91 protein-coding genes, 1 tRNA gene, 1 pseudogene and 1 riboswitch (2 of these 94 cut by a window edge) are annotated in these 115,343 nt (G+C 66.8%); of the genes and pseudogenes, 48 read left to right on the top strand and 45 right to left on the bottom strand.

Annotated features, from left to right (window positions below):
• Both amaB and eda read left to right on the top strand, forming a co-directional pair.
• Positions 1 to 304: the 3' end of an L-piperidine-6-carboxylate dehydrogenase gene (gene amaB, locus FZ033_RS15950; RefSeq protein ID WP_149577103.1), read on the top strand. Its footprint begins 1,265 nt before the window's first position; 304 of the gene's 1,569 nt are visible here — the last part of the coding sequence; its start codon lies beyond the left edge, outside the window; it ends in the stop codon at positions 302 to 304.
• A 57-nt stretch (positions 305 to 361) separates the two neighbouring features.
• Complete coding sequence (gene eda, locus FZ033_RS15955) at positions 362 to 1,009, top strand: bifunctional 4-hydroxy-2-oxoglutarate aldolase/2-dehydro-3-deoxy-phosphogluconate aldolase (RefSeq protein ID WP_149577104.1); 648 nt, start codon at positions 362 to 364, stop codon at positions 1,007 to 1,009.
• Positions 1,010 to 1,100: 91 nt separating this feature from the next.
• Here the strand turns inward: eda and FZ033_RS15960 are convergent, their stop codons facing one another.
• Positions 1,101 to 1,283: a hypothetical protein gene (locus FZ033_RS15960; RefSeq protein WP_149577105.1), complete on the bottom strand. Its 183-nt coding sequence runs from the start codon at positions 1,281 to 1,283 to the stop codon at positions 1,101 to 1,103.
• A gap of 232 nt (positions 1,284 to 1,515) precedes the next feature.
• Between FZ033_RS15960 and lhpI the strand changes: the two genes are divergently transcribed.
• Positions 1,516 to 2,448, top strand: coding sequence for a bifunctional Delta(1)-pyrroline-2-carboxylate/Delta(1)-piperideine-2-carboxylate reductase (lhpI, locus tag FZ033_RS15965; protein ID WP_149577106.1), 933 nt, complete (start codon positions 1,516 to 1,518; stop codon positions 2,446 to 2,448).
• A 41-nt stretch (positions 2,449 to 2,489) separates the two neighbouring features.
• Here lhpI and FZ033_RS15970 read toward each other — a convergent pair whose 3' ends face one another.
• The 3 genes and pseudogenes from FZ033_RS15970 to FZ033_RS15975 form a co-directional block, all read right to left on the bottom strand.
• Positions 2,490 to 3,041 (bottom strand): glutathione peroxidase, encoded by a 552-nt coding sequence (locus FZ033_RS15970; protein ID WP_149577107.1) that lies wholly within the window; start codon positions 3,039 to 3,041, stop codon positions 2,490 to 2,492.
• Positions 3,042 to 3,125: 84 nt separating this feature from the next.
• A complete protein-coding gene (locus FZ033_RS24370) occupies positions 3,126 to 3,518 on the bottom strand; it encodes an AAA-type ATPase lid domain-containing protein (protein ID WP_456243180.1) in 393 nt (130 codons plus the stop codon).
• Between the two features lie 95 nt (positions 3,519 to 3,613).
• Positions 3,614 to 4,813, bottom strand: a pseudogene (locus tag FZ033_RS15975) (sigma-54-dependent Fis family transcriptional regulator); the annotation flags it as partial.
• Positions 4,814 to 5,460: 647 nt separating this feature from the next.
• Here FZ033_RS15975 and FZ033_RS15980 point away from each other — a divergent pair.
• The 3 genes from FZ033_RS15980 (at position 5,461) to FZ033_RS15990 (ending at position 10,717) form a co-directional block, all read left to right on the top strand.
• Positions 5,461 to 7,614 (top strand): hydantoinase/oxoprolinase family protein, encoded by a 2,154-nt coding sequence (locus tag FZ033_RS15980; RefSeq protein WP_149577108.1) that lies wholly within the window; start codon positions 5,461 to 5,463, stop codon positions 7,612 to 7,614.
• A gap of 184 nt (positions 7,615 to 7,798) precedes the next feature.
• Positions 7,799 to 10,129 (top strand): hydantoinase B/oxoprolinase family protein, encoded by a 2,331-nt coding sequence (locus FZ033_RS15985; protein WP_149577109.1) that lies wholly within the window; start codon positions 7,799 to 7,801, stop codon positions 10,127 to 10,129.
• A gap of 81 nt (positions 10,130 to 10,210) precedes the next feature.
• Positions 10,211 to 10,717 carry an acetone carboxylase subunit gamma gene (locus tag FZ033_RS15990; protein WP_149577110.1) on the top strand — a complete coding sequence of 169 codons (507 nt, stop codon included), beginning with the start codon at positions 10,211 to 10,213 and terminating at the stop codon, positions 10,715 to 10,717.
• A 64-nt stretch (positions 10,718 to 10,781) separates the two neighbouring features.
• Here the strand turns inward: FZ033_RS15990 and FZ033_RS15995 are convergent, their stop codons facing one another.
• From FZ033_RS15995 to FZ033_RS16005, 3 genes are all read right to left on the bottom strand, one after another.
• Complete coding sequence (locus FZ033_RS15995) at positions 10,782 to 11,648, bottom strand: protein-methionine-sulfoxide reductase heme-binding subunit MsrQ (RefSeq protein ID WP_149577111.1); 867 nt, start codon at positions 11,646 to 11,648, stop codon at positions 10,782 to 10,784.
• A 157-nt stretch (positions 11,649 to 11,805) separates the two neighbouring features.
• Complete coding sequence (locus tag FZ033_RS16000; protein ID WP_149577112.1) at positions 11,806 to 12,864, bottom strand: tellurite resistance TerB family protein; 1,059 nt, start codon at positions 12,862 to 12,864, stop codon at positions 11,806 to 11,808.
• Positions 12,865 to 13,045: 181 nt separating this feature from the next.
• Complete coding sequence (locus tag FZ033_RS16005; RefSeq protein ID WP_149577113.1) at positions 13,046 to 13,840, bottom strand: thymidylate synthase; 795 nt, start codon at positions 13,838 to 13,840, stop codon at positions 13,046 to 13,048.
• A gap of 159 nt (positions 13,841 to 13,999) precedes the next feature.
• A riboswitch (TPP riboswitch) is annotated at positions 14,000 to 14,134 on the top strand.
• Positions 14,135 to 14,214: 80 nt separating this feature from the next.
• Between FZ033_RS16005 and thiC the strand changes: the two genes are divergently transcribed.
• The 5 genes from thiC (at position 14,215) to FZ033_RS16030 (ending at position 23,424) form a co-directional block, all read left to right on the top strand.
• The gene (gene thiC / locus FZ033_RS16010) at positions 14,215 to 16,089 is read left to right on the top strand and encodes a phosphomethylpyrimidine synthase ThiC (protein ID WP_149577114.1); all 1,875 of its coding nucleotides are present in this window, start codon (positions 14,215 to 14,217) and stop codon (positions 16,087 to 16,089) included.
• A gap of 207 nt (positions 16,090 to 16,296) precedes the next feature.
• Entirely contained in the window at positions 16,297 to 17,883 is a 1,587-nt protein-coding gene (locus FZ033_RS16015; RefSeq protein WP_149577115.1) for a Do family serine endopeptidase, read from the top strand.
• Positions 17,884 to 18,142: 259 nt separating this feature from the next.
• On the top strand, positions 18,143 to 18,859 hold the full coding sequence (locus tag FZ033_RS16020) for a winged helix-turn-helix domain-containing protein (protein ID WP_269149869.1): 717 nt from the start codon (positions 18,143 to 18,145) through the stop codon (positions 18,857 to 18,859).
• Between the two features lie 52 nt (positions 18,860 to 18,911).
• Positions 18,912 to 20,300 (top strand): ATP-binding protein, encoded by a 1,389-nt coding sequence (locus FZ033_RS16025; protein WP_149577116.1) that lies wholly within the window; start codon positions 18,912 to 18,914, stop codon positions 20,298 to 20,300.
• 154 nt (positions 20,301 to 20,454) lie between these two features.
• On the top strand, positions 20,455 to 23,424 hold the full coding sequence (locus tag FZ033_RS16030; RefSeq protein WP_149577117.1) for a bifunctional [glutamine synthetase] adenylyltransferase/[glutamine synthetase]-adenylyl-L-tyrosine phosphorylase: 2,970 nt from the start codon (positions 20,455 to 20,457) through the stop codon (positions 23,422 to 23,424).
• Between the two features lie 34 nt (positions 23,425 to 23,458).
• Here the strand turns inward: FZ033_RS16030 and glpX are convergent, their stop codons facing one another.
• The 4 genes from glpX to FZ033_RS16050 form a co-directional block, all read right to left on the bottom strand.
• Entirely contained in the window at positions 23,459 to 24,448 is a 990-nt protein-coding gene (glpX, locus tag FZ033_RS16035; RefSeq protein ID WP_149577118.1) for a class II fructose-bisphosphatase, read from the bottom strand.
• 5 nt (positions 24,449 to 24,453) lie between these two features.
• The gene (locus FZ033_RS16040; protein ID WP_149577119.1) at positions 24,454 to 25,740 is read right to left on the bottom strand and encodes a homoserine dehydrogenase; all 1,287 of its coding nucleotides are present in this window, start codon (positions 25,738 to 25,740) and stop codon (positions 24,454 to 24,456) included.
• Positions 25,741 to 25,876: 136 nt separating this feature from the next.
• Entirely contained in the window at positions 25,877 to 27,097 is a 1,221-nt protein-coding gene (locus FZ033_RS16045; RefSeq protein WP_138398099.1) for an LL-diaminopimelate aminotransferase, read from the bottom strand.
• Between the two features lie 156 nt (positions 27,098 to 27,253).
• Positions 27,254 to 27,574, bottom strand: coding sequence for a hypothetical protein (locus FZ033_RS16050; protein WP_149577120.1), 321 nt, complete (start codon positions 27,572 to 27,574; stop codon positions 27,254 to 27,256).
• Positions 27,575 to 27,835: 261 nt separating this feature from the next.
• Between FZ033_RS16050 and phaC the strand changes: the two genes are divergently transcribed.
• From phaC to FZ033_RS16070, 4 genes are all read left to right on the top strand, one after another.
• Positions 27,836 to 29,794, top strand: coding sequence for a class I poly(R)-hydroxyalkanoic acid synthase (gene phaC / locus FZ033_RS16055; protein WP_232847513.1), 1,959 nt, complete (start codon positions 27,836 to 27,838; stop codon positions 29,792 to 29,794).
• Positions 29,795 to 30,016: 222 nt separating this feature from the next.
• Positions 30,017 to 31,429 carry a threonine synthase gene (gene thrC, locus FZ033_RS16060; RefSeq protein WP_149577121.1) on the top strand — a complete coding sequence of 471 codons (1,413 nt, stop codon included), beginning with the start codon at positions 30,017 to 30,019 and terminating at the stop codon, positions 31,427 to 31,429.
• A complete protein-coding gene (locus FZ033_RS16065; RefSeq protein WP_149577122.1) occupies positions 31,426 to 32,691 on the top strand; it encodes a M16 family metallopeptidase in 1,266 nt (421 codons plus the stop codon). The genes thrC and FZ033_RS16065 overlap by 4 nt, the downstream gene beginning before the upstream one ends.
• Before the next feature lie 174 nt (positions 32,692 to 32,865).
• Positions 32,866 to 33,480 carry a GNAT family N-acetyltransferase gene (locus tag FZ033_RS16070; RefSeq protein WP_232847514.1) on the top strand — a complete coding sequence of 205 codons (615 nt, stop codon included), beginning with the start codon at positions 32,866 to 32,868 and terminating at the stop codon, positions 33,478 to 33,480.
• 8 nt (positions 33,481 to 33,488) lie between these two features.
• On the opposite strand, the gene FZ033_RS16075 is transcribed toward FZ033_RS16070, so the two are convergent.
• The 4 genes from FZ033_RS16075 to FZ033_RS16090 all read right to left on the bottom strand — a co-directional run bounded on the left by FZ033_RS16075 (position 33,489) and on the right by FZ033_RS16090 (position 37,947).
• Complete coding sequence (locus tag FZ033_RS16075; protein ID WP_149577124.1) at positions 33,489 to 35,096, bottom strand: acyl-CoA synthetase; 1,608 nt, start codon at positions 35,094 to 35,096, stop codon at positions 33,489 to 33,491.
• A gap of 276 nt (positions 35,097 to 35,372) precedes the next feature.
• On the bottom strand, positions 35,373 to 36,362 hold the full coding sequence (locus FZ033_RS16080; protein ID WP_149577125.1) for a class 1 fructose-bisphosphatase: 990 nt from the start codon (positions 36,360 to 36,362) through the stop codon (positions 35,373 to 35,375).
• Between the two features lie 111 nt (positions 36,363 to 36,473).
• The gene (gene folB / locus FZ033_RS16085) at positions 36,474 to 36,911 is read right to left on the bottom strand and encodes a dihydroneopterin aldolase (protein ID WP_232847515.1); all 438 of its coding nucleotides are present in this window, start codon (positions 36,909 to 36,911) and stop codon (positions 36,474 to 36,476) included.
• 70 nt (positions 36,912 to 36,981) lie between these two features.
• Positions 36,982 to 37,947 (bottom strand): ATP-grasp domain-containing protein, encoded by a 966-nt coding sequence (locus FZ033_RS16090; protein WP_149577126.1) that lies wholly within the window; start codon positions 37,945 to 37,947, stop codon positions 36,982 to 36,984.
• 38 nt (positions 37,948 to 37,985) lie between these two features.
• Here FZ033_RS16090 and FZ033_RS16095 point away from each other — a divergent pair, with 38 nt between their 5' ends.
• Both FZ033_RS16095 and FZ033_RS16100 read left to right on the top strand, forming a co-directional pair.
• On the top strand, positions 37,986 to 38,693 hold the full coding sequence (locus FZ033_RS16095; protein ID WP_149577127.1) for a HisA/HisF-related TIM barrel protein: 708 nt from the start codon (positions 37,986 to 37,988) through the stop codon (positions 38,691 to 38,693).
• A 95-nt stretch (positions 38,694 to 38,788) separates the two neighbouring features.
• Positions 38,789 to 42,247: an autotransporter outer membrane beta-barrel domain-containing protein gene (locus FZ033_RS16100; protein WP_149577128.1), complete on the top strand. Its 3,459-nt coding sequence runs from the start codon at positions 38,789 to 38,791 to the stop codon at positions 42,245 to 42,247.
• Between the two features lie 90 nt (positions 42,248 to 42,337).
• Here FZ033_RS16100 and FZ033_RS16105 read toward each other — a convergent pair whose 3' ends face one another.
• From FZ033_RS16105 to FZ033_RS16140, 8 genes are all read right to left on the bottom strand, one after another.
• The gene (locus FZ033_RS16105) at positions 42,338 to 43,180 is read right to left on the bottom strand and encodes a triphosphoribosyl-dephospho-CoA synthase (protein WP_210247912.1); all 843 of its coding nucleotides are present in this window, start codon (positions 43,178 to 43,180) and stop codon (positions 42,338 to 42,340) included.
• A gap of 34 nt (positions 43,181 to 43,214) precedes the next feature.
• Positions 43,215 to 44,351 carry an ATP-grasp domain-containing protein gene (locus FZ033_RS16110; RefSeq protein ID WP_149577129.1) on the bottom strand — a complete coding sequence of 379 codons (1,137 nt, stop codon included), beginning with the start codon at positions 44,349 to 44,351 and terminating at the stop codon, positions 43,215 to 43,217.
• 228 nt (positions 44,352 to 44,579) lie between these two features.
• Positions 44,580 to 45,593 (bottom strand): beta-ribofuranosylaminobenzene 5'-phosphate synthase family protein, encoded by a 1,014-nt coding sequence (locus FZ033_RS16115; RefSeq protein ID WP_232847516.1) that lies wholly within the window; start codon positions 45,591 to 45,593, stop codon positions 44,580 to 44,582.
• 9 nt (positions 45,594 to 45,602) lie between these two features.
• Entirely contained in the window at positions 45,603 to 46,046 is a 444-nt protein-coding gene (locus tag FZ033_RS16120; protein ID WP_149577130.1) for an HIT domain-containing protein, read from the bottom strand.
• Between the two features lie 87 nt (positions 46,047 to 46,133).
• Entirely contained in the window at positions 46,134 to 47,012 is an 879-nt protein-coding gene (gene pstB / locus FZ033_RS16125; RefSeq protein WP_149577131.1) for a phosphate ABC transporter ATP-binding protein PstB, read from the bottom strand.
• Between the two features lie 113 nt (positions 47,013 to 47,125).
• A complete protein-coding gene (locus FZ033_RS16130; protein ID WP_149577132.1) occupies positions 47,126 to 47,995 on the bottom strand; it encodes a transglutaminase-like domain-containing protein in 870 nt (289 codons plus the stop codon).
• Positions 47,996 to 48,143: 148 nt separating this feature from the next.
• Positions 48,144 to 49,094, bottom strand: coding sequence for an alpha-E domain-containing protein (locus FZ033_RS16135; RefSeq protein ID WP_149577133.1), 951 nt, complete (start codon positions 49,092 to 49,094; stop codon positions 48,144 to 48,146).
• A gap of 95 nt (positions 49,095 to 49,189) precedes the next feature.
• Positions 49,190 to 50,605, bottom strand: a complete 1,416-nt coding sequence (locus FZ033_RS16140) for a circularly permuted type 2 ATP-grasp protein (RefSeq protein WP_149577134.1) — start codon at positions 50,603 to 50,605, stop codon at positions 49,190 to 49,192.
• A 168-nt stretch (positions 50,606 to 50,773) separates the two neighbouring features.
• On the opposite strand from FZ033_RS16140, the gene FZ033_RS16145 reads away from it, so the two are divergent.
• Positions 50,774 to 51,526, top strand: coding sequence for a competence/damage-inducible protein A (locus tag FZ033_RS16145; RefSeq protein WP_149577135.1), 753 nt, complete (start codon positions 50,774 to 50,776; stop codon positions 51,524 to 51,526).
• 476 nt (positions 51,527 to 52,002) lie between these two features.
• Here FZ033_RS16145 and FZ033_RS16150 read toward each other — a convergent pair whose 3' ends face one another.
• On the bottom strand, positions 52,003 to 53,481 hold the full coding sequence (locus tag FZ033_RS16150; protein WP_188079529.1) for an undecaprenyl-phosphate glucose phosphotransferase: 1,479 nt from the start codon (positions 53,479 to 53,481) through the stop codon (positions 52,003 to 52,005).
• 750 nt (positions 53,482 to 54,231) lie between these two features.
• On the opposite strand from FZ033_RS16150, the gene FZ033_RS16155 reads away from it, so the two are divergent.
• Both FZ033_RS16155 and FZ033_RS16160 read left to right on the top strand, forming a co-directional pair.
• Positions 54,232 to 54,945, top strand: a complete 714-nt coding sequence (locus FZ033_RS16155) for a hypothetical protein (protein WP_149577137.1) — start codon at positions 54,232 to 54,234, stop codon at positions 54,943 to 54,945.
• A gap of 125 nt (positions 54,946 to 55,070) precedes the next feature.
• Complete coding sequence (locus FZ033_RS16160; protein ID WP_232847517.1) at positions 55,071 to 56,042, top strand: DMT family transporter; 972 nt, start codon at positions 55,071 to 55,073, stop codon at positions 56,040 to 56,042.
• 48 nt (positions 56,043 to 56,090) lie between these two features.
• Here the strand turns inward: FZ033_RS16160 and FZ033_RS16165 are convergent, their stop codons facing one another.
• From FZ033_RS16165 to FZ033_RS24080, 4 genes are all read right to left on the bottom strand, one after another.
• Positions 56,091 to 56,864: a ferredoxin--NADP reductase gene (locus tag FZ033_RS16165; protein WP_149577138.1), complete on the bottom strand. Its 774-nt coding sequence runs from the start codon at positions 56,862 to 56,864 to the stop codon at positions 56,091 to 56,093.
• A gap of 191 nt (positions 56,865 to 57,055) precedes the next feature.
• The gene (gene rfbD, locus FZ033_RS16170) at positions 57,056 to 57,955 is read right to left on the bottom strand and encodes a dTDP-4-dehydrorhamnose reductase (RefSeq protein WP_149577139.1); all 900 of its coding nucleotides are present in this window, start codon (positions 57,953 to 57,955) and stop codon (positions 57,056 to 57,058) included.
• Entirely contained in the window at positions 57,952 to 58,104 is a 153-nt protein-coding gene (locus tag FZ033_RS24075) for a hypothetical protein (RefSeq protein ID WP_188079530.1), read from the bottom strand. Before FZ033_RS24075 ends, rfbD (FZ033_RS16170) begins: the two co-directional genes overlap by 4 nt.
• A gap of 46 nt (positions 58,105 to 58,150) precedes the next feature.
• Positions 58,151 to 58,315, bottom strand: a complete 165-nt coding sequence (locus tag FZ033_RS24080; RefSeq protein WP_188079531.1) for a cupin domain-containing protein — start codon at positions 58,313 to 58,315, stop codon at positions 58,151 to 58,153.
• 398 nt (positions 58,316 to 58,713) lie between these two features.
• Between FZ033_RS24080 and FZ033_RS16180 the strand changes: the two genes are divergently transcribed.
• On the top strand, positions 58,714 to 59,862 hold the full coding sequence (locus FZ033_RS16180; RefSeq protein ID WP_232847518.1) for an AGE family epimerase/isomerase: 1,149 nt from the start codon (positions 58,714 to 58,716) through the stop codon (positions 59,860 to 59,862).
• Between the two features lie 40 nt (positions 59,863 to 59,902).
• On the opposite strand, the gene FZ033_RS16185 is transcribed toward FZ033_RS16180, so the two are convergent.
• Both FZ033_RS16185 and FZ033_RS16190 read right to left on the bottom strand, forming a co-directional pair.
• Positions 59,903 to 61,354, bottom strand: a complete 1,452-nt coding sequence (locus tag FZ033_RS16185) for a mannose-1-phosphate guanylyltransferase/mannose-6-phosphate isomerase (protein ID WP_149577141.1) — start codon at positions 61,352 to 61,354, stop codon at positions 59,903 to 59,905.
• A 243-nt stretch (positions 61,355 to 61,597) separates the two neighbouring features.
• Positions 61,598 to 62,914 (bottom strand): UDP-glucose dehydrogenase family protein, encoded by a 1,317-nt coding sequence (locus FZ033_RS16190; protein ID WP_149577142.1) that lies wholly within the window; start codon positions 62,912 to 62,914, stop codon positions 61,598 to 61,600.
• 550 nt (positions 62,915 to 63,464) lie between these two features.
• Between FZ033_RS16190 and FZ033_RS16195 the strand changes: the two genes are divergently transcribed.
• From FZ033_RS16195 to FZ033_RS16250, 12 genes are all read left to right on the top strand, one after another.
• Entirely contained in the window at positions 63,465 to 65,759 is a 2,295-nt protein-coding gene (locus tag FZ033_RS16195) for a GNVR domain-containing protein (RefSeq protein WP_269149870.1), read from the top strand.
• Positions 65,760 to 66,361: 602 nt separating this feature from the next.
• Positions 66,362 to 66,919, top strand: a complete 558-nt coding sequence (gene rfbC, locus FZ033_RS16200) for a dTDP-4-dehydrorhamnose 3,5-epimerase (RefSeq protein WP_149577144.1) — start codon at positions 66,362 to 66,364, stop codon at positions 66,917 to 66,919.
• Between the two features lie 17 nt (positions 66,920 to 66,936).
• Positions 66,937 to 68,004, top strand: a complete 1,068-nt coding sequence (gene rfbB, locus FZ033_RS16205) for a dTDP-glucose 4,6-dehydratase (protein WP_149577145.1) — start codon at positions 66,937 to 66,939, stop codon at positions 68,002 to 68,004.
• On the top strand, positions 67,995 to 68,888 hold the full coding sequence (gene rfbD, locus FZ033_RS16210; RefSeq protein ID WP_149577146.1) for a dTDP-4-dehydrorhamnose reductase: 894 nt from the start codon (positions 67,995 to 67,997) through the stop codon (positions 68,886 to 68,888). The genes rfbB and rfbD (FZ033_RS16210) overlap by 10 nt, the downstream gene beginning before the upstream one ends.
• Before the next feature lie 14 nt (positions 68,889 to 68,902).
• The gene (gene rfbA / locus FZ033_RS16215) at positions 68,903 to 69,787 is read left to right on the top strand and encodes a glucose-1-phosphate thymidylyltransferase RfbA (protein WP_149577147.1); all 885 of its coding nucleotides are present in this window, start codon (positions 68,903 to 68,905) and stop codon (positions 69,785 to 69,787) included.
• A gap of 168 nt (positions 69,788 to 69,955) precedes the next feature.
• A complete protein-coding gene (locus FZ033_RS16220; RefSeq protein WP_188079532.1) occupies positions 69,956 to 71,092 on the top strand; it encodes a glycosyltransferase in 1,137 nt (378 codons plus the stop codon).
• Positions 71,093 to 71,226: 134 nt separating this feature from the next.
• Positions 71,227 to 72,684 (top strand): glycoside hydrolase 5 family protein, encoded by a 1,458-nt coding sequence (locus tag FZ033_RS16225; protein ID WP_188079533.1) that lies wholly within the window; start codon positions 71,227 to 71,229, stop codon positions 72,682 to 72,684.
• 17 nt (positions 72,685 to 72,701) lie between these two features.
• On the top strand, positions 72,702 to 73,844 hold the full coding sequence (locus FZ033_RS16230) for a glycosyltransferase family 4 protein (protein WP_149577150.1): 1,143 nt from the start codon (positions 72,702 to 72,704) through the stop codon (positions 73,842 to 73,844).
• Positions 73,845 to 73,849: 5 nt separating this feature from the next.
• Positions 73,850 to 74,770, top strand: coding sequence for a glycosyltransferase family 2 protein (locus FZ033_RS16235; protein ID WP_149577151.1), 921 nt, complete (start codon positions 73,850 to 73,852; stop codon positions 74,768 to 74,770).
• Positions 74,771 to 74,797: 27 nt separating this feature from the next.
• Positions 74,798 to 75,826, top strand: a complete 1,029-nt coding sequence (locus FZ033_RS16240) for an NAD-dependent epimerase/dehydratase family protein (RefSeq protein WP_232847519.1) — start codon at positions 74,798 to 74,800, stop codon at positions 75,824 to 75,826.
• A gap of 334 nt (positions 75,827 to 76,160) precedes the next feature.
• Positions 76,161 to 77,240: a glycosyltransferase gene (locus FZ033_RS16245; protein WP_149577152.1), complete on the top strand. Its 1,080-nt coding sequence runs from the start codon at positions 76,161 to 76,163 to the stop codon at positions 77,238 to 77,240.
• A 177-nt stretch (positions 77,241 to 77,417) separates the two neighbouring features.
• Positions 77,418 to 78,764 (top strand): hypothetical protein, encoded by a 1,347-nt coding sequence (locus tag FZ033_RS16250; RefSeq protein ID WP_149577153.1) that lies wholly within the window; start codon positions 77,418 to 77,420, stop codon positions 78,762 to 78,764.
• Here the strand turns inward: FZ033_RS16250 and FZ033_RS16255 are convergent.
• The 4 genes from FZ033_RS16255 to FZ033_RS16270 all read right to left on the bottom strand — a co-directional run bounded on the left by FZ033_RS16255 (position 78,736) and on the right by FZ033_RS16270 (position 84,618).
• A complete protein-coding gene (locus tag FZ033_RS16255) occupies positions 78,736 to 79,050 on the bottom strand; it encodes a serine O-acetyltransferase (protein WP_188079534.1) in 315 nt (104 codons plus the stop codon). The two genes, FZ033_RS16250 and FZ033_RS16255, sit on opposite strands and share 29 nt — an antisense overlap.
• A 325-nt stretch (positions 79,051 to 79,375) precedes the next feature.
• Complete coding sequence (locus FZ033_RS16260) at positions 79,376 to 80,659, bottom strand: lipopolysaccharide biosynthesis protein (RefSeq protein WP_149577155.1); 1,284 nt, start codon at positions 80,657 to 80,659, stop codon at positions 79,376 to 79,378.
• A 76-nt stretch (positions 80,660 to 80,735) separates the two neighbouring features.
• The gene (locus FZ033_RS16265) at positions 80,736 to 81,920 is read right to left on the bottom strand and encodes a glycosyltransferase family 4 protein (protein ID WP_149577156.1); all 1,185 of its coding nucleotides are present in this window, start codon (positions 81,918 to 81,920) and stop codon (positions 80,736 to 80,738) included.
• Between the two features lie 2,008 nt (positions 81,921 to 83,928).
• Positions 83,929 to 84,618, bottom strand: coding sequence for a hypothetical protein (locus FZ033_RS16270; protein WP_149577157.1), 690 nt, complete (start codon positions 84,616 to 84,618; stop codon positions 83,929 to 83,931).
• On the opposite strand from FZ033_RS16270, the gene FZ033_RS16275 reads away from it, so the two are divergent.
• On the top strand, positions 84,592 to 88,683 hold the full coding sequence (locus FZ033_RS16275) for a beta strand repeat-containing protein (RefSeq protein WP_149577158.1): 4,092 nt from the start codon (positions 84,592 to 84,594) through the stop codon (positions 88,681 to 88,683). The two genes, FZ033_RS16270 and FZ033_RS16275, sit on opposite strands and share 27 nt — an antisense overlap.
• A gap of 183 nt (positions 88,684 to 88,866) precedes the next feature.
• Here the strand turns inward: FZ033_RS16275 and FZ033_RS16280 are convergent, their stop codons facing one another.
• Complete coding sequence (locus FZ033_RS16280; protein ID WP_149577159.1) at positions 88,867 to 90,180, bottom strand: glycoside hydrolase family protein; 1,314 nt, start codon at positions 90,178 to 90,180, stop codon at positions 88,867 to 88,869.
• A gap of 208 nt (positions 90,181 to 90,388) precedes the next feature.
• Entirely contained in the window at positions 90,389 to 91,393 is a 1,005-nt protein-coding gene (locus FZ033_RS16285; protein ID WP_149577160.1) for an NAD-dependent epimerase, read from the bottom strand.
• A 664-nt stretch (positions 91,394 to 92,057) separates the two neighbouring features.
• Here FZ033_RS16285 and epsC point away from each other — a divergent pair.
• Positions 92,058 to 92,648 (top strand): serine O-acetyltransferase EpsC, encoded by a 591-nt coding sequence (gene epsC, locus FZ033_RS16290; RefSeq protein ID WP_210247911.1) that lies wholly within the window; start codon positions 92,058 to 92,060, stop codon positions 92,646 to 92,648.
• Positions 92,649 to 92,668: 20 nt separating this feature from the next.
• A complete protein-coding gene (locus FZ033_RS16295) occupies positions 92,669 to 93,862 on the top strand; it encodes a glycosyltransferase family 4 protein (RefSeq protein WP_149577161.1) in 1,194 nt (397 codons plus the stop codon).
• Between the two features lie 117 nt (positions 93,863 to 93,979).
• Here FZ033_RS16295 and FZ033_RS16300 read toward each other — a convergent pair whose 3' ends face one another.
• The gene (locus FZ033_RS16300; RefSeq protein ID WP_232847520.1) at positions 93,980 to 95,083 is read right to left on the bottom strand and encodes a DUF2778 domain-containing protein; all 1,104 of its coding nucleotides are present in this window, start codon (positions 95,081 to 95,083) and stop codon (positions 93,980 to 93,982) included.
• A 417-nt stretch (positions 95,084 to 95,500) separates the two neighbouring features.
• The gene (locus tag FZ033_RS16305; RefSeq protein WP_149577163.1) at positions 95,501 to 95,848 is read right to left on the bottom strand and encodes an ArsC family reductase; all 348 of its coding nucleotides are present in this window, start codon (positions 95,846 to 95,848) and stop codon (positions 95,501 to 95,503) included.
• A gap of 134 nt (positions 95,849 to 95,982) precedes the next feature.
• Here FZ033_RS16305 and FZ033_RS16310 point away from each other — a divergent pair, with 134 nt between their 5' ends.
• Positions 95,983 to 96,354, top strand: coding sequence for an antibiotic biosynthesis monooxygenase family protein (locus tag FZ033_RS16310; RefSeq protein ID WP_149577164.1), 372 nt, complete (start codon positions 95,983 to 95,985; stop codon positions 96,352 to 96,354).
• A 31-nt stretch (positions 96,355 to 96,385) separates the two neighbouring features.
• Here the strand turns inward: FZ033_RS16310 and FZ033_RS16315 are convergent, their stop codons facing one another.
• Positions 96,386 to 97,558 (bottom strand): CaiB/BaiF CoA transferase family protein, encoded by a 1,173-nt coding sequence (locus FZ033_RS16315; protein ID WP_149577165.1) that lies wholly within the window; start codon positions 97,556 to 97,558, stop codon positions 96,386 to 96,388.
• 256 nt (positions 97,559 to 97,814) lie between these two features.
• Between FZ033_RS16315 and crtY the strand changes: the two genes are divergently transcribed.
• From crtY to FZ033_RS16335, 4 genes are read left to right on the top strand one after another with little or no spacing between them, the layout of a single operon-like run.
• On the top strand, positions 97,815 to 98,972 hold the full coding sequence (crtY, locus tag FZ033_RS16320; protein ID WP_149577166.1) for a lycopene beta-cyclase CrtY: 1,158 nt from the start codon (positions 97,815 to 97,817) through the stop codon (positions 98,970 to 98,972).
• The gene (locus tag FZ033_RS16325; RefSeq protein ID WP_149577167.1) at positions 98,969 to 100,483 is read left to right on the top strand and encodes a phytoene desaturase; all 1,515 of its coding nucleotides are present in this window, start codon (positions 98,969 to 98,971) and stop codon (positions 100,481 to 100,483) included. The genes crtY and FZ033_RS16325 overlap by 4 nt, the downstream gene beginning before the upstream one ends.
• A complete protein-coding gene (locus FZ033_RS16330; RefSeq protein WP_149577168.1) occupies positions 100,480 to 101,415 on the top strand; it encodes a phytoene/squalene synthase family protein in 936 nt (311 codons plus the stop codon). Before FZ033_RS16325 ends, FZ033_RS16330 begins: the two co-directional genes overlap by 4 nt.
• Positions 101,412 to 102,668: a glycosyltransferase gene (locus tag FZ033_RS16335; RefSeq protein ID WP_149577169.1), complete on the top strand. Its 1,257-nt coding sequence runs from the start codon at positions 101,412 to 101,414 to the stop codon at positions 102,666 to 102,668. Before FZ033_RS16330 ends, FZ033_RS16335 begins: the two co-directional genes overlap by 4 nt.
• On the opposite strand, the gene FZ033_RS16340 is transcribed toward FZ033_RS16335, so the two are convergent.
• From FZ033_RS16340 to pabB, 3 genes are read right to left on the bottom strand one after another with little or no spacing between them, the layout of a single operon-like run.
• Entirely contained in the window at positions 102,634 to 103,218 is a 585-nt protein-coding gene (locus FZ033_RS16340) for a GNAT family N-acetyltransferase (protein WP_232847521.1), read from the bottom strand. The two genes, FZ033_RS16335 and FZ033_RS16340, sit on opposite strands and share 35 nt — an antisense overlap.
• A complete protein-coding gene (locus FZ033_RS16345) occupies positions 103,196 to 103,987 on the bottom strand; it encodes an aminotransferase class IV (RefSeq protein WP_149577170.1) in 792 nt (263 codons plus the stop codon). Before FZ033_RS16345 ends, FZ033_RS16340 begins: the two co-directional genes overlap by 23 nt.
• Entirely contained in the window at positions 103,984 to 105,375 is a 1,392-nt protein-coding gene (pabB, locus tag FZ033_RS16350) for an aminodeoxychorismate synthase component I (RefSeq protein WP_232847522.1), read from the bottom strand. Before pabB ends, FZ033_RS16345 begins: the two co-directional genes overlap by 4 nt.
• Before the next feature lie 372 nt (positions 105,376 to 105,747).
• On the opposite strand from pabB, the gene FZ033_RS16355 reads away from it, so the two are divergent.
• A complete protein-coding gene (locus tag FZ033_RS16355) occupies positions 105,748 to 106,494 on the top strand; it encodes an AzlC family ABC transporter permease (RefSeq protein ID WP_232847523.1) in 747 nt (248 codons plus the stop codon).
• Positions 106,495 to 106,520: 26 nt separating this feature from the next.
• A complete protein-coding gene (locus FZ033_RS16360; RefSeq protein WP_149577172.1) occupies positions 106,521 to 106,868 on the top strand; it encodes an AzlD domain-containing protein in 348 nt (115 codons plus the stop codon).
• A gap of 124 nt (positions 106,869 to 106,992) precedes the next feature.
• Here the strand turns inward: FZ033_RS16360 and glnA are convergent, their stop codons facing one another.
• Together glnA and FZ033_RS16370 are read right to left on the bottom strand one after the other, a co-directional pair.
• Entirely contained in the window at positions 106,993 to 108,408 is a 1,416-nt protein-coding gene (gene glnA, locus FZ033_RS16365; RefSeq protein WP_138400024.1) for a type I glutamate--ammonia ligase, read from the bottom strand.
• Positions 108,409 to 108,453: 45 nt separating this feature from the next.
• Positions 108,454 to 108,792 (bottom strand): P-II family nitrogen regulator, encoded by a 339-nt coding sequence (locus FZ033_RS16370; protein WP_012115561.1) that lies wholly within the window; start codon positions 108,790 to 108,792, stop codon positions 108,454 to 108,456.
• 222 nt (positions 108,793 to 109,014) lie between these two features.
• Here FZ033_RS16370 and FZ033_RS16375 point away from each other — a divergent pair, with 222 nt between their 5' ends.
• Positions 109,015 to 110,505 (top strand): NAD(P)H-hydrate dehydratase, encoded by a 1,491-nt coding sequence (locus tag FZ033_RS16375; protein WP_269149871.1) that lies wholly within the window; start codon positions 109,015 to 109,017, stop codon positions 110,503 to 110,505.
• 10 nt (positions 110,506 to 110,515) lie between these two features.
• Here the strand turns inward: FZ033_RS16375 and FZ033_RS16380 are convergent, their stop codons facing one another.
• The gene (locus FZ033_RS16380) at positions 110,516 to 111,784 is read right to left on the bottom strand and encodes a multicopper oxidase family protein (protein WP_149577174.1); all 1,269 of its coding nucleotides are present in this window, start codon (positions 111,782 to 111,784) and stop codon (positions 110,516 to 110,518) included.
• Between the two features lie 448 nt (positions 111,785 to 112,232).
• On the opposite strand from FZ033_RS16380, the gene FZ033_RS16385 reads away from it, so the two are divergent.
• From FZ033_RS16385 to clpX, 4 genes are all read left to right on the top strand, one after another.
• Positions 112,233 to 112,317: transfer RNA gene (locus FZ033_RS16385), tRNA-Leu, on the top strand.
• Positions 112,318 to 112,470: 153 nt separating this feature from the next.
• On the top strand, positions 112,471 to 113,829 hold the full coding sequence (gene tig / locus FZ033_RS16390) for a trigger factor (RefSeq protein WP_149577175.1): 1,359 nt from the start codon (positions 112,471 to 112,473) through the stop codon (positions 113,827 to 113,829).
• A gap of 85 nt (positions 113,830 to 113,914) precedes the next feature.
• Positions 113,915 to 114,550 (top strand): ATP-dependent Clp protease proteolytic subunit, encoded by a 636-nt coding sequence (locus FZ033_RS16395; protein WP_012115565.1) that lies wholly within the window; start codon positions 113,915 to 113,917, stop codon positions 114,548 to 114,550.
• Between the two features lie 408 nt (positions 114,551 to 114,958).
• On the top strand, positions 114,959 to 115,343 hold the 5' end (the start) of the coding sequence (gene clpX / locus FZ033_RS16400) for an ATP-dependent Clp protease ATP-binding subunit ClpX (RefSeq protein WP_012115566.1). Its footprint extends 884 nt past the window's final position; 385 of the gene's 1,269 nt are visible here — the first part of the coding sequence; it begins with the start codon at positions 114,959 to 114,961; the stop codon falls past the right edge of the window.

Below are 115,343 nucleotides of genomic sequence, written 5' to 3' on the forward strand. Positions count from 1 at the left end.
CGACGAGGCGATCGGGCTGCAAAACGCCGTGCCGCAGGGCCTCGCCTCGTCCATCTTCACCACGGACCTGCGGGAGGCGGAGCGCTTCCTGTCCGCCACCGGCTCGGACTGCGGCATCGCCAACGTGAACATCGGTCCCTCGGGTGCCGAGATCGGCGGCGCCTTCGGTGGCGAGAAGGAGACCGGCGGTGGGCGCGAGGCCGGCTCCGACAGCTGGAAGGCCTATATGCGGCGCGCCACCAACACCATCAATTACGGCTCGACCCTGCCGCTTGCCCAGGGCGTGACGTTCGACGTGGGATGAGCCCTCGACAGAGGACCCGGATTGCCCTTCCACCGCTTTAAATCCAGGAGAACGACCATGAGCCTTCCGAGCCCGCTCGCCTTTGTGGCGAAAGCCCCCGTCGTCCCTGTGGTGGTCATCGAGCGGCTGGAGGATGCGGTGCCGCTGGCCCGCGCGCTGGTGGAAGGCGGCCTGCCCCTCATCGAGGTGACCCTGCGCACACCGGTGGCGCTGGAAGCGGTGCGCCTGATTTCGGCGGAGGTGGAGGGCGCCATCGTCGGCGCCGGAACGGTGGTCGAGCGGGCCCAGATCGAGGCTTCGCTGGAGGCGGGCGCCACCTTCCTGGTGAGCCCGGGCACCACCCCCGACCTCCTCGCCGCCTTCACCGAGACGCCGATTCCGGTGATGGCCGGCTGCGCTTCCGCGTCGGAGGCCATGCGCCTCGTGGAGCTGGGCTTCGAGGTGCTGAAATTCTTTCCCGCCGAGGCCTCGGGTGGCGCGGCGTTCCTGAAGTCCATCGCCGGGCCGCTGCCGCAGCTGCGCTTCTGCCCCACGGGCGGCATCGGCCCTTACAATGCGCCGGACTATCTGGCCCTGCCCAACGTGGTGGCGGTGGGCGGCTCCTGGGTGGTGCCGGCGGACGCCATCCGCGCGGGGGATTTCGGCAAGGTGCGCGATCTCGCCAAGGCCGCCGCCGCGCTGAAGCGGGCCGCCACCTTCGCCTGAGGGCAGGGGCGACAGGTTACCCCGCGGTCCGGCAGGCAAGGCGTTTCAGGCAAGGCGCGTCAGGAAAGAACAATCGCCACGTCCGCAGTCTTCACGCCTGAAACGTGCGGCGCGCATAGAACACCGCGAGCAGCCGGGCCTCGGCGCGCGAGCCGAACCGGATGGGCGTTGCGTCGGAGCCGACCAGGCTGAAGAACCAGCGCTGGTTGCGGCAGTCGAGGCGGACGAGGGGGGTGCCGTTGCACCCGAGAAGTTCCGCGCCGTCTTCGTCCATGCTCCATTCGAGCAATGGCCGGTCATGGGGCGCAGCCTGAAAGACTTCACCTGTGTGGGGCAAGAATCGGGGAAGGAAACGCCTCACGCTTTGTGTTGTCAGTGGTTCGTATTGCATGGCGGATCTCCTGTTGCAGATCCAAGTAGCCGCGGCCCCGTTTGGTTCCCGCGCCGTTGCGGGCAAAGGTGCCGCGTGCTCTACGGTCTGGCAAAGGCGCAGGCGGGAGGAAACCATGGTTCGGGTGTATGAGGCCGCAGAGGTGGAGGCCGCGCTGGGCTACGAGCGGCTGGTGCCGGCCCTTGGCGCCGCCTTCGCGGAGGCGCGGGTGGAGGCGCCCGTGCGCCAGTCCTACGAGGTGGGGCAGGCGGGCGCGCCGGCCCATCTCCTCGCCATGCCGGCCTGGCGACGCGGCGCGGCGCTGGGCGTGAAGATCGTCAACATCTTCCCCGCCAATGCGGCGCGAAACATGGGCTCGGTCCACGGCCTCTATGTGCTGTTCGATGGCGCCACCGGCGTGCCGAGGGCGATCCTGGACGCCGAGGCCCTCACCAACCGCCGCACCGCCGCCACTTCCGCGCTGGCCTCCAGCTTCCTGTCGCGCATGAACAGCGAGACGCTGACCGTAGTGGGCACCGGCCACCTCGCCTTCCATCTCGCCCAGGGCCACTGCTTCGTGCGGCCCATCGGCCGGGTGCTGGTGTGGGGCCGCTCGCTGGCGCGGGCGCAGGAGATGGCGGCGCGGCTCAAGGCGCTGGGGCTTCCCGCGGAGCCGGCCCAGGATCTCTCGGCGGCGGTGCGGGCGGCGGACATCGTCACCTGCGCCACCACCTCGGTGGAGCCGCTGGTGCTGGGGCGGGATGTGAGGCCCGGCACCCATGTGGACCTGGTGGGCGCCTTCACCCCGGCCATGCGCGAGAGCGACGACGACCTCGTGGCGAAAAGCGCCGTCTATGTGGACACCTACGGCGGCGCGCTGGCGGAAGCCGGCGACCTGCTCCAGCCGCTGGCCTCCGGGCGCTGGTCGAAGGATCTGGTGCGGGCGGACCTCCACGAATTGTGCGCCGGCCTCAAGGAGGGGCGCACGGAAAGTGAGAGCGTGACGCTCTTCAAGTCCGTGGGCGCGGCGCTGGAGGATCTGGTAGCGGCGGAACTGGTGGCGGGGTGAGCCGGCGCCCGACGCCCCCGCGAGGGGCGCCGGGCTGGAGTTCAGGCGGTCGCGGCCAGCGCGGCGTCGAGCGCCTCAGTCAGGCGCGGGTCATCCGGCGTCACGTCCGGCGCGAAGCGGGCGATAACGCGTCCGTCGCGGCCCACCACGAACTTCTCGAAGTTCCACATCACGTCGGACGAGGGCGGCATGGTCCGGCCTCGGCTGGCGAAGCGCTGGCGCATGGCCTCCGCGCCCTCGGCCTCGGGCTGGGCGGCAACCAGCGTGTCGTAGAGCGGGTGGCGGGTGGCGACCGCGACCGAGATCTTCTCGAACAGGGGGAAGGTGACGCCATAGGTCAGGCTGCAGAAGCTGGCGATCTCGCTCTCGGTGCCGGGCTCCTGCGCGCCGAAATCATTGGCCGGGAAGCCGAGAATCTCGAGCCCGTCGCCGTGGCGCGCCTCATACAGCTTTTCGAGCGCCGCATACTGCGGGGTAAGCCCGCATTTGGAGGCGACATTGACCACGAGGAGAACCTTGCCCCCGAAGTCGCCGAGCGTCGCCGGGGTGCCGTCGATGCGTTTCAGGGGGATGTCGAACAGAGCCTGGGACATAAGATCCTGCCGGGATGAGTTGCGTCGGCGCGCAGGCTAGCACGCCCTCCGGTGCCCGCCGAGACAGCGCGCGGCATAAGGCGGTCAGGCGCCGCGCTCCAGCGCCGAGAGGCGCATGTAGAGGGTGGAGCGGGCGATGCCGAGGCGCCGGGCGGCGCGGGAGAGGTTGCCGCCGCAGGCGTCTACGGCGGCGCGGATCGCGGCTTCCTTCACCGCCTTGAGGTCGGTGGCCCGCGCCGTCTCTGTCGATTCCTCGCGGATCTCCTGCGGCAGGTCGGCGATGTCGATCAGAGCGCCCTCGTCGTCACCGGTGCCGCCCATGGCCACCAGCATGTCCACCACGTTGCGCAATTCGCGCACATTGCCGGGCCAGGCATAGGCCATGAGCGCCGCATGGGCGGCCGGCGAGAAGCGGGGCGGGGGCAGCCCGGCGCGAGCGGCGGCACTGCGACCGAAGTGGTCGAGCAGCACGGCCACGTCCTCGCCGCGCTCGCGCAAGGGCGGGATGCGCAGCGCAGCGCCGCGATGCGATAGAACAGGTCCTTGCGGAAACGCCCCGCCGCCACCTCGCCGGAGAGGTCGCGGTTGGTCATGGAGACGAGCCGCAGATTGACCCGCCGCCCATTATGCCCGCCGACGCGGTAGACGACGCCATCCTCCAGCACGCGCAGCAGGTAGGATTGCAGCTCCAGCGGCATCTCGCCGATCTCGTCGAGGCAGAGCAGGCCGCCGTCGGCCGCCTCCACCTTGCCCTGCTTGCCGGCGGCGTCGGCACCGGTGAAGGCACCCTTCTCGTAGCCGAACAGCTCGCTGGCGATGAGGTCCCGCGGCAGGCCGCCGCAATTGAGCGGCACGAACGGCCCGCAGGGCGCGCGCCCGCCATGGATGGCGCGGGCGAACACCTCCTTGCCCACGCCGGTCTCCCCTTCCAGCAGGATGGGAAGGCCGCTCTCGGCCATGCGCCGGGCCTTCTCCCGCACCTCGCGCATCACCGGGCTGTCGCCGATGATGGCCTCGAACGGCAGCACCTCCGGCTCCCGCGTCGCCTCGCGCAGCATCGGGCGGGGCTTGCGCGGGGTGTGGAGCACCACCACGCCGCCGATCTCCTCGCCGTCCTCGCGCACGATCTCCACACTGGCGCCCGGCAGCAGGGCCGCGACGCGCTCGGCCCAGGCCGCCGGCGCCACGTCGTTAAGCGCGGCGAGCCGGCCGTCGGCGATGAAGCGCCCGTTGCGGCGGGCCACCTCCTTCAGCGCGCGGTCGGTGGAATAGATGAGGGCGCCGGAGCGGCCGAAGGCGAGGATTTCCTCCGACAGCCACAGCGAGCGCTTGGAGAGGAAATGGCGCAGCACCTGCTCGTGCTCCATCTCCATGCGCCGGCCCAGCACCGCCTCGATCTGCTGGGCGAGGGCCACCGCGTGGGCGAGGTTCTGCGGGTTGAAAGTGTCGGTGGAGCCGGAGACATCCACCGCGCCGATCACCGCCCCATGGCCGGGATGGCGCACCGGTGCGGCGGCGCAGGTCCAGCGCTGCACGCTGGCGCAGAAATGCTCGGCGGCGTGGATCTGCACCGGCCGGCCGCTGGCGAGGGCGGTGCCGATGGCATTGGTGCCGATCTGTGCTTCGCACCACAGGCCGCCGCGCTGGAGCTTCACTTCCTGGCCGGTATCCACCGCCCGCGCGTCGCCCTCGGTTTCGAGGATGGTGCCCTCGGTATCGGTGAGGATGAGCATGGAGCGCGCGTCGGAGAGCAGGTGGCGCGCCTCGTCCATGGCCGGGCGGGCGGCGGCGATGAGGCGTGTGTTCTGCTGCCGACGGCGATGCAGCTCCGCCTCGCTCACGAGGGGGGCTTCGGACCGGTTCGCCGTGATGGCGTGTTGCCGCGAGCGCTGCCAGGAGGCCAGCACCGCGGGGCGGACGACGGATGAGGCGATGCCGTCCTGGTGAAACGCCTCCCAGGCACGGGCAATCTCGCGATATGGCACCAGCTCTGCCCTCCGGGCCGGGCGGCGCGGCGTTCCCGAAAGGCGCCGCCTAAGCCGTTGGCCAGCGTGCGCGTCCGCTCGGCTGATCAGCCGGCGCCGTGCCCGATGGCGGGTTCACTCCCTGACGTGCCGCATTCTATCCGCCGGTTGTTCCCCGTCGGCGGCGGCTTGGTCGGCAAGATAAGCGCAAGTTCGCGCCATGGGCAAGGCCCGCAGGGCGCGCAGTCGCAGTCGTTCGGGGCTGCCGCCAGGGCCTCGGACAACAAGTGTCCGGAAACCGGACAGTCGAATTCTTCCATATTACATGATGCATTGCACAATATTCAGGTGAATCCGCGATTTTCTACAGTCGAACGCCTCTGGCACGCATCCTGCCATTCCCATGGCGAGCCGGCACCGAAAAGTGAGGCCGGCATTAATGGGAGGACAACGGCGTGAACGTTCCTGTGGGACACCTGCGCAACGTCCAGGTGCTCGGCATCGATGCCGGCGGCACCATGACGGATACTTTCTTCGTGGACCAGGACGGCGACTTCGTCGTCGGCAAGGCCCAGTCCACGCCCCAGAACGAGGCCCTGGGCCTCATCGCCTCTTCTGAGGACGGGCTCGCCAACTGGGGCATGTCGCTCCACGACGCGCTCGCCCAGCTCCAGACCGGCGTCTATTCGGGCACCGCGATGCTCAATCGCGTGGTCCAGCGCAAGGGGCTGAAATGCGGCCTCATCGTCAATCGCGGCATGGAGGATTTCCACCGCATGGGCCGCGCGGTGCAGAGCCACCTCGGCTACGCCTATGAGGACCGCATCCACCTCAACACCCACCGCTACGACCCCCCGCTGGTTCCGCGCCACCTGACCCGTGGCGTGGTGGAGCGTACCGACATGATGGGCACGCAGGTGATCCCCCTGCGCGAGGACACGGCGCGGGAGGCCGCCCGCGACCTGATCGCGGCCGATGCGGAAGGCATCGTCATCTCGCTGCTGCATTCCTACAAGAACCCGGTCAACGAGCGCCGCGTGCGCGACATCGTTTTGGAGGAAGTGGAGAAGAGCGGCAAGAAAATCCCGGTCTTCGCCTCCGCCGACTATTATCCGGTGCGCAAGGAAACCCACCGCACCAACACCACCATCCTGGAAGGCTACGCCGCCGAGCCCTCGCGGCAGACGCTCTTGAAGATCTCCGACGCCTTCAAGGAACGGGGTACCAAGTTCGACTTCCGCGTGATGGCGACCCATGGCGGCACCATCTCCTGGAAGGCGAAGGAGCTGGCACGCACCATCGTATCGGGTCCCATCGGCGGGGTGATCGGCGCGAAATATCTCGGCGAGGTGCTAGGCTACAAGAACATCGCCTGCTCGGACATCGGCGGCACCTCGTTCGACGTGGCGCTCATCACCCAGGGCGAGTTGACCATCAAGAACGACCCGGACATGGCCCGCCTCGTCCTGTCGCTGCCGCTGGTGGCCATGGATTCGGTGGGGGCGGGCGCCGGCTCCTTCATCCGCCTCGATCCCTACACCCGCGCCATCAAGCTGGGACCGGACTCGGCCGGCTACCGGGTGGGCGTGTGCTGGAAGGAGAGCGGCATCGAGACGGTGACCATCTCCGACTGCCACATGGTGCTGGGCTATCTCAACCCTGACAACTTCCTCGGCGGGGCGGTGAAGCTCGATCGCCAGCGCTCGGTGGATGCCATCAAGACCCAGATCGCCGATCCGCTCGGCCTGTCGGTGGAGGATGCCGCCGCCGGCGTCATTGAGCTGCTGGACAGCGACCTGCGCGACTATCTGCGAGCCATGATCTCCGGCAAAGGCTATTCGCCGGCGAGCTTCGTGTGCTTCTCCTATGGTGGCGCCGGCCCGGTCCACACCTATGGCTACACCGAAGGCCTCGGCTTCGAGGACGTGATCGTGCCGGCCTGGGCGGCGGGCTTCTCCGCCTTCGGCTGCGCGGCTGCGGACTTCGAGTATCGCTACGACAAGTCCCTCGACATCAACATGCCGACGGAAACCCCCGATGCCGACAAGGAGAAGGCCGCAGCCACCCTCCAGGCGGCGTGGGAGGAACTGACCAAGAACGTGCTCGAAGAGTTCAAGCTGAACGGCTATGCGCCGGAGCAGGTGACGCTCCAGCCCGGCTACCGCATGCAGTATCGCGGGCAGCTCAACGACCTGGAGATCGAGAGCCCGCTGGCGCAGGCTCAAACCGCCGCCGACTGGGACCAACTGACGGAGGCCTTCAACGCCACCTACGGCCGGGTTTATGCCGCCTCCGCCCGCTCGCCGGAGCTGGGCTATTCGGTCACCGGCGCCATCATGCGCGGCATGGTGCCGATCCCCAAGCCCAAGATCCCGAAGGAGCCGGAGGAGGGCGAGACCCCGCCCGAGAGCGCCAAGATCGGCACCCGCAAGTTCTATCGCAAGAAGCGGTGGGTGGATGCGCAGCTCTACCACATGGAGTCGCTGCGCCCGGGCAACCGGGTGATGGGCCCCGCCGTGATCGAATCCGACGCCACCACCTTCGTGGTGCCCGACGGCTTCGAGACCTGGCTCGACGGCCACCGCCTGTTCCACCTGCGCGAAGTGTGAGGGCGACGTTCCCGACCCCTCCGCCCGTCATGGCCGGGCTTGTCCCGGCCATCCACGCCTCGCCACCGGGTGCGATGCGCCGAGCATTGCGCGAGCGGCTCGGCGTGGATGCCCGGGACAAGCCCGGGCATGACGGCGGGCGGAACACCCAATCCGAGTCAACGAACTCAAAGGAAACGACCCCATGAACGTGACTGTAGACCAGAGCACCCTCGCGGGTGCGACGCGCGGCATCGTGCGCGGCGGCGAGACGCTGAAGGAGCATCGCGACCGCCTCATGGCCGCCACCAAGGCCACCGGCCGCTACGCCGGCCTGAAGACGCTGGAGCTGCGCGAGCGCGAGCCCATCCTCTACAACAAGCTGTTCTCGCGCCTGCGGGCCGGCGTGGTGGATGCCCGCGAGACTGCCAAGAAGATCGCCGCTTCCCCCATCGTGGAGCAGGAGGGCGAGCTGTGCTTCACCCTCTACAACGCGGCGGGCGACAGCCTTCTCACCTCCACCGGCATCATCATCCATGTGGGAACCATGGGTGCCGCCATCAAATACATGATCGAGAACAATTGGGAGGCCAATCCCGGCGTCCATGACAAGGACATCTTCTGCAACAATGACAGCCTGATCGGGAACGTGCACCCGTGCGACATCCACACCATCGTCCCCATCTTCTGGGAAGGTGAGCTGATCGGCTGGGTGGGCGGCGTCACCCACGTCATCGACACCGGCGCGGTGGGGCCGGGCTCCATGGCCACCGGGCAGGTGCAGCGCTTCGGCGACGGCTATTCCATCACCTGCCGCAAGGTGGGCGCCAACGACATCCTGTTCCGCGACTGGCTGCACGAAAGCCAGCGCATGGTGCGTACCACACGCTACTGGATGCTGGACGAGCGCACTCGCATCGCCGGCTGCCACATGATCCGCAGGCTGGTGGAAGAGGTGGTGGCGGAAGAAGGCATCGAGGCCTACTGGAAGTTCGCCTACGAGGCGGTGGAGCATGGCCGGCTGGGACTTCAGGCCCGCATCAAGGCCATGACCATCCCCGGCACCTACCGGCAGGTGGGCTTCGTGGACGTGCCCTATGCCCATGAGGACGTGCGGGTGCCGTCTGATTTCGCCAAGCTCGACACCATCATGCACGCGCCCTGCGAGATGACCATCCGCCGGGACGGCACGTGGCGCCTCGACTTCGAGGGGGCGAGCCGCTGGGGCTGGCACACCTACAACGCCCACCAGGTGAGCTTCACCTCAGGCATCTGGGTGATGATGACCCAGACCCTCATCCCCTCCGAGATGATCAATGACGGCGCCGCCTACGGCACCGAGTTCCGCCTGCCCAAGGGCACCTGGATGAACCCGGACGACCGCCGCGTCGCCTTCTCCTACAGCTGGCACTTCCTGGTGTCGGCCTGGACGGCGCTGTGGCGCGGCCTGTCGCGCTCCTACTTCGGGCGCGGCTATCTGGAGGAGGTGAACGCCGGCAACGCCAACACCTCCAACTGGCTGCAGGGCGGCGGCTTCAACCAGTATGACGAGATCCACGCCGTGAACTCGTTCGAGTGCGCCGCCAACGGCACCGGGGCCACCGCGGTGCAGGACGGCCTTTCCCACGCCGCCGCCATCTGGAACCCGGAAGGCGACATGGGCGACATGGAGATCTGGGAACTGGCCGAGCCGCTGGTCTATCTCGGCCGACAGATCAAGGCGTCCTCGGGCGGCTCCGGCAAGTATCGCGGCGGCTGCGGCTTCGAGAGCCTGCGCATGGTCTGGAATGCCAAGGACTGGACCATGTTCTTCATGGGCAACGGCCACATCTCCTCCGATTGGGGGCTGATGGGCGGTTATCCGGCGGCCTCCGGCTATCGCTTCGCCGCCCACAAGACCAACCTGAAGGAGCTGATCGCGTCCGGCGCCGAGATCCCGCTCGGCGGCGACACCGACCCGGAGAACCCCACCTGGGACGCCATGCTGCCCGACGCCCAGATCAAGCGCGACAAGCAGGCCATCACCACCGAGGAGATGTTCTCCGACTACGACCTCTACCTCAACTACATGCGCGGCGGCCCCGGCTTCGGCGATCCGCTGGATCGTGAACCACAGGCGGTGGCCGACGACATCAACGGCGGCTACGTGCTGGAGCGCTTCGCCGGCGATGTCTATGGCGTCGTGGTGAGGAAGGGGGCGGACGGGCAGTATGGCGTGGACGAGGCCGCCACCGCCGCCGCCCGCGCCCAGATCCGCAAGGATCGCCTCGCCAAGTCCGTTCCGGTCTCCGAATGGATGAAGGGCGAGCGCGAGAAGATCCTCGCCAAGGATGCGGGCACGCAGGTGCGGCAGATGTTCGCCGCCTCCTTCAAGCTCGGCCCGCGCTTCGAGAAGGACTTCCGCGCCTTCTGGACCCTGCCCGACAGCTGGACGCTGCCGGAGGAAGAGATCGGCGTGCCCACCTACGGCTCGCGCTATTCCATGGACATCTCCGAACTGCCCGACGTGCACACCGTGCAGTTCGTGGAGGAATGATCCCTCCACTGGGCGGCGGCGACAGCCGCCGCTACCGCCCATTTTTTCCTTGGAAATCAAACATCAAGTGGAGGAAACACCATGGCCTATACCCGCTCGAAGATCGTCGATCTCGTGGATGGCAAAATCGATCCCGATACGCTGCACCAGATGCTCTCCACCCCCAAGGACCCGGAGCGGTTCGTGACCTATGTGGAGATCCTGCAGGAGCGCATGCCGTGGGATGACAAGATCATCCTGCCGCTCGGCCCCAAGCTCTTCATCGTGCAGCAGAAGGTCTCCAAGAAATGGACCGTGCGCTGCGAATGCGGCCACGATTTCTGCGACTGGAAGGACAATTGGAAGCTTCACGCCCGCGTCCATGTGCGCGACACGCCGCAGAAGATGGAGCAGATCTATCCCCGCCTCATGGCGCCGACGCCGTCCTGGCAGGTGATCCGCGAATATTTCTGCCCGGAATGCGGCACCCTTCATGATGTGGAGGCGCCTACCCCCTGGTATCCGGTGATCCACGATTTCTCGCCGGATATCGAGGGCTTCTACCAGGAGTGGCTGGGCCTGCCGGTGCCGGAGCGGGCCGACGCCTGATCTGGTCGAACGCAAGCGAAGACGGGGGCGGGCGACCGCCCCCGTTTTCGCGCGACGCTCCGGTTCAGGACGCCTCGATCTTCGTCTGTGTCGCCGAAGCGGCGCGTCGCCGCCCGCGCGCGGGTGCCGCCTCCCGGCGCTGGGCGGCGAGCAGGGCCAGGGCGAGCCCCGCCCCCAGCACCCACAAGGCGGGGCGCGGGCCGAGATCGAGGGAGAGGTTCGCCTCCGCCACCAGCCACGGATCCACCCGCGTGGCGAGGCCGTACCACAGCACTTCCACCCCAGCCGTCAGCAGCGCGGACAGCACGGCAAGGCCTGCGACGCCCAGCGGCGTCACGTCGCCGGCGAGGCGCACGGCGATGCGGTACGCGAACAGGAACACGAACAAGCCGGCCATGAGCACCGGCTCGGTCACGTCCAGCTTCGATTGCAGAAAGAAATGCACCGCGCCCAGCAGGGCGATGCCATAGACCGCCATGTGCAGCCGGTTCCACCGTTCTGTTCCAAGCCGGCGGATGGCGCCGTCGAACGAGGTGGCTCCGAGCGCGATGAGCAGCATCAGCGCCACCGCGCCGATGGTGAGATAGATGCGCAGCACGATCTCGCTCAGCGCCCGGCCAGCGCCCTGGTCCACGACGAATAGCAGCAGGTGGAAGGCGGCGTAGAACAGCGCCGCGAGGCCGAAGATGCGGCGCCCGAAATAAAGCTTCGGATAGGACAAGAGCTTGCGCAGCGGCGTGATGGCGAGGGTCACGGCGAGGAAGCGGATGGCCCACAGGCCGGTAAAGTGGATGGCCTCGGTCCACGGCCGGGCGCCAAGCATGCCGTTGGCGGCAAGGCCGGCGAGCCAGACTGCCGGCAGTATCGTGGCCACAATGAAGAGCGTCTTCTCGGGACTGAACTTGCCGGAGCGTTCGTGGAAGAGGGGCATGGGGTGTTCGCTCGCGTCCTTCGCTGCGCATGGGGAGGGGGGCGTTTCCGCCCCGGACGAAACGGCCTCTGCCGGCCGCTCCGCTTCCCATTACGCCCGGCGGCGGGGCGCCGTTACGACCCCGCCGCGCACGATGGCGTGAGCATAGCCCACGCTCTCAGGCGTTCAGGTCCGCGTCCAGCTGGGCCTTGAGGCCCGGATCGAGGTTGAGAGCCGAGGCGAGGCTGGCGAGATACTGCTTCTCGGCCGCGCTGTCGGGACGGATCGCCATGGCCGAGGCGGCGTAGATCTGCAGCGCTGCTTCGGGGCTGGTGGCCGCATCCACCACCTGCTGCGGGTCCACCGGGGTGGTGAGGAAGGAGATGAGCGCATCGCGCTCCGGCGCCGCCGCCCCGAAGCGGGACAGGCCGCCGGTGATGCGCTGCAGTTCGTCCTGATCGATCTGCCCGTCCGCCTGCGCCGCCGCGGCCATGGCCGAGAGCAGGACGCCGGAGAAGGCATCGGCCCCGCCGGGAGCTGCGGCCGGCGAGAAGCCAGCGGCATTCGGCGCGCCATCGGTGAAAGCCGACCGGCCACCCGACTGAGACTGCCACTTGCGGAACGCATTCCACGCCAGCATGCCGATGACGGCCATGCCGCCGTATTTCACCAGGTCGCCGCTCCCCGACTGCGGGGCAGGGGAGGGAGCTGGCGCCGGGGTGGGGTAGGGGGTGGGAGCGGAGGTGGTGGCCGGGCCGCCGAGGGAGGCCTGGGCGAGATCGCCGAGCGAACCGCCGGTGCTGCCGCCCGACATGCCGCCGCCCGCCGGCGCGCTGCCGCCGCCGAGGATCTGGCCGAGGATGTCGCCCAGCCCGCCGGGAAGGCCGGCCGTTGCGCCGCCGCTGTCACCCGTACCGCCGGGGCGCTGTCCGCCGCCGCCCAGCACCTGGCCGAGAATATCCCCGAGCCCGCCCGGCAGGCCGGACGCACCGCCCTGCGGCCGGCCGCCACCGGATGCCCCGCCACCGAGCACCTGGCCGAGAATGTCGCCGAGGCCGCCGGGCAAGCCGCCGCTTTGGCCGGAGGGCGCGCCTTGCCCGCCCTGTCCCGCGCCTTCCAGCACGCTCTTGAGGATCTGGTCGAGGCCGCCGCCGCCGGCACCCCCGCCGCCGCGCACGCTGCCGTTGCCGAGCGCAGCCCCGAGCAACTGCCCCAGAAGACTACCTGCATCCGCCATGAGACCCTCCCTGAAGGACGTTCCAATCGGGTTGCACAGCAAGCGATCGAACGTGCTTTGTGTTGAATGTGGAGACCGCTGCCCCGATCAGGTTGTCCCAACCGAACCGGCTCCAATGGAGCGACCGGTACGCACGAGCCGAAAAACGGACAGGGACGAAGGGGCGCTCCCGCGCCCGGGTTCAGACCGCCACCGGCGCCTTGATGGCCGGGTGGGGATCATAGCCCACAATTTCCACATCCTCGTAACGGAAGGCGAACAGGTCGGTGACCGCCGGATTCAGCCCCAGGCGCGGCAGCGCGCGTGGCGTGCGCTCCAGTTGCGCGCGGGCCTGCTCCAGGTGGTTCACGTAAAGGTGTGCGTCGCCCAGCGTGTGGACGAAGTCGCCCACACCCAGCCCGGTCACCTGCGCCACCATGTGGGTGAGGAGCGCGTAGGAGGCGATGTTGAACGGCACGCCGAGGAACACGTCCGCCGAGCGCTGGTAGAGCTGGCAGGAGAGCTTGCCCTCCAGCACATAGAACTGGAACAGGCAATGGCAGGGCGGCAGCGCCATCTTCGACACGTCCGCCGGGTTCCAGGCGGTGACGATGAGGCGGCGCGAATCGGGATTGCGTCGGATGTCCGAGACCACCTGCGCGATCTGGTCGATGACGCCGCCCTCGGGCGTGGGCCAGGAGCGCCACTGGTGGCCGTAGACCGGGCCGAGGTCGCCCTTGGCATCCGCCCACTCGTCCCAGATGGAGACGCCGTTCTCCTTCAGGTAGCGGACATTGGTGTCGCCGGCGAGAAACCACAGAAGCTCGTGCACGATGGACTTCAGGTGCAGCTTCTTGGTGGTGACAAGGGGAAAGCCCTCCCCAAGATCGAACCGCATCTGGTGCCCGAACACGGAGAGAGTGCCGGTACCGGTGCGGTCGTCCTTGCGCACGCCCTCGTTCAGGATGCGGCGGAGCAGGTCGTGATACTGATGCATGCGCGCCTCCACCGTCCGGGGTCTGGGGACATAGATGTAGGACATGCCGGCCGGCTGGCAAATGGCCCACGGCCGTTCGTCCAGAGCTTTAGATGCTCCGGCATCCCGCTCCATGCTGCGCCGCAGCGTTGACATTGGGCTTTGGTATACACACACTCGCATCGTTCCAAGGGGGGTCCCGGAAGGGGCTGAGATTTCGCAAGTCCGTTGGCCTTCAAGGTTATTCGGTGCCGCGTTGACCCTTTGAACCTGATCCGGGTCATACCGGCGAAGGGATCGGAACCCGTGCGCACGGCACGTTACGGCCGTATCGTACCCGTCTCCTAGCTCGATTCCCGGCTCTCGTTGAAAGCGCAAGCTTAAAGGAGAACCGCATGCTGGACGAAGCCTCGACGTCCTCCCTCAAGGTCACCACCGGCGCTCTGCCGCACTCGCACAAGGTGTTCGTTTCCGCCACCCGGCCGGACGTGCGCGTCGCCATGCGCGAGATTACCCTGTCCACGCCTGAAGAACGGCCGGTCCGGGTCTACGACACCTCCGGTCCCTATACCGATCCGCAAGCCGTCATCGACCTCACCAAGGGCCTGCCGCTGCTGCGCGCCCAGTGGATCAGCGAGCGCGGCGACGTGGAGGAGGTGGACGGCCGGCAGGTCAAGCCAGAGGACAATGGCCTGAAGGACGGCCAGTCCTCGACCCTGCCCCAGTTCGACCTCACCGGCCGCCGGCCCCTGCGCGCCAAGGCGGGCAAGCGCCCGACCCAGATGGCTTATGCGCGGGCCGGCATCATCACCGCCGAGATGGAATATGTGGCGGCGCGCGAGAACCTCGCCCGCGCCAACGGCGGGGTCCATCCGCACCATCAGGCCATGGGCCTCGGCGCGGTGATCCCCTCCGACATCACGCCGGAATTCGTGCGGCAGGAAGTGGCGCGCGGCCGCGCCATCATCCCCAACAACATCAACCACCCTGAAACCGAGCCGATGGCCATCGGCCGGAACTTCCTGGTGAAGATCAACGCGAATATCGGCAATTCCGCCGTCACCTCGGGCGTCGCCGAGGAGGTGGACAAGCTGGTGTGGGCCACCCGCTGGGGGGCCGACACGGTGATGGACCTGTCGACCGGCAAGAACATCCACACCATCCGCGAATGGATCATGCGCAATTCGCCGGTGCCCATCGGCACCGTGCCCATGTACCAGGCGCTGGAGAAGGTGAACGGCGTCGCCGAGGACCTGACCTGGGAGATCTTCCGCGACACGGTGATCGAGCAGGCCGAGCAGGGCGTGGACTACATGACGGTCCATGCCGGCGTGCGCCTGCCCTATATTCCGCTGACCGCCAACCGCGTCACCGGCATCGTCTCGCGCGGCGGCTCCATCATGGCCAAGTGGTGCCTGGCGCATCACAAGGAGAGCTTCCTCTACGAGAATTTCGAGGAACTCTGCGAGATCCTCGCCCAGTATGACGTGGCCTTCTCGCTGGGCGACGGCCTGCGCCCCGGCTCCATCGCCGATGCCAACGACGCCGCCCAGTTCGCCGAGCTGGAGACCCTGGGCGAATTGACCGAGATCGCCTGGAAGTATGATTGCCAAGTGATGATCGAGGGCCCCGGCCATGTGCCGCTTCACCTCATCCGTGAGAATGTGGAGAAGCAGCTCAAGATCTGTCACGAGGCGCCCTTCTATACCCTCGGCCCGCTCGTGACCGACATCTCCCCCGGCTACGACCACATCTCCTCCGCTATCGGCGCGGCGATGATCGGCTGGTTCGGCACGGCGATGCTCTGCTACGTGACCCCGAAGGAGCATCTGGGCCTGCCGGACCGCGACGACGTGAAGGCCGGCGTCATCTCCTACAAGATTGCCGCCCACGCGGCCGATCTTGCCAAGGGCCATCCGGCGGCGCGCATCCGCGACGATGCGCTGTCCCGGGCGCGCTTCTCCTTCCGCTGGCGCGACCAGTTCGCGCTGTCGCTGGACCCGGAGACGGCCGAGCGCTTCCACGACGAGACGCTCCCCGCTGAGGGGGCCAAGGTGGCGCATTTCTGCTCCATGTGCGGGCCGAAATTCTGCTCCATGAAGATCTCGCAGGAGCTGAAGCTGGAAGCCGGCGATATCGCCCGCGCCCAGGCGGACAACCTCGCCTCGGCCGGCATGGCGGAGATGGCGCAGAAGTTCCGCGAAGGCGGCGGCCTCATCTACACCCCGGCGCCCGAGGTGGCCGAGCCGCCGCCCGCTGCGGCGGAGTGAGCGGGCCAGAAGCAGATGACAGGGGCGGCCTTCGGGCCGCCCTTTTTGCTTCAGGCGGAGGTGTCGGGCGGGGGCGGAGCGGCGTCACGCACGCGTGAGCCACATTACGGATCCTTAATTCCGCAGCCAGACTGCCGTAACGCTCCGCACCTTAGCTTGCCTCTCGAACCTGCCGGTCAGGGCAGCAACAGAGAGACGCGAACGCACATGACCCGCTCCGACAACACTCCCTCCGTGACGAAGCGCCACCGCAAGGCTCTCCTGGCCGGCGTCGTCGGTCTCGCGCTCGCCGGCGTCGTAGCCGGCCAGTTCGTGCCGCCGCTCAACGCCCCCGCCGCAGCCCAGATCACCACCAGCCAGCCGGCCGGCACCTTCTCCTTCGCCGACATCGTCGAGAAGGTCTCGCCCGCCGTCGTCTCGGTGAAGGTGAAGAAGGATGCGGGCAACGAGCAGATGGCCATGGGCGGCGATCTCGGCGGTAACGTGCCCCCCCAGATCGAGCAGTTCCTGAAGCGCTTCGGCTTTGGTGACGGCCAGGGCCCGATGGGTCCGGGTGGTCCCGGCGGCCCGGGCATGGGTCCCCGCGGCGGCCATGGTCCCAAGGGCGAGCGCCCGGTGGTGGGCCAGGGCTCCGGCTTCATCATCTCCGCCGACGGCTATGTGGTGACCAACAACCACGTGGTGGACGGCGCCGACGAGGTGGACGTGACCACCACGGATGGCAAGGAATACCAGGCCAAGGTGATCGGCACCGATCCGCGCACGGACGTCGCCCTGCTGAAGATCGAGAACGTCACCAACCTGCCGTGGGTGAAGCTCGCGGACGGCGCCCCGCGCGTCGGCGACTGGGTGATCGCGGTGGGCAACCCGTTCGGCCTCGGCGGCACCGTGACCGCCGGCATCGTCTCGGCCCGCGGCCGCGACATCGGCTCGGGTCCCTATGACGACTTCATCCAGATCGACGCCCCCATCAACCGGGGCAATTCGGGTGGCCCGACCTTCTCGCTGAATGGCGAGGTGATCGGCATGAACACCGCCATCGTGTCCCCCTCGGGCGGCAACGTGGGCATCGCCTTCGCCATTCCCTCCGAGACCGTGAAGACGGTGGTGGCCCAGCTGCGCGACAAGGGCTCGGTGGCCCGCGGCTACATCGGCGTGCAGATCCAGCCGGTGACCGAGGATCTCGCCTCCGGCCTCGGCATCAAGGAGACCGAGGGCGCCCTGGTGGCGCAGGTGCAGCCGAACACCCCCGGTGCCAAGGCGGGCCTGAAGGCCGGCGACGTGATCGTGAAGGTGAACGAGGAGGCCATCAAGGACGCCCGCGACCTCACCCGCAAGGTGGGCATGATGAAGCCGGGCACCGAGATCAAGCTCTCGCTGATCCGCGACGCCAAGCCCACGACCCTGTCCCTGGTGCTCGACCAGCTGCCCAACGATCAGGTGGCCTCGCGCACCGGTGCCCCCCAGCAGGGTGAGGATGACAGCGCCGGTGCCAACAAGGACCTGCCGCGCCTCGGCCTCCAGCTCGCGCCCTCCAAGAGCGTGCAGGGCGCCGGCGGCGAAGGTGTGGTGGTGACCGGCGTCGAGCCCAACGGCCCCGCTGCCCAGCGTGGCTTCAAGACCGGCGACGTGATCCTGAAGGTGGGCGACAAGGCCGTCTCCACCCCCAAGGATGTGCGCGACGGCCTCGCCGCCGCCAAGGCGGAGAACCGCAAGGCGGTGCTCATCCAGGTGAAGAGCGGCGAGGGCGTGCGCTTCGTCGCCATCACCCTCGACGCCAAGGCCAAGGGTTGAACCTCGGGCTGAACGTCGGTCTGAACCTGAAGGCTCCGGCGGCTTGACGCCGCTGGAGCAGGTCTTCCGGAGCCGAGGCGGGTTAGCATCGCCCCCCTGATGCCACTTCGGCTCTGATGGCGCGGGATGCTCGCAACGGCATCCCGCGCCAAGTTTTTTCAGCAAGGCCCGGCGCTTTGCCCTTTCCCCTGGCGGGAGTGGTCAAGCCGTCGCGCAAGGCGGCCCCCGCATGGACCTGCCGGCAAGGTGAGCTAGAGTGATGACAGCGAATCTCGATCCGGATCCCCTCACTGCCATGCGCCTCCTCCTTGTCGAGGACGACCGCGACGCCGCCGAATATCTGCGCAAGGCCTTCCGCGAGGCTGGGCACGTGGTGGACCTTGCTGCCGACGGGGAGGTGGGGCTCGCCCTCGCACTCGACGGCAAGTATGACGTGATGGTGGTGGACCGCATGCTGCCCGTGCGCGACGGGCTCTCCCTCGTCACCGAGCTGCGCGGGCGCGGGCACACCACGCCGGTGCTCATCCTCTCGGCCCTCGGCCAGGTGGACGACCGGGTACAGGGCCTGCGCGCCGGCGGCGACGACTACCTGCCCAAGCCCTACGCCTTCACCGAGCTGCTGGCGCGGGTGGAAGCCCTGTCCCGGCGCGGTGTCTCGCAAGGCGCGGAGACGGTCTACAAGGTGTCCGACCTGGAACTGGACCGCCTCGCCCATCGCGTCACCCGCTCCGGCAAGGAGATCCCGCTTCAGCCGCGCGAGTTCCGGCTGCTGGAATATCTCCTGCGCCATGCCGGGCAGGTGGTGACCCGCACCATGCTGCTGGAAAACGTGTGGGACTACCATTTCGACCCGCAGACCAACGTCATCGACGTGCACGTCTCCCGCCTGCGCTCCAAGATCGACAAGGGCTTCGACGTGCCGCTGATCCACACCGTGCGCGGCGCCGGCTACATGGTGCGGGCGGGTGCGGCGTGAGTCGGGCTGGCGTGGGCCGCTCGCTTTCGGTCGCGTGATCTGGCGTGTCCTCATGAAATTCCTCGCCCATCTCGCGCGGCTGGTGCGCACCACGGCGTTCAAGCTGCTGGCGGCCTATCTGCTGGTGTTCGCCGTGTTCGCGGTGTCGGTCATCGTCTACACGGCGTGGCACACCCGCGAGCTGATCCAGGGACAGGTGGCGGACGATCTCGACCGGGAGGTGCGCTTCCTCGCCGAGCAATACCGCATCGGCGGTATCCAGCGCCTGGTCTATGTCATCGACCGGCGGACGCGCCGGCCGGGCTCGTCCATTTACATGATCACCAATTTCCAGGGCGAGGTGCTGGCCACCAACGTCTCGGACCTGCCCATCGGCCTCCTCGACAGGGACGGCACCCGCTTCACCACCTACAACCGCCCGGACGACGCCGGCCTGAAGAGCCATGTGGCCTTCGTGCAGGCCATGATCCTGCCCGGCGGCTACCGCCTGCTCGTCGGCCGCGACATCGAGGAGCGCGACACCCTGCGCGACCTCGTGGCCCGCCCGGCGCAATGGGCGGTGCTGCTCATCGTGGTGCTGGGCCTTGCCGGCGGCGTGTTCGTGACGCGGCGGGTCTTGAAGCGCATCGATTCCATGACCGCTACCGCCGAGACCATCATGGCCGGCAACCTCTCCGGCCGTCTTGCCATGACCGGCACGCAGGACGAGTTCGACCGGCTGGCCCACTCGCTGAACGCCATGCTGGACCGCATCGAGGGCCTGATGCAGGGCCTCAAGGAAGTCTCCGACAACATCGCCCACGACCTGAAGACCCCGCTCACCCGCCTGCGCAACCGCTCCGAGGAGGCGCTGCGCACCGCCCATACGCAGGAGGACTGGCGCGCGGCGCTGGAGGACACCATCGAGGAAAGCGACGGCCTCATCCGCACCTTCGACGCCTTGCTGATGATCGCCCGCGCCGAGGCCGGGCAGGCCCGCGCCATCATGAGCGACCTCGACCTTGCCGAGATCGCCGAGAATGTCTCCGAGCTCTACGAGCCTTTGGCCGACGAGCAGGGCCTCGACCTCGTGGTCACGGTGGCGCCGGTGACCATCCACGGGGTGAAGGAATTGTTGGCGCAGGCGGTGTCCAACCTCATCGACAACGCCATCAAATATGGCCGCCCGGCGGACGGGAGCAGGGGGCGCATCGCCGTCACCCTCTCCCGGCAGGGCGGGGAGGCGGTGCTTGCGGTGGCGGACACCGGGCCGGGCATTCCAGCCTCCGACCGCGAGAGGGTGGTGGAGCGCTTCGTGCGGCTTGAGGCGAGCCGCACGCGTCCCGGCTCCGGGCTCGGCCTCGCACTGGTGGGCGCGGTGGCGCGCCTGCATGGCGGCAACCTGAGCTTCACCGATGGGGCGCCGGGGCTGGTCGCGACGCTACGTTTGCCGGCGAAATAATAGCGCGCCGGGACCGGCTGTCCCGCGCGGGGCCTTAAGGCTTTCGCAGGTGCGATAATTTGCTGTTTACCATGCAGCTTTCGACCGCCCATCAGCGTTGCAATTGTCGAAGAGGGCTTGCGTAACGCAAGGTCCTAATGCTTTTGATGAAACCATGCGCGGGCCCCTCGAACCGGATTCGGCCGACCGGCCATCTCTCGCCGTCCTGATGCGGGAAGCTCCCGTCCTTGGCGATGGGGAGACGGCAAAGATTAAGCTTTTCCAGGCCACGGAGAGTCTGTCCCCGGTGGAACGGGCAGCGCTCGACGGGCTGTTTTCGCGCGCCCCCATGGCGCGCGCCGTCTGCCTCGGCATGGCCGAGGGCTCGCCCTTCCTGCTCGATCTGGTGCGTGCGGAACCGGCGCGGCTGCTGCGCGTGCTGTCCGGTGATCCCCACGTCCATCTTGCCACGCTGATGGCGGATTGCGCGGCCATTGCCGCAAGCGGCGGCGAGGCCGAGGTGATGCGCGCGCTGCGTCGCATGCGCAGCGAGGCGGCGCTGCTGATCGCCCTCGCCGACATGGGCGGCGTCTTCGACCTGATCGCGGTGACGGCGGCGCTGACCGATGTGGCGGACGCGGCATTGCGCGCGGCCCTCGCCTTCCTGCTCGCAGACGCGGCGCGCGCCGGCCGCCTCAAGCCGCCGGATCCCGCCGATCCGGCCTTCGGCTGCGGCCTTGCCGTGATCGCCATGGGCAAGCACGGCGCGCGCGAGCTCAATTATTCCAGCGACATCGACCTCGTGGTGGTGTTCGATCGCGAGAAGGCGCCCCTCGCGGAGGCGGTCTCCGCCGCGCCCTTCTTCGTAAAGATCACGCAGGGTCTGGTGCGTCTGCTCCAGGAGCGCACAGCGGACGGCTATGTGCTGCGCGTGGACCTGCGCCTGCGGCCCGATCCGGGCTCGACGGCGGTGGCCCTCTCCACCACCGCCGCCCTCGACTATTACGAGCGCGAGGGTGCCACCTGGGAACGCGCCGCCTACATCAAGGCCCGCCCGGTGGCCGGGGACCTGGCGGTGGGGCGGACCTTCCTTGCTGAGCTGTCGCCCTTCGTGTGGCGGCGCGGGCTGGATTTCCAGGCCATTGCCGATGTCCACGCCATGAAGCGGGAAATCCACGCCTTCCGGGGCCACGACGTGGTGGCGGTGGAAGGCCACAATGTGAAACTCGGGCGCGGTGGCATCCGCGAGGTGGAATTCTTCGTCCAGACCCAGCAGCTCATCGCCGGCGGCCGTGATCCGCTGCTGCGCAACTCCCGGACGCTGGAAGCGCTCGATGCCCTGACCGCCCACCGCTGGATCGAGCCGGCCGTGCGCGATGTGCTCGCCGAGGCCTATGTGTTCCTGCGCCGGGTGGAGCACCGCATCCAGATGGTGGCGGACGCCCAGACCCATTCCCTGCCCGAGAGCCGCCCCGCCATGGAGGGCTTCGCGCGCTTCATGGGATATCCCGACCGCGACGCCTTCGCGGCCGCCCTGGTGACGCGCCTCCAGACCGTGCAGACCCATTACGCCAACCTGTTCGAGGACGTGGCGCCCCCCGCCGTGCTCGACGCCGACCTCGTCTTCCCGCCCGACGAGAACGACCGCAAGACGCTGGCCGCCCTGTCCCGCCTCGGCTTTCGCGATCCGGCGGCGGCCAGCGGCATGGTCCGGCGCTGGCTGTCCGGCGGGCCGCGCGCGCTGAAAGGCGAGAGTGCGCGGGCGCACCTTGCCCGCATCGTTCCCTTGATGCTGGAGGCGCTCGCCCGGGGCGGCGATCCGGACGGGGCGCTGGCCGCCGCCGACCGCTTCCTGAGCGACCTGCCCGGCCCGCAGCTGCTGACCGCCCTCGACCGGCATCCGGATCTGGTGCGGCTGCTGGCCACCATCCTCACCGCCGCGCCGCGCCTTGGCGAGACGCTGGCGCGCCGGCCGTCCCTCACGGATGCGCTGCTCGACCCCGCCTTCTTCGACGTGCTGCCGGACGAGGCGGGCCTCACCGCCCATCTGGAGCATCTGCTCGACACCGCGGACACGGACGAGGAGCAACTCGACCGCGCGCGGCGGTTCCGGCAGGAGCAGCACGTGCTCATCGGGGTGCGCATCGCCTCCGGCACGCTGGAGGCGGCACGGGCGGGCGAAGCCTATGCGACGCTGGCCGAAGTGATCATCCGCGCCCTGCACCGCCGGGTCTGGGCCCGCTTCAGGGAGGCCCACGGCACCATCGCGGGGGCGCAGACGGCGGTGCTCGCCATGGGCAAGCTCGGCGGGCGGGAGATGACGGCGGGGTCCGACCTCGACCTCATCGTGCTCTACGATTTCGACGCCGACGCCGACCCCACCTCCGACGGTGCCCGCCCGCTCACCGGCGCGCAGTATTTCGCCCGCTTCACCCAGCGCCTCGTTACCGCGCTGACCTCGCTCACCAATGCCGGCAAGCTTTACGACGTGGACCTGCGGCTGCGCCCCTCCGGCCGCTCCGGCCCGGTGGCGACGCGCCTTGCCTCCTTCGCCACCTACCAGCGGGAGGAGGCCTGGACCTGGGAGCACATGGCGCTGACCCGCGCCCGCGTGATCGCGGCCGCGCCCGAATTCGGGGCGAAGGTGCGGCAGGTGATCTGCGCCGTCATGGGCCAGCCGCGCGATCCGCGTCGGCTGGCTGGCGACATCCTGGATATGCGCCGGTCCATCGCCGCCGAGAAGGGCGAGGGCGACATGTGGAACCTGAAGCACGCCGCCGGCGGCCAGGTGGATGTGGAGTTCCTCGCCCAGTATCTCGTGCTCGCGCACGCCTATGCCCATTCCGAAATCGTGGACACGGCCACCGCCCGCGTGCTCGCCACCGCCGCGCGGCTGGGGCTGTTGGAACCGGAAGATGCGCACGTGCTCCAGCGCGCCTGCCGGCTCTATCAGAACCTCACCCAGGTGCTGCGGCTGGCGGTGGATGCCCATATCGTGCCGGCGGACGCGAGCCCGGCGCTGCGGGCGCTTCTGGCCCGCGCCGGCGAGATGCCGGACTTCGCCACCCTGGACGCCGACCTCGCCGACACCCAGGCCAAGGTCCGGGCGATCTTCGAGCGCATGCTGGAGATGGCCGCAGAGTGAGGACGGCGCGCGGCGGCGTTCGGGCGAACCCGCCTCAGCCTTGCAGGCGGAACTTGCGGAAGTCGCGGTGCTCGGTGGAGATCCGGCGTACCGTGCCGGTGGCGGCGCGCAGCACGATGGTGTCGGTCTCGATCACCTCGCGGCTGAAGCGCACGCCCTTCAGGAGCGCGCCGTCGGTGACGCCGGTGGCGGCCACCAGGCAGTCGCCGCGCACCATCTCTTCCAGCTTGTAGATCTTGGCGCCGTCGCGGATGCCGAGGGCCTTGGCCTGGGCGCGCTTCTTCTCGGTGTCGAGCACCAGGCGGCCTTCCATCTGGCCGCCGATGCAGCGCAGGGCCGCTGCCGCGAGGATGCCCTCGGCCGCGCCGCCGAGGCCGAGATAGATGTCGATGCCGCTCTCGTGCGGGTTGGTGGTGTGGATCACCCCCGCCACGTCGCCGTCGGTGATGAGCTTGATGGCGGCGCCGGTCTTGCGCACCGCCTCCACCAGCGGCGCATGGCGCGGGCGGTCGAGGATGAGGGCGGTGATCTCGGAGGTCGGCACGCCCTTGGCGTCGGCCAGGGCCTGGATGTTCTCCTGCGGGCTCTGGGCGAGCGACACGATGCCGTCCGGATAGCCGGGACCGATGGCCAGCTTCTCCATGTAGGCGTCGGGCACCTTCAGCAGGGAGCCGCGCTCGGCGATCACCAGCACGCAGAGCGAGCCTTCCATGTTCTTGGCGCAGAGCGTGGAGCCTTCCAGCGCGTCCACGGCGAGGTCCACCTCGGCACCGCCGGCGCCCAGCTTCTCGCCCACGAACAACTGGTCGCACTCGCCCTCGATGCCCTCGCCGATCACTACCGTGCCGGAGACGGGAATGAGGTTCAGCTCCCGGTGGCAGGCAGCCATGGCGGCAAGGTCGGCCGCCTGCTCGTCGCCGCGGCCGCGCAGTCGGGCGGCAGCGACGGCGCAGCGTTCGGTCACCTGGGCCATGTCCAGGGAGAGACGACGGTCGAGCACCTGGGGCATCCGGGCAACGCGCATGGCCGTCAATCCTTCTCGATGCGGATCACCTGGGGCAGGGCGGAGATGACCCCGTCTGCCTCGATGGCGGCAATGGCGCGGCGCACGGCTTCTTCCGTGGTCGCATAGGTGATGAGGATGACGCGCGCCGTCTCTGCCCCGTCGGGCCGGCGCTGCATGATGGATTCGAGCGAAATCTGCTCGTCCGCCATGCGCCGGGCGATGGTGGCGGCGGTGCCCGGCTTGTTCACCACCGCGAGGCGGATGTAGTAGCCACCCTCATGGCGCTGCATGGCGGCGCGCTCGGCCTTGGTCAGCTCGGCCACGGGCAGGCCGAAGGCGTAGCCCCTGGCGCCGCGGGCCACGTCGAACAGGTCGCCCACCACGGCGGAGGCGGTGGCCGCGCCGCCGGCGCCGGGGCCGACCAGCGTCAGCGCCACCGCATCGCCGTCCACCGCCACCGCGTTGGTGACGCCGGACACCTGGGCGATGGGCCAGTGCTTGGGCACCATGGTGGGATGCACCCGCTGCTCGATGCCGGTTTCGGTGCGCACGGCGACGCCCAGCAGCTTCACCCGGTAGCCGAGGTCGTCCGCCGCCTCGAGGTCGGCGAGGGTCAGCTGGCGGATGCCCTCCACATAGATGGAGTCCGCATCCACCTGGGTGCCGAAGGCCAGCGAAGTGAGGATGGCGAGCTTGTGGGCGGTGTCGAAGCCGTCGATGTCGAAGGTGGGGTCTGCCTCCGCATAGCCGAGCCGCTGCGCCTCGCCGAGGCAGACGTGGAAGGAGAGCTTCTCCTCCGCCATGCGGGTGAGGATGTAGTTGCAGGTGCCGTTGAGGATGCCCGAGACACGCTCGATGGTGTTGCCGGCCAGCGACTCGCGCAGGGTCTTCACGATGGGGATGCCGCCCGCCACCGCCGCCTCGAAATGCAGGCCAGCGCCGGAAGCCTCCGCCCGCTGGGCGAGTTCCACGCCGCATTTGGCCAGCAGCGCCTTGTTGGCGGTGACCACCGGGATGCCGCGGTCGAGGGCGGCAGTGACCGCTGCCTTGGCCGGGTCGCCGTCGCCGCCCATCAGCTCCACGAACACGTCGATGTCGCCATCGCGGGCGAGCGCTACCGGGTCCTCGAACCAGGCCACGCCGGCAAGGTCGAGGCCACGGTCGCGGCTGCGGTCGCGGGCGGCCACCGCCGTCACCGCGAGGGTGCGGCCGGTGCGGGCCTGAAGCTCGGCCTTACGGCGTTCGAGCATGCGGAACACCGCCGCCCCGACGGTGCCGAGGCCGGCAAGGCCCACTTTCAGTTCGCTCATGGGATCGGACCGGTTCTTCGCCTGATGGAAAGCGCCGCGCTTTTAGCGCGCGGCGCCCGGATGCACCACTCGTCCCGGCGGTTCCGGTCTGCGACCGGTACCGAGAGGGTCGCTCAAGGGCCGAGGGGCTTTGGTATCAGCGCGCGGCGCTGAGGGGCACCACATTGTGGAGGGTCGTGCCCGCCTGCTCGAAGAAGCGGCGGATGTTGCGCGCCGCCTGGCGGATGCGCTGCTCGTTCTCCACCACGGCGATGCGGACGAAGTCGTCCCCGTGCTCGCCGAAGCCGACGCCGGGTGCCACCGCCACGTCCGCCTTCTCGATGAGCAGCTTGGCGAATTCGACCGAGCCCATGGCACGGAACGGCTCGGGGATAGGCGCCCAGGCAAACATGGAGGCGCGGGGCGAGGGCACCGGGAAGCCGGCGCGGCCGAAGCTCTCCACCAGCGCGTCGCGGCGCTTCTTATAGGTCTCGCGCATCTCGGCGATGCATTCCTGCGGGCCGTTGAGCGCCGCCGTCGCCGCCACCTGGATCGGCGTGTAGGCGCCGTAGTCAAGGTACGACTTCACCCGCGACAGGGCGGCGATGAGGCGCTCGTTGCCCACCGCGAAGCCCATGCGCCAGCCAGCCATGGAATAGGTCTTGGACATGGAAGTGAATTCCACCGTCACGTCCATGGCGCCCGGCACCTGCAGCACGGAGGGCGGCGGGGTGTCGTCGAAATACAGCTCGGCATAGGCGAGGTCGGAAAGGACGATGAGGTCGTTCTTCTTCGCGAAGGCCACCACATCCTTGTAGAATTCCAGGTCCGCCACGCAGGCCGTGGGGTTGGACGGATAGCACAGCACCACCGCTATGGGCTTGGGGATGGAGTGCTGCACCGCCCGTTCCATGGCGTGGAAGAACTCCGGCCCCGGCTCCACCGGCACCGAACGGATCACGCCGCCCGCCATCAGGAAGCCGAAGGCGTGGATGGGATAGGACGGGTTGGGGGTCAGGATCACGTCGCCCGGCGCGGTGATGGCCTGCGCCATGTTGGCGAAGCCTTCCTTCGAGCCGAGGGTGGCCACCACGTGCTTGTCGGGATCCAGCTTCACGCCGAATCGCCGCTCGTAATAATTCGCCTGGGCGCGGCGCAGGCCGGGGATGCCCTTGGACGCGGAATAGCGGTCCGTGCGCGGCTTGCCGATGGTTTCCTTGAGCTTCTCGATCACATGCGCCGGCGCATCGAGGTCCGGATTGCCCATGCCGAGGTCGACGATATCAGCCCCGGCATTGCGGGCGGCGGCCTTCACGCGGTTCACTTGCTCGAACACGTAGGGCGGCAGCCGGCGAATGCGGTGGAAATCGGTCGTCATCTCAGGGCTCCAGAGGCCGCGCTGTTGCTCATTCTCCCGGCGCGGCAGTCGGGCTTTGTATCATTCTTGTGTGAATGGAAAAGACATGAATGCGATGGGAGTGCGGCAGAACCCTGTCCACCGCACTGCAATATGCCTCCGGTCGCGCGCGGGCGGCTATTTATCCTGGGTCCGGGCGAGGCTTTCCAGGTCGCGCTGCAGCTTCTGCTGGCCTTCCGGCGTCAGCGGCGGCCGCTTCGTCGACGACGCGGTGGTGCCGATGGTGGGGAAGGCATTGGCTGGCACCTCCTGCACATTGGTGTGCGGCGGCGTCAGGCCCGGCAGGCCCTCGCTTCCCGCGCAGGCGGCAAGGGCGCTGACAAGCGCTCCGGCCAAGGTGGCGCGCAGCAGGGCGCGGCCACCGGCGAGGGCGGTCGTGCGCGGGCGGTTGGGCGGCGTCGGGCAGGGGCCGGCCGGTGGGGTCGCAACCTGGATCATCTGTCCCTTATAACGCTGCGGTGCACACTTGCCATGGGGAGGTTTCGCATTGACGGACTTTGCATAAACGGGTCCGGCATGATCCTGTGGTTGCGCGTCGGCTGCGCTCGCCTGAGGCTCGATCCCGTCATCTGGACGGAGTATGAAGGACAGGCGCGTAGCGATAAAGATGGACCGAGCCTTCCGTAACGGCCCACCAAGAGGGAATGACCCATGTCCCGTGCAGAGGAAACGTCGAACATGGCAGGGAACGGCAAAGGCATGGCTCCGCCCGTGGAGATGCCCGCTCCGCACCTGACCGTGGTGCCTCCGGCACCGGCCGAGGCGCCGAAACCGGCTGCCGGCACGGCGTTGGAGACGAAGGGCGCGTCCGCAGAGGGGGCGTCCGCCGCCGGGTCCAAGACCCGCGCCCCGTCGCCCGCTGCCGCACCCGCTGGCGGCGACGGCGCGCGCAGCGGCATGGACGTGGAGGTCCTCGCCCGCAACCTCGCCCAGATGATGGAGGAGGGCGGTAAGGCCATGGCGGCCTACCTGACCCCGCGCCATCCGGGCAAGACCGACGACATGGCCGAGGACATCGCCGACGCTCTCAAGACCGTGAGCCATGTGGCCGAATACTGGATGGCCGATCCCCAGCGCACGGTGGAGGCGCAGTCGCGCCTGATGGCCGGCTATCTCTCGGTCTGGGCCAACACCATGAAGCGCCTTGCGGGGGAGGAGGTAGCGCCCGTCACCAAGCCCGACGCCAGGGACGCCCGCTTCAAGGACCAGGGGTGGAACGACAGCCCCATCTTCGACGCGCTCAAGCAGGCCTATCTCGTCACCGCCAAATGGGCGGAGGACATGGTGGAGGAGGCCGAGGGCCTCGACCCGCACCTGAAGCACAAGGCCGAATTCCTGGTGCGCCAGGTTTCCAACGCCATCTCGCCCTCGAACTTCGTGATGACCAATCCCGAGCTCATCCGCGAGACCATGAGCTCGTCCGGCGAGAACCTCGTCAAGGGCATGCGGAACCTCACCGCGGACCTGATCGAGGGCAAGGGCACGCTCAAGATCCGCCAGACCGACACGAGCGCGTTCGAGGTGGGCCGCAACCTCGCCACCACCCCGGGCAAGGTGATCTTCGAGAACGAGCTGATGCAGCTCATCCAGTACGAGGCCACGACCGCGAGCGTGAAGAAGACGCCACTCCTCATCGTGCCGCCCTGGATTAACAAGTTCTATATTCTGGACCTGACGGCCGAGAAGTCCTTCATCAAGTGGCTGGTGGACCAGGGAGTCAGCGTCTTCGTCATCTCCTGGGTCAATCCGGATGCCCGGCTGGCCGCCAAGGGCTTCGACGATTACATGCGCGAGGGCATCATGACCGCCCTCGACCAGGTGGCCATCGCCACCGGCGAGCGGCAGGCCCACGCCATGGGCTATTGCGTGGGCGGCACCCTGCTCGCCACCACGCTCGCCTACATGGCCTCCACCGGGGACGATCGCATCGCGTCCGCCACCTTCCTCACCACCCAGATCGACTTCACCCATGCGGGCGATCTCAAGGTGTTCGTGGATGAGGAGCAGCTGGCCTCCATCGAGCGCAAGATGAAGGACATGGGGTATCTCGAGGGCAGCAAGATGGCGTCCGCCTTCAACCTGCTGCGCTCCAACGACCTGATCTGGCCCTATGTGGTGAACAACTACATGAAGGGCAAGGCGCCGTTCCCGTTCGACCTGCTGTTCTGGAACGCCGATTCCACCCGCATGCCGGCGGCGAACCACTCCTTCTACCTGCGCAACTGCTACCTCACCAACAACATCGCCCGCGGGCTCGCCGAGCTCGGCGGCATTCGCATCGACGTGCACAAGATCACCGTGCCGGTCTACTCGCTCGCCACCAAGGAAGACCACATCGCGCCGCCGAACTCGGTCTATATCGGTGCCAACCTGCTGTCCGGCCCGGTGCGCTACGTGCTCGCCGGCTCCGGCCACATCGCCGGCGTGGTGAACCCGCCGGTCAGGAACAAGTACCAGTACTGGGCGGACGGTCCCATCGGGCCCAGCTTCGACCTGTGGCTGGAAGGCGCGCGGGAGACCGCGGGCTCGTGGTGGCCGGACTGGATCTCGTGGTTCGATGCCCAGCATCCCGGCGAGGTCCCCGCCCGCGCCATCGGCGGCGACCGGCTCACCCCCATCGAGGACGCGCCGGGCCGCTACGTGCGGGCGCGCAGCTGAGGCAGCGTTTCGCGTGGATGGTGCGGGCAGGCCCGTACCATCCACGCTGAAGCTTTTTTGCCGAAGCTTTTTTGAGCGAGGGCGGAGGCTGGATCCGCGCCTCTCTGTGCGCGGCCCGCCCGGTGCATGCCTCAACCTTTACCAACCGCCTTTCGCGCAACGCCGCTTGCGGTTAGTTTATCGGGTGGCCCGACATGCGGCCGAAGATCAGGTCGAGGCCCCGTGCGTTACGTTTCCACCCGTGGTGAAGCTCCCGTTCTCTCCTTCTCCGACGCGCTGCTCGCGGGGCTTGCGCGCGACGGCGGCCTCTATCTGCCCGAGGCCTGGCCGACCCTTTCCCGGGACGAGATCGCCGCGCTGGCGGGAAAACCATACGCTGCCGTCGCCAAGGCGGTGATCGGCCCGTTCGTGGCCGACGCGCTGCCGCAGCGCGCCCTCGACTTGATGATCGACGACGCCTATGCGGGCTTCCGTCATCCGGCCGTGGCCCCGCTGACCCAGATCGGCGCCAACCGCTTCATCCTCGAGCTGTTCCATGGCCCCACGTTGGCCTTCAAGGACGTGGCGATGCAACTGCTCGCCCGGCTGATGGACCATGTGCTGGCCTCGCGCGGCAGCCGGGCCACCATCGTCGGCGCTACCTCCGGCGACACCGGCAGCGCGGCCATCGAGGCGTTCCGGCGCTCGGATGCGGTGGATGTCTTCATCCTCTATCCCCACGGCCGGGTGTCCGAGGTGCAGCGGCGGCAGATGACCACGGTCAACTCGCCGAGCGTCCATGCCATCGCGGTGGAAGGCACGTTTGACGACTGCCAGAACCTGGTCAAAGCCATGTTCAACCACCACGCCTTCCGCGACTCCCTGGCGCTGGCGGGTGTGAATTCCATCAACTGGGCGCGGATCGTGGCCCAGGTGGTCTATTATTTCTATGCCGCCACCGCCCTGGGCGCGCCCCATCGCGAAGTCTCCTTCGTGGTGCCCACCGGCAATTTCGGCGACATCCTCGCCGGCTGGGTGGCGAAGAAGATGGGCCTGCCCATTCGCGACCTCACCATCGCCACCAACGTCAACGACATTCTGGTGCGCACCCTGGACAGCGGCCGCTATGAGGTGAAGGGGGTGCTGCCCTCCACCTCGCCGTCCATGGACATCCAGATCTCCTCCAATTTCGAGCGCCTGCTGTTCGAGGCCCTGGACCGTGACAGCGCGGCGCTGCGCCAGCTCATGGATTCGCTGGCCCAGTCTGGCTCCTTCAGCGTGCCGCGCGGCGCGTTGGCCGCCATCTGCGCCGACTTCTCCGCCGGCCGCGCCGACGAGCCGGAGACCGCCGCCACCATCGCCAAGCTCTACCAGTCCACCGGCTATCTCTGCGATCCGCACACGGCGGTGGGCCTTGCCGTGGCGGACAAGGTGGAGCACGCGGCCAAGGTGCCGCAGGTGGTGCTCTCCACCGCCCATCCCGCCAAGTTCCCCGATGCGGTGGAAGCCGCCACCGGCCATCGACCTGCCCTGCCGCCCCACATGGCGGACCTCTTGACCCGCCGGGAGAGTGTCAGCGTGCTGCCCAACGACCTTGCCGCCATCGAGACCTTCATCCGCGCCCGTGCGCGCATTGCGCGGGGCGCGGCGGCATGAGCGTGAAGATTTCGGTTCTCGACAACGGCGTCACCGTCATCACCGACGAAATGAGCCACCTCGGCACCGCTTCCCTCGGCATCTGGGTGGGCGCGGGGGCGCGGGACGAGCAGGAGGACGAGCACGGCATCTCCCACCTCCTGGAGCACATGGCCTTCAAGGGCACGCGCCGGCGCTCCGCCCGCCGCATCGCCGAGGAGATCGAGCAGGTGGGCGGCGACATCAATGCCGCAACCTCCGTGGAGCAGACCACCTACAATGTCCGCGTGCTGGGGGAGGACGTGGGCCTCGGCATCGACATCCTCGCCGACATCCTCACCGAGCCGGCCTTCGCCCCCGACGAGTTGGAGCGGGAGAAGAACGTGATCGTTCAGGAGATCGGCGCGGTCATGGACACGCCCGACGACCTGGTGTTCGACCTGTTCCAGGAGCAGGCCTTTCCGGGCCAGAGTGTTGGCCGCTCCATCCTCGGTACGCCGGACACGGTGCGGGCCTTCAGCCGCGACCAGCTCGGCGCCTATCTCGGGCGCACCTATCGCGGCCCCCGCATGGTGGTGGCCGCCGCCGGCGCGGTGGAGCACGACCGGCTGGTGGAGGAGGCGGCGCAGCGGCTGAAGATCATCGCGCCCGCCACCAAGCCGGAGCTGCCGCAAGCCACCTATGGCGGCGGCACCCGCCTGCTGGCCCGGGACCTGGAGCAGGTGCACGTGCTGCTGGGGCTCGAAGGCTGCTCCTACAAGGACCCCGAATATCACGCGGTGCAGGTGCTCGCGAACGTGCTCGGCGGCGGCATGTCCTCGCGCCTGTTCCAGGATGTGCGCGAGGATCGGGGCCTCTGCTACTCCATCTATGCCTTCCATTGGAGCTATCAGGATACCGGCTTGTTCGGCGTCTATGCCGGCACCGACACCGGCGACGTTGAGGAACTGTCCAACGCGGTCATCGACCAGATCCTCGACACGGCGGAAACTGTGACCGAGCTGGAGGTGGCCCGAGCCAAGGCGCAGATGAAGGTGGGGCTGCTCGCCGCGCTGGAGAGTTCCGGCGCGCGGGCGGACCAGCTCGCCCGGCAGATCCTCGGCTTCGGCCGGGTGATTCCGGTGGAGGAGATCGTGGCGCGGGTGGATGCGGTGGACGTGGCTGGGGTGCGCCGGGCGGCGCAGGGCCTCATCGGCCGCGGACGGCCGACGCTGACCGCCATCGGTCCGGGCGGCGGCCTTGAGCCTGCCGCACGGGCGGTGGAGCGTTTGAAGGTTCACTAGAGTAAGCGTTGGTGAGTTGGCGCGATCCGTCGGTCGGATCGCATCGCGTGCCGGTCGGCACGTGTTCATGTCCTGGGAGTGCCCGCCTGACCTGCCCCGGCCCGGGTGGAACGCTCCCTGGGTCGATACGGATTTCCTTCGGGGCGTACCATGTGGCCGCTGAGTTCCGTCCTAATGATCGAGCCGCTCCCCGTCATCGAGGGCAACGGCGTCTATCTGCGCCTGCCCCAGATGAAGGATTTTGGGCTGTGGCGGGATCTGCGGGAGGAAAGCCGCTCCTTCCTCACTCCGTGGGAGCCGTTGTGGCCGGCGGATGATCTGACGCGCGGGGCCTTCCGCCGCCGCCTGCGGCGCTACACGCGGGACATGGTCGCCGACGAGGCCTATCCGCTCTTCATCTTCCGCCACTCGGATCACGCGCTGCTCGGCGGCCTCACCCTCTCGAACGTGCGCCGGGGCGTGTGCCAGGCGGCGAGCCTCGGCTACTGGATGGGGGCGCCTTTTGCCGGCCAGGGCTACATGCAGGCGGCGGTGACAGCGCTTCTGCCCGTGGCCTACGACATGCTGCACCTGCGCCGCATCGAGGCGGCGTGCATGCCCTCCAACCAGCCGTCCATCCGCCTGCTGGAAAGCTGCGGCTTTGTGCGGGAGGGCTATTCGCGGGAATATCTGTGTATCAACGGAACGTGGGAGGACCACATCCTGTTCGGCCGCCTGCGCCACGACCAGCCGCTGCGCGAGAGCGCGCGCCGCGCCGCGCTCGAGCAGGTGCCACCGGCCGCGCAGTAGGGGCGCCTCTACCCCCGCGCCCGCAACTCGCGCCGCAGGATCTTGCCGGTGGCGGTCATGGGCAGGGTGTCGGCGAAGGCCACGTGGCGGGGATATTCGTGGGCGGACAGGCGCGTCTTCACGAAGTCCTGGATCTCCTTCGCCAGCGCGTCCGAAGGGGCGGTGCCAGCCTTGAGCACCACCCACGCCTTCACCGCCTCGGTGCGCAGCGGGTCGGGCACGCCCACCACCGCCACCAGTGCCACCGCCGGATGCTTGAGGATGCAGTCCTCGATCTCCCCCGGGCCGATCCGGTAGCCGGCCGAGGTGATGACATCGTCGCTGCGGCCCACATACCAGAGGTAGCCGTCCTCATCCTGCCGGCCCATGTCGCCGGTGAGAAGGAAGTCGCCGGCATATTTCTGCGCCGTCGCCTCCGGGTTCTTCCAATATTCCAGCATCATCACCGGATCGCCCCGGCGGATGCCGATATGGCCTTCTTCGCCGGTGGGCAGTTCGTGGCCTTCATCGTCCACGATGCGCACGTCATGGCCGGGGATGGCCTTGCCCATGGCGCCAGGGCGGATGGGGAAGAAGCTGGAATTGGAGCCCACAACGAGATTGCACTCGGTCTGGCCGTAGATCTCCCGCGCCTCCACCCCGAGCCGCTCCTCGACGAAGGCGCCGAGCCCCGCGCCCAGCGTCTCGCCGCCAGTGAGGAGCGAGCGCAGCTTCAGGCCCTCGTGCCGCACATCCGCCTGTCGCAGCAGCTTGAGGGCGGTGGGCGGCAGGAACACGTTGCGTACCTGATGCCGTGCCATGAGGTCCATGGCCGCGTCCGGATCGAATTTCTTCGCCCGGTGGGCGAGCACGGGCACGCCCAGATAAAGCGAGGGGAAGAGCACGTCGAACAGCCCGCCGATCCACGCCCAATCGGCTGGGGTCCAGTGCAGGTCGCCGGGCTGGGGCATGTATTGGTGGACGAACTGGATGCACGGCAGGTGCCCGAGCAGCACCCGGTGCCCGTGCAGCGCGCCCTTCGGGTTTCCGGTGGTGCCCGAGGTGAAGATGATGATGCCGGGATCGTCCGGCCCCGTATCCACCGGGGTGAAGCGGTCGGACGCCTCGGCCAGCGCCGCGTCGAACGAGGCCGCGCCGCCGGTGTCGGCACCGATGATAAAGACATGCTCGAGGTCCGGCAGGTGGTCGCGCACCCGATCAAGCTTGGCAAGGCCGCCGAGGTCGGTCACCAGCACGCGGGCGCCCGAGGCGGCGAGGCGGAACTCCAACGCCTCGTCACCGAACAGGGTGAAGAGCGGCACCGAGATCATACCCGCCTTGAAGGCGGCCATATGGGCGATGGCGGTTTCCGGCGCCTGCGGCAGGAACACCGCCACCCGGTCGCCGCGCGTCAGGCCCCGCGCCACCAGGGCGTTGGCGAAGCGGTTGGTGAGGGCTTTGAGTTCGTCGAAGCTGTAAGTGCGGACAGCGCCGCTCTCCTCGATGAAGATGAGGGCCGGCTTGCCCGAGCCGTCGGCATGGGCATCGGCGCAGGCCACGCCCATGTTGAAGCGCTCGGGAATCTGCCAGGAAAAGGCGCGGATGAGGCCCTGATAATCGGCCGCCGGCACCAGCATTCTCGTCTCCCTCGTCGCCGCTCTCTGAAGGGGCGGCTTCATGCGCCGCGCGGGGGCGGTCGCCAGGAAACGATCGAACGTTTTTTTCCGGGGCAGGTCAAGAGGCGGGGGCTGCCGAACCGGCACCGCCGGCTTCGTGCGGGTGCCGTCTTGCGATTTTACTGAAAGGGCTTTGCCAAGATGACACCGTCATGGACGGGACAAGCCCGGCCATGACGGTGCTGAAGAGCCGGAAGGGCTACGAGCGCCCATCCGGGCACGTTTTCAAACGGGCTCTCAATAATACGACGCGATCTTCTCCACCTCGGCCTTGGAGCCGAACACCAGCGGGATGCGCTGGTGGATGTGGTGGGGCTCGATGTCGAGGATGCGGGTCTTGCCGTCGGTGGCGGCGCCCTTGGCCTGCTCGGTGAGGAAGGCGACGGGGTTGGCTTCGTAGATCAGCCGGAGGCGGCCGTTCTCGTAGCCCTTGCGCTTGTCGCCGGGATACACATAGACGCCGCCGCGGGTGAAGATGCGGAAGGCGTCGGCCACCATGGAGCCCACCCAGCGCATGTTGAAATCCTTGGCGCGGGGGCCGTCCTTGCCGGCGAGGCAGTCGGCGATGTAGGCGCTCATGGGCTCCGCCCAGTGGCGCACGTTGGACTGGTTGACGCCGTATTCCTTGGTCTCGGCCGGGATTTCCACATTGGTGCGGGCCAGCACGAACTCGCCGGTCTGCCGGTCATGCACGAACACCTGCGTGCCTTCGCCGAAGGTGGCGACGAGGATGGTGGCGGGGCCATAGGCCAGGAAGCCCGAGGCCACCTGGTTGACGCCCGGCCGCATCACCGCCGACACCGGATCGGTGTGCACGGCGGCGTCATAGGGCAGGATGGAATAGATGGTGCCCACCGACACGTTGGTGTCGATGTTGGAGGAACCGTCCAGCGGGTCCACCGCGATCACGAGGCGGCCTTCCGGGTTCAGCGGGATCAGCTCCTCGCTCTCCTCTGAGGCGAGGAAGGCGGTGGGGGTCGGCAGGAGGGCGGCCTTGATGCGCTCCTCGGCCACCACGTCCAGTTCCTTCTGGGCGTCGCCGCCGGCGTTGGGGTCGACGCCGCGAATGGAGGCGAGGCCCTCTTCCAGCGGCCCGCGGGCGACGAGATCGGCGATGCCGACGCCGGCCTCGGCGATGGCGGTCACAGCCTGCGCGACCGCCGTGCGGCCCGCGTCGGCGCCGGCCCAGGTCCCGAGGTAGGTCTTTAAGGTCACCAACTCGCTCACCGCGCACTCCCATACTGGTCCGGCGGACGCCCCCGCCGGCTGCTTTATGACGCAATGCAGCGGAGCGGGAAAGCGGGGCGCGTCGTTCCGCCCCTCGCGAGGGAGATGAATCTAGCGGGCGCGGATGATCTCGATGCCCACGTCGCCGAACACGCCGGTCACCGGCGCGCCGGGCTTGTGCACCACCACCCGCACCTGCTCCACGGTCTCGAAATGGTCGAGGATCCGCGTGGCGATGCGCTCGGCCAGGGTCTCGATGAGGCGGACCGGATCGTCGGTCACCACCGCCGCCACGTGCTCGTAGACCTGCTGGTAGGAGACGGTGAGGGCGGCATCGTCGGCCCAGGCGGCGGGGCGGGTGTCGAGCCAGCAGTCCACGTCCACCACGAAGCGCTGGCCCAGCTCGCGCTCGGCCTCGAAGACGCCGTGCCGGGCATAGAAGGGCAGGGCGCGCAGGAACAGCCGGTCCGTGTTGTGCGGACGGGTGCGCGCCACGGCTTCGGTGTCAACCTGCGCTTCGGCGAGGGAAGGGGTGTCGTCGGACGTCATATGGGTCTCACGCGCCGGCAGGTCGCCAGCCTTGAACGATGTGCCTTCCTATTGGTTTCGGCCCCGCCTTTCAACGGAGCTTCACCTCTACGGGCGTCGGCCGCGGCAGATGGGGCACCGCCGGCGGCTTGCCCTCGCGGATCAGCTCCGGCACGAAAGCGAGCGGATTGACGCCGAGCGAGGCATGCAGCCCCGCATAGGCCGGAGTGACGCGCGGGTGGACCTCGGTGACCACCGCGCCCTGCGGCGTCAGGATCACATCGATACCCAGCAGTCCGGATAGGCCGGGAAACGCCGCCACCACGTCGCGCGCCAAGGCTGCGAGGCTGCCGTCCTCGTCGGGGATGGCGCCCACCGTCACCCCCTCGAAGCCGAACACGCCGACGAGATGGGAAATGTTCAGCCGGTGGACGGCGAGCAGGGTCACGCCGTCCTCGCGGGCCAGGACGCCGAGGCTGGCGAACGTGCCGTGCACGTAGGGTTGTACCACCAGGCCGGCGCCGCGTGGCAGGGCGGCGCGGTTGGGCCAGGCGCGGGCGCTCGCCCAGCCCGATCCGTCGTCGGGCCGGGTCACCAGATCGCCGTCGAGGCCGCGCGGCAGGGCATCGATGGGATAGGTCGGCACATGGGGAATGCCATGCTCGGCAAGCCGCTTGGCCGTCTTCAGGCGGCTGTTGAGCAGCGTGACCGTATCGGAGGCGGAGGCGATGATTCGGGCGTTCGCCTCCCGCATCAGGCGCACCATGCGGCTGTGCTGGCCGCCGGCCTCGGGCGCGATGGGCCACACCACGTCGCATTCCTGCGCGAGGCCGGACCAGGTGATCCAGGGGTCCTCGCCCTTGCGCACCGGCACGGCGTCATGCTTCGGCCGGGGCAGGCGGTCGTCATAGGCGAGGACCGCGCTGATTCCCGGCAGCTCCTCGAGATCCATGACCAGAGCGTCGCGAACCAGGCGTGCTTCCGCAAGGGCAGATTCGGGCAAGGGCTTGTCGCGCAATCCTCCGGATGTCACGTACTCGCAGATGAAAACGCGCATGGGGCACCTTTCGGGGGGCAAACAGGTTCATTCTCAAGATGCAGCTTATCCCTGTCGTTGACCTGAAGGGAGGGTGCGTCGTTCACGCCCGGCGCGGTGAACGCGATGCATATCGTCCCATCCACACCCCGCTTGCCGCGACCAGCGCGCCGGTCGACGTGGTGGCCGGCCTCCTCGCGCTGGCGTCGTTCCGCACGCTCTATGTGGCGGACCTCGATGCCATCGCAGGCACAGGCGGCCATGGCGAAGTCATTGATGGGCTGAGGGCGGCGTTTCCCCACCTCGACCTCTGGGTCGATGCCGGCGAGGCGCGTGCGGATCAGGTGCGCGCGCGTGCGGCGCAGAGGCGCGGAACCAGCGTCATCGGCACCGAAACGCTTCCAGATGTCGCAGCGGCAGGAAATGTGTTGGCCGCCGGGGACGCCATTCTCTCCCTCGACCACGATGCCGCAGGTCCGCGTGGACCTGTCGCCGTGCACGAGGATGCGGCCCTGTGGCCCGAGCGGGTGATCGTGATGACGCTGGCACGCGTGGGCAGCGGGGAGGGGCCGGACCTCGCCGCCCTGGAGCGGACCGCCGCCCGCGCGGCCGGCATCGGCCGGCACCCGTCCCTCTATGCGGCCGGGGGCGTCAGGGGTCCCGAGGACCTCGACCGGCTGGCGGCCATGGGCACCGCCGGCGTGCTGGTGGCGAGCGCCCTGCACGACGGCCGCATCGGGCCGGACACCGCCCGCCTGTGGGCCTGAAACGCGGCTCCGGTTGAGCGCGACAGCGCCTGCGGATGTCATCCAACTGTAACGGAAGGCTCCTAGGGAGCCTCTCGATACCTTTGGGGAACATCATGCCCGCGCTGTACGCCTCGTCGAGCCGCCTCGTCCTCTCCCTGTTGCTGGCCGGCATGGCGGCGCCTGCGCTCGCGGCCTCCTTCACCGTGCCGCCCGCCGCCGGGCAGCAGAGCGTTTCCGGCAGCGACACCGGCACCATCGATCAGGGCGCGACGCTTGCGGGCGGCGCCTCCTCGGCCATTCAGTGGAGCGGTGCGGCGACGGCGACACCCGGCGTGGTCATCACCAACAACGGCACCATCACCTCGAACAACCGCACCCTCGATACGGCGAGCAACGTCACCGGCGCCTTCACGCTGACCAACACTGGCACCGTCACCTCGAAGGACGACGCCTTCCGCATCAACGGCGCGCTGGCCAACGGAACGGTGACCATCACCAATTCCGGCACCATCAGCTCCCAGACCGGCCAGGCGTTCGATTTCGACAAGGCGACGGCGACCACCGCCAAGGTGTCCGTGGACAATTCCGGCACCATCACGTCCGCTGGCTCGGATGCGATCCGCCTCGGCGGCGGCACCATCGACATCACCAATTCCGGCACCATCGACACCACGTCGAGTGGCAAGCGTGCCATCAAGTTCGACACGGCGGCCAATTTCGACACGCTCCAGTCGTTCACTCTGACCAACAAGCAGGGCGGCATCGTCGCGGGCACGGACGACGCCATCAAGATCAGCTCGACGGTCGGCAGCACCGCCGCGCCCATCCTCAAGATCGACAATGCCGGCACCATCAAGTCGACCGTCGATGGCCAGGGCATCGACCTTGGCGGCATCTATTCCACCAACGCCACCATCACCATCACCAACCGGGCGACGGGCCTGATCACCGCTGCCGACAACGACGCCATCCAGGGCACAAACGGCGTCACCATCGACAATTACGGGACGATCTCGTCCTCTTACGCGGCCGGGACGGCGGACACGCAGAACAATTCGGCCATCAAGGTTGACGGCGACGACATCGGCAAGGCCATCACCCTCACGGTGAACAATTACGAGGGTGGCCTGATCTCCGGCGCCTATCACGGCATCAAGGGATCGGGCGCCAGCGACACGCTCATCGTCACAAACTCGGGGACCATCGAGGGCCGCAACGGCTCGGGCGTGAATTCCAACGGCACCGGCACCCTCACCAATACCGGCACCATCACCGGCACCTTTGACCCCGCCGCGAGCTTCGGCGATGGCGATGGCGTGGATTTCGACCAGGCCGGAACGGTCTACAACTACGGCACCATCAAGGGCCTCGGCTCCAAGGGCACCAAGCCGGGCGAGGAGAAGCCCAGCACCAGCGAGGGCATCGCCATCGGCGGCGGCACCATCGTCAACGGCGATGCAACCCACACCTCGGCCCTGATCTCCGGCGCCAATAACGGCATCCTCGCCGACGACAGCAATAGCGGCGACGCTTTTGCCGCCATGACAGTCACCAATTACGGCACCATCCAGGGCCTCGACGGCTACGGCATCCGCTATGTGAATTCCGGTGTGGATGGCTCGAAAAGCCTCACCATCGTCAATTACGGCACCATCTCCGGCACCACCTATGCGGTTGAGATGGGCGGCGGCAACGACCTGTTCGTCTATCACACCGGCAGCAAGGTGACCGGAATCGTGGACGCGGAGGGCGGCACGGACACCCTCCAACTCGGCGCGCTCGGCGACAATGTCACCTTCGACGCCGGCCTGCTGGGCAACACCGCCACCTATCGCAATTTCGAGCGGGTAACCGCGCAGGCGCAGACCCTGACCACCCTCACCGGCACCTCGACCTTCGCCGGGGACCTGGTGTTCGACCAGTCCGTCCTCGCCCTCGACAACGCGTCCCTTGCCAAGGCGAACCTGATCCTGTCGGGCAATGACACCCATGCCGGCGTGCTCACCGGCAACGGCACCCTCGGCAGCCTTGCGACCTCCGGCACGGTCTTCCTCTCCCCCGGCACCAGCGTCGCGCCCTATGGCACCCTCGCGGTGACCGGCAACGCCACGCTGGCCGGCACCTACCTCGTGGACGTGGCGCCGAACGGCAAGACCGACCTCATCACCGTGGGCGGTACCGCCACCATCGCCGAAGGCGCGCAGGTGGAAATGTACGGCGCCCTCGCCTGGAGCCGCATCTACACCATCGTGTCGTCCGACACCGCGGTGTCGGGCACCTTCGCCGGGCTCACCGTGGCGAACCCCATCAACTATCTCTTCGTCACGCCCGAGCTGAGCTACGACGACACCCGCGTCACGCTGGCGCTGGAGCGCACCGGCGTGGCCTTCGCCAGCTATGCGCTGACCCGCAACCAGCTCTCGGTGGCGGGCGCGCTGGAGCGCATCGGCGGCAGCGACAAGGCGCGCTCCTCCACCCTCTACGGCGACTTCGCCACCCAGGTCGCCGGCGACAACCCCACCCTGGCCCTCGCCCAGCTCTCCGGCGACATCCACGCGACCCTGCCGGGACAGATCGCCACCGAGAACATGCTGGTCAACGACCTCATCCTCGGCCGGCTGCGGCAGGCGGACTATGCCGGCGCCAGGGGCAGCGCCGCGGCGCTCGGGGCCGGTGGTCCGGCGCGGGCCTATGCCGAGTCGTCGTCCTCCGCCGCCAACGCTTTCAAGGCCATCAAGGCGCCGGCCGACGCGCCGGTGTGGACCGGCTGGGCCCAGGGCTACGGCCAGTGGCTCTCCACTGATTCCAACGGCAATGCCGCCGCCGCCGACACCAATCTGGGCGGCGTGCTCCTCGGCGGCGACGTGAGCCTCGCCAACATGGTGTTCGGCCTCGCCGCCGGCTATTCCTCCGCTTCAACCAGCACCGACTTCGCCTCGGCCGATACCGAGACCTGGCGCATCGCGGCCTATGGCGGGGCGCGCTTCGACGCCATCAAGCTGCGGGCCGGGGCGTCCTATGGCTGGAGCAGCATCGACACCAGCCGCTTCGTCGCCCTCACCGGCGAGGCGCCCAAGGCGAGCTATGACGGCACCGCCGGCAACCTGTTTGCGGAAGCTGGCTACACGATCGCGCTGGGCGGCGTGGCGTTCGAGCCCTTCGCCGGCATCGGCTGGACCAGCGTGAACCTCGGCAGCTTCGCCGAGACCAACGCACCCGTGGCGGGCCTTGCTTCGCAAGGCACGTCGTTCGATACCGCTTACACCACGCTTGGCCTGCGCCTCGCCACCACCTTCGCGGCGGGCAACAGCATCGCCGTGACGCCCCATGCCTCTGCCGGCTGGCGGCATGCGTTCGGCGACGTGGTGCCCGAGGCCGCCGTGGCTTTCGTGAACACCGGCACGCTGTTCGGGGTCGAGGGCCTGCCCATCGCCGAGGACAGCCTGGTGGCGAGCCTCGGCATTGACCTCGCCTTCGCCACCGGGGTGACGCTGACCCTCGCCTATGACGGCATGGCCGGCGACGGCGCCGGCTACAACGCCGGCAAGGCCGCGCTCGCGGTGAAGTTCTGAGTCGGCGCCACGGCGCGCCCGTCTTGAGGCGTCGTGGCCGCGTTCGTGCTGGCCTCGTTCGTTCAGGTTGCCCGCAGGCGGCGGAGCCGTTCAGTCCGCGTCCTGCGGCCGGGCCAGCAAAGCCGCGAAGATGCTCGCCACCGTCAGGTCGGCGGTGGTGCCGGGATTGAGGCCGCGCGCCTTCAACCGGCTGTCGAAGGCCAGCAGCAGGTCGTGCCGCCTCCCGCCGTCGAGGCCCTCCACCTGCGCCCGCACCCCCTGCGCTTCCGCCTGCACGACCTCGGCCGTGGCGATGCCGAACTTGCGGACGAGGTGGCTGTCGGGAAAGGTGGCGAGGAAGGCGAGATAGGCTGCTTCCACGCGCTCGCATGCCAGCGGGCGGTCCCCGAGCGCCGGCACGCCGAGGCTGAAGATGTCCTCGAAAGCCGTCACATATTGCCGGGAAATGCTGTCACGCCCAGCCGCCATCGCCATGGCCGACTTGAGCGTGATGGTCGCAGACACCCGCACATCCGCATCCGGCACGGCGCCCAGCCCGCCCGGATTGGCGGCGACGATGGCCCGGAAGGCCGCCTGCGCATCCGCCACGTCGAGGGTGTCCAGCACGGCGCTCAGCCGGGCCTGAAGATCGCCTTGACCCTGCTCCGCCGCTGCGGCGAGCGGCACGCAGAGCAGGATGATGCCGAGATCGGTGTTGCAGCCCGCCGCCGCGAGCGAAGCCTGAACCGCCGCCTCTATGCGTGCGCCCACCTTGAGCCCGGCACGGGCGACGGCCGGCGCGGCGGCGGCGGCGGCGTGCTCGAACTGGGCCACCTCCATGCCGTGGCCGGCGGCAAAGATGTGCACATTGCCCGGCTTCAGCGCCGAAAGCTCGGCGCGGCAGGCGGCCTCGAAGGCGCGGGCGATCCCGGTCGGCGACAGGGGGGGCACCATGGCGATCAAGCCGTCTTCGGCGCGCGCCGAACCCTCACGGCGCCACGGTGGGTTCGGGCTCGAGCCCGAGTTCGCGCTTGAGGGCGCGGGTCAGTTCCACAAGGCGCGCCTCGGCGATCTCCACCGAAGGGCCGGTGGCGCGCACCGTGCACAGAGGCGCGCCCTTGGCCACGGCGGCGCCCGCGGGCGGCCGGTCCGCCACATGCGCGGGCCAGGCCTCCTGCGGCACCACCATGTCGCGGTCGGCATAGATGACGCCGGCGGCATGGGCTTCCGACGGCAGGGGCAGGACATCCGGAAGCCGGCCGCCGCAGGCCGCCAGATGCAGGCCCATCAGAGGCGGCAGCGGGTCCACGTCGAAAATGTCGAGGGTGGCGCCGAGCCGCGGGTTCACCTCCACCAGGAACCAACCCGCGTCGGACACCATGAAGTCCACGGAGACGAGGCCCACCAGCCCGCAGGCCAGGGCCACGTTCAGGGCGCCCTGCTGCATCTGGGCGGCGAACGCCTCCGGCAGCACGATGGGGCCGGCGGCGCCACCATAGCGGAAGGGGTGCTCGGGATCCTCCGCCCGCCACTGGCGGGAGGCGCCGACGAGGCGCGCCGAACTGCCGTTGGCCAGCAGCAGCACCGACAGGGACTGGCCCTCGACCTCCCGCTGGAGGAAATAGCCGGGCGCGGGCGGGGACAGGTCGCCGGCCTCGCGGCGGCGGATATGGGCGCCGCCCGCCCCGCCGATCTTCTTTTCCAGCACGCTGGCGCCGGTGAAGGCCTCGGCGGTGGGCGCCTCCAGCGTGATCGGGGGATGGGGGATGCCCAGATGCGCGCACAGCGCCGCGAGGGCGATGGGATCCTTCAGCACCCGCACCGTCTGGGGGGCGTTGCCGAGGATGGGGTTGCGCTCGGCGATGCGCGCCATGAGGGCGGGATCATGCTCCAGCCCCCCGCCGAGCACGACGGGCAAGCCGGCCGGGGCCAGCGAATGCAGCGCCTGGACCAGGTCGTCGCCGTCGAAGGCGCAGCCGTTCTTCTTGTGCACGCGCACGCAGCGCGCCGAATGGGCGCAAGTGTCGAGGTCGGCGAACAGGTCGAATGAAAGCGCGGCGAAGCCCGCCCGGGCTGCACTGGCGGCCAGCGGCCGGGCGGAAAGGGCGATGAGGGCAAGATCCATGTTTCCCAGCCTGTTCTCCCGCGACGCAGCCGGGCGCAGAGCGTCCGTTTTGCCCTCTTGAGCCGGAACCGATCAGGCTGACCCGCGCCGCACCGGCCGGTCCGTCCCTGCCGGTGCGGCAGAGTGTGCACCATCCGATGCGCTTGCGGGGCAAGCCAATCGGCGGGTGCTCCAAGGCGCCGCGCCGTCCTCCTTGTGTTTTTCGTTTTTGGCCCGCAGCAGAGAACTCTACAGGGCGACGAGTTCGGCGCCCCGATTGTTGCCCCGCACGCAATCAAAGAAGAGGTTTGTGGACGATGCGAAGCGCCGGCGCAAGGTCTCGAGCAGCGCCTCGGCCTCGGCCGTGTCGCCCACGATGGCGAAACCCGTGGGTCCCCACGAGCTCTGGCCGACGCCCGGCACCCCTTCCTCCTCCAATGCCGTGATGGCGGCGGCCACGTCGGCGCTGAGGAATCGGGTGCCGCCTTGCGCTGCGGCATAATGGTCCCCCAGCGCCCGCTGCCATTCACCGATCACCGTGCCGAACACCAGCGCATCGCCCTCCGCGAGGGCGGGCAGGGCCTTCAGCAGCATCAGGTGGCAGAAATGGGCGGCGCGCTCCGGCGGAAACGGCGGCAGCGTCGCCATGGCCTTCATTTCGGCCTCGCCCGAGAGGCCCTCCCGCGCCCGGTCGTAGACGAGAAGGATGCGCCAAGCCTCGGGCACGGGCAGGCGGGCGAGGAGGGGCGGGGGCGCGCCCGGCCCGGTGACGGCCGCGTCCGCCGCAGGCGCCATGGCCTTGCCGCCGTCGAGGATGACCCCGCCGGCCTCGAACGCCTCCATGCCGATAGCCGAACGCCGGCCGCGCCCGAGCAGTGTCGCGACTTCGCGGGCGGACAGATCATGACCGGACAGGCGCGCGACCGCCACGCCCACGGCCAGCGCCAGCTGGGTGCCGGAGCCGAGGCCGTTATGGGCAGGCAGGGCGGAATCCACCGCCACGCCGAGCGCCTGCGTGACGCCGAGAGCGGCGCGCACCGCATCACGGGCACGGGCGGCGCGGGCGGCGTCAGGCCCGCTTTCGGCATCCTCGTCCGCGCGGGTGACCGTGACTTCCGTCACCGGCCGATCGATGGCGATGCCGAGGCTGCCGAAGCGCCGTCCCACCGCGCCGCCTAGATCGAGAAAGCCGAGATGAAGCCGCGCGGGGGCGCGGACCGTGACCCCCGCCGCGCGTGCCAAGTCCAATGGGGAAAGCGTCACGCGCCGCGCTCAGCCGGCCAGGGCGGCCAGGGCGGCTTTCAGCCATGCGGCGTGCTCGGCCAGCACTTCCGGCTTCTCCATGAAGCTCGCCGGCGGCTTCATGGCTTGTCCGGCATGGCGGGGGATGACGTGCACATGGAGGTGGAACACCACCTGTCCGCCGGCTTCCTCGTTGAATTGCTGCACGGTGACGCCATCCGCGGCGAAGACGGCCTTGGCGGCGATGGCCACCTTCTTGGCAATCTTTGCCACATAGGCGAGGTCCTCGGGGTCGATGTCGAGGATGTTGCGCGCCGGGTTCTTTGGAATGACGAGGGTGTGGCCCGGGCAGCGGGGCATGATGTCGAGGAAGGCGAGGGCCTTGTCATCCTCATAAACCTTGTGCGCCGGCAGCTCGCCCCGAAGGATCCTGGCGAAGATGTTGCTGGGGTCGTAGGCCGGCGTTGCGGTCATGGGTTTCCTCCGTATCTGGGGGAGGAGATTGCAGGGTGGGGGCAGGGGGTCAAGGGGGCGTGGTGCCGCCGGCCCGGCCTTCTCCCCTTACCCGAAGCGGCCGGTGACGTAGTCCTGGGTGCGCTTGTCCCTTGGGCGGGTGAACAGGTCGCCGGTGGAGCGGAATTCCACCAGTTCGCCCAGATACATGAAGCCGGTGACATCGGAGACGCGCGCCGCCTGCTGCAGATTGTGGGTGACGATGGCGATGGTGTAGCGGGCCTTCAACTCCTCTATCGTCTCCTCGATCTTGGCCGTGGTGATGGGGTCGAGCGCCGAGCACGGCTCGTCGAACAGGATCACCTCCGGGTGCGGCGCGATGGTGCGGGCGATGCACAGGCGCTGCTGCTGGCCGCCGGAAAGGCGCAGCCCGCTTTGGGGGAGAATGTCCTTCACCTCGTCCCACAAGGCGGCCTGGCGCAGGGCGTCCTCCACCCGTGCCTCGCAGTCGGCGGGGGTCAGGTCCTCGTTGAGGCGCAGGCCGATGGCCACATTGTCGTAGATGGACATGGGGAAGGGCGTGGGCTTCTGGAACACCATGCCGATGCGGGCCCTGAGCGGCACCGGGTCCACCGACGGGGCGAGGATGTTCTCCCCGTCGAGCAGCACTTCCCCCGACACATGCTGGTCCGGATAGAGGTCGTACATCCGGTTGAACACGCGCAGCAGCGTGGACTTGCCGCATCCGGAGGGGCCGATGAGGGCCGTCACCCGATGCTCCTGGAGGCTCAGGCTGACATCCCTCAGCGCGACGATTTCGCCGTAGCGAAACGTGATGTGCCGGGCCTCAAGCTTGACCGACGGCGAACCCGCCGGATCGCGCGCAGTCAGGGAGCGGGGCACCGGCAACGCCGCCTCCGCAGCGGCGTGCGCTCCGGCACGCGGTGACAGGTCGGGCGGCTGATCGGTCGGCGTGTGGATCGACATGGCGATGCATCCCCTCAGGATCCGTCCATGTCGCACTCTACGCGCGCGCACCGATGGCGTCGTTGCGCGAAGTCACAGGCGCGGGGATTTCGGTCCCGCGCACTGGTTCCGGCCTAGCTTTGAACCTGGCTCTGCGCCTGCGCCAGCTTCTGGGGAGCCCGGCTGTCGAGGGCGCTCACTTCTTCCTCGACCTCGAGGCCGGTGCTGCGCAGCGGTGCCACGCCCATGGCATCGAGGGCCACGGCGAGGCGCACATAATGCTCCGTGCCGCACAGGTTCCGGCCGGCGTCGAAGGAGATCCAGCCGATCTTGGGGGTATAGGCCTCGGCCCAGTGCCGCGCAGCGCCCATACCCACGCTCGCGCTTTTGTCCTCTTCCGCGCCCTCTTCCGGGTCTTCCGGAGCGAGATAGCCGGAGATGTGCCGCGCGGGCAGGCCCAGATGCCGCGCCGCGGCGGTGAACAGGTGGGCGATGCCACCGGAGCAGGCCTTGCCGGCCTGAAGCGCCGCAGCGGCGCTCAGGGGGCCGCTCAATGCCGGACCGTCCTGCTCCTCCACCTTTTCGTGCAGGGCCACCATGAGGGCATGGAGCTGGCCCAGGGGGTCGTCCTCGGTCAGCCTCACGCTCTCGGCGAAGGCGACCACCGCCGGTGTCGCCTCGGTGAGGTCGGTCTGGCGCAGGAACAGGGACGGCGGGAAGCGCTCCACCGTGCCATGGATGACGCCGGTGGTGTCCTGGGTCTCCACCTCGCCTTCCGCGACCACGCTCAGGTGGTCGGTGGGTCCATCCACCGAGAAGGTATGGCAGAGGTTGCCGAAGGCATCCTCCTGCGCGGCGAGCCGGCAGTCGGAGTTAAGGTCCAGCGTCCACCGCAGGATAAACTGGCCTTCGTGGGACCGGGGCGTGAGGCGCACGGTGACCGCCATGTTGCGGCTGCCGGGCTCGAAACGCTGGGTGATCTCGTGGCGGATGCGGATGCGCATTGGCGGTCCTTGGGGCGTTCCTTGGCGCAGGCGGACCTACGCGTGACGCTTTCCGGGAGACGGATCGACCGATCGGGTGGGAGTGAACCCCGATCGGCAATCTCTTCAGGGGTCGCACGCGGCGGCCCCTGAAGAGCTTAGATGGGTTTCAGGTCAGATATTGCTCGGTGATCTCGGCGCCGAGCTTGTTGTTGTCCGAGATGAACTCGGAAATGAACTCGTGCAGGCCGTGCTGGAAGATGTCGTCGATGGTTCGGTTGGTGAGCCGCGCCTGCATGGAGCGGGCGAGGCGCTGGGATGGACCCTGGCGGCCATAGGCGCTGGCGATGTCGTCGAGGTTGCGCGCCAACTGCTCGTAGCAGGCGGCGAGCGAGCGCGGCATCTGCCGGTTCAGGATCAGGAGGTCCGCCACCAGCCACGGCTTCACGCTGTCGCGATAGACCCAGTGGAAGGCGGTGAGCGCGGACACCGAGCGCAGGATGGAGGCCCACTGGAAATAGTCCAGCGGCCCGCCCACGTGCTCCTTCTCGGGCAGCAGCACATGATATTTCACGTCGAGGATGCGTGCGGTGTTGTCGGCGCGCTCCAGCTGGGCGCCGGACCTTGCGAACCAATAGGCGTCGTTGCGCAGCATGGTGCGGAAGGTGGCGCCGTCGAAGCGCAGCGAGGTCTCCTTCACGAAGGCCAGGAAGCGCGAGAGCTCGTCACGGGTGAGCGCCCGGTTGGGGAAGCTCTGCAGCTCGATCCAGGCCGAGTTGATCACGTCCCACATTTCCGAGGTGAGCGCGGTGCGCACCGAGCGCGCATTGGTGCGCGCCACCTCGAAGCAGTTTCGGATGGAGGAGGAGTTCTCCGGCGAGAAGGCGAGGAAGGAGACCACGTCCTCTTCCTTGGCCTCCTCCAGCGGGCCGTAGCGGGCGACGAAGTCGTCCTCGCAGCCGGCGGTGAGCACCGCCGAGGCCCATTCGTTGGTGGAGCCGCCGTAGGTGACGGGCGTGTAGGAGAGGCGCTGGGAGACGTCGAGGATGCGCGCGAGGCAATCGGCGCGTTCCACGTAGCGGGTCAGCCAGTAGAGGTTGTCGGCGGTGCGCGAAAGCATGGGGAGCCCGTTGGGAAGGAGGCAAATCGAGGCGCGGGGACCCGCGCTCAGGCGTCCGGAAGGCGAAGGCCGCGGCGTGCCGCGGCCTGAAGTGCTCAGGCGTCGAGAACCCAGGTGTCCTTGGTTCCGCCGCCCTGGCTGGAATTCACCACCAGTGAACCCTCCTTCATGGCGACGCGGGTGAGGCCGCCGGGCACGATGCGCACCTTGTCCGAGCCGGAGAGGATGAAGGGCCGCAGGTCCACGTGGCGCGGGGCGACGCCCTTCTCCACCATGGTCGGGCAGGTGGACAAGGCAAGCGTCGGCTGGGCGATGAAGTTGGCGGGATCCGCCACCAGCTTGGCGCGGAAGCTCTCGATCTGCGCCTTGTCGGAGGCCGGACCCACCAGCATGCCGTAACCGCCGGAGCCGTGCACTTCCTTCACCACCAGCTCGGGCAGGTGCTCCAGCACGTACTTGAGGTGATCGGGCTCGCGGCAGCGCCAGGTGGGCACGTTCGGCAGGAGCGGTTCCTCGCCGAGGTAAAAGCGGATGATGTCCGGCATGTAGGAATAGACCGCCTTGTCGTCGGCGACGCCCGTTCCCACCGCATTGGTGAGGGTGACGTTGCCCGCGTGGTAGGCGCTCATGAGGCCGGGCACGCCGAGCTGGCTGTCGCGCCGGAACATCAGGGGGTCGAGGAAATCGTCGTCGAGGCGGCGGTAGATCACGTCTACGCGCTTGGGTCCCTCGGTGGTGCGCATGTAGACCACGTCGTCCTTCACGAACAGGTCGCGCCCTTCCACCAGGTCCACGCCCAGCTTGTCGGCCAGGAACGAGTGCTCGTAATAGGCCGAGTTGTAGATGCCGGGGGTGAGGATGGCCACGTTCGGCTCGTGCCCGCCATGGGGCGCCAGCGAGCGCAGTGTCGCCAGCAGGTCGTCGCCGTATTTGTCGACCGGCGCCACCTTGTGCATGGAGAACAGTTCCGGGAACAGGCGGAGCATGATCTCCCGGTTCTCCAGCATGTAGGAGACGCCGGAGGGGGTGCGGGCATTGTCCTCGAGCACGTAGAAGGTGTCGGGGTCGGTGCGCACGATGTCGATGCCGGCGATGTGCACGTAGAGGTCGTGCGGTACGCGCTGGCCGTTCATCTCCGGGCGGAATGCCGGGTTCTGGTAGACAAGGTTCTCCGGCACCACGCCGGCCTTGAGCACCTCGCGCTTGGTGTAGACGTCGCGGATGTACATGTTCAGCGCCTTGACGCGCTGTTCCAGGCCCTTGGACAGGGTGGCCCATTCATCCTTGGTGATGATGCGCGGGACCATGTCGAACGGGATCAGGCGCTCCTGGGAATTCTGCTCGCCGTAGACGGCGAAGGTGATGCCGATTCGGCGGAAGATGAACTCCGCCTCCTTGCGGCGGTGGTCCAGCACATCCTGGGGAACGCTGGCGAGCCAGCGTTGCAGGGTCTCGTAGGCCGGCCTGACCGAGCCGTCGGCACTGGACATTTCATCAAACGCATGCGGCATTGGAACCGTCACTCCGCGCCCTGGAAGCTGACTTCGAGCGTACAAACATCGTGCCAAAGAAGTGCTAAAGGGGGAAGGCTCGCGAAGAGCGACGCTTACGCTTTTTGGTTGGTCATTATTTGGGCAAATACGCCGGCTCTGCTGCCGGCAGCGGCAGAGGTTTTCCACATGGGCGAGGCAGACGGCGCGCAATCGGTCACGGCGGCTCTGGTGGTCATTGGCGACGAGGTCCTCTCGGGACGGACCAAGGACAAGAACATCGGCCACATCGCCGAACGCTTGACCGACGTGGGCATCGACCTGCGCGAGGTGCGCATCGTGGCCGACGTGGAGGAGGACATCGTCGCGGCCATCAACGCGCTACGGCAGCGCTTCACCTACGTCTTCACCACCGGCGGCATCGGGCCGACCCATGACGACATCACCGCCGATTCGGTGGCCAAGGCCTTCGGCGTCGCCATCGACGTGGACCCCCGCGCCCGCGCCATGCTGCTGGAATATATCGCCGAGAAGGACCTCAACGAGGCGCGCCTGCGCATGGCGCGCATCCCCGATGGCGCGAGCCTGGTGGTGAACGAGGTGTCCAAGGCGCCGGGATTCCGCATTGGCAACGTCATCGTCATGGCCGGCGTGCCGCGCATCATGCAGGCCATGCTGGAAGCCGTGCTGCCTGAGCTGGAGAAGGGCCGGCCCATGCTGTCCCGCACCATCCTTGCCGAGGCCAAGGAAGGCGACATCGCGGCGCCCCTGCGTGCCATCGCCGAGCGGTTTCCTGCAGCGGTCATCGGCTCCTATCCCTTCCGCGATGAGGCGGACGGCCGTTTCAAGACCAATCTGGTGGTTCGCGCCCGCGACGCCGATCTGCTCGCGGCGGCGGGGGATGCCGTGGCCCGGATGGTGGACGAGGCAGCGCGCGGCTGACCTGAGCGGCGCCACATTGGGCGCGGCGCCGGGCCTGGGGCGTCAAGCCGAGGCCGGCCACGGTCACCCGACGGACCGGCGGCGGCCCGACCGAGCGGTCTGCCGGGTTCACGGCTGAGGCAATCCCAGACCGCTGCGCCAGGCATTCGAACTGCCGATGGTTTGGATGACGCAGCCTTGAGCGGCGCCAGGCGCCACAAGACGCGTTGCGTCGGTGATCGACTGCAGGCGCCTTGGACCGTGCTGGATCGACTTTGGTGCCAGCGCCGCGCGCGACCGGCCTCAGGCCGCCCCGGAAGCCCCGGCAACACGATGCGAAGATCACATGGGAGGGGCGAGTGTCTGCGGGCACGCCGGTCGGATCGTTGCCGTGCACGGGGCCGGAGGCCGGCGCCAGAAGTCGAAGGCTGGAATCAGAAGAGCCGGGGGCGGTCCCCCGGCTCTTTGGTCATTGAACGGTCTGAGTACGGATCGTCTCAGTAGGCATCGTTGCGGAAGACCTCGATGAAGGTCTTCAGGATGATCTTGATATCGAGCCAGATGGACCAGTTGTTCACGTACCAGAGGTCCATCTCGATCCGGCGCTCCATGAGCGAGATCTCGGAAGTCTCGCCGCGCAGGCCGTTGGCCTGGGCCCAGCCGGTAATGCCGGGCTTCACATGGTGGCGGAAGGCGTAGCCGGCGATCAGCTTGGAATACTCGTCGTCGTGGGCCATGGCGTGGGGCCGCGGGCCGACGATGGACATGTGCCCGAACAGCACGTTCAGCACCTGCGGCAGCTCGTCGAGGCTGGTGGCGCGCAGGAAGCGGCCGACCCGGGTCACGCGCTTGTCGTTGCGCTGGGCCTGCGTCACCTTCGCGCCGTCCTCCATCACCGACATGGAGCGGAACTTGTAGATGGTGAACTCGCGCCCGCCGAAGCCGTTGCGGCGCTGGCGGAAGATCACCGGCCCCTTGCTGTCCGACTTGATGCAGATGGCGATGATAGCGAACAGCGGCAGGAGCAGCGTCATGGCCACGCCGGACACCGCGATGTCGAGCACCCGCTTCTGCGCCAGCTCGATCCGCGAGAGGGGCGCGCGCTGCACCTCGATGGCCACCGAGGAGCCGAAATCCACCCGCGGCGCGTCGAGCAACTCGTGGACCGCCTCGTCGGGCAGGAGCTTCACCGGCACCGGGAGCGCCCGCAGCCGCGCCCGCACCGCGTCGAGGCGCTCCAGGCTGCTCCAGGGCATGGCGATGACGATTTCCTCGATCCGCTGCTGGCGCGCGAACTGGATGGCGCTCTTGAGCGTATCGAGTTCATCCGCGCTCAGGGAGCCGGAGGCTGCGCCGGCCGGAACGCCGGCGAAGCTGAAGCGGCGCATTTCCCGCAGGCCGAGACGCTCGAGGATTTCGGTAGGGACCACCTGGTCGAGCTGCGACACGTCGCCGATGAGGATCGAAGGCCGGCCGCGCACGGCGCCGGTCTCGACCGCGCGGCGCAGCCACGCACCCATGGCCCAATGGGAGGCCGGCACCGCTACGAAGCCGAGCGCGGCGAAGATGCCGGTGGAGAGGCGCGAGGTGTCGTCGCCCACCTTGAGGCAGAAGATCACCGTGGCCACGAACAGGATGGTGAAGGTCCAGTTCACGAACGCCGCCCGGACCTGCTCCGTTGCCCGCACCATCTGCCAGGGCTTGTAGAGCCCCCGCGACGTGGTGATGAGCACGAACGTCACCGCCGAGAGGATGCCGATCCCCAGCGGGCGCGTGAAATCGAAGCTCGACAAGGTGCCTGTCGAGGTCTGGCTCGTGGAGATGAGGTCTACCAGCATGCTCAGGGCGAGCATGAGCACCGCATCGCACAAGATGAAGAGGGGTGGCATGGAGGCGTAGTCGATCACAGCCCGCTGGACCGGCCCCTGCACCTCGCCGACGCGCTCGACCCGCATATTGTCCGTGGATATCGACATCTGGCCTTTGATCCCTCGGATTGGAGTCGCACCGAACATCAAATGATATGGTGACAATAGCACTCCGAATGCTGCGATGCAAGCTAGTATAAAAATGCATAGCTATCGCTTTCGTATGTAATAAATGTGTCAGATTGCCATTGTTTGGCGTGTTATATCAAAACATAACGTTGGAGTTCCGATTGCCGTGTTCGGATTAGCGAAGAGTAGGTCAAGAACAATTGAATTAAGCATTCATGTCATCGACCTCATTTCGCATATTGCAACGCACTTATCCTTGATCAAATCGCGGTATCAAAGGGTGGTGCACAAGGGGTGGGCAATGCTGCATTGCGACAAAATTTACCTGCTGCATATCGCAGCACCTTCTATCTGCGACAAAACGCCAGGGAATATGTGCGGTGCGGTACTATTTACCCGCTTGCGCGGTTTGGGCATGCTGCAGCACGGTACGGTAGCCGGCAAAGCGGGCGGATGGCCTGCTTGTCACGCATGCTGGCCGAGAGTCGCCACCTGGCGGCGGTATAAAATTGCCACAACTTTCGATGCGCCAGGACCGGCTCCGGCGGCCGGAAGCCGTCGGAGCGTTCCCGGGTGTGTGGAGGAGAGGCCGGCCTTGATCCGCAGACGAGGCTCGGGCCTGGCCATGCCCCTATCGACAACGGGGGCGGGAGCCGTCTAGGTACCGGCCGGGCCGGCCGCAGCGGAAGCAGGGCCTGGCGCGATCCTCTGCAGCACCGGTGTCGACTTATGGATTCAGGCTACAAGATCCCGCTTCTGGACTCGCTCAAGTGGTCGTTCCAGTGGGCCGTCGCTGTGGTCCTGCGGCACCAGAAGACCACCGCAGCCTATGCCGCGGTGGGTGTCGTGGCAGGGCTACTCGCCTCGTCCGGCCTGGGTGGGCTCCTGATGCTGCTCTATTCGCTGGCGAGCATCCCGCTGGCCCTCCTCACCCACGCAGAGGTGTTGCGCGGTCCTTCGACCCTCGACGCCCAGACCCTGGGCCAGGGGCCGGGTCGGATGGTCGGCTATCTCATCGACACCATCCTCATCGGCCTTGCGGCCGGCCTGAGCGCGCTGGTGCCGATCTTCGCCATCGCGGCGCTCAGTGGATCTGCGTCGCTGGGGAGTGGAGCGGACCTGGTGCTGGCCTTGCTGGTCGTCACCGTTGTGGCGGTGGTCGCGTCCCGGCCGGCGCTGCGGCTGCCGTCGCGGGTCCTGGGCGATCCCATCTCCTGGTCGCAGGCCTGGCGGCTCGGTCGGGGTAATACGCTTGCGCTGGTCCTGGGCCCGTTCCTCATCTCCGTGCCGGTCCTGATCGTCGAGCAGATCGTGCAGGTCCTGGTGCCCGAGACGCTGGCCGACGTGGTGAGCATGGTGCTGCTACCGGCCCAGATCGTGCTCACCTGCGCCTTCCTGTCCGTCGCCTACGGTCAACTCCGCCGGGCGAACCCGGAGCTTTGAGAACGGGATCCCGTCGCGGGCTGAGCCCGGCGCAGGACTAAAGTTGAAGCCCTGCGACAAGCGCATGCCGCGCGGCGTCGTCACGCGCTATAGCGATGAAGCCGCCTTGTTCGGATCTGCCCCCGATGAATGTCCCGGCCGGAATCGGCCTGCAAATCGCTGCGACCTTCTTCTTCGCCATCATGTCCGCGCTGGTGCGGATGGTGGCCGACGAGGTGCCGAGCGGCGAGATCGTCTTCGCCCGCAGCTTCATCGGGCTCGTGCCCGTGGTGTTCTGGCTCGCCTGGAGCGGGCGGATGACCGGCGCCCTCGTCACCCGCCAGCCGTTCGGCCATGTGGTGAGGGGCCTCGTGGGCGTGAGTGCCATGTGGCTCAGCTTTGCCGCGCTCGCCTTCATCCCGTTGGCTGAAGCGGTCGCCTTTTCCTATGCGACGCCGCTGGTGGCGGTGGTGCTGGCGGCGGTGCTGCTGGGCGAGCGGGTGCCGGCCTATCGCTGGCTCGTTCTCGCGGTGGGCATGGGCGGCATCGTGCTCATGCTGTGGCCGTCGTTTTCCCATGCCTCGGTGGGCTCGGGTCCGGGACCGCTGATCGGGGCGGGGCTGGCGCTGGCCGGCGCGGTCGGGGCGGGCTTCGCCATCACCCAGGTGCGCCATCTCACCCGGACCGAGACCAGCGAGGCCATCGTCTTCTATTTCTCGCTGGTGGCCTCCGTCGCCGGCCTCGCAACGCTGCCGCTCGGCTGGGTGATGCCAGACGGGCGCGTCGCCCTGATCCTGGCCGGCATGGGGCTGGCGGGCGGCATCGGGCAGATCTGCGTGACATCGGCCATCCGCCATGCCCCGGCGTCGGTGGTGGCGCCGCTCAATTACGCGACGCTGCTATGGGCGACCGTGCTCGGAATCGTCCTGTTCGGGGAATGGCCGGCCCCCCTTGTGATCGCCGGAGCCATGGTGGTGATCGTGGCCGGGCTGGTCCTGATCTGGCGCGAGCGCAGGCCTGCCCCCCGCATCGTGGCCTCCCGGCCGGAACCTGCCGCTGCCCGCCCACCGGGTGGCGCACCCGCGGAGGCGCCGGGCGCGCAGGACGATGCGGCGTGATCTGGCGGCTTGAGCTTCACAGGCCGGTCGAAGGGAGTGGGAGCGCGGTCAGCGCTCCACGAACGCCTTTTCGATGACGTAGTGGCCGGGCGCCGACTGGCTGCCCTCGGCAAAGCCGCGCGATTCGAGCAGGTCCACCACCTCCTTCAGCATCTGCGGGCTGCCGCAGAGCATCAGGCGGTCTTCTTCCGCCGACATCGCCGGCACCCCGATGTCGGCGAACAGCTTGCCCGAATTGATGAGGTCGGTGATGCGGCCCTGGTTGCGGAACGGCTCGCGGGTCACGGTCGGGTAATAGATGAGCTTGTTGCGCACCTCCTCCCCGAGGAACTCGTGATCGGGCAGCTCCTTGGTGAGGAATTCGTCATAGGCGAGCTCGGCCACCGTGCGGGTGCCGTGGATGAGGATCACCTTCTCGAAGCGCTCATAGGCCTCCGGGTCCTTCACCACGGACAGGAAGGGGGCAAGACCGGTGCCGGTGGAGAGGAGGTAAAGCCGCTTGCCCGGCAACAGGCTGTCCTGCACCAAGGTGCCCGTGGGCTTGCGGCCCACCAGGATCTTGTCACCCACCTTCAGGTGCTGGAGCCGGGAGGTGAGGGGGCCGTTCTGCACCTTGATGGAGAAGAACTGGAGGTCCGGCTCGTAGTTGGCGCTGGCCATGGAATAGGCGCGCAGCAGCGGCTTGCCGTCCACCTTGAGGCCGATCATGGTGAACTGGCCGTTGAGGAACCTGAGGCCCGGATCGCGGGTGCAGGTGAAGGAGAAGAGGTTGTCGGTCCAGTGGTGAACGCTGGTGACGGTCTCTTCGTTGAAATTGCTCATCTTCAAAATCCGGTCACGGCACGCCCCGGAGCGCGCCCGAAACGGCGACGGCCACATGAGGCTTTAGGGAGACGGCGCCACCCTACAGGATGTGGCCAGGCTTCAAAAGTGCGACGGCATGTCCTCCATGGCGCCTCCGATCCGGTTTCCGGAGCGGGTCTCGGTGACGCCGCCGCCAAGGAGGCTCCCCTTCAGGATGCTGCCACGGGGGCTTGGTGCGCCAGGAGTGCGTCTACCACCTCGCTCACGCGCTGCTCCCAGGGGAGGGCCCGCACGCCGAAGGTGCGCTCGAACAGGTCGCTGGCCAGTTCCGAGTTCTTCGGCCGCTTTGCAGGCGTGGGGTATTCGGCGGTGGTGATGGGGGATACCTCCGGCTTGCGGCCGGTATGCACGGCCGCTGCCGCCACGATGGCGCGCGCGAAGCCGTGCCAGGTGGTCGCGCCGGTTCCGGCGAAATGATAGGTGCCCCAGCGGGCGTTACCCCGGGCCGCGGCGTCTGCCGCCGCCAGCACCGCCTCGGCGAGGTCGCGGGTGGCGGTGGGGCAGCCGCGCTGGTCCGCCACCACCTTCAGCAGGTCCCGCTCGGCCGCGAGCCGCAGCATGGTCTTCAGGAAATTGTGGCCGTGGGCGCCGTAGACCCACGAGGTGCGCACGATGACGTGCCGCTCGCCGGCCGCGCGCACGGCGGCCTCGCCTGCGGCCTTGGTGCGGCCGTAGACGCCGAGCGGCGCGATGGGGTCCGCCTCCACATAGGCGCCGGCCTTGGTGCCGTCGAACACATAGTCGGTGGAGACGTGGATGAGGGGGGTGCGGTAGCGCGCGCAGCGCTCGGCGATGAGGCCGGGGGCGAAGGCATTGATGCGGGCCGCCATCTCGGGCTCGGTCTCGGCCTTGTCCACGGCGGTATAGGCGGCTGCATTGATGAGCGCGTCGGGCCGCGCTGCCTCGATCGCCCGGGCCACCGCCACCGGATCGGCGATGTCCAGGGCATCATGGCCGAGGCCCACGAGATCGATGCCGCGCGCAGCGGCAAGCCCGGTCACCTCGCGCCCGAGCTGGCCGCCGGCGCCGAACAGAAGAATGCGTGTCACGATGCAAGTCCCAGCCTGGAGGAGACGGCGCTGGCGCGCTTGTCGACGGCGAGCCGGTTGAAGGCGTGCATTTGGCAGCCTTCGCCCATGAGGCGGCGCGCCACTGCCGAGCCCATGATGCCGGCTCCTGCCGTCACCCGTACACGCATGCCATCCCCTTCGCCATTGCCTCTGCCCCCGCCACCGGCCGCAGCTTCACCCGCCCGTATGGACGAATGGGCTTTGGAAATCCTTGAGGCGCAGCAAGATCAGCTCCTTGTCGCAGAGGATGGTCTCGCCGTCGAAGCCCCGATGGATGGCGAGGTCGGGGTCGTTCCAGATGATCCCGCATTCGCTCGACCGATTGTAATGCGCGTCCACCTTATAGGCGACCCGCGTGTCCGCGACGAGGGTGCAAAGCCGTGGGTGAAATCCTGGGTACGGAGAGCTGGCCCCCGCCTCGGCGGCGAGGCGCGCTCCACCCGGCGGCTGCAGGGGGCACCTGCATGGGGAAGCCGCGCGCTGTGCTTGGGCGGGCGGGCGTTGATTCGGTGTCCCGCACGTCATCGGCGGCGATCCATGAGCGCTTGTCCTGAACCGAAGCGAACATAACGTGCTCATGGATCGGCGCACGGCGACGGCAACAGTACGGCGCGGTGATCGCCTGCGATCGTGGCTTGCGGCACTTTGTCGGCCCGCGCCGCCTTCGGGCGAACCGCCTTCGCGTTGTGATGACCGCCGGGCTAATGTGCCCGACCATTGAGTATGGGGTGTTGGCGATGGCCCTTTTGGAAGCGCAGGCCCGGTGGGCGCGTGAGTGGCTGTTCGATGCGGCGTTGCCGCTGTGGTGGAGCGTGGGGGCCGATTCGGCCGGCGGGTTTCACGAGAAGATCGCGCTCGACGGCACGCCGGTGGCTGCGTCCCGCCGCCTGCGGGTGCAGGCCCGGCAGGCCTATGCCTATATGGAGGGTGGCCGGCTCGGCTGGGACGGGCCGTGGCGGGAGGCGGCGCGCCACGGGCTCGACTTCCTGCTCGCCCACTACCGGCGGCCCGATGGCCTGTTCCGCACCCTGGTCGCACCCGATGGCCAGCCGCTCGACGAAACGGCGGACCTCTATGATCAGGCCTTCGTCCTGTTCGCGCTGGCCCACGCCCACACCGCCGGGCTCGGCGGCGACGAACTGATCGCGGCCGCCCGCACGCTGGTGATCCAGCTTCAGGCCGAGCGCGGTAATCCCGTCGGCGGCTTCGAGGAGGCGCGCCCGCGCGTGCTGCCGCTGCGCTCCAACCCGCACATGCACCTGCTGGAAGCCAACCTTGCCTGGGTGGCGGCCGGCGTGGCGGAGCCCTTCGCGGACGTGGCGCGCGGTATTGTCGCCCTGGCCGCCACGCGCCTGATCGACCCCGAGACCGGCGCCATCGGCGAATATTATGACGGCGACTGGCGCTTCGCCGCCGGCGAATCGGGCGGCGTACGCGAACCTGGCCACCAGTTCGAATGGGCCTATCTGCTCGACCATGTCGGCCCAGTGCTGGGCCTGGATCATCGGGCGGCAAGCCGGCGCATGTACGGGTTCGGGGCGCGCTTCGGCATCGATCGGGTGCGCAAGGCCGCGGTGTTCGCGCTGGATGCGACCGGGCAGGTGAGCGACCCGAGGGCGCGGCTCTGGGCGCAGACGGAGCGCCTGCGCACCGCCCTGATCTTCGCCGCGGCCGAGACCGATGCCGACACCCGCGCCGCCTATGTGGCCGCGGCCGAGGAGGCCTTCGCGGCGCTGCAGGCGTATCTGGATGTTCCGGTGCGGGGCCTGTGGCACGACCAGTGGCTGGCGGACGGCAGCTTCGTGGAAGAGGCTGCGCCTGCTTCCTCCTTCTACCACATCCTCTCCGCCCTGGCGGTGCTGCTGCAGGCGGACGGGGCGGCCTGAAGACGGGGCTGGAGGGCCCGCCCAATCCTATCGGCGCGCCTCAGGCGCGCTGGTAGATGTCCTCGAAGCGGTGGATGTCGTCCTCGCCGAGATAAGAACCGGTCTGCACCTCGATCAGCTCCAGCGGAATGCGGCCAGGATTGCCGAGCCGGTGCACGCTGCCGATGGGGATGTAGGTGGATTCGTTCTCGTGCACCGTGTAGCTGCGGTCAGCTACCGTCACCTCGGCGGTGCCGCGCACCACCACCCAGTGCTCGGCCCGGTGATGGTGCTTCTGCAGGGACAGGATCCCGCCCGGCTCCACCACAATCTTCTTCACCTGGAAGCGGTCGCCCTTGCACACGGTCTGGTACGTGCCCCAGGGCCGGTGGATGGTGAGGTGCTCCTCCACTTCCTTGCGGTTGGAGTCCTTGAGCGCGGCCACCAGCGCCTTCACGTCCTGGCTGCGGTTCGAGGGCATCACCAGCACCGCATCCTCGGTGGCGATCACCGAGACACCGTCGAGGCCGATGGCGGTCACCAGCGGGCCGTCCGAGCGCACGAAGGAGTTGCTGCTGTCGAGAAGCTGCACCGTGCCGACGGTGACATTGCCCCGCTCGTCCTGGTTGCCGATCTCGTGCAGGGCATCCCAGGAGCCCACGTCCGACCAGCCGAAGCTGCCGCGCACCACCGCCGCGTGGCGGGTGCGCTCCAGCACCGCGAAGTCGATGGACTTGGCCGGCGAGGACTTGAAGGCCACGGGATCGAGCCGCAGGAAGCCGAGGTCGGACTTCGCTTCGGCCACGGCCGCGCGGGCGGCATCGGTGATGGCGGGCTCGAACATCTCCGCTTCCTTCAGCAGCAGACCTGCCGGGAAGAGGAAGTTGCCCGAATTCCAGAGGTAGCCGGCCTCCACATAGCGCTCGGCCGTAGCGCGATCCGGCTTCTCGACGAAGGAATCCACCTCATAGGACCCGCGTTCGTCGATCTGGGCGCCGAGGCGGATATAGCCGTAGCTGGTGCGCGGCTCCGTGGGCTCGATGCCGAAGGTGACGATGCGGCCGAGACGGGCGGCGTCGGCGCCGATCTCCACCGTCTTCACGAAGCCTGCGGGGTCGAGCACCACGTGGTCGGAGGCAAGCGCCAGCACCAGCGTCTCGGGGCCATAGGTCTCGGCCACCCAGACCGCGGCGGCGATAAGGGCGGGGGCGCTGTCGCGCCGCGCCGGCTCCAGCATGACGGTGGCGTCGATGCCGATGGCCCGCGCCTGGCGCTGGGCAAAGAAACGGAATTCCTCGTTGGCCACCACCACTGGATCGGCGAACACCGCGCCCGGCGCCGCCCGCAGCAACGTGTCCTGGAACATGGTGTTCTCGGTGGCGAGCGGCAGGAACTGCTTCGGCAGGCTGTTGCGCGACAGCGGCCACAGCCGCGTTCCGGAGCCTCCGGCCAGAATGACCGGGACGATCTTTCCGCCGGCCGCCTTCGGGGTAACGGTGGACGAAATGGTCATGGCGCGGCCCTCAAGCTGGGTTCAGGTCACGTTGCTACAAGCAACTGGCGTGGTCCACAAAGAAGTGTCCCGAGGCCTTCGCCGGGCCGCAGCAAAAATCGCTGCCCGGACTGAAGCGAGATCTGCCCGGGCTGCTGGAGCCCGAGCAGTAAATCCATCTCCGGGCCAAGCGGGAGTACGGTTCACCGACCGGATCGCCATGCAATCCGATCAGAACGTCCTCCCGCGCTGGCGAGGCGCGCCTCAGGCGTCGGAGAGGCCGCGCCCGACGCTGCTGTACTGGAAGCCGAGGGCGGCCATCTCCTCGGGGCGGTAGATGTTGCGCAGGTCCACCACCACCGGCTGGGCCATCATCGACTGGATGCGCTTGAGGTCGAGGGCGCGGAAGGCGTCCCACTCGGTGACGATGACCAGGGCGTCAGCCCCGTCCGCCGCCTGATAGGGGCTGTCCACGTAGTCGACGTTGCCGAGCACGAGCTTGGCCTGCTCGACGCCTTCGGGATCGTGCGCCCGGATGATGGCGCCGGCATCCTGGAGGGCGGTGATGATGGCGATGGACGGGGCATCGCGCATGTCGTCGGTGTTGGGCTTGAAGGTGAGGCCCAGCACGCCGACGGTCTTGCCGCGCACCGATCCGCCGAGCGCGGCGATGACCTTGCGGGCCATGGCGCGCTTGCGCTGGTCGTTCACCGAGACCACCGTCTCCACGATGCGGATGGGGGCATCATAGTCCTGGGCGGTCTTGATGAGGGCGAGCGTATCCTTAGGGAAGCAGGAGCCGCCGTAGCCGGGACCCGCGTGCAGGAACTTGGAGCCGATGCGGTTGTCGAGGCCGATGCCGCGGGCCACGTCCTGCACGTTGCCGCCCACCTTCTCGCACAGGTCCGAGATCTCGTTGATGAAGGTGATCTTGGTGGCGAGGAAGGCGTTGGCCGCGTACTTGATCAGCTCCGCCGTGCGGCGGGAGGTGAACAGCAGCGGCGACTGGTTGAGGAAGAGTGGGCGGTAGAGGTTGGTCATGACCTCCTTCGCGCGTTCCTCGTCGGTGCCCACCACGATGCGGTCGGGCCGCTTGAAATCGATGATTGCTGCGCCTTCGCGCAGGAACTCGGGGTTGGAGACCACGGAGAATTCGGCGTCAGGCCGGGTCTCGCGGATGATGCGCTCCACCTCGTCACCGGTGCCCACGGGCACGGTGGATTTGGTGACGATCACCGTATAGCCCGTGATCGCGCTGGCGATGTCGCGGGCGGCCTGGTGCACATAGGAGAGGTCGGCATGGCCGTCGCCGCGGCGCGAGGGCGTGCCCACCGCGATGAACACCGCTTCCGCATCGGCGACGCCTTCGGCGAGGCTGGTGGTGAAGAACAGCCGCTCGGCCTTCACGTTCGACGCCACCAGATCGTCGAGGCCGGGCTCGAAGATCGGGATTTCGCCGCGCTTCAGGGCCGCAATCTTGCCCTCGTGCGTATCGACGCACGTCACCGTATGGCCGAAATCCGCAAAGCACGCGCCGGAGACCAAGCCCACATAGCCCGCTCCGATCATGGTCACACGCATGGCCCAGCCCTGTCTTGTGCAACTTTCGCCCTAAGGCTTCGGTCGCATGTTGCATCGCAGCAGGGATTAGCCCCCCGTGGCCAAAATCTCAATGGATTTTTGCCCGCGGGACCCCATCTGGACCCGACCTCAGCGACGCACCCCCGCCGCCGTCGCCCGTCGCGCGTGTGCCTGCTCGGAACGCGCGCGGAAGTGGCTTCTGCAGCGCAAACAGGACCTTGCGGCTGGCGTCCGCCCGCGCTGGTGACGAAGATGCCAATTTTCGAGCAAGTGCTCAAAAATACGACAGGATTGGCGGCCGCTTGGGAACGTCATTTCTCATTTTGCGACGCGAGAGCATCGTTGATGCGCCGGCCGCTGCGGCAGGCGCATCAACGATGCGATTCATCTCCCCGGAAACCGGGTGGAAGGGGCTTCGAGGACGAACTTTTTTGAATGAAACGTGCCAAGATACCTTCTGTGTGCGCCGCAGCACTGGCCTTCGCGGCAGGGTCGCGCTAACGTGCTTCGCGAGAGTTGATGTCAAGTGTAGCCACGAGGGGTCGTATCTGTGCTGCAGTCTCCGAAACGGTCGAGCGGGGGGCTTCGCTACGAAGGTAGCTCTCAAGGCGAGAGTTCCATTCCTTCCATCGATTTCTCCGGCATGCTGGCGGCAGTCCGCCGGCAGGCGCGGCCGGTTCTGATCGGGATCTGTATCGGCGCGACGCTCGGGCTGGCGTTTTTCATCGCCAAGACGCCGGTCTATTTTGCCGGCACGCAACTGCTTCTCGACAGCAAGTCGAAAGTCAACGACGAGGTGGCCGTGACCGCCCTGTCGGAGCTGGGCCTCGACACCGGTGCGGTGGATAGCCAGGTCGAAGTGCTGAAGTCCACGAACATCGCCAATTCGGTGATCGCCAAGGTCGGCATCGACCGGGTGCTGGACGACGACAACGTGCAGTCGTTCGTGGCGAGCGGGATCTCGGCGGTGAAATCCGGGATCCGCGCGGTCAAGGAAGCCATCATTCCTCCGCGCCAGCTGACGCCGGCGGAGCAGGACGCGGCGCAGCGCGAGGCGGCTCTTCTCTACCTGAGCAACAATCTGTCGCTGAAGCGCGTCGGTCGGACCTATGTGATCGAGATCGGGTTTACGTCGACCCAGGCCGACAAGGCTGCGCAGATCGCGAATGCCTACACCCAGGCCTATGTGGACGACCAGTTCTCCGCCAATTTCGATGCGACGCGCCGGGCCAGCGACTGGCTGTTGCCGCGTATCCAGGAATTGCGCCAGAAGGCCATCGAGACCGATCTCGCGGTCCAGAGTTTCCGCGGCGAGAAGGGACTGATCACGACCTCCACCGGCTCGCTGGTCAACGAGCAGCAGGTCGGCGAGATCAACACCCAGCTGGTGCTCGCCCGTTCGGACGTGGCGCGGGCGGGTGCAAAATATGATCGCATCCAGTCCATCATCTCGTCCGGCCAGATGGATGCCGCGGTGTCCGAGGCCATCGACAATCCCATCATTGTGGAATTGCGGAACAAGGCGACCGCCGCCGCCAAGACCGAATCGGAACTCGCGAGCAAACTCGGCCCAAGCCATTACCAGGTGCAGCGGCTGAGGTCCGATATCGCCGAATATCAGCGGCTGATCTTCACCGAGCTAGGGCGCATCGCGGAAAGCTACCGCAGCGAGCGGGACATCTCCCTTGCCCGCGAGCGGGCGCTGGAAGCCCAGCTGAAGAGCCAGGTCGGCCTGTCCAACGTGGCCAACAAGGACAAGGTGGCGCTTCGCGAACTGGAGCGCGAGGCCGACACCTACAAGAACCTCTACGAGACCATGCTGCAGCGTTACCAGGAATCCCTGCAGAAGCAGTCCTTCCCGGTCTCCGAGGCGCGGGTGATCTCGGTTGCGGTGACGCCGTCGCTGCCGGCGGCGCCCAAGCTGGTTCTTTCCGTCATTCTCGGGTCCATCCTGGGTTTCATCGGCGGTGCCGGATATGGCGTGGTGCGCGAGCTGCGGGATCTGGGCTTCCGCTCCGCCTCCCAGATCCGCGAACTGCTCAGGCTCGAGTGTATCGGCGTCATGCCGCGAATCTCGGCGCGCCAGCTGGCCATGGTGCCGCCCCTCGCCAGTTCGGGTCCCGGCAAGGTGGCCGGCTCGGCCATGATGCGCTACGGCACCAACCACATCCTCTCGCCCTTTGCAGAAACGCTGCGCAGCGCCAAGGTCGCGGTGGATTTCTCCGTTGGGGACAAGGCGCCCAAGATTATCGCCCTTGCATCGGTCCTGCCGACGGAAGGCAAGTCGACGATCAGCAAGAATTTCGCCTCCATGCTGGCGCAGCTGGGCGCGCGCACGGTGCTGATCGATGCGGACCTGCGCTTTCGCGGGCTGAGCGACGACATTACCCCTCACGCGCAGAAGGGCCTGTTCCACATCCTCAGCCAGGGGGTGCCGGTCTCGTCGGTGATGATGGTGGAGCCGGATACGGGCCTTCTCTTCATTCCTGCGGGTTCCGATATCGGCAGCGCCCACACCAGCAATCTGGTCTCGTCGCCAGCCATGGCGAATCTGCTCTCGGAAGTCGGGGCGCATGCCGACTACATCATCGTCGATCTGCCCCCCCTCGGGCCGGTGGTGGACGTGCGCGCGGCCGCCAAGTATTTCGATGGCGTCTTGTTTGTCCTGGAGTGGGGTGCCACCTCGCGCGACCTCGTGGTGGATGCTTTCGAGGCCAATCCGCAGGTCTATGAGAAGTGCATCGGCGTGATCCTCAACAAGGTGGATACGCACCGTCTGCACTTCTACACCAGCAAGGTGCCGCAGGACGGACTGCACAAGAAGTACGCCGCCTATTACGGCTGATCGTCCTTCCGCCGGCCTGTCCGAAATTAGAGATTCTACCTTTTGTCGGGATATCGGCGCAGGATTCCTTGCGCCGCTTCCCATGTCGTGCGGCTCGGCTCATCGCCTTGGCCGGACGTTCCCATTCGCATCCGTCGATGCACTCGCTCTGCGGGTCGCCGGCGCGGGGTGGGGCAGGCAATCGGTGCGTAGGGAGAGGCCCGCGGACGAAGCAGGAGAGGTTGTCCGCGCGGCTGTGATATCCAGTTGGCGACGGGCGGCGACCTCAACTCCTGCCCGCCTTAATCCAAAAGCACTTCGCGTGATCCAATCCTATACCGGTTGGTGTATCCGGCCGGTGATACACTGTTTGGTCGGCCTTCCCTCTTCGGCCTGCGCTCGCACGTCGCACCGGCATAATGGTGCGCTGCGGAGCGCTGAGTTTAGACCGTTTTTGCAGTGCGAAACGCGCTTCAAGTGGGCCGGAACGCACCGCATTCTGTTCCGTGAAGCACGGTTCGTAGATTGCATAGGGGGGCGTTATCCTCTAGTCTTATGTGCACTGCACACTGACTAAGGTGCGGTTTCGCATTTTGAGATAATCATGGCGCGGGCTGGTAAACATGAAGCTCGAAAGGCTGGCGATTCCCGAGATCGTCAAGATTACACCGGCGCGCTTCGGCGACGCTCGCGGCTATTTCTCTGAAGTTTTCAAGGACGAATGGTTCCGGAAGAACGTTTCGGACACGACATTCATCCAGGACAACCAATCCCTTTCTTCCACGGTGGGCACGGTGCGGGGGCTGCATTTCCAGCTCGACCCGTTCGCCCAGGGCAAGCTCGTGCGCTGCACGGCCGGCGCCATCTTCGACGTGGCGGTGGATATCCGCGTGGGCTCGCCCACGTTTGGTCGCTGGGTCGGCGTGGAGCTGACCCCGGAAAATGGTGACCAGCTTTGGATCCCGCCCGGATTCGCGCATGGATTTGCGACGCTGCTCCCCGATTCCGTCATCTTCTACAAGGTGACGGCGCCCTACAGCGCAGCCCATGACCGCGGCCTGCTGTGGAACGACTCCGAGATCGGCATCGACTGGCCCCTGGAGACGGGGCAGGCAGTGCTTTCGGAAAAAGACAAGGTTCAACCGCGGCTGGCGGACCTGCCGCCCAGCTTCGCATACTAAGTTGCGGAGAGATCTCCATGCGCATTCTAGTCACAGGCGGGGCGGGCTTCATCGGTTCCGCCCTCGTGCGTTACCTTGTGTCGGAGGTGGGCGCCGAGGTCCTCAACGTCGATAAGCTGACTTATGCGGGCAACCTTGCGTCGCTCAAGGTCATCGAGAACGCCCCCAACTATCGCTTCGTCCAGGCCGACATCACCGATCGCGCGGCCATGTCGGAGGCGCTCGCCTCCTTCAAGCCCGACCGCATCATGCATCTGGCGGCCGAGAGCCACGTCGATCGGTCGATCACCGGGGCCGGCGAGTTCGTGCACACCAACGTGGTCGGCACCTTCACGTTGCTGGAGGCCGCACGCCATTACTGGGGCGAGCTGCCGGCGGCCGAAAAGGAGGCCTTTCGCTTCCTCCACGTCTCCACCGACGAGGTCTACGGCTCCCTCGGCGAGGACGGGCTGTTCGAGGAAGTGACGCCCTACGATCCCTCCTCGCCCTATTCGGCCTCCAAGGCCGCCAGCGACCATCTGGTCGTCGCCTGGCACCGCACCTACGGGCTGCCGGTGGTCGTTTCCAACTGCTCGAACAATTACGGCCCCTACCACTTCCCCGAGAAGCTCATTCCGCTGACCATCCTGAATGCGCTGGAGGGGCGGACCCTGCCGGTCTATGGCAACGGCGCCAATATTCGCGACTGGCTCTATGTGGAAGACCATGCGCGGGCGCTGCACCTCATCGCCTCGAACGGTCGGCTGGGCGAGAAGTACAACGTGGGCGGGCGCAACGAGCGGCGGAACATCGAGGTGGTGCGCCGTATCTGCGACCTCATGGACGAGCTGGCACCGAAGGCCACGTCCCACCACGACCTCATCACCTTCGTGACCGATCGGCCGGGCCACGATGCGCGCTACGCCATCGACGCCACCAAGCTTGAGGCCGAGCTGGGCTGGAAGGCCCGCGAGACCTTCGATACCGGCATCGCCAATACGGTGAAGTGGTATCTCGACAATGCGTGGTGGTGGCAGCCGCTGCGCGAGAAGGTCTATGTGGGCGAGCGGCTCGGCATTCTCGAGAAGGCCGAAAAATGCGCCTGATCGTCACTGGCAAGCAGGGCCAGGTCGTCTCTTCGTTGCTGGAGCGCGGCCGCGCCGCCTCCGTCGAGGTGATCGCGCTCGGCCGGCCTGAACTCGACCTGCCCGATGCCGCCTCGGTGCGCTCTGCCATCGCGGCGGCTGAGCCCGACGCGATCGTGTCGGCTGCGGCCTACACGGCAGTGGACAAGGCCGAGAGCGAGCCGGACCTGGCCTTCGCCGTCAATGAGACTGGCGCGGGCGCTGTTGCCGAGGCTGCGGCTGCCCTCGGCGTTCCGGTGATCCATCTCTCAACCGATTATGTTTTCGCCGGTGATAAGGCCGAGCCCTATGTGGAGACCGATCCGACAGGGCCGGTTTCCGTCTATGGCGCCTCGAAGCTTGCGGGCGAGCAGAAGGTTGCCGCAGCGACGGACAATCACGCCATCCTGCGCACGGCCTGGGTTTATTCTCCCTTCGGCGCCAACTTCCTGAAGACCATGCTGCGCCTCGGCGAAAGCCGGGACGTGTTGCGCGTGGTGGCGGACCAGCGGGGCACGCCGACCAATGCCCTCGATATCGCCGATGCGGTGATCGCGGTTGCCCGGCGCCTCAAGGCTGATCCCGATCCGGCCCTGCGCGGCGTGTTCCACCTGACCGGAGGCGGGGAGGGCACCTGGGCGGACTTCGCCGAGGTCATCTTCGACGGCCTCAGGGAGAGGACGGGGCGCGAGGTGAGGGTGGAGCGGATCACCACCGCGGATTATCCGACACCGGCCCGCCGGCCCGCGAATTCGCGGCTTTCGACTAAAAAACTGCAATCATCGTATGGAATTGTGCTCGCCGACTGGGACGCGTCCACGCGTGGCGTGGTCGACCGGCTGCTCGCCGCCGGCCCGGCGACTTGAAGGAAGGCAGGGGTATGAAGGGGATCATTCTCGCCGGCGGATCGGGCACTCGGCTCTATCCGATCACCAAGGCTGTTTCGAAGCAGCTCATGCCGGTCTACGACAAACCGATGATCTACTACCCGCTGACCACGCTGATGCTGGCGGGAATCCGTGAGATCCTCATCATCACCACGCCTCATGATGCGGAAGCCTTCGCCCGCCTCCTGGGGGATGGCACCCAGTGGGGCATCCAGATCAGCTATGCGGTGCAGCCGAGCCCGGACGGGCTGGCGCAGGCCTTCATCATCGGCGCGGATTTCGTCTCCGGCGGGCCTTCGGCCCTGATCCTCGGCGACAATATCTACTACGGCCACGGCCTGCCGGAACTGCTGCGCGCCGGTAGCGCGCAGGGCAAGGGCGCCCGTGTGTTCGCCTATCACGTGACCGATCCGGAGCGGTACGGCGTGGTCGAGTTCGACGCCGGCATGCGGGCCATCTCCATCGAGGAGAAGCCGCCTGAGCCCAAGAGCAACTGGGCGGTGACCGGGCTTTACTTCTACGACGAGCAGGTGGTGGACATCGCCGCCAACCTGAAGCCGTCCCCCCGGGGCGAGCTTGAGATCACCGATCTCAACCGTGTGTACCTGGAGAAGGGCGAGCTTTCGGTGGAGCTCATGGGCCGCGGCTATGCGTGGCTCGACACCGGCACGCCCGACAGTCTGCTCGATGCGGCGGACTTCGTTGCAACCCTGGAGAAGCGCCAGGGCTTCAAGATCGCCTGCCCGGAAGAGGTAGCGTATCGCATGGGCTTCATCGATGTGGACCAGCTTGCTGAACTCGCTGTTGCCCTGGGCAAGAGCAATTACGGCAAGTACCTCGCGCAGATCGTCAAGCAGAAGGGGAGCGTGGGCGCCTGACGCGCACGCAAGACAGCCTAACGATTTCGACGCCAAAACCCCGGGGGCGGTATGCGTATTCTTGTTGTGTCAGCGATGTTCCCCCCCAACGTTCTCGGCGGCGCGGAAATCTCTGCTTTCAATCTCACGTCCTGGTTGTTGAAGCAGGGGCATGAAATCGGTGTCCTCATGGCCGCGAAGGCCAAGGACGAGGTGAAGTACGGCGAGATGGTCGACGGCATGAAGGTGTGGAGCCTTTTCATGCCGCGGCCCTATCCGATCTTCAAGCAGGGCCGGGACGTCAATCCGCTGCTCAAGCCGCTCTGGCATCTGCAGGATCATTGCGATCCCCGCAACCCGAAGCTGGTCGGCGAGGTGCTGGACGCGTTCAAGCCGGACTTCTGCAACGTGCACTACATGACCGGGCTCGGCCATAATGCGCTCGGGGAGATCGGCAAGCGCGGCATTCCCATGATGTACGTGATGCCGGACATGGCCCTGTCCTGCTTCCGCTCCACCATGTTCGTGAATGGCAAGACCTGTGAGACCCAGTGCAATCCCTGCAAGATGTCCGCCGCAGTCAAGCGCCAGGGCATCCGGGCGGTGAAGCGCATCGGCTTCAGTTCGCCGTCGCTGGCCAATCTGGAGCAGAACGCCCGCTTCCAGCCGCTGAAGGAATATCCCCACGCCCATATCCTGAACGCGAACAAGTATCCAAAGCCGACAGTGCCGCGCTCGCCCTCCGACAAGGTGCGTTTCGTCTATGCCGGGCGGCTGCACCAGTCCAAGGGCGTCGACGTGTTGCTGGCCGCGGCGGAGCAACTGCGCGAGCGCTGGGATTTCACCTTCACCGTGGTGGGCGGCGGCGGCTACGAGGGTGAGCTGCGGCAACGGTTCGACCATCACGATTGGGTCACCTTCACCGGCCATGTTCCCCTGCAGGATGCCATCAACCACATCGGCGCCGCAGACATGCTCTGCATCCCCTCGATCTGGTTCGAGAATTCGCCGGGCGTGGTGATCCAGGCGCTGGGCATGAGCGTGCCGGTCATCGGCAGCGAAGTGGGTGGCATCCCCGAGCTGGTGAAGCATGACGAAAACGGCTTGCTGGTGCCGCCGGGCGACCAGGAGGCCTGGCGCAGCGCCCTCGAACTGATCCTGAGCGATCCCGCCCGGCTGAAGCGCTACCAGGACCAGGCGGCGTCCCGGGCCGGCGAGTTTGAACAAGACTATCTCGGACAGCGTTATCTGAAGTTCATCGATGAAATCCGGAACTTCCCGGGCGCAACCCCGGGGACGACCTATCGCTCGCCCGAGCTGGTCTGAAGCCGGTTCCGCCCTCGCATCGAAGGGCGGGCGCGCACGGCGATGGAATGGCGGGCTGCATCCCGGTGCTTTGGAATGGTGACAGGAGATCGATAGTGGCCAACGGGTCTTGGCGTGATGATCGGGGTGGTGGGGTGCCTGCGCGCACGCCTGCCGTGCCCGCGCGCGCTCTGGCTGATCGGCTGATGTCGTGGCGACGGAGGAAGGCGGGGCCGTCGCGGCGGCGGGTTCCGCGCTGGGTCGTGCCCCTGACGGGTGTCGTCCTTGCGGCGAGCCTGCTGTCGCGCTCCTACGGCACGGAGGTGAAGGCGCTCAGCTTCAATCCCGCTGATCCGGCGGTGACGCGGGCGGAGCCTCTCATTATCGGCGCGAACGTCCATTTCGGCCTGCGCCGCGTGCTCGGCTTCACCTCCGACGAGGTCGGCCTCGACGGGCTGGCGGCCCTCGGCGCCGAGTCCTTCCGCGATTTTCTGCCCTGGCCCTCGTTCGTGCCTGACGCCGGTGGCCAGCGCCTTGTCTATTCCCAGCGGCTGATGCGCTTCATGGGCCGGACGAAGCTGTTGCCGGTCCTCAATCTGGGACAGCCCAACGGCAATGTTCCCGGCGGCGTTCCGCCGGTGTCGGACGAAGGGCTCACGACGTTCGCGGCCTATCTGCGCGAAGCGGTGCGGCTCACCGAGGCCCACCGCCCGATCTACGAGATCTGGAATGAGTGGAACCTCCATTCGGGCTCGGGACCGGTGCTGCCGCGCCTGAATGGCGAAGGCGATGAAAGCGATCCGCGCGCCGCGGTTCACTATACGCGGGTGGCGCAGGTGGCGGTGCGCACGATCCGCGAGGTGTCGCCACACGCGCGGATCGTGGTGGGTGCCGTCGGCGACGATGCGGGGTGGGGCTGGACCAAGTCCATCGTCAGCCGTGGGGCGCTCAAGGGCGCAGACGGGCTTTCGGTGCATGTCTACAACCATTGCCTCAACGCCCGCGATCGCACCGCCCGCGAACTCATCCGGCGGGTGGAGAGCCTGCAAAGCGAGCTCAAGCTCGCGTCCGGCGGGGTGGAGACGCCCATCTACATCACGGAATTCGGCTGGCCGGTTTTTCCGCAGCGCTGCACGCTGGACGAGACGCAGGCGGCCCACAACGTGGCGCAGTTCATCCTGCTGGCCGCGCCCGTCCCGTGGATCAAGGGCATCTGGGTCCATAGCCTCAAGGACGTGGGCAACAATCCCGACGACATCGAGGATCATTTCGGGCTGTTCCGGTTCGACAACAGCCCGAAGCCGGCGGTCTGCTTCTTTCGGGAGGCCGCCAAGATCGTGCATGCGGCGCGATCGATCGAAGTCGTCGAGCCGTTCGAGGGGGCGTTCGTCGCACGCGTGCGTGGGCAGAACGGGCGCCAACGCGTTGTGCTTTGGACATCCAATCGGTTCGTCGAAGCCCGTTACCGGCTGGAAAAAGGACAGGGGCGCGGACGCCTGATGTGTGGAGGAGCAATCGAATTGGCCAGCGAGAAGGAGGCGGCTCTGACGTCGCAGCCGCTCATAATCGATTTCGATGGTGATGATGTGGTCAAGATCGAAATTTCGATTTAGCTAGGAGCCGTTCGATCATGACACAGCTTGATGTTACGGTGCCGTTGTTTGCGATTCATCATCACAAGATTGGTGGAACGGAATCGGCTATCTACAATCTGGTGCACGGCCTCGCGCGCACGGATGCGCGGCTCACGATCGCCCTTGCCGAGGCCGGGCGCTTTTCGCCCGAGTTCCAGCAGTGGATGCTCGACAATCCACACGTTGCCCAGACGATCCTGCCGGCGATCCGCGGATCCAAGAACGCTCGTTTTCTCGAGGAAACAATTTTTGAGTTCAAACGCGGGAAGTCGGGCTGGGCAGTCTACCCCAACTACTTCCTGCCGCCACGCCTTGTTAACAAGAAGTCCGCGGTCATCCTGCACGATATTCAGTATAAAGTTCTTCCTCAGTACCATAGCGCGAAGCGCAAGGCCTGGCTGAACTATTATCTGAAGGGGCTCTTCAAGCGGGCCGACATCGTCTTGTCTATCTCCAATTCGGAGAAAAACCTGGTCGCCGAGCATTTCGGTGCCGAGGCGGCAAGCCGCTGCCAGGTCATTTACAACGCCATTGACTGGCATCGGTTCGAGGGCGGGCCGATCAGCCAGCGCATCGTCGATCTGGTGCAGCGCCCCTATATCCTCACGGTCAGCCACCCCTTTCCGCACAAGAACATCTCGACGCTCATCAAGGCCTTCAACGCCATCAGCCAGACGGACAAGGAGATCCGCCTGTACCTCGTGGGCAAGGACTCGCCCGAGCGGCGTCAGCTGATCACCGAGAACGCGGATCCGGCGGCGGTCGAGCGCATCGAGCTGACCGGCGTGGTCAGCGATGCGGAGCTGGGCGAGTTGTACCGTCGGGCGCGGGTGTTTGCCCTGCCGTCCCTCTACGAAGGGTTCGGGATGCCGGCCGTGGAAGCCATGGGGCTCGGTGTGCCAACGGTCGCCAGCGGCGTGACCTCGCTGCCCGAGGTGACGCTGGGCCAGGCCAGCTACGTGGATGATCCGCTGAGTGTCGGTGGCTGGATCGACGCCATATCGGCCCTTCTCGAGCGCGGAGAGCGTGTCGCTCCCGAAGTGGTCGAGCAGATTCGCCAGAAATATGAACCCAAACACGTTGCGGAAAACCTGCTCGACGTTTTGGCGTCGGCAGATGCCGCTGGAACATCAAGGTGATGAACATGGAGCGCGCCGTCGTCGTCATCCCCACCTACAATGCCAGTCGTCATTTGGGAGACTTGCTTCCTGCGCTCCAGCAGCAGGGGCTACGTCCCGATCAGTATTTCGTCATCGACAGTTCGTCGGGCGACGATACGCTCGCGCGCGTCGCTGCATTCGGGGCACGCACCCATCGCATCGACAAGAAGGAATTCAACCACGGCGGAACGCGGCGCCTCGCAGCCAACCTCAATCCGGAGGCGGAATTCCTGATCTACATGACCCAGGATGCCATTCCCGAGCCTGGCGCCATCAAGCGTCTCCTCGGCGCGTTTGCGGACGACAAGGTGGGTGTCGCCTACGGACGCCAGTTGCCCCGTGCCAAATCCTCGGCCATCGAGCGGCACGCCCGGCTTGCGAACTATCCCGCGATCAACGAGGTTCGCAGCATCGAGGACGCCGGGCGGCTCGGGATCAAGACGGTGTTTTGCTCCAACTCCTTCGCCGCCTATCGGCGCACCGCCCTTGAAGGGGTCGGCAACTTTCCGGAAGACAACTACTTCGCTGAAGATCAGGTGGTCTCGGGCCGCATGCTGCTGAGCGGATGGCGCATCGCCTATGTGGGTGAGGCGGCGGTGGTGCATAGCCACGACTACACAATCAAGGAAGACTTCCGGCGCTATTTCGACGTGGGTGTGTTCCACGGGCGCAATCCTTGGCTGCTGGAGAAGCTTGGCAAGGCGGAGGGTGCGGGCATGGCCTTCATCAAATCCGAGATCAGCTATCTCCTGAAGCACGATCCTCTGGCGCTGCCGTCGGCCGGCGTGCGCACTTTGGCCAAGTATGTCGCATACAAGATCGGGCAGAGGGAAGCCAAGCTCTCGCCGCAGGCCAAGGCGTTCCTGAGCATGCAGCCTGGCTATTGGCGCAATCAGATCCGGTGATAAGTCTGCGCGCAGTAGAGCTTGGTTATGTTCGATACGGCGGCGGACAAGTTGACGCCGCAAGACCGCCGGGTTCCGGGGTTGCAGGAGATTGAGATGAGCGGAAAGATTATTGTCTTCGGCGGTTCTGGATTTGTCGGCACCCATCTGATTCGATTGCTGGTGGCGCAGGGGGAGCAGGTCGTCAGCGTCGACATCCGTCCGCAGCGCGAAACCCTGCCCCAGGTGGACTATCGGATCGGAGATGTCCGGGACCTGTCGGGCTTCGAGGTCGATGGACCCGTTGCGACGATCTACAATTTCGCCGCCGTCCACACCACGCCCGGCCACCCCTTCTGGGAATATTACGACACCAACATCAACGGCGCGATTGAGATCACCGCCTGGGCGCGGCGCTATGGCGTGAACGATATCGTATTCACCAGCTCCATCTCGGTTTACGGCCCGTCCGAGGAGACGAAGTCGGAAGCCTCGACGCCGGCGCCGCAGTCCGCCTATGGCTATTCCAAGCTGATGGCCGAGCGCGTTCACCGCATCTGGTTTGACGAGGCACCCGGGCGGCGGCTGACAGTGGTGCGGCCGGCGGTGGTGTTCGGCCGCGGCGAGAGGGGCAACTTCACGCGCCTCGCGCGGCTGCTCCAGAAGGGCTTCTTCGTTTACCCGGGGCGCCGCGATACCATCAAGGCCTGCGTCTACGTCGAGGACCTGCTGGATTCCATCGCCTTCGCCAAAAACAGCCCCGAGCCGTTCAAGTTCTACAACGCGGCCTATCCGGAGCGCTACACGCTCGAGCAGGTGGTCTCGCTCTTCATCGCGGACCACTTTCCGGATGGTAAAACCTACACGATCCCCCGCGGTGTCATGATGACGGGCGCTTCGATCCTCGAAAAAATCAGCTTCCTGAAGATTGGGATTCACCCCGAACGGGTGATGAAGCTGGTGCGCTCCACTGATATTTTCCCCGGATGGCTGACGTCGAAGGGGTACGTTTTTCCTCACAATCTCAAGGCAGGACTCCAGCGCTGGTCAGACCAGGGCAACAAGGCATTTGACTGAGCGGGAGGGGCGATCTCGCCGGAGGGGAGAGATCCAGAGCGGCACTTTCGATTTGTCCGGCGGGGGATCGCCGGCTGCGCCTGGGTGCTGCATCGGAAGTTGCATTTTGCGAAATTGAGCGTTCTGATAATGCTGCTGAGCTGTTCGGCAATCCGGCCGATCGGCTATAAGGCTCAAGCTGGGATTTATGAAAAATTCCAGCGGGGCAGGGGGAGTTTGTCGCGTAGGCTGGACGGAGCAACCGATGCGGTGTTTCGTCGATTTCGCCAACTGGTTCAATCTGGGAAGTTGAACCAACCGATCCACACCTGAAGCGCGGTCAAAAGCAAGACATATGAAACTGCTTCATGTTTGTGAGAGTGTGATCGGAGGGACTGGTTCCTATATATCTGAGCTTATTCCCAGACAGGTAGAATTATACGGTGCAGATAATGTTGTTTTGCTGATCCCTGGAAATCAGATGCATTATTTGGACGCGGAGGTTGTGGCGTCCGGCGTCAAAATGATACCTTTTTCTAGAAAATCGAGATTTTCAGGAATTTTTAGTTTTGTATCGACTTACGCAAGGGTACTCAGAGAGTTCAAGCCCGATGTCGTGCATGCTCACTCTTCCATTGCTGGCCTGGTGGTTCGCTTAAGCGGCGTGCGGAGAAAGTACACGATTGTATTCTGCCCCCATGGCTGGTCCGTGGACATCAAGGGGGCAAGGGTTTTGCGCTGCATTGCAGAGTGCGTGGAGCGTGTGCTCGCCCTCAATACCGACCGGGTCGTTCTGATCTCGCAGCACGAATATCGCCGAGCTGGCGACCTTGGCTTTCCCGAGAAAAAGCTCAGCTTGGTGATCAGCGGTATTGTCCCGGATCTTCCGCAGGTGGCGGCGGCGAAGTGGGATGACACCCGCTTGAAGGTGCTGTTCGCAGGCCGTTTCGATTTCCAGAAGGGTGTTGACGTTCTCCTTCAGGCCGTGGAGGGCCAGGAGGCGCGCATGAGCCTTCGGCTGGTGGGCGGGGGGGTGGTCAATAGCCTGAACCTGCCGGAGAGCCTGCCCCTGCATGTCGCCAATCTTGGCTGGCTCGACCGGCTCGATGTCTGCGCCCAGATGAAGAGTTGTGACGTGCTCGTGGTGCCTTCACGCTGGGAGGGCTTCGGCCTGGTGGCGATCGAGGCCATGCGACTTGGTGTTCCGGTGGTGGCCTCGGCGGTTGGTGGCCTGAGGGAGATCCTTGGCGAAGGCCAGTACGGCGTCATCGTGCCGCCGGAGGATCCGGCAGCGCTGCGCGCCGCCTTGCTCGCCCTGACGCCGGCGCGCCTCAAGGAACTGTCCGAGCTCGGCCGCACTCGCTTTCTCGCGGCCTATTCATCCGAGCGGATGGTGCGGGAGATCGACGCTGTATATGCTGCGGTGCAGAAATGATGATACGGTTCAAGCTGTCGCTTTGACCGTGGCGATGGCATTCGGTCGGCGGCGCGCGGCGGTGGGCCGGCGTCGGCTGGGTTGGCGTTCTGTTTCTCCGGTGTGCGGGTTGACGGTGGCGTCTTGGGCTTGGCGGGGCGTGCGGCGCGCGGTCCGATTTGGAAGCGAGGGATCGTTATGAGAGGTGTCGCATCGGCAAGGAAGGAGTCTGACCTTCTCTATCTGTTTATGGTCGTTGTGTTCCTGTTGTTTGCGGCGCGCGACGGCTTGACCGGGGTGGTTCGATATTTTCTTTCCCTCGCTCATCTCGATGTGCTCTGGTTCGTTCCGGACCTGATGTCGTTTGTGCTGGTTATTGTTTTTGTCTATCAGCAGGTGTTTGTAAAAAAGAACCCGATTGGAATTTTGTTCATCTTTTCTTTCATATTTTCTCTGGGTGTCGGTGTCTATTTTATGAAAGGTGACGCCTTGGTGCTCGTGTCGTCGTTCAAAAGTGTCACCCCGATGTTTGTCGGGTTTTGCTTTTACAATCGATCGATCACCGAACGGCGCTGGGTCCGGTGCATTTTGCTGGTCATTCTCGTTGCGTCAGCCGCCGGCCTGATCCTCAATCCGTTCATTGAGTACCCGTGGACAGGTCAAACCATTACCGCCTTCGGTGTCGAGAAGCAGGCCACCAAGGTCTGGTGGCAAGGTGGCGAAATCCGCTACGGCGGGTTTGCCGGAGACAGCACCATGGCCGCTTTCATGGTCTTGTTCCTATACGCAGTCTTGGCGCCTTATCAAAGTCTTGCCATAAATGTAGCTAGTTGGCCTATTTTTGCATGGGCGATCTATACCTCTACCAGCAAGACAGCCGTCGGCATATTATTTATTTATGTAATGATGTTCGTTGCTGCGAAGTTTCTGCGTCATCCTGACCTTATCAAAACTTTTCTGCGGCGGAGCGCGTTGTGGTCATTCTTGGCCCTTTTGGTTCCGCCCGTTCTCATGCTAGCCCTTTCGGGTGTCAATCTGGAGGACATGTCTCCGACCCTGATGAGTATGACGGATCGCATCAACAATACATGGCAGCAGCCGTTTGAGACGGTGGCGCAATTATTTCCGGTTGGTTTGGTGATTGGTTGCGGCATTGGCTGTTTTGCCTATCCAATGCAATATACGCCATTGGCGTACCTTCACGTGCCGCTCGACAATTTTTACCTGACTACATTTATAATGATGGGGTTTCCGTTTGTAGTAGTTGTTTTGTATCAAATTTATAGTGTTCGATTGATCAGGGATCCCATTCGCTTGAGTCTGATTGTCCTGTTCAATTTGTATAGCATTACGATTCAATGTTATGGGCCGTCTTTCGCGACGTTGATGTACGGTTATATTTTCAGTGGGATGTTCAGCGTGGCTTGGCGTCGTGAGCGAAGGATACAGCCTGCGCTCGCGACTCCTTCCGGCTTTGGCGTTGCGGCCTCCTCGAACGGAGAGAGCGGCGTTGGGCTCAAGGCCGGACGGCAGCCAGCGCGGTGAGCGCATCGGCTGGCGTGGCGATGCGGATGACACGTCCGGGGTTGCCCACAACAACGCCGCCGTCCGGGACATCCTTGATGACAACCGAGCTGACGCCGATGGTAGCACTCTTGCCGATGGTGACCGGGCCGATGATGACCGCACCGGTGTAGAGCACGGCGCCGTCCTCGACGGCCGGATAGATGGGTGAATTGGCCACGCGCCCCAGCGTCATGCTCTGGTAGATGGTGACGTTGGCGCCGATGCGCACGCCGGATCCAATGACGATGGCCGCCGGATGGGGCAAGAGCAGCCCGGGCCCGATCTCAGCGTCAAGATTGATGTGACAGCTTGTGCGCGTCACGTTCCAGCCCCAGATGCGATGCCGAGGCACCGCAGCCGCGAACGGTAGAGATGGGCCGCAACCCGGTGAAGGAACACCGCGGCGAACGGCGGGTTGAAGAGGAACACCGTGGGGAGCCGACCCAGCCGGCTGTGCCCGGTCGCTGCCTTCAGGTCCGCTTTCACGGTCTGCCAAAAGCCCATTGTTGCACCCCTGCCATTTGGCTGGTGGTTCGCGGCCCTGGCGCGAGCCTGGCGATATCAATCGAGATGGCGCTCCGCACGGCAAATCAGCTGCCGGTTCCCTGCGGGGGCGGCCCGCCCTGTGTCTGTCGGCGAATGAAGGCGACCAGGAAGGCGGCCCTGACTGCCGCCACGATGACTGCGGTCGCGAGCGTGGCGATGCCTGTTCCCAGGAAGCCGAACTGGGTGATCATGACGTAGGCTATGGCGCCGGTCAGGAACAGGCCGGCCAGATTGATGGTGGCGTAGAGGTTGTCCTTGCGCATGCTGGTCAGGCCGACGTTGAAGAGGTCGGAACAGCACCTGACGATGGCGGCGACCAGCATCAGCACGAACACATCCCGGTGCTGGGCCAGCTCCGGCATGTTGAGATAGCCCATGAAAGCCTCGCACGTGATGAACAGGGCCACGGCGATGGCGGTGGAGAAGGAGGCTGTCTTGATCAATTGCCGCCGCATGGTGCTGCGCCACCGGTCGATCATGCCGCTGTTATGGGCCTTGAAGAGCGCCGGCAGCGCGAGCTGGACCACCGCTGTCACCATCAGCGTCTGCAGGGAGTTGGCAAGTGACCAGTAGAAGGTATAGAGGCCGGTCAGCTTCAGCCCCAGCAGGAAGGACACGACGTAGCGGTCCACATAGACAAGGCCGACGAGGCCGAGGTCGGATGCATAGATGTACCACGATCGCTTTAGCCGCTCGGCAATCCAGGCCTTCTCGATGGGCAGGGAGAGGGTCTCCCGCATGGGCAGGTCGCGGATCACATAGCGCAGGTAGCCGAGCGCCACTACATAGCTTGCGATCCAGCCGACGAAGACCGTATCGAGGGTGCGAAGCTCGGGAAAGACGATGCCGAGCACCATCACGAACGGGACCCACGCAGCCAGGCGGATAAATATAAGGACGTTGGCCTCGACCGCCTTCTCTAGGGCGATGAGCGCGACGTGGGTGTCCGCACTGTACACTTCGAGCCAGATCAGGATCGCAATGAAAACGTCGATCCGCCCGATCCTGTAGCCGGTGGCAAGGGCCAGGACCAAGGCGAGCAGGGTCGCGGCCGTGAGCGACAGGGTGGTGACGAAAAGCCGGGTCTTCACCCGCGGCGCAGCTTCAGCAAGGCCGAGGCCGACAATATCGCGGGCGACAAAATAATTCATGCCCCAGCCCAGCAGAGCGGGCGCGATGCCCACCGCGCCCAGGGCCAGGCCGTATATGCCCGAGGCTTCGAGGCCGAGATATTTGATGATGTAGAAGGACAGAACAAAGCGGAAAACCAGGCTCGATCCGCGCAAGCTGAGATTGAACAGGCTGTTGAAGCGCATTAAAAATCGCATCGGCGACGTCCTTCAGGCAAAAGTCGTCCACGCCGCTCCGCGGGCTTCACCCGCTCGCAGCGCAGGTGGGGCGGCCTCACCGGCCACCGGCGTGTTTGGGATCGCGGGGCGTGGCTTCAAGCGGACGGAGCGCTTCGAGCAGCCGGAGCGCGCTGGCCTCCCATGAGAATGCGCGTGTCCTGAGGTGCCCGGCCTCACGCAGGCTGGCGCCTTCGAAGGCGGGGTCCGCGCATCGGCGCATGGCGTCGGCCATGGATGCCTCGTCGAGGGGATCGAAATAGAGCGCGGCGTCGGCACAGACTTCTCGCACCGCCGGGATATCGGCAGCCAGCACCGGGCAACCGGCCGTCATCGCCTCGAGCGGAGGGATGCCGAAGCCCTCATAGAGGCTCGGAAAGATCAGGGCCACGGCGCTGCGGTAGAGCGCCTGCACCTCGGCATCGCTCAACCGACCGGTCGCGACCACCGTCGGGGGCACGTCGCCGAGGTCCGAGCGGGCGAATGCGGCCGCAGCCTTCCCTACCATGACGAAGGAGATGTCGTCGCGGTTCAGCGAGAGAAACGCGCGGACTGCGCGGGCCAGATTCTTGTTTGGCGCGGGCGAGCCCACGGCAAGCAAAAACCGCTTTCCATGGAGCCCGAAGCGGTCCAGCACCGAGACGTCGGGCTCGATCTCCGCCATGTGGTCCACCGCGTTGGGAATGACCGCGATGGAGGCGGCGGGAACGCCGAGAAGCCCGGACAGTTCGCGCTGCGAGAATTCCGAGACCGTCGCCAGCCGGGCGCGCCGGGCCAGCAGGTGTCCGAGCTGCCGGTGCACGGTGCCATAGAGACGGGAGAAGTTCTCCGGATGGCGATAGACCAGCGCATCGTGGATGACGGTCAGCTGGTCGCCGTGGAGCACGGGCCCTGAATTGCACAGGTTGACCAGCGTGCCGCTCCTGCTCGCCCAGAACAGCTCCGTCTGTTCCCAGGGGTGCCCGGACAGCCGGCCGACATTGCGGAAGGGCAGGGGGCCCAGCCACGAGGGGCGCTCCACGCCCGAAGGTGCAAGCACCGTCCAGCGCAGGTCAGGCTCCGCCTCGGCGCGCGCGACGATCTGCTTCAGGACGAGGGTCGCGAAGCGTTCGACGCCGGTCACGGGACGGCCGATGAAGCGGCCGTTGACGAAGGTTGCGGGCAGTGTGGTCATGCGGGGGGCAGCAGCTTGGGCGCGAAGGCCAGCCGCGGCTGTTTCGCGGGGCGGCGCATGGAGAGGCATGCTGCAGTGCGGCCGCGTTTCGTGTTCAGGCTTGAGCGCGAGCCCGCTCGGCCGCCGTCGCGGCAGACACTGGCAGTGGATGCGTTCGCATGCGCCATGATCTCACCTGTTCGTCGCGGGTCGGCTCGTGGCCATCGTGAAACTCATCCCTACAGGCTCTAAGCTATCTTCGCATGTGCGAGAAGGGGGCGGGAAGTCGTCTCGACCAGCGGACCGCGCCAGGCCGCGGTGGAGGGCGGACGGCTCGGGCGCTGGCCTTGCTCCCGTCGCTCGTCGCCGCGTCAACGCGCCTCAGGCCGGGATCCGGCTCTCCTGTCCGCTGATCGGCCTTCGCCGAGCCGCCCTTCGCTCTATCGACGGCGAGCATCACGCTACGAGATGCGGTCGCCGGTGGGCCTGGTGACATCCGCTTTGGATCGTGATCCGGCTCGAGGATGACCGGGGCAGCAGACACGATCTCCTGTGCGGACTGGAAATTCCGGAATTTTGACGCATGCCAAGGATCCCGCTGGGGATCGCCGTCAGAATTGCAAAATGCTGCAACGTAGCTAACACCAATAACGGTCATTTAGAGGCATTACGCGCGTCACGCGACTGTGCTGCTTGTGTCGGACAAGCATGGGTACAGCGCATTGCGTCGATATCGTCTGTCGCGCATGGCTCAACATCGAGCATGCGGCCGCGAGGGTGTCGAACGTTGACCTGATGTTTCACAATATCAGGGTTTCCGTACGTCAGATCACGCAAGGCGTGATGTGGATTCCTTCGCAAATGCGAACGCTGCGCCCCTCAGGCACAATTCAGAGTTTTATTTTTCGCATAAACGCAGCGAAATCATCTGGTTGCTGAATGCCTGATCCTTTTGGCACTGCATCTAAAGATGTTATTTCGCATTTTGCAAAATGTCGGCTCATAAATTGTGGGTTTTTGCTATTTTTATTTGTTGCAATGGTGGTGGTATAAACCTAACGTGAAAAATGAAGTCGCTTCCCTGTGGGAAGGAGTGCGAGCAATGGCTCAAGGCGTCACTGTAACTCAAAATACGGCTGCGAATTTTGTCTCATCTCTTGGTATAAATACTAAGGCTGGGACTTATTCGGACTCATATACAAATGCCAGTCTTGTAATTCACAGCCTCGACTATCTTGGAATATCGACTGTTCGGGATTCTTATACCGAATACGGGCAGGCGAACCCGGTTCTCGATGCTCTGGCTAGTGCTGGTGTCAAGTTTGATTTTCGTGTCAACTACACGCTTCCGGCTTCCGGTAGTGCGGGCATATCGGATTATATTGATGCGTTGAAGGAATTTGTCGCCGATCATCCCGGGAGCGTCATCGCCGTAGAGGGGATAAACGAGGCGAACATCGAGAGTTTCAGTTATAATGGCGACTCTTCTGTTGCGGGTGCTGCGGCATTTCAGCGTGATTTATACCTGGCGATAAAGGCGACGCCGGAGCTTTCATCTGTTCTCGTCTATAATCTTTCGATAGCTAATATGGATCCCAGCGTCTTTGCCGCGGTGGGGGATCTTGGTGCTTATTCCGACGCAGCAAACGCGCACGCCTATCCCAATACGGGCAAGTCGGTTGACGCGCAGATCGAGTCTGTGATTGCCCTTGCGCAATCCAATTCGAAGGGCGATCCGCTGGTCGTCACGGAGACCGGGTACACGACACTGGAGAATGCGGCGGGCGTAGGCGTCAACGAGGATGCCCAGGCCAAGCTGGTCTTGCAGAATTTGCTGGCGGCCTATGAAGATGGCTCCACTCAAACCTATCTCTACTCGCTGTTTGACGAGCCGAGCGTCGAGGCGACACGTGGGGCGAAGGAGGTCAGCTTTGGGATTTTCAATGCGGATGGCTCCCCCAAGGAGGCCGCAGTTGCAATTCATAACCTTACGACCATCCTGAATTTCGGCAACGACGGTAGTGCTTCGACTGCGACAGACACGGCCTTCACCTTGTCTGGTGCGTCGTCCAATACGCATTCGATGATTCTGACCAAGTCAGGAGACGTCTACGACATCGTGCTTTGGCAGGATGTGACGGTCTGGAACGACGTTACCGATACCGAAATCGTCAATCCAACCACCCAGGTCACCGTGAATCTTGGGGAAACGGTGTCGAGCGTCAGGATCTACGATCCCCTGGGCGGGCTCGATCCCATCGCCACCTACACCAATGTCAGTTCCTTCACGGTTCCTCTCAGCGACCATCCCCTCATCATCGAGGTTGGTGCCAGCGAGGCTGTGCACGAGAAGGTCGTGATGAGCGCCGCAAGTCTCACGATGACTTCGGCTGATTTTGTCGCCCAGATGGATACGCTGGCGGGTGCAACAGGCCTTGAAACCATAACGCTCACGGGCAGTCACGAGCTTGCCGTTGCGTCGGTTGAGACGATGCAATACATCATCGCCAACTATGGAAGCCTGCTCAGCAAGATCGATGGAGGCTATACTTTCTCGGTCACCTATGGGCAGGCGACCTGGAGAAAGGAGCAGATATTCGACGCGAGCGGAAATCTCCAGACGCGCATTGATTATGGCGTGAGCAACGATGTTGTCGTCAGCAAGGTTGTGTATGCCAATGATGGAACGGTCGATTATTACAACTATAATATCACCGGCCAGACCTATACATCTCAGCATGTGACTGTGAATGCCGCAGGCGTGACTATTCTGACCGAGCGGTTCCACGCTGACGGCACCCGGGACTATGTGCAGACGGTGGCAGCCGATGGCACCAAGGACACCGTCGTCTATAACAGCGTCGGCCAGAAGACTTCGGACATCAGCCTGGCGACGGACGGCACGCGCACCACGCTGACCTATGATCCATCCTCGGGCTATCTCACCCAGTCGGTGTTGCAGGCAGCAAGCGGGGTAGTCACCACCAAGACCTTTACCGCCGGGGTGTTGATGCGCACCTCCGTGGCCAACACGGACGGCTCGGTCGACTATTACAACTACAACATCACTGGGCAGACCTACACGACGCAGCACCAGACGGTGAATGCGGCGGGCGTCACCGTGCTCACGGAGCGCTTCCACGCCGACGGCACCCGGGACTATGTGCAGACGGTGGCCGCTGATGGCACCAAGGACACGGTGACCTATAACGCCGCGGGTCAGAAGACCACGGACATCAACATCGCGACGGACGGCACGCGCACCACGCTGACCTATGATCCCTCCTCGGGCTATCTCACCCAGTCGGTGTTGCAGGCCGCGGGTGGCGTGGTCACTACCAAGACTTATACCGCAGGCGTGTTGATGCGCACAACCGTGGCGAACACGGACGGCTCGGTCGACTATTACAACTACAACATAACCGGCCAGACCTACACGACGCAGCACCAGACGGTGAATGCGGCGGGCGTCACCGTACTCACGGAGCGGTTCCACGCTGACGGCACCCGGGACTATGTGCAGACGGTGGCAGCCGACGGCACCAAGGACACGGTGACCTATAACAGCGCCGGCCAGAAGACCTCGGATATCAGCCTGGCGACGGACGGCACGCGCACCACGCTGACCTATGATCCGTCCTCTGGCTATCTCACCCAGTCGCTGCTTCAGGCAGCAAGCGGCGTGGTCACCACCAAGACCTACACCGCGGGCGTGTTGATGCGCACCACCGTGGCCAACACGGACGGATCGGTCGATTATTACAACTACAACATCACCGGGCAGACCTATACTACGCAGCACCAGACGGTGAATGCGGCGGGCGTCACCGTGCTCACGGAGCGGTTCCATTCGGACGGCACCCGGGACTATGTGCAGACGCTGGCCGCCGATGGCACCAAGGATACGGTGACCTACAACAGCGCCGGCCAGAAGACCTCGGATATCAGCCTGGCGACCGACGGCACGCGCACCACGCTGACCTATGATCCGTCCTCGGGCAATCTCACCCAGTCGCTGCTTCAGGCGGCAAGCGGGGTGGTCACCACCAAGACCTACACCGCCGGGGTGTTGATGCGCACAACCGTGGCGAACACGGACGGCTCGGTCGATTATTACTACTACAACATCACCGGGCAGACCTACACGACGCAGCACCAGACAGTGAATGCGGCGGGCGTCACCGTGCTCACGGAGCGCTTCCACGTCGACGGCACCCGGGACTATGTGCAGACGGTGGCCGCTGACGGCACCAAGGACACCGTCACCTACAACAGCGCGGGCCAGAAGACCACGGACATCAGCGTCGCGGCGGACGGCTCACTGACGACACTTACCTATGATCCGTCCTCGGGCTATCTCACCCAGTCGGTGCTGCAGGCAGCAAGCGGGGTGGTCACTACCAAGACCTACACGGCCGGGGTGTTGATGCGCACCACCGTGGCGAACACGGACGGCTCGGTCGACTATTACAATTACAACATCACCGGGCAGACTTACACGACGCAGCACCAGACAGTGAATGCGGCGGGCGTCACCATTCTGACCGAGCGGTTCCACGCCGACGGCACTCCGGACTATGTGCAGACGGTGGCCGCTGACGGCACCAAGGACACCGTCACCTACAACAGCGCGGGCCAGAAGACCTCGGACATCAACGTCGCGGCGGACGGCTCACTGACGACACTCACCTATGATCCGTCCTCGGGCTATCTCACCCAGTCGGTGCTGCAGGCAGCAAGCGGCGTGGTCACCACCAAGACCTACACCGCGGGCGTGTTGATGCGCACCTCCGTAGCGAACACGGACGGCTCGGTCGACTATTACAACTACAACATCACCGGCCAGACCTACACGACGCAGCACCAGACAGTGAATGCGGCGGGCGTCACAGTGCTCACGGAGCGGTTCCATTCGGACGGCACCCGGGACTATGTGCAGACGGTGGCCGCTGACGGCACCAAGGACACGGTGACCTACAACGCCGCGGGCCAGAAGACCTCGGACATCAGCCTTGCGACCGACGGCACGCGCACCACTCTGACCTATGATCCGTCCTCGGGCTATCTCACCCAGTCGGTGCTGCAGGCGGCAAGCGGCGTGGTCACCACCAAGACCTACACCGCGGGCGTGTTGATGCGCACCTCCGTGGCGAACACGGACGGCTCGGTTGACTATTACAACTACAACATCACCGGGCAGACCTATACGACGCAGCACCAGACAGTGAATGCCGCAGGCGTCACCGTTCTGACCGAGCGCTTCCACGCTGACGGCACCCGGGACTATGTGCAGACGGTGGCGACCGACGGTACCAAGGACACGGTCAACTACAACAGCGCGGGCCAGAAGACCACGGACACCATCATTGCGACCGACGGCACACGCACCACGCTGACCTATGATCCGTCCTCGGGCAATCTCACCCAGTCGGTGTTGCAGGCAGCGAGCGGCGTGGTCACCACCAAGACCTACACCGCCGGGGTGTTGACGCGGACAGTGGTGGCGAACACGGATGGCTCGGTCGATTATTACTACTACAACATCACCGGCCAGACCTATACGTCGCAGCACCTGACGATGAATGCGGCGGGCGTGACCGTGCTCACCGAGCGCTTCCACGCCGACGGCACCCGGGACTATGTGCAGACGCTGGCCGCCAACGGCACCAAGGACACGGTCAACTACAACAGCGCGGGCCAGAAGACGACGGACACCATCATTGCGACCGACGGCACGCGCACCACGCTGACCTACGATCCCTCCTCCGGCAATCTCACCCAGTCGGTGTTGCAGGCAGCAAGCGGCGTGGTCACCACCAAGACCTACACCGCCGGTGTGTTGACGCGCACGGTGGTGGCGAACACCGACGCTTCGGTCGATTATTACTATTACAACATCACCGGCCAGACCTATACGTCGCAGCACCTGACGATAAATGCGGCGGGCGTCACCGTGCTCACCGAGCGCTTCCACTCGGACGGCACCCGGGACTATGTGCAGACGGTGGCCGCCAACGGCACCAAGGACACGGTCAACTACAACAGCGCGGGCCAGAAGACGACGGACACCATCGTTACAACGGACGGCTCGCGCACCACGCTGACCTATGATCCGTCCTCTGGCAATCTCACCCAGTCGGTGGTCCAGGATACAAGCGGTACGGTGACCAAGACCTACACCACCGGCGTGCTGATGAAGACGGTCGAGCAGCACACGGACGGCACGATCGACTATTACAACTACAACATCACAGGCCAGACCTACACAACCCAGCACCAGAAGACGACGGCCAGCGGGAGCATTCTGGAGATCGACCGCTACCATGCCGACGGCACGTTCGATTATGTCGAGATCCGCCATACGGACGGTTCGAAGGATGTCTCGAACTACACCAGCACGGGCGCATTGCTGAACCATTCGGCCATCCAGGCGAACGGTTCAAGGGTGGTCGACAACTATCTGCAGGACGGAACCGGAGATATTCGCCACGACACCTACGACACGGCGCTGAACCTCCTGATCCGCGACTACGAGCACACTGACGGAACCCACACGATCTATTCCTATGGGAACAATCAGGTGCTCGATGGTGGGGTGCAGAACGACACCTTCTATTTCCGCAATACGACCGGTGGCACCCTGCATTACGATGGTGGCAACGATACTGTGCTCAACTTCGACACCAGCGGTGGGCACATCGTCATCGACAGCAAGCTTGCCCACAGCACCAGCGACCTGACGATCACCCAGACCGGCAGCGACGTCACCATAACCATCGATGCGCACGATACGATCGTGCTGAAGGCGACCACGGTCGCCAACGTGCATCTTGATGCGTTCAGCTTCGTCTGAGGCTGGTTCGCGCCTCCGCCGACTTGGCGGGTCATCCAAGTGGTCCCGCGTCGCCGCTGTCGGCGCGGGACAGCCGGCCAGAGCGCTTTCCGTTCGCCTTGGCTCACGGCAATCGCTCTAAATTCTTGTGTTGACGCGTTTTTTCGCGCGAACCGGCATCCGCTTCGCTCGAAAACGCTCTAATCACGGTGTTTGACTGACCTCGATCGTGACGTTTGCGGCGTCGAGGTCGATGATGACCGGCTCGGGGCCGAGCGCGATGGTGTTGGATGCCGAAGCGGGCACAGCATTGCAGAGGGCTTTCGTCCGCGTCGTCTCGCTCCCCGGGAGTCGCAAGATGCCCCTGGTTTCTGCCCGGGTGGTCCAGCCGACAAGGCGGATGCCCTGAGGTGTGGTGGCCTGGAGGATGAAGACATCCCGGAACGGCCGCTCCAGCCGAAAGGCGGTTGTCCCCTTGATGAGCTTGATCGCCTCCCGGACCGCACAGGCCGCGGGCTTCGGGTTGAAGTCGTAGTCATAGAGGCCGAAATTGTCTTCGAGCTCGTCGGGGTTGCGGCCCTGGTCCTTGAGTTGGTAGATCCAGGCGCCCTTCATCCACGGCGTGGCGGCGGACCACAGCAGGACCTGCGCGATATTGTCGGCAGCCGCTGTCTGGGTGATCACGCAGGGGCGGCGCGCCGTGGGCCAACCGAATTCAGTGAGATAGATCGGAACGTCGGCCCCGGTCTGCGTCCGCAGCCGGCTCTGAAGGTCGCCGAGCCGGTCGACAATGTCGGTGGCGTTGCGCGTGCGCACGTCCGGCTCGCAGTGGTTGTATTGATGCACCGAGAGGCCGGATGCATTCTTGATCGCGCCATCGCGCACGATGGCCTGGGTCCAAGCCCAGCCGGGATCGACGCCGGCGGCGCCCGACAAGAGGGTGAGTGCGGGCTCGCTGGTGCGCAGCGCAGCGATGGTGGTGCGGGCGAGGGCTGAATAATGCGCGGCGGCACGCGGATCTGAATCCGGGCCGACTCCCACCAGCCACGGCGGGCGCTGGCCGCTGGTGAGGTTCCATTCGTTCCAGATTTCGAACATGGGATTGAGGGGCCGGGTCGCCGCGGCCGCGCGCACGGCGAAATCGGCGAATGCCGCGCGGCCCGCCTCGTTCATGGGCTTCACGCCACCGGCCACGGCCGGATTGGAGTGGGAGAGGATCAGGAGCGGGCGGGCCTTGGTGAGCTTCATGAAATCGAAGAGCCGCGTCGGCCGCAGCGTGCCAGGCGGAGTGCCCGGGGCGTCGAACACGGGCCACGCCAGGTCATCGCGAAACGAATCGAAGCCGACCTCGTCCACGAGCTGGGCTGTCTTCGAGGGCACGTAATTGTATTCGCCGCCGATGCCGAAATGGACACAGATCCCGACGACGAGGGGATCCGGGCGGGGCGTGAGCGGGGCGCGGCTGAAGGTCACCGTCTTCATATCGGCGCTATTGGCCGCGCCGGTGAGGCCGGTCACCGTGAGGCCAAGGGTCAGCAGGGCGACCTGAACGCCCGAAAGGAAGCTTTTGCGCATCATCCCCGTCCTCCCTGCAAGGCTCCGCCCCCTATGCCTCACCCCCTCCTTGCGGTTGGGGATGGGGCATAGCAAGGCGACCAGAGGCAGGCGTTTCAGCGGCGGGGGCGGCGTTGCGGCCGTCCCGGGCTGATGCGGTCGCGGTCCGGGATCAATAGTGTTCCTGGTACCACTCCGCGAACCGGCGCACGCCCACCTCGATTTCGATCTGCGGCTTGAAGCCGGTCAGGGCCACCAGCAGCTCGGGGGCGGCGAACGTGCGCGGCACGTCGCCCTGCTGCATGGGCAGCATCTTGCGCACCGCCGGCTTGCCCAGGCTCTCTTCGATGGTTTCGACAAAGCGCATCAGCGCCACCGGCTGGCCGCCGCCGATATTGACCACGCGGAAGGGCGCGTGATGCGACAGGGTGTCGATGACGCCATCGGCGGTGACCCGGTTGGCCTCCTCCGGAGGAACCGCCGTCAGCCGCACGATGCCTTCGATGAGGTCGTCGATATAGGTGAAATCCCGGCTCATCTTGCCTTCGCCGTAGATTTCGATGGGCCGGTCGTTGCGGATGGCGTCCACGAACTTGAACAGCGCCATGTCCGGTCGTCCCCACGGCCCGTAGACGGTGAAGAAGCGGAAGGCCGTGGTCGGCACCTTGTGGAGGTGGGAATAGCTGTGCGCCATCACCTCCATGGATTTCTTGGTGGCCGCATAGATGGTCATGGGCTCGTCGGCCTTGTCGCTCTCGGCGAACGGGACCTTTTCGTTCGAGCCGTAGACGGACGAGGTGGATGCGAGCAGCAGGTGCTTCGGTTTGAACCGAGACGCAAGGTCGATGACGTTGAAGGATCCAACGAGGTTGGAATCGATATAGGAGCGGGGATTCTCCAGGCTGTAGCGCACCCCGGCCTGAGCCGCGAGGTGCACGATCACGTCCGGCTCGGCGAGCTCGGCGGCCTTCTCCAGCGCATCCTGGTCCTCGAGCGCCGCAATCACCGCCTTGAAGCCGTTGGATCGCGCGAGTATGGCGTGCCGCTTTTCTTTCAATGCAACGTCGTAATACTTGGTCATGCCATCGTAGCCGACGACAAAATGGCCCTCGTCGAGCAGCCGCTTCGCCAAGTGAAATCCGATGAAGCCTGCAGTGCCAGTAATAAGATACCGCATCCGATTCCCTCAATGCGGGGCGGATTGGCCTCATTCAGCCCCCGATGGCCCGCCTCGCTTCACGCTTACCGCACTGCACACAGCCATGTCTACCGCGGAGAACGACGGGAAGATGGGGCAATTGCAACCCTGTGGCGCCATGGCTGCACCTGCTCGTTCGACCAGCTCCGAGGCGAGGCGACGCCGAGCTTCCGCAGGGCGAGGGCTTCGTAATATGGATGTTTATCAATGTTATAGAGGGTTCTCCCAACGGCAGGTGCTGTCGGGACTGCCGCCCCGAGGGCTGTTGAATCCGGGCGGGGTTGCGGTTTGGGCAGCCCACCGCTTTCGCTGCGCCGGCTTATGCTTGATCCGTCCTGCCGGACGCGTGGGGCCAATTTGATCCCATGAGAAACTCGCCGAAGGTGGCTTGTCTGGCCCGTTCCCGTTTCGAAAGCATTTTCCAAATATATGAGATAGAATAATTTTTCGCTCTATGAGGCTGGGCAGGGCATTCGGCACGCGATGCTGCGTTGCGAAGCGGGGAAGCGCCCGCCCTGAGCTATGCTGCACTGCGGGCCGTTTCATGCTATCGCAGAGGTCAATCTAGATCACGCTTTCCGGGTTCCCGTTGGCCAGTACGTCTGCATGTCCGAGCGCGCGTTTTTCGCAGGAAAGGAAGAGTATGACCGCTTTGGAAACCCCCCTGCAGAAAATCAAAGCTGATCTTCGTCACTACGCGTCTTCAGAACGCAGAGGCGTGTCTATTGCCTTCGTCTTTCGCATGTTTCTTCTGACGCCCGGGTTTCAGTTCGTGTTCGCGAACCGGCTTCAGGAGATTGTTATCCGCATCCCGGTCGTCGGCCGTTTGTTGCGTCGCATCATCTGGTGGGCGACCTGCTTGATCTTCAGCTCGGAGATCGCGCTCGCCGCCAAGGTCGGCGGCGGCCTCTACGTGCCCCATCCCTACGGCATCGTCGTCGGCTCAGCCACGATCGGCCGGAACCTGAGTCTGCTGCAGAATGTGACCATCGGTCACAAGAATTTGGACGATCTGTACGACCCGGTGATCGAGGACGATGTGCAGATCTCTGCGGGTGCAGTGCTGCTTGGTCCCATCACCATCGGCGAGGGCGCGGTCATCGGCGCCAACTCCGTCGTGCTGAAGGACGTTCCGGCAGGTGGCCTGGCCATCGGAATTCCGGCGCGGATCATTCCCGCAGCCGCGCCCTCGGTCGCGACCGAGGGCGATCCCCTCGTCGCCTCCGCCCTCTGATCGCAGCGGCGGGCCGGACCATGCGCATCGCGCTCTTCAACGCGCTCTATCCGACGCCGCTCCAGCCGAAGATCTTCGGTGGTGCCGAGGTGCTCGTGCGCCAGATCGCCGAACACCTTGTGGCCCAGGGCGACGAGGTGGTGGTGGTGCGCCTGTCCCTGGACGGGCTGCGCCAGACCGAAGAGGCCAACGGCGTGCGCGTGGAATTCGTGCCGATCCGCAATCTCTTCACACCGTTCGGGCCGCGGCATAAGGCGCTGGCCCATCTCGCCTGGCACGTGATCGACGACTGGTTCGTCGCCGCGGGCGAGATCGCCGGCATCCTCGACGGCTTCCGGCCGCAGATCGTGCACTCCCACACGCTCAACGGCCTCAACGCCCACATCTGGCAGTTGGCACGGGATCGGGGCGTGCCCGTGGTGCACACTCTGCACGATTACTACCTGGTCTGCCCGCGCTGCTCGCGTTTCAAGGGCGAGACCTCCTGCGCGGGAACCTGCGGCAGTTGCGCCGCCCTAACCATCCGCCGCCGGCAGCGCACGGGGCTGGTGAATGCGGTGGTCGGCGTGAGCCAGCGAACCCTCGATATCCACGTAAACGAGGGGCTGTTCGTGGACGCCGCCCGCCACGTCATCCGCAACGTGCCCAACCCGGACATTGCGTTCGTGCCGCTGGACCTGCCGGGCCGGCCGTTGCGGGTGGGGTATCTTGGGCGCTTCTCGCCGGAGAAGGGCGTGCGCCTGCTGGCCGAAGCGGCGGGGCGCCTGCCGTCGGGCACGGTGAAGCTCGTGCTCGCTGGCAATGTCTCCCAAGACGAGCGGGCGGCGCTCGCCGCGCTGGCGCCGCAGACCGAGCTGGATTTCGTGGGCTTCGTGGCGCCGAAGGATTTCTACGCCCAGGTGGACGTGGCCGCCGTGCCCTCGATCTGGGAAGAGCCGGGCGCCCTCGTGCTGCTCGACGCGCTGGCCGCCGGCCGGCCCGTCTTGGCGACGGCCTTCGGCGGTTTGCCGGAGATGTTCGAGGATGGCCTCACCGGATGGACCGTGGCGCCGGATGCCGAGAGCCTTGCCGGCGCCATCCGCCGGCTCGTGGACACGCCGATGTTGGTACTTGAGGCCCATAAACGCCTGGAAGCGCGGCGCTCCCGGACCCTTGGCGACATGGTCGCCAGCTATTCGCAGATCTATCGGGGTCTGGCGCGGGTTCCCGCCTGAGCAGGCCACTTTTCCGGCTGGAATCGAGCGGCCCGGCTGGGGCAAGTCACCCGCCGTGCACGTCACCTGCTGGAAGCGCAGCGCCTCAGGCCGGTCCCGGCTCGGGCGCGTCGATGCTCAGCGCGGCTTCAGGAAGGACATGAGGAAGTTTTCTTCCTTCGGCGCGTTCCCAAGCTGGGCAACCACCACGATCTTCTTCACTTCGCCGCGCTTGAAGGCGGTGAGGAACTTCTCGTAGTCCTTGAAGGAAATGCAGCCGTTGGAATCCCCGCGCGGGCCCAGCATGTAGGTGTGGGCGAGGATGCCGGCGCGGCCATACATCTTGCCGGTCCCCACCGGATTGAGGCGGACCGCCTCGACGCCGTGGAACAGGGATTCGCGCATGGTCAGCGAATAGGTGTTGGGCGGGGTGGCCCCAACCATCCGCTTGGCTACGTGGCGCGGATCGTCCAGCAACTCGCCGTAGCCCGAATGGGCTTCGAGCTTGTCGCCGTTGGGCATGTAAACGACCTTGCCCTTGATGTCGTAGATCGCATAGCCCGAGCCCGGCGTCGGCAGCGCCACCTCGTCATCGGAGGCGGGCGGCGTATCGGTGGCGGCGGGCGCGCTGGGGGCGGCGGGTGTGTCGACGAGCGGCGCCGACGGATCGGGCAGGGAGGCGTAGGCGAGGCGCTGCTCGCGCACCAGCGGATTGCGCTGGGGCAGCGGTGCGCCGCCCTGGTCGAGCTGCTGGAGGGCGCGGATGCCGTCGCCGGCCGCCATCTGCGGGATGCGGTTGGGCAGCGGGTTCGCCAGGGGCAGCGGCACGTTGCGGGCGAGCTGGGTGCCCATGTTAACGGGCACGGAGGCGGAGGCCTGTTGTGCGGCGTTTGCCGTGGCGAAGGGCGCGCCTTCAATGGACAGGCTGGTCAGGTAGATGCGGTCGGGCTCAAGCTCGAGGGCGCCGGAGGAGACGATCAGCGACAGCTCGGTGACGGTGGTTCCGGCCGCCGCAAGCGCAAGCTCGCGCGCCGGGCGTTCCACCACGCGCGGCTCCGAAACGCCGAATGCGAACGAGCCCTGGGTCACCCAGACGGCGCCGGCCGCCACCAGCAGACCGGCGAAAATCCCGGTGCCGATCCCGACAAGGGTCGCGTGCCTTGATCCGCTGCGCGGACGGCCCTCCGGACCCAGCGGGTCGAAGGTGGCGTCCTCGTCCGGTTTCCAGCTCGTATGCCTCATGGTCCCCGCTATCAGCGTTGCCGGACGTTTCCGGCGCTCGTTCCTCATCGGCAGGGTCCCACGGTGGTGCGACGAACGGTCTTGTGTCGAACGTTCTTGCATCGCACAAACCTCGCCCGGTGCGGATTGCTCCGCCCGAATCGCCGGCTTGTTGAATGCCCGGCCGGATGTGCCCGAACCGCGCGCCAGCCCCGCAAACCTGCCTAAACTCGGTAACTTTTCCCTTTACGGCCTCCGTAACACCAGATCACGAAGGCGAGAACAAGGCCATCGGGGTCGGACTTTAACAATCGAGGGCCGGCTTGGCGAGGGCGTTGTATTCCGCAGCGTCACACTGCGGTGCGCCATCACGGACCCGAGATCCAGCCCTCATCGGCGTGCATGGCCGGGGTTTCCGGTGATCTCCCGGCGCGGGGCTCAGCCGAATTTCGCCGCGTAGTCCTCGGGCTTGAAACCAACCAGAAGGTCGCGTCCCGTCTCCAGCACCGGGCGCTTGATCATGGAGGGCTTCTCCAGCATCAGGCCGATGGCCTTGGCCGCGTCGATGCCCTCCTTGTCGGCGTCGGGCAGCTTGCGGAAGGTGGTGCCGGCGCGGTTGAGGAGCTTTTCCCAGCCCACCTTCTTCACCCAGCCTTCCAGCGTCTTCCGCTCGATGCCGGCAGTCTTGTAGTCGTGGAACACGTGGTCGACGCCATGCGCCTCGAGCCAGCCCCTAGCCTTCTTCATGGTCTCGCAGGCCTTGATTCCATAGATCGTCGTCGCCATCGCAATGCCCCTTGCTCAAAGCGCGGACTTTACCTGAGCCGGGCGCGCGGCGGTATCGCGTGCATCAAGCCGGCGCTGACCTTGCGAGCGGTGTAAAGTCGCGGCAACAGCGGCAAAAGCCGAGGGAGGGGACGTTGATCGCCATCATTTTCGAGGTCTGGCCGGCCGAGGGCCAGAAGGAGACCTATCTCGACCTGGCGGCCCGGCTGCGCATCGAGCTGGAGAAGATGGAGGGCTTCATATCCGTGGAGCGCTTCGAGAGCATCACTGAGCCGGGCAAGATGCTGTCCCTGTCCATCTGGCGGGACGAGGAGGCGGTGAAGGCCTGGCGCAACCTCCCCATTCATCGCAAGACGCAGGCGGCCGGGCGCGCCGGCATCTTCCGGGATTACCGCCTGCGCGTCGCCGCCGTGCTGCGCGATTACGGCCTCGAGGCCCGCGACGAGGCGCCCGAGGACAGCCGCACCGCGTTCCGCCCCCGCGTGGAGTCCGACCCGGCCTTCTGAGGGCTTTACCGCGTGGCGGGGCGTCAGCGCCCTACCGCAGCTCGGGCGGCCAGGCGAGGCCCGAGCGGCCTTCGCCTTCATCCGGCGCAGCGGCGGCGCGGGCCTCCGCAGTGCTGAGACCAATCTCGCGCAGCACCTCGGCGGTGCGGTCGGACAGATCCAGCGGGCGCGCCTCGGCCGGGGTGCGGGACAGGCGCGGCACGGCGGGCACGCGATTGGGCCCCGATCCCGGGTGGCGGGCGGCGACGTGGGGATCGCTCCACACCTCGTCGGGGGCCAGGACCGGGGCGACGCAGGCGTCCGTGCCGGCGAACAGGGCGGTCCAATGGTCGCGGGGCGCGCCGGCGAAGGTTTCCGCCAGCTGGCGCTCGATTTGCGGCCACAGGTCGCGACGCATGTGGTCCGGCGGCTCGCCGAGGCCCAGGGTGCGCCACAGGCTCTCGAAGAAGCCGCGCTCCAGCGCGCCCACCGCGATGAAGCCGCCGTCGGCGCAGGCATAGGTGCGGTAGAACGGCGCCCCGCCGCCCAGCAGCCCGTCGCCGCGCTCCGGCCAGTGCGGCGTCTTCCACAGGGGCAGGTGCATGGCCATGAGGGAGAGCGCGCCGTCCATCATGGCGGCATCGATGAATTGGCCGCGTCCCGATGCCCTGGCCTCGATCACTGCCGCAAGGATGCCGATGGCGGCGATCAGGCTGCCGCCGGCGAAATCCGCCACCAGGTTCAGCGGCGCCTCCGGCGGCGCCCCCTTGGGGCCGAGGCCGCCGAGCACGCCGGACAAAGCGAGATAGGTGATGTCGTGGCCGGCTTCCTTCGCCCGCGGGCCGTCCTGGCCAAAGCCGGTAAGGGCGCAATAGACGAGGCGGGGATTGAGCGCCGACAGCTCCGCATATCCCGCGCCGATGCGCTCGGCCACGCCGGGGCGGAAGCCCTCCACCAGCACGTCCGCCGTCTTCACCAAGGCGTGGAGCGCGGCGCGGCCTTCCGGGGCCTTGAGGTTGAGGGCCACGTGGCGCTTGCCGCGGGAGAATTCCGCGATGGCCACCCCGGCGCGCCCGCCGCCCACCACGATCACCTCGGCGCCGAGATCTGCCAGCAGCATGGTGCAATAGGGGCCGGGCGCGAGGCGGGACAGGTCGATGACGCGCACGCCCGCGAGCGGGCCGCGTGGGGCGGGGGCAGGGGAGGGCGGCGGGGTTTCGGACATGGCGTTCCTCTCTTGTCGTTTGCTGGACTCGCGCCGGCGTAGCCCGAGCGCCGCGCCGGCTTCCAGGAGAGCGCCGGCGCGGCCGGCGTTCTCCTTTGCCCCGTGGGAGCCTTCCGAGGATTCGGCGTGCGGGGTCCGTCTGCGCCGCGGTTATGGCAGATTGGGGGGCGAGCTGGAATCCGGGGCGGGGGTGACAGGCGACGGCCCGGCGGCTATTGCCCTTGCGGGGGGCAACGGCAGGAGCTGCGCTTAGGGCATGGACATCGTCTTCGTCGGCGCCGGACTTGCCAACTGCCTCATGGCCGCGCGCCTCGCCGCCCAGCGCCCCGGCCTTCACATGCTGCTGCTGGAAGCCGGCGAGAGCGTGGGCGGCAACCACAGCTGGTCCTGCCACGACAGCGATCTCACTGCCGCGCAGCGCGCCTTTCTCGCCCCCTTCCAAAGCTATCGCTGGGCCGGGCACGGGGTGCATTTTCCGGCCTTCTCGCGCGCGCTGAACGGCGGCTACGCCACCATTTCCTCCGAGCGCATGGCCGAGGTGATGAACGAGCGCCTGTGCGCCGCCATCCGCACCAACGCCCGCGTCGCCCATGTGGCGGCCGACCATGTGGTATTGGAGGGCGGCGAGAGCATCACCGCCCTCGCCGTGGTGGACGGGCGCGGCCCGGTCGCCTCGCGCCATCTCGACCTCGGCTACCAGACCTTCCTCGGGCAGGAGCTGCGCCTGTCGCGACCCCATGGCCTCACCCGCCCCATCATCATGGATGCGCGGGTGGAGCAGTTGGGCGGCTACCGCTTCGTCTATGTGCTGCCGCTGGACGACGACACGCTGCTGGTGGAAGACACCTATTATGCCGACGGCCCGGACCTTCCCGCCGATGCCCTGCGCGGCCGCATTTCCGCCTATGCCGCGGCGCAGGGCTGGGCGGTGGATTATGTGGTGCGGGAGGAGGACGGCATCTTGCCGATTGCGCTCGGCGGTGACATCGACGCCTTCCTCGCAGAGACGCCCGCGGGCGTGGCGCCGGCAGGGCTGCGGGCGGGCCTGTTCCACCCCACCACCGGCTATAGCCTGCCCGACGCCATGGCGCTGGCCGACAAAGTGAGCGCGCTTGCCGATCTCTCCGGCCCCGCGCTCGCGGCGGCCGTGCGTGCCCATGCGGCGGCGGCCTGGAACGGGCGCGGCTTCTTCCGCCTGCTCAATCGCATGCTGTTCCGCGCCGCCGATCCGGAGCGGCGCTATGCCATCCTCCAGCGCTTCTACGGGCTGTCGGAAGACCTGATCACCCGCTTCTACGCCGATCGCCTCACCCTTGCCGACAAGGCGCGCATCCTTTCCGGCCGCCCGCCCGTATCGGTGCTCAGGGCGCTCTCCTGCCTTGTTGAGACGAAAGCCGCACCCGGTTCCCCATGATGCTCGATGCTACCAAGACCTTCCGCCGCGCCGCCGTCATCGGGTCCGGCTTCGGCGGGCTCTCCCTCGCCATCCGCCTGCAGGCGGCGGGCATCCGCACCACCGTGTTCGAGCAGCGGGACAAGCCCGGCGGACGCGCCTATGTCTATGAGCAGGACGGCTTCACCTTCGATGGCGGCCCCACCGTCATCACCGATCCCACCTGCCTTGAAGAGGTGTTCGAGGCCGCCGGCCGCAAGCTGTCCGACTATGTGGAGCTGATGCCGGTCTCGCCCTTCTACCGGCTGATGTGGCCGGACGGCCGGCAGTTCGACTATGTGAACGACCAGGCCTCCCTCGACGCCCAGATCGCCACCTTCGACAAGGCGGACGTGGAGGGCTATCGCCGCTTCCTCGCCTATTCGCAGGCGGTGTTCGAGGAGGGCTATCTCAAGCTCGGCGCGGTGCCGTTCCTTGAATTCTCCAGCATGATGAAGGCTGCGCCCAAGCTGGTGAAGCTGGAAGCCTGGCGCTCGGTCTATGCCATGGTCTCGCGCTTCATCCGCGACGACCACCTGCGGCAGGCCTTCTCGTTCCATTCCCTTCTGGTTGGGGGCAATCCCTTCTCCACCTCGTCCATCTACGCCCTCATCCATGCGCTGGAGCGCAAATGGGGCGTTTTCTTCCCGCGCGGGGGAACCGGCGCGCTGGTGCGCGGCATGGTCAAGCTGTTCACCGACCTCGGCGGCGAGATCCGCCTCTCCTGCCCGGTGGACGAGATCGTGGTGGAGGGCCAGCGCGCCACCGCCGTGAAGCTCAAGAGCGGCGAGATCCTGCCGTTCGACCTCGTCGCCTCGAACGCGGACGTGGTGCACACCTATCGCCACCTGTTGCGCGGGGCGGCGCGCGGGCGCTCGGAAGGCGCGCGGCTGGCGAAGACGCGCCATTCCATGTCGCTGTTCGTCACCTATTTCGGGGCCCGGCGCACCTGGGACCATCTCCAGCACCACACGGTGCTGTTCGGCCCGCGCTATCGCGGTCTCGTGGACGAGATCTTCAAGGGCCCCAACCTGCCCGACGATTTCTCGCTCTATCTCCATGCCCCGACCGTGACCGACCCGTCGCTGGCGCCGGAAGGCTGCACCGCCTTCTACGTGCTCTCTCCCGTGCCGCACCTCGGCAAGGCGGACATCGACTGGGACAAGGAAGGCCCGCTTTATCGCGACCGCATCCTCACCCATCTGGAGGAGCGGCTGTTGCCGGGGCTGCGCGACAGCCTCGTCACCTCGCGCATCCTCACCCCCTTCGGCTTCCGCGATGAGCTGTCCGCCCATCACGGCTCGGCCTTCTCGGTGGAACCGCTGCTCACCCAGTCGGCGTGGTTCCGGCCGCACAACCGGGACGCGAAGATCGCCAACCTCTATTTCGCCGGGGCCGGCACCCATCCGGGGGCGGGCGTGCCGGGGGTGGTCGGCTCGGCCAAGGCCACGGCGGGGCTCATCCTCGCGGACCTTGGTGTGACACGCGCATGAGCGCCCCCGCGCCCGCCGTCCTCGGCGCCAGCGAGGAGGCCATCGCCAAGGGCTCCAAGAGCTTCGCCGCCGCGGCGCGCCTGTTCGGTCCGCGCATGCGCGAAGACGCGGTGATGCTCTATGCCTGGTGCCGCCATTGCGACGACGTGGTGGACGGGCAGGAGCTGGGGCACGGGCGGGTTTCCAGCGCCGCCTCCCCCGCCGAGCGGCTCGACGGCCTCTATGAGGAGACCCGCAACGCCTATCGCGGCGCGCCTTCCGCCCATCCGGCGTTCGCCGCCTTCGCCGAGGTGGTGAAGCGCAACGACATTCCCGAGCGCTACCCCCTCCAGCTGCTGGAGGGCTTCCGCATGGACGTGGAAGACCGGCGCTACGAGAGCATCGATGACACGCTGACCTATTGCTACCACGTGGCCGGCGTGGTGGGCGTGATGATGGCCCTCATCATGGGCGCGCGGGATGACGTGGTGCTGGACCGGGCGAGCGACCTCGGCCTCGGCTTCCAGCTCACCAACATCGCCCGCGACGTGATGGAGGATGCCACCATCGGCCGCATCTACCTGCCCGCGGCCTTCCTCGCCGAGGCCGGCGTTCCGGTGGCGGACATCGCCGCGCCGGAGCATCGCGCGGCGGTGGCCGGCGTGGTGGCACGGCTGCTGGACGTGGCCGAGCCCTATTACGACCAGTCCCTCATCGGCATGGCCGCTTTGCCGTTCCGTGCGGCGGCGGCGGTGGGCGCGGCGCGCGGTGTCTATCGCGCCATCGGCGTCGAGGTCCGCAAGCGCGGGCCCAAGGCTTGGGACGCGCGCGTCTCCACCTCCACGGCCCAGAAGGCCGGCTTTCTCGCGGGCGGCCTCGCGCAGGCCCTCGCCACGCGGTTCAAGGGCGCGCCGCCGCCCCGTCCCGCGCATCTTTGGACGCGTCCTCAATGACCCATTTCGCCGTCGTCGCCCCGCCGCTGCCGGGCCATACCAACCCGCTGCTGGTGCTCGCCCGGGAACTCGGTGCGCGGGGCCATCGCGTCACCTTCGTGCACATGGCCGATGCCGCCCGCCTGGTCGCCGGCAAGGGCGCCGAGTTCGCGCCCGTGGGCGAGAAGGACTACCCCGCCGGCGCGCTCGACGCATATGTGGCGCGCCTTGCCGCGCCCACCGGCCTGTTCGGCCTGCTCGGCACCCTGAAGGTCACGGCGGCCCAGACCGACATGCTGTGCCGCGACCTGCCGGGCGTGCTGAAAGCCATCGGCGCGGACGTGGTGATCGCCGACCAGACCGAGGCGGCGGGAACGCTCGTGGCGCGGCACCTCAAGCTGCCAGTCGTCTCCACAGCCACCGCGCTGCCGCTGAACCGGGAGATCGGCGTGCCGCCGCCCTTCGTGCCCTGGCGCTACGATGCCAGCGAGCAGGGCCTTGTCTGGAACAAGGGCGGCTACCGCATCACTGACCTTTTGATGCGGCCCATGCGCCGGGTTCTGGAACGGTATGGCGCGGCATTCGGGCTCGACCCGTTCGCGGACGGAGGTTTCTCGCCGCTGCTGACGGTGGCACAGATGCCGAAGGGGCTGGACTTTCCCCGCTCCGAGCTGCCCGCGACCTTCCACTACGGCTCACCCTGGCGCGATGGCGCCGCCGTTCCGCGCATGGATGCGGCCCTGCCGCACGTGGAAGGCATGCCGCTGCTGTTCTGCTCGCTCGGGACCCTGCAGGGCGGGCGGATCGACCTGTTCCACAAGGTGGCATTCGCGGCGCGGGACGTGGGGGCGCGGCTCCTCATCGCCCACGGCGGCATGCTGTCCGATGAGGAGGCAGCCCAACTCTCGGGCCTCGCCGAGGTGCGGTCCTTCGTACCGCAGCAGGAAGTGCTGAAGCGCTGCGCCGCCGCTGTGCTCCATTGCGGCATGAATACGGTGCTGGACGCGCTGGCCGAAGGGGTGCCGCTGGTGGCCATGCCCATCGCCTTCGAGCAGCCGGCCACCGCCGCCCGCCTCGCCTATGCCGGCGTGGCCGAAGTGGTGCCGGCCGGCCGAGCCAGCCGCGTGCGCCTCGCCAATGCCTTGAGGGCGGTGCTCAACGTGCCCGACTATCGGCTCGCCGCCCGGCGCATCGCCGACGAGATGGCGGAAGGCGGCGGGGTGAAGCGCGCCGCTGACTTCATCGAGCAGGCGGTGGCGCGGACGGCCGCATAAGGCGGTAGAGCACCTGCCGCCGCAGAGGATGGCCCACGGGAATGCTCGGCAGGTCGAAATCCCCATCCGCGTCCCGCACCATGCCGAGGCGTTCCATCACCGCCCGCGAGCGGCCATTGGCGGGGACGGTGATGGCGACGATCTCCTCCAGCCCCAGAGTCTGGAAGCCGAAGCCGAGGGCCGCGCGCGCCGCCTCGGTGGCAAAGCCGTGGCCCCAGAAGGCGGGATCGAACCGCCAGCCGATCTCCACCGCCGGGGTGAAGTGCTCGTCATAGGGCACGTGGACGAGGCCGGTGTAGCCGGCGAAGTCCGTCACCCCCGGTGCCTCCACGACCCACAGGCCGAAGCCATGGCGGGCGAAGTGCGCTTCCACCCGGTCCGCCACTGCGTCGCTGGCGGCGCGGTCGGGCACCGGCATCAGGAACTCCATGGTGGCGGGGTTGGACTGCATCCGCCACAGGCCGTCGCGATCTGTCGGCCGCCACGGGCGCAGCACCAGCCGCTCGGTGCGCAGGACCGGCGCCACCTCAAGCCCCCGGAATGCGGGCACGCAGCCGCTCGGCGACGGCGCGTCCGACCACTTCTCGCCCGTCCAGCGCCGCGACGGAGCGGATGCCCAGCGCCGAGGTGATGAAGATTTCCTCGGCCCGGCCGAGGTCCTCCGGCGTCAGCGGCCGTTCGCCCGCGCCCTCGGTCAGCACCGCCGCGCGCATGATGCCGGGCAGCACGCCTTCGGACAGGGGCGGGGTGACGAGATCGCCGCCGATCACCGCGAACACATTGGCGATGGAGGTCTCCGCCACGCGCTCGCGCGTGTTGAGCAGCAGCGCATCGTCCGCGCCGCGCCGCGCGGCTTCCTGCCGGGCGAGGATGTTGTCGAGATAGTTCAGCGACTTCACCTGCGCGAGCGGCGAGCGATCGTTGCGCCGGGTGCCCTGCGCGATCACGAGGCGCGCGGGCGGGGCCGGAGCGGGCAGGGGGGCGGCGGTGATGACGAGGGTGGGGGTGGGCTCGGCCGGCGGCAGCACGCCGCGCGGGCCGGTGCCCCGGCTGAGGGTGAGGCGCAGCACACCCTCCGTCAGGGCGTTCGCCGCGGCCGTGGCGGCGAGGGCGGCGGCAAGATCGAGCGTGGGAAGGGGCAGGCCCAGCACACCGGCCCCGGCGGTGAGGCGGGCGAGATGAGCCTCAAGCCGCAACACTGCGCTGTCGCTCACCCGCAGGGTCTCGAACAGGCCGTCGCCGAGGGTGAAGCCCCGGTCGAACGGAGACAGGTGCGCTTCTTCCTGCGCGACGAGGCCGGTGCCGAGCCAGAGCTTCACGATGCCTCCCCCGACAAGGCTCGCAGCATGGGCGAGAGCTTCACCAAGCTCTCCTCATATTCATCCGCCGGATCGGAATCCGCCACGATGCCACCGCCCGCCTGGGCCAGCAGCGTCTCCCCGGCCCGGGTGATGGTGCGGATGACGATGGAGGAATCCATGGCCCCGTCGAAGCCGATCCAGCATACCGAGCCGCAATAGACCCCGCGCGGCACCGGCTCCAGCTCGTGGATGATCTCCATGGCGCGGATCTTCGGCGCCCCGGTGATGGAGCCGCCGGGAAAGCAGGCGGTGAGCAGGTCCACCGGGCCGAGGCCGTCCTTCAGCCGGCCTTCCACAACCGAGACCAGGTGATGCACGCTGGCGAAGGTCTCCAGCGCGCACAGGGCAGGCACCTTCACGCTGCCCACCTTGCAGACCCGTGAGAGATCGTTGCGCAGCAAGTCCACGATCATCAGGTTTTCTGCCTGGTCCTTCTCCGATGCCACCAGAGCGGCGGCAAGCCGCGCGTCCTCCTGCGGGTCCAGGCTGCGGCGGCGGGTGCCCTTGATGGGCCGCGTCTCCACCCGCCCGTCGGGATCGAGGGACAGGAAGCGCTCCGGCGAGGCGCTGAGCACGGCGAGATCCGGCCCCGCGCGCAGGAAGGCGGCGAAGGGGGAGGGGGAGAGCGCACGCAGACGGGCATAGAGGGCAAGGTCGGTGAGGCCCTGCGGCCGCGCCGCGCGCATCTGCTGGGTGAGGTTGGCCTGGAAGATATCGCCGGCGCGGATGTATTCGATCACCCGCGCGACGGACGCTTCCACCTGCGCGCGCGGCTGCTCCGGCACGAAGCGGCCGGTGAGAGAAAAGTCGGGCGCCGGCGCGATGGCGGGGGCGGTCTCCAGCCGGCGGCGGAACGCCTCGGCCCGCACCTGCGCGCGCGCCTTGGCGGCGGCGCCATGCTCGGGCCGGCCGGTGGAGACGATGTAGGCGCGGCGCTCCAGTCGGTCGAAGGCGAGCACCGTGTCGTAGAGACCGAGCACCAGTTCGGGAACCGCCGGTCTCGCCGGGCGGGGGGCGGGCAGGCGCTCCAGATGGCGGCCCAGCTCATAGCCCAGATACCCCATGGCCCCGCCGCGAAACGGCACCGGCGAGGGTTCGGCCGGCACGGCACTGGCCGCGAGCGCGACGGCCAGCACGTCGAACGGATGTCCGGGCACGATCCGCCCGTCCACGCGCACGCCATCGGCCGCGCTGGTGATGACCTGGAACGGATCGGCCCCCAGATAGGACCAGCGTGCCCGCGCGTCCCCCTCCGCGGCGCTGTCGAGGAAGGCGCAATAGGGCGCATCGGCGAAGGCGTGGAGGACGGCGAACGGGTCGCGGTACGGAATTTCAACGATAAGCACGGCAGGGCGACCGATTCGAAACGCTGGCCACAAGATGGCGTCCCCGGCCCCCGGGGGCAATGCGCGCGATGGCGCGGTGGGGTCGCTGGCCTGACACGCAGCGCCCCCGCTCCCTCCCGCGAGTGGGGAGGGGGCAAGACCGCGCCAAGAGGCACCAGCGGCTGCGAGCAAGAGCACCTGTGCCCCCGGTGATTGCGACGGTCGGCGGAGCACCGGGCCAGCGTGACGCAAAGCTACCCCATCGCTGCATGGCCGCCGGCCTTCGCCTGCGCGAACCCGCCTTCCCACGATCAAGGCATGTGCTATGGCATTAATCACCGGCCAGCGCGCCTGCGCCCGGCCTTCAGAACCTGTGCCCGGAACGAGCCCCGCGTGTCCGCCCCGCCTGTGTCCCATCCCGCGCATCATGCGCCGGCCGTCTGGTTCCTGAAGGGGCTGAAGGCGGGCCTGTCCGTGCCCGCCATCGTGCTGTTCGCCAGCTACATCGGCTTCGGCGCGGTGCTCCAGAGCGTGGGCTTTCCCATCGGCGCGGGGCTCGCCTCCACGCTGCTGATCTGGGCGCTGCCGGCGCAGCTGATCCTCATCGGCGGCATCGCGGCGGGCACCGCCCTGCCGGCGGTGGCGCTGGCTGTGGCCATTTCCTCCATCCGGCTGCTGCCCATGGTGGTGTCGGTGGCGCCCTATATCCGCGGGCCGCGCCGCAGCCTGTTCTGGGAGCTGGTGAGCGCCCATTACGTGGCCATGACCGTGTGGCTGGAGGGCCTGCGCCTGTTGCCCCACCTGCCCGGCGAGGCGCGGCTGCCCTTCACTCTCGGGCTGGGCAACATGCTGATCTCCATCAGCATGTTCGGCACGCTCACCGGCTTTCTCGTGGCGGGCGAAGTGCCGACGCCGCTGGCGGCGGCCCTGCTGCTGCTGACCCCGCTGTCCTTCACCGTGCTTATGGTGCGCAACGCCGCCGGGGCCACCGACTGGCTGGCGCTGGCGGCGGGCTTCCTCCTCATGCCCGCTACGCTGGGGCTGGAGGGCGGCCTCGACCTCATGATCGCCGGCATCGGCGGCGGCACGTTCGCCTATGTGGCGGGCCGGCTGCTGGAGCGGCGGCGGGGGCAGCCATGACAGGCGTAACCATGACAGGCGTAACCATGACAGGCGCACCCATGAGCGAGGGCGCGGCGCTGCTCATCGTGCTGCTGGCGGGCTTCCTCCCCACCGAGATCTGGCGCTCGCTGGCGATTCTCGCCGGGCGGCGGGTGGAGGAAGGCAGCCCCGTCTTCCACTGGGTGAAGGCGGTGGCTACCGCGCTTCTGGCCGCCGTGGTGGCGCGGCTGCTGTTCGCGCCGGCCGGAGCGCTCGCCGCCGTGCCACTGGCGCTGCGGCTGGGTGCGGTGGCGGGTGGCGTGGCCGGCTTTCTCGTTTTCCGCCGCTCGGTGTTCGCGGGGGTGCTGGTTGGCGAGGTTCTCCTGGTCGCCGGCATTCTGCTGTCCCATTGAGGCGCCGCAGGCACCAGGGAAGAATCGACCTCCGCAAAAAGAGAGGGCGCCCCGAGAGGCGCCCAAGGAGGTCATGAAGACCGGAACAAGGCCGGCCCAGCCTTATGGCCGGGCCGGGGAAGCATCAGACCGAGTAGTACATTTCGAACTCGACCGGGTGCGGCGTCATTTCGAAGCGCATCACCTCGGTCATCTTCAGCTCGATGTAGGACTCGATGAAGTCCTTCTGGAACACGTCGCCCTTGAGCAGATACTCGTGGTCGGCGGCGAGCGAATCCAGGGCCTCGCGCAGGGAGCCGCAGACGGTGGGGATCTGCTTCAGCTCGGCGGGGGGTAGGTCGTACAGGTCCTTGTCCATGGCCTGGCCGGGATCGATCCGGTTCAGGATGCCGTCCATGCCGGCCATGAAGAGGGCCGCGAAGGCGAGGTAGGGGTTCGCGCCGGGATCGGGGAAGCGGACCTCGACGCGCTTGGCCTTCGGGTTGTTGGTGTAGGGGATGCGGCAGGACGCCGAGCGGTTGCGGGCCGAATAGGCCAGCAGCACCGGAGCCTCATAGCCCGGGACCAGCCGCTTGTAGGAGTTGGTGAGCGGGTTGGTGAAGGCGTTCAGCGACTTGGCGTGCTTGATGATGCCGCCGATGTACCACAGGCAGTAGTCGGACAGGTCCGCATACTTGTCGCCGGCGAAGAGCGGCTTGCCGTCCTTCCAGATGGACTGGTGGACGTGCATGCCCGAGCCGTTGTCGCCGAAGACGGGCTTCGGCATGAAGGTCGCGGTCTTGCCGTAGATGTTGGCCACCTGGTGGATGCAGTACTTATACACCTGCAAGTGGTCGGCCATGGTCACGAGCGAACCGAACTTGAGGCCGAGCTCGTGCTGGGCGGAGGCCACCTCGTGGTGGTGCTTCTCCACCTTGGCGCCCATCTTGGCCATGGCGGCGAGCATCTCGGAGCGCATGTCCTGCGCCGAATCGATCGGGGGCACCGGGAAGTAGCCACCCTTGGTCTTCACCCGGTGGCCGAGGTTGCCGCCCTCATACTCGGTGTCGCCGTTGGTGGGCAGCTCGACCGAATCGAGCTTGAAGCCCGTGTTGTACGGGTCCGCCTTGAAGCGCACGTCGTCGAAGATGAAGAACTCGGCCTCGGGGCCAAAATAGACGGCGTCGCCGATGCCGGTGGACTTGGCATAGGCCTCGGCCTTGCGGGCGATGGAGCGGGGGTCGCGGCCGTAGGGCTGGTTGGTGGTCGGCTCCAGCACGTCGCAGACGATGGAGAGCGTGGTCTCCGCGAAGAAGGGGTCGATGCAGGTGGTGGCCGGATCCGGCATCAGCAGCATGTCGGATTCGTTGATGGCCTTCCAGCCGGCGATGGACGAGCCGTCGAAGGCAGTGCCTTCGGTCAGGAACTCATCGTCGACCATGGAAATGTCGAAGGTAACGTGCTGCCACTTGCCGCGCGGATCGGTGAAGCGCAGATCGACGTATTTCACGTCCTCGCTCTTGATCAGGTCGAGGACGTCCTTGGCCGTCTTGGTGGTCATGGGGGTATTACCTTTCTGCTGGCACGCAGGTTTTTATTGGACGCGTCAAATCGCGTCGAGGCCGGATTCGCCGGTGCGGATGCGGATCGCCTCCTCGATGGACGAAACGAAGATCTTTCCGTCTCCGATCCGTCCGGTCTGGGCCGCGCGGCGAATGGCGTCGACGGCCCGGTCTACCATATCGTCGGAGAGCACGACCTCGATTTTCACCTTGGGCAGGAAATCCACCACATATTCCGCGCCGCGATACAGCTCGGTGTGGCCCTTCTGCCGGCCGAAGCCCTTGGCCTCGGTCACGGTGATGCCTTGCAGTCCCACGTCCTGGAGGGCCTCTTTCACTTCATCGAGCTTGAAGGGCTTGATGATAGCCTCAATCTTCTTCATCCGGTCCGTCTCCCCTGGCCCGGCCTCCGCCGCTGGTCGAGCCGGCAGCATTTAAGCAGGATGTATGCCATCCATACGCCTAAGTGCTTATGCGGACCAGAGCGTTAGGTGAAGTCGACGTTGCTCATGAAATAGGCTTAATGACTTTAAATTAGGCGATTCATATCTTCATTGCGTGCGTTTGCTGAGTATCAACTGGGCATAAGAGGGGCAGGGCATCACGTGCACGCACTTCTCGATCCACAGGAAATGGGTCAGGCAGATCGACTCGCCGTCGAAATGGGCACGCCGTCCTTCACGCTGATGGAGCGGGCGGGCACCGCGGTGGCCGACGTGGTGGCGCGCTTTCCGCTGCCGACCCGCGTCGTCATCCTGTGCGGGCCGGGCAACAATGGCGGCGACGGTTTCGTCGCGGCACGGGTGCTGACCCAGCGGGGCTTTCGGGTCAGGGTTGCCCTGTTGGGCGAGCGCGAGAAGCTGACGGGAGACGCGAAGCGTGCCGCCGAGCGCTGGCGCGGGCCGGTGGAGGAGCCGGCGGTCCTTGATCTCACCGAGGCGGGGGTGATCGTCGATGCCTTGTACGGCGCCGGCCTTGCCCGCGACCTAGACGGGGCGGCCAGGGCGCTGGTGACACGCATGGCCGCCTCCGGCCGGCCGATCATCGCCGTGGACCTGCCCTCCGGTCTCGACGGCGCCACCGGCAAGGTGCGCGGCGCGGCGGCGCAGGCGCAGGAGACGGTCACCTTCTTCCGTCGCAAGCCGGGTCACCTGCTGGAGCCAGGTCGCAGCCTGTGCGGGCGGGTACGGGTGGCCGACATCGGGATTCCCGATGCGGTGCTGGATGTGATCAGGCCCGCCACGTCCGTGAACATGCCGGACCTGTGGCGCCCGGCGTTTCCGCTGCCGGCGGCCCTGGGGCACAAATATGACCGCGGCCATGCGGTGGTGGTGAGCGGCGGCGCCTGGACCTCAGGCGCTGCTCGCCTGTCCGCGCGTGGGGCGTTCCGGGCCGGGGCCGGGCTGGTGACGGTCGCCTTGCCGCCGGACGCCCTGCCGCTGCATGCCGCCTCTTATGCGGCCATCATGCCCCGTGCCATGGCTTGCGACGGCGACCTCGCCACCCTGCTCGCCGACCGGCGGCTCGGCACCGTGGTGCTGGGGCCGGGCCTCGGTACCGGGGCGGCGACGCGGGCGAAGATCGACATCGCCGCCCCGGGCCGCCGTCTCGTGCTCGATGCCGACGCGCTCACCTCATACGCCGGCGTGCCCTGGGCGCTGGCGGACGTGGCGGCGCGCACCGCGGGCCTCATCGTCACGCCCCACGAGGGGGAGTTCGCCCGTCTGTTCGCCGGGGATCGGGCGGTGTTGGAGGCGCCCTCCAAGCTGGCGCGCACCCGCGCGGCGGCGGCGCGGCTGGGGGCGGTAGTGGTGCTGAAGGGGGCGGACACGGTGGTCGCGGCTCCCGACGGACGCGCCGCCATCGCCGAGAATGCGCCGGCCTGGCTCGCTACCGCCGGTGCCGGCGACGTGCTGGCCGGCATGGCGGGCGGGCTGCTGGCGCAGGCCATGCCGCCGTTCGAGGCGGCGGCCGCTGCCGTGTGGCTGCACGGGGAAGCCGCCCGCGCCGCCGGGCCGGGCCTCGTGGCCGACGACCTGCCGGAGGCGCTGCGGGAGGTCTACCGCCGTCTCTATGAGTTATTCGGGGTGCGGTGAACTGACGGCTTCAGGCCGTCACCTCATAGGTCTTGGAGACCACCACTTCGCCGTCGCCGCCGCGCTGCCCGACGATGGACCAGGTGCCCGGCACGGCGGCGCGGAACGCCACCCGCACGGTGGCCTTCGACGGCACCGGCACGGTGTCGTGCCACCAGGGCCGCCAGCCGTCATAGACATTGTCGAGCAAGCGCACGGGGTGGCCGGCGATATAGACCGACACCGGCGCGTCGAGGCTGTTCACCAGCGTCAGCACCACGCTCTTGCCCGCCTTCACCGTGCCGAGGGAGGCCGCCCCCGCGCCCGGCTTGTCGCCGATGGGCAGCTCGATGCGCAGGGCATCCTTGAGGGGAATCTCGGCCGGCAGGTCGTTGGGCGGCAGCGGCGCCGGGGCCCCCGCGGGCGGTGTCCCGGCCGCGCCCACCGGGGTGACCACTGCCAGCCGGATGGGGTCCTGCGTGGTCTCGATCTCGATGATGGTGGCGTCGGCGTCGTCCAGCGTCGCGGCCACGTCCACCCGGCCGCCGGGGGCAATCTGGATGCGGCCGTCCTTCAATTCGAAGGGCTCGGACACCGGCTGGCCATCCACCGCGATGGCATAGCTCGCCGGCCCGCGGATCTTGAGGCGCAGGAACAGCGGGGTCGCGTTCACGAGCCGCAGCCGCGCCCGCCCGGTCGCGGGACCCTGGAAGGTGGGCGAGATGGCGCCGTTGACCGGGAAGATGGGCATCCCGCTTTCCGGCGGGAAGGATTGAATGAACAGCAGGTGGTCTGCCGCATAGGCCGGGGCGCCGGCCTCTTCCACCACCAGCGGGCCTGCGAGCGCGCGGCGGGCGAGGCTGGGTGAGGTGGCATGATACCAGAAGGTGCCGGCGTCCGTCGGCGCCAGGCTCAGGCTGGCGCTCTTGCCGGGGGCCACGGCCGCCAGCGCCGGCGAACCCGCCGGCAGCCGCACGCCCTGCCAGGTGAGAGCGACGTTTTCCTTCAGGCTGTTGGCGAGGGTGACATTCAGCATGCCGCCCTTCTTCACCCGCAGCACCGGGCCGGGGAGCGCGCCGTTGAACAGGGCGAGGGGGCCCGGGCCGGCCAGCTCCGGCAGGCTGCCTTCGGCGGCGGTGAGCGTTACCGGGGGGCTTGCCTGGGGGGCGGGGGGCACCGCCGCCGGTGCGGCGGCCGGCGACTGGGCGAGCGCCGGGACCAAGGCGCCCGCCGCGCCGGACAGGGAGAGGGCTGCAGCACCCTTGAGGACGGTGCGTCGGGAGGGAATCGGCGTCGTCACGCGGCGTCTCCTGGCAGGGTGCGTGGACCTTCATACGTGGCTGAAAAAAGGGCAAGCGGCTTTCCACCGCTGATTTTCGCGCGCTGGCCGGCAAGCTCTGCCGCCACCGGTCCGGGCGATGCAGCACAACGGCTTGCGGGACGGCGGCGGGAGCCTGGGGTCGCGGCCGCGGGCAGATGGCGCAGCACGCGGGATGGCGCCATTTTGTTGCTGCATGCGCGCGCCGTCATGATATAAGCCGCGACCCGATCCATGCGTGCACAGGCGTGCGCGTGCGGTCGAACCTCTATGGTGCGCGTCCCGGATCGCGCGTCTCCGATTGGGCGTTTCCGTGATGGAGCGTTTCCGTGACGGGGTGCTTCGGGGTCTGCCGTCCGGTGCTCTTGATTGCGCACCCGGCGGCGCGCGCGCCCTGCGGACGTAGCAGTCTCGCGGACGTAGCGGACTTGCGGGCGTGGCGGAACTGGTAGACGCGCGGGATTTAGGTTCCCGTGACGCAAGTCGTGGGGGTTCGAAACCCTCCGCCCGCACCACGTTTCCGGTTCGCCGGCCGCCGCGGAGGTTCGTTCGCCGCAAGGCGCGGGACGCACCGTGCGGCCTTTGGCGGGATGCCGAGGGATCTGCGGGGCCGAAACCGGTTTTGAACGTTTTCCGCGCCATGCGCGACAGGATGTGAAGGCAAGACGATGCAGGTGACCGAGACCCAGGCCGATGGCCTCAAGCGCGCGTTCCGTGTGGTGGTGTCTGCCGCCGACCTCGGCGCCAAGGCCGATGCCAAGCTGGCCGAACTCAAGGGCCAGGTGAAGCTGAACGGCTTCCGCCCCGGCAAGGTGCCCGTGGCGCACCTCAAGCGCGTCTACGGCAAGTCCGTCATGTCCGAGGTGATCGAGCAGACGGTCAACGAGACCAACGGCAAGATCGTCGAGGAGCACGGCTTCAAGCTGGCGCTCCAGCCCAAGGTCAAGCTGCCGCAGGAAGATCCCCAGGCGCAGGGTCTGCTGGAAGGCGGCAAGGACCTCGCCTACGACCTTGAGATCGAGATCCTGCCCAAGATCGAGCTGGGCAACTTCAAGGACATCTCGGTGGAGAAGCTGGTGGTCGAGGTGGCCGACGCGGAGGTCGACGAGACCATCCAGCGCATCGCCGACGCCAACCGCCCCTTCGTCACCCGCGAAGGCGGCTACGCCGAGAACGGCGACCGCGTCACCATCGACTTCACCGGCTACGTGGACGGCGAGAAGTTCGCCGGCGGCGAGGGCCAGGACATCGACGTCCTCATCGGCTCCAACGGCTTCATTCCCGGCTTCGAGGAGCAGCTGCTCGGCGTCTATGCCGGCGACAACCGCACCCTCAACGTGACCTTCCCGGAAGCCTATGCCGCCAAGGAACTGGCCGGCAAGGCTGCCACCTTCGAGGTGACGGTGAAGTCGGTCGCCGCCCCCGGCCCGCTCACCCTGGACGACGAGTTCGCCAAGACTCTCGGCCAGGAGAGCCTGGAGAAGCTCAAGGAGACGGTGCGCGGGCGCATCGCCAGCGAGCACGCCGGCGCTGCCCGCCAGAAGGTGAAGCGCGCCCTGCTCGACGCCCTCGACACCACCCACCAGTTCGCGGTGCCGGAAGGCCTCGTGGAGCAGGAATTCTTCGGCGTGTGGAGCCGGGTGCAGGAAGACCTCGCTGCCCAGAACCGCAGCTTCGCCGACGAGGGCACCACCGAGGAAGAGGCCCGCGCCGACTACCGCAAGATCGCCGAGCGCCGCGTGCGCCTCGGCCTGGTGCTTGCGGAAATCGGTGAGCGCAACAATATCCAGGTTTCTGAAGACGAGGTGACGCGCGCGGTTGTGGAACGGGCCCGCCAGTTCCCCGGCCAGGAGCAGCAGGTGTGGGAATATTACCGCCGCACCCCCGAAGCCCTGGCCTCCGTTCGCGCCCCCCTGTTCGAGGAGAAGGTCGTCGATTTCCTTCTGGAGCTCGCCAACGTGACCGAGAAGACGGTCACCAAGGAAGAGCTCTACAAGGAGGAAGAGGACGACGAGAAGGCGGCCTGAGGGCCAAAGTCCGCCTTCGTCCTGCGACGATATTGCGCGGCACGCCCCCCGGGGCGTGCCATCGCCCGCGCCCCGAGGACTGACGATGCGTGATCCTGTCGATACTTATATGAATTATCTCATTCCCATGGTGGTCGAGCAGACCAACCGCGGGGAACGGTCCTACGACATCTTTTCCCGCCTCCTGAAGGAGCGCATCATCTTCCTGACCGGCCCGGTCGAGGATGGCATGTCCACCCTTGCGGTGGCCCAGCTGCTGTTCCTGGAAGCGGACAATCCGAAGAAGGAAATCTCGATGTACATCAACTCCCCCGGGGGAGTGGTGACGTCGGGCCTCGCCATCTACGACACCATGCAGTTCATCAAGCCTGCGGTGTCCACGCTCTGCATCGGTCAGGCCGCCTCCATGGGCTCGCTGCTGCTGACCGCGGGCGAGAAGGACATGCGCTTCGCCCTGCCGAACGCCCGAATCATGGTGCACCAGCCGTCGGGCGGCTTCCAGGGCCAGGTCACGGACATCATGCTGCACGCGCAGGAGATCCTGAACCTGAAGCGCCGGCTCAATGAAATCTATGTGAAGCACACCGGCCGCTCGATGGACAAGATCGAGGACGCGCTGGAGCGCGACAACTTCATGACCGCAAAGGCCGCGCTGGACTTCGGTCTCATCGATGCCGTGATCGATCAGCGGCCCACCGACGACACCTCCAAGGCGGCGTGATCTGGGTCCACGCGACGGGGGTTCTCGTATTGCCCCCCTTGCGTGCGGTGCAAGATCGCGCTTGCATGTCGTTAAGCCGGCATCGGATGCCGCGTAACCGGCCCTCGCCCCGAAAAGGCGGGGGCCGCTGCGTTCAGGGGTCTTCACGTTTCGGCAGGACCCCCGGGATCACGATGCGGCCGACGGCGCGATGAAGGCGCGGCGGGTCCGGATGGTCGTATTCCGGCACTTCGTCACCTGGGGAATGTCGCTTCCCCGCCTTGATCGTGTCGCCTCGGGGTGATTGGCTCTCATGAACCGATCACCGTTTCGGGATTGGCTAGATTTTTGCTTGGTCCAATCCCCATATGTGACGCTAGCGAGACGGGTGCGTTTCGCGTCCGGTTCGGTAGATGGTAGGAGACGAAGATGAGCAAGACCGGCGGCAGCGACAGCAAGAACACGCTTTATTGCTCGTTCTGCGGCAAGAGCCAGCACGAGGTCAGGAAGCTCATCGCCGGACCGACTGTGTTCATCTGCGACGAATGCGTCGAGTTGTGCATGGACATCATCCGGGAAGAGTCGAAGTCCTCTCTGGTGAAGTCGCGGGATGGCATCCCGACCCCGAAGGAGATCCGCAAGGTCCTCGATGACTACGTCATCGGCCAGGATCACGCGAAGAAGGTCCTCTCGGTTGCGGTGCACAATCACTACAAGCGCCTCAACCACGCCACCAAGCACGGCGACGTGGAACTCGCGAAGTCCAACATCCTGCTGATCGGGCCAACCGGCTCCGGCAAGACGCTGCTCGCGC

Origin of the sequence: Xanthobacter oligotrophicus (assembly GCF_008364685.1) — a bacterium.
GTDB classification, from domain to species: domain Bacteria; phylum Pseudomonadota; class Alphaproteobacteria; order Rhizobiales; family Xanthobacteraceae; genus Xanthobacter; species Xanthobacter oligotrophicus.

Coding starts and splice junctions, on each gene's coding strand:
- FZ033_RS16220 (WP_188079532.1), top strand. CDS start 69,956: ATGGCCGCGAAGGCCAAGGACGAGGTGAAGTACGGCGAGATGGTCGAC.
- FZ033_RS16155 (WP_149577137.1), top strand. CDS start 54,232: ATGGATTCAGGCTACAAGATCCCGCTTCTGGACTCGCTCAAGTGGTCG.
- eda (WP_149577104.1), top strand. CDS start 362: ATGAGCCTTCCGAGCCCGCTCGCCTTTGTGGCGAAAGCCCCCGTCGTC.
- FZ033_RS16315 (WP_149577165.1), bottom strand. CDS start 97,558: ATGTCCGAAACCCCGCCGCCCTCCCCTGCCCCCGCCCCACGCGGCCCG.
- tig (WP_149577175.1), top strand. CDS start 112,471: ATGCAGGTGACCGAGACCCAGGCCGATGGCCTCAAGCGCGCGTTCCGT.
- FZ033_RS15960 (WP_149577105.1), bottom strand. CDS start 1,283: ATGGACGAAGACGGCGCGGAACTTCTCGGGTGCAACGGCACCCCCCTC.
- FZ033_RS16030 (WP_149577117.1), top strand. CDS start 20,455: ATGCGCGGGCCCCTCGAACCGGATTCGGCCGACCGGCCATCTCTCGCC.
- FZ033_RS16285 (WP_149577160.1), bottom strand. CDS start 91,393: ATGCGGTATCTTATTACTGGCACTGCAGGCTTCATCGGATTTCACTTG.
- FZ033_RS16295 (WP_149577161.1), top strand. CDS start 92,669: ATGCGCATCGCGCTCTTCAACGCGCTCTATCCGACGCCGCTCCAGCCG.
- FZ033_RS16075 (WP_149577124.1), bottom strand. CDS start 35,096: ATGCTGGTGCCGGCGGCCGATTATCAGGGCCTCATCCGCGCCTTTTCC.
- rfbC (WP_149577144.1), top strand. CDS start 66,362: ATGAAGCTCGAAAGGCTGGCGATTCCCGAGATCGTCAAGATTACACCG.
- glnA (WP_138400024.1), bottom strand. CDS start 108,408: ATGACCACCAAGACGGCCAAGGACGTCCTCGACCTGATCAAGAGCGAG.
- FZ033_RS16100 (WP_149577128.1), top strand. CDS start 38,789: ATGCCCGCGCTGTACGCCTCGTCGAGCCGCCTCGTCCTCTCCCTGTTG.
- epsC (WP_210247911.1), top strand. CDS start 92,058: ATGACCGCTTTGGAAACCCCCCTGCAGAAAATCAAAGCTGATCTTCGT.
- FZ033_RS16230 (WP_149577150.1), top strand. CDS start 72,702: ATGACACAGCTTGATGTTACGGTGCCGTTGTTTGCGATTCATCATCAC.
- FZ033_RS16015 (WP_149577115.1), top strand. CDS start 16,297: ATGACCCGCTCCGACAACACTCCCTCCGTGACGAAGCGCCACCGCAAG.
- glpX (WP_149577118.1), bottom strand. CDS start 24,448: ATGCGCGTTGCCCGGATGCCCCAGGTGCTCGACCGTCGTCTCTCCCTG.
- FZ033_RS16130 (WP_149577132.1), bottom strand. CDS start 47,995: ATGCGCATCCGCATCCGCCACGAGATCACCCAGCGTTTCGAGCCCGGC.
- FZ033_RS16005 (WP_149577113.1), bottom strand. CDS start 13,840: ATGCATCAGTATCACGACCTGCTCCGCCGCATCCTGAACGAGGGCGTG.
- FZ033_RS16065 (WP_149577122.1), top strand. CDS start 31,426: ATGAGCGTGAAGATTTCGGTTCTCGACAACGGCGTCACCGTCATCACC.
- FZ033_RS16020 (WP_269149869.1), top strand. CDS start 18,143: ATGACAGCGAATCTCGATCCGGATCCCCTCACTGCCATGCGCCTCCTC.
- FZ033_RS16095 (WP_149577127.1), top strand. CDS start 37,986: ATGCAGCTTATCCCTGTCGTTGACCTGAAGGGAGGGTGCGTCGTTCAC.
- FZ033_RS16185 (WP_149577141.1), bottom strand. CDS start 61,354: ATGACCATTTCGTCCACCGTTACCCCGAAGGCGGCCGGCGGAAAGATC.
- lhpI (WP_149577106.1), top strand. CDS start 1,516: ATGGTTCGGGTGTATGAGGCCGCAGAGGTGGAGGCCGCGCTGGGCTAC.
- FZ033_RS16120 (WP_149577130.1), bottom strand. CDS start 46,046: ATGACCGCAACGCCGGCCTACGACCCCAGCAACATCTTCGCCAGGATC.
- FZ033_RS15995 (WP_149577111.1), bottom strand. CDS start 11,648: ATGCCCCTCTTCCACGAACGCTCCGGCAAGTTCAGTCCCGAGAAGACG.
- FZ033_RS16105 (WP_210247912.1), bottom strand. CDS start 43,180: ATGGTGCCCCCCCTGTCGCCGACCGGGATCGCCCGCGCCTTCGAGGCC.
- FZ033_RS15985 (WP_149577109.1), top strand. CDS start 7,799: ATGAACGTGACTGTAGACCAGAGCACCCTCGCGGGTGCGACGCGCGGC.
- rfbA (WP_149577147.1), top strand. CDS start 68,903: ATGAAGGGGATCATTCTCGCCGGCGGATCGGGCACTCGGCTCTATCCG.
- FZ033_RS16045 (WP_138398099.1), bottom strand. CDS start 27,097: ATGACGACCGATTTCCACCGCATTCGCCGGCTGCCGCCCTACGTGTTC.
- FZ033_RS16300 (WP_232847520.1), bottom strand. CDS start 95,083: ATGAGGCATACGAGCTGGAAACCGGACGAGGACGCCACCTTCGACCCG.
- FZ033_RS16000 (WP_149577112.1), bottom strand. CDS start 12,864: ATGGCGGATGCAGGTAGTCTTCTGGGGCAGTTGCTCGGGGCTGCGCTC.
- FZ033_RS16395 (WP_012115565.1), top strand. CDS start 113,915: ATGCGTGATCCTGTCGATACTTATATGAATTATCTCATTCCCATGGTG.
- FZ033_RS16305 (WP_149577163.1), bottom strand. CDS start 95,848: ATGGCGACGACGATCTATGGAATCAAGGCCTGCGAGACCATGAAGAAG.
- FZ033_RS16160 (WP_232847517.1), top strand. CDS start 55,071: ATGAATGTCCCGGCCGGAATCGGCCTGCAAATCGCTGCGACCTTCTTC.
- FZ033_RS16140 (WP_149577134.1), bottom strand. CDS start 50,605: ATGCCGCATGCGTTTGATGAAATGTCCAGTGCCGACGGCTCGGTCAGG.
- FZ033_RS16260 (WP_149577155.1), bottom strand. CDS start 80,659: ATGCGATTTTTAATGCGCTTCAACAGCCTGTTCAATCTCAGCTTGCGC.
- FZ033_RS16245 (WP_149577152.1), top strand. CDS start 76,161: ATGAAACTGCTTCATGTTTGTGAGAGTGTGATCGGAGGGACTGGTTCC.
- FZ033_RS16165 (WP_149577138.1), bottom strand. CDS start 56,864: ATGAGCAATTTCAACGAAGAGACCGTCACCAGCGTTCACCACTGGACC.
- FZ033_RS24075 (WP_188079530.1), bottom strand. CDS start 58,104: ATGCGTGTACGGGTGACGGCAGGAGCCGGCATCATGGGCTCGGCAGTG.
- FZ033_RS15990 (WP_149577110.1), top strand. CDS start 10,211: ATGGCCTATACCCGCTCGAAGATCGTCGATCTCGTGGATGGCAAAATC.
- FZ033_RS16360 (WP_149577172.1), top strand. CDS start 106,521: ATGACAGGCGCACCCATGAGCGAGGGCGCGGCGCTGCTCATCGTGCTG.
- FZ033_RS16025 (WP_149577116.1), top strand. CDS start 18,912: ATGAAATTCCTCGCCCATCTCGCGCGGCTGGTGCGCACCACGGCGTTC.
- FZ033_RS16090 (WP_149577126.1), bottom strand. CDS start 37,947: ATGCGCGTTTTCATCTGCGAGTACGTGACATCCGGAGGATTGCGCGAC.
- thiC (WP_149577114.1), top strand. CDS start 14,215: ATGCTGGACGAAGCCTCGACGTCCTCCCTCAAGGTCACCACCGGCGCT.
- FZ033_RS16330 (WP_149577168.1), top strand. CDS start 100,480: ATGAGCGCCCCCGCGCCCGCCGTCCTCGGCGCCAGCGAGGAGGCCATC.
- FZ033_RS16110 (WP_149577129.1), bottom strand. CDS start 44,351: ATGGATCTTGCCCTCATCGCCCTTTCCGCCCGGCCGCTGGCCGCCAGT.
- FZ033_RS16050 (WP_149577120.1), bottom strand. CDS start 27,574: ATGATCCAGGTTGCGACCCCACCGGCCGGCCCCTGCCCGACGCCGCCC.
- FZ033_RS16240 (WP_232847519.1), top strand. CDS start 74,798: ATGTTCGATACGGCGGCGGACAAGTTGACGCCGCAAGACCGCCGGGTT.
- FZ033_RS16335 (WP_149577169.1), top strand. CDS start 101,412: ATGACCCATTTCGCCGTCGTCGCCCCGCCGCTGCCGGGCCATACCAAC.
- FZ033_RS16070 (WP_232847514.1), top strand. CDS start 32,866: ATGATCGAGCCGCTCCCCGTCATCGAGGGCAACGGCGTCTATCTGCGC.
- FZ033_RS16190 (WP_149577142.1), bottom strand. CDS start 62,914: ATGCGTGTGACCATGATCGGAGCGGGCTATGTGGGCTTGGTCTCCGGC.
- pstB (WP_149577131.1), bottom strand. CDS start 47,012: ATGTCGATCCACACGCCGACCGATCAGCCGCCCGACCTGTCACCGCGT.
- rfbB (WP_149577145.1), top strand. CDS start 66,937: ATGCGCATTCTAGTCACAGGCGGGGCGGGCTTCATCGGTTCCGCCCTC.
- FZ033_RS15970 (WP_149577107.1), bottom strand. CDS start 3,041: ATGTCCCAGGCTCTGTTCGACATCCCCCTGAAACGCATCGACGGCACC.
- FZ033_RS16325 (WP_149577167.1), top strand. CDS start 98,969: ATGATGCTCGATGCTACCAAGACCTTCCGCCGCGCCGCCGTCATCGGG.
- crtY (WP_149577166.1), top strand. CDS start 97,815: ATGGACATCGTCTTCGTCGGCGCCGGACTTGCCAACTGCCTCATGGCC.
- folB (WP_232847515.1), bottom strand. CDS start 36,911: ATGACGTCCGACGACACCCCTTCCCTCGCCGAAGCGCAGGTTGACACC.
- FZ033_RS16145 (WP_149577135.1), top strand. CDS start 50,774: ATGGGCGAGGCAGACGGCGCGCAATCGGTCACGGCGGCTCTGGTGGTC.
- FZ033_RS16370 (WP_012115561.1), bottom strand. CDS start 108,792: ATGAAGAAGATTGAGGCTATCATCAAGCCCTTCAAGCTCGATGAAGTG.
- FZ033_RS16135 (WP_149577133.1), bottom strand. CDS start 49,094: ATGCTTTCGCGCACCGCCGACAACCTCTACTGGCTGACCCGCTACGTG.
- FZ033_RS16040 (WP_149577119.1), bottom strand. CDS start 25,740: ATGAGCGAACTGAAAGTGGGCCTTGCCGGCCTCGGCACCGTCGGGGCG.
- rfbD (WP_149577146.1), top strand. CDS start 67,995: ATGCGCCTGATCGTCACTGGCAAGCAGGGCCAGGTCGTCTCTTCGTTG.
- FZ033_RS16235 (WP_149577151.1), top strand. CDS start 73,850: ATGGAGCGCGCCGTCGTCGTCATCCCCACCTACAATGCCAGTCGTCAT.
- FZ033_RS16265 (WP_149577156.1), bottom strand. CDS start 81,920: ATGCCTCTCCATGCGCCGCCCCGCGAAACAGCCGCGGCTGGCCTTCGC.
- phaC (WP_232847513.1), top strand. CDS start 27,836: ATGGCTCCGCCCGTGGAGATGCCCGCTCCGCACCTGACCGTGGTGCCT.
- FZ033_RS16150 (WP_188079529.1), bottom strand. CDS start 53,481: ATGTCGATATCCACGGACAATATGCGGGTCGAGCGCGTCGGCGAGGTG.
- FZ033_RS16180 (WP_232847518.1), top strand. CDS start 58,714: ATGGCCCTTTTGGAAGCGCAGGCCCGGTGGGCGCGTGAGTGGCTGTTC.
- FZ033_RS16250 (WP_149577153.1), top strand. CDS start 77,418: ATGAGAGGTGTCGCATCGGCAAGGAAGGAGTCTGACCTTCTCTATCTG.